This window comes from Streptomyces sp. NPDC031445 (assembly GCF_055581365.1).
In genome coordinates, this window is record NZ_JBVIJO010000004.1 from 451,611 (window position 1) to 533,455 (window position 81,845).

An 81,845-nucleotide genomic window follows, 5' to 3' on the forward strand; every position below is an offset into this window, starting at 1 on the left:
TGCTCGGCATCCGCCGCGGCTGGTCCCGCAAGTCCCTGGAGACGGTCTCCACGGCGTCCCTGAAGCCGATCGGCAACATCCTGCTGGTCGTCGGCGCGGGCGGCGTCTTCGGCGCCGTACTGAAGGCGAGCGGGGTGGCGCAGGCGCTGTCGGACACGTTCCACGACGTCGGCCTGCCCGTGATCGTCCTGTCCTACCTGATCTCGCTCGTGCTGCGGGTCGCCCAGGGCTCGGCGACGGTCGCGATCGTCACGACGGCGGGCATCGTGGCGCCCCTGCTGTCCGAGGGCCACCACTCGCAGGCCTTCGTCGCCCTCGTCATCATGGCCATCTCGGCGGGCTCCATCTTCGCCTCGCACGTCAACGACGGCGGATTCTGGATGGTGGCCAAGTACTTCGGCATCAGCGAACGGGACACGCTGCGCACCTGGACGGTCCTGGAATCGGTGCTGTCTCTCGCGGGGTTCGTGGTGGCGGCGGTGGTCAGCGTGTTCGTGAGCTGACTGGTTCCGGCACAGGGAAGTCGTCCATACTGCCGCCGTGGAGCAGCGCATAGGATCGAGCAGCGAGCCGACCGAGGCAGCGGAGCCGTCGAAGGCGGAACTTCCGAAGGCGGAGCTTTCGAAGTCCGGGCCGTCGAAGGCCAGACCCGTGAAGGCGGAGCCCGTGCTGGGCGCCGGTTTCGACCCGGCCTTCGTCCCGGGGATCACGGGTCCGGCGCCGGCGGACGGGGTGACGAAGTCGCCGGAGCCGGCGTCCGGGGCCGCACCGGTGGAGGACTCGGCACAGCCGGTGTCCTCCGACCCGGTCTCCCCCGAACAGGCGTCCCCTGAACGGGTGGACGCCGGTGGGACGGACGCCGGGACCGTCGCCGACGCGGACACGGACGCGGACACGGAAGCGGAGGACGAGGCCGACGGCCCGGTCTTCGAGGCGTCCGACCGCCGGGCGCGGATAGTGGCCGACCGCAGGGGCGTCCGCCTCAGCCTGGACGAGGAGGCCTGCGAGTTCCGCTGGGACGAGATCGCGGCGGTGGAGACGGAGTCGCCCCGCTTCGGCAAGCGCTTCACGATCACCGTGCACACCCCTGACCGCCGCTGGTACCCGATCGAGATCGAGGCGGCGGCCAGGGCGCGCTTCAAGGAGTGGGACGAGCAGCTGGACGCGGTGCTCGACGCCTACTTCGAGGAGGCGTGACCTAACCGCAGTACTGGGCGGCCTTGCCGATCGACCGGTACATGCAGTCGGCGTTCTCCAGCAGCTGCAACACGGCGTCCCTGTTCCGGGAGGTCTCCCGCTCGATGACCTCGTCGGGCGGGTAGAACCCGCCTCCGGAACTGGACGTCGGGTACATCTCGAAGGTGTAGTCGAAGATCTTGTGCACGCCCCAGAGGTAGTCGTCGATGGACCCGTCGGTGATGTACAGGTCGCTGGACTGCTCCGCCGTGTACCCGTTGCTGGCGGCCATCTTCTGCCCCACGGCCTTGAACGCGGCGGCGTCGTCCGCGGTCATGCCGGTGGCGGTGTCGTTGTACGTCCACCCGAACGGCCACAGCACCAGCTCGCTGTAGGTGTGGAAGTCGATGCCGGCCTTGATCTGCTGCTTGCCGCCGACGACCCGGCCGCGCACGAAGTCGGAGACGACCTTCACCTCGGGGGCGGACTCGGCGGCGGACCCGCGGTAGGTCTCGGAGGACGCCGACCCCGACGACCCGCCGCAGCAGCCCCACTTGTAGTTCCAGTTCCGGTTCAGGTCCGTGCCGACGTACGAGGAACCGGAGTTGGGCTGCCGGTTCTTCCGCCATGACCGGTACGACCCGCTGGCGATGTCGTACTCGCCCCCGTCCGGATTCAGGTCGGGGATGATCCAGATCTCCCGGCTGTTGACGATGTTCGTGATCCGGGAGTCGGACCCGTACCCCGCGCCGAGTTCGCGCAGCAGGTACAGCGCCATCTCCACGGTCAGGTGCTCCCGCGCGTGCTGGTGGGCGGTGAACAGGACTTCCGGCTCGTCCTCGTCGGTGCCGACGTTGTCGCTGACCTTGATGGCGACGATGTCCCGCCCCTGGTACGACTTGCCGATCACCCGCTTGCTCATGATGCCCGGGTAGGCGGCCAGCCGCTGGTCGATCTCAGCGTTCATCTCGGCGTAGTTGTGGTACTTCGCGTCGGCGGTGGGGAAGTCGTAGAGCCGCGCCCCGGACCGCTGCGGCACGTTCCCCAACGGCTGTACGTCGTACCCCAGTTCCCGCAGCCTGCGGATCTGCGCGGGCCGCCCGGAGACGACGACGCTCTCCTCGTCGGCCTCGTCGACGGTGACGCCGGCCGCCTGGATGGCCGTGCGGGTCACGGGCGTCGTGCGCTGCTGGATCTCGTACTGCCGGATGTCGTCACCGGTGGGCTCGACCTTCCGGACACCGTCGGCGCGGGCGGCCTGTCCGACGGTGGCCGAGACGGGAGCGGCGAGCGCGAGGGCCAGCAGCGCGCCGAGAGCGGCGGTACGTCTGCTGCCACGCGCGCCGGAGCCGCGGATGCGAAGTCGCATGAACTCTCCTTGGGGGGTGGAGGTGGGGTGTTCCCGTGCGACGTGCGGACGAACCGACGGGGGCCTTCGGTCGGGCTCCCTGTGGGTTCGCTGTGCGGGTTGGCGCTCATGGTGGAGGGTTGGCATGATCAGGTCAAGTACGGGCGGACGGAACGACCGGAAACGGCGGGGCGGTGCGGACGCGCCTCTCAGCCCCCGTACGGGCGGGCCTTCAGCGCTTCGACGAAGGCGACGAAGGCGCGGGCCGGGAGGGTGAGGGTGGCTCGGGTGGGGGCCTTGGAGTCGCGGATGGATATGTGGGTGTCCAGGTGGGCGACTTCGACGCAGTCGTTGCCCTCACCTCCACCGGAGAAGGACGACTTCTTCCACGAGGTGGGGGTGGTCACCGGTCCTCACAGCTCCTTCGTCAACTGGTGGATCAGGTCACGCGACCGCTCGGGGGACAGCGCCTGCTCCCTCACCCTATGGAACAGCCTTCGAAAGTGCTCCAGCTGTGCTTCCGAGTCGATGAACGCCGTGCCGTGCGGAGCGTCTCGCACGACGGTGTCCAGCCGGGGAACGGCTCCGCCCAGGTGCACCATGGCACTCCCGGCGCCGGCGAAGTCGTCCAGGAACGGGACGGTGCGGCGCTCCCCGCAGGGCCTGGTGTGGATCGGGGCGTGGGACACGGACCCGGCGCCGCCGGAGCCGCCGGTGCCGTTGGAGCAGGCGCTGCACTCGGAGGAGGGGCGGGGGCTGGGCCTGGTGACGTCCTGCGCCCAGGACTGGGGGTGGCAGCCGTCGGCGCGGTTCGGGGACCGGGGGAAGTACGTGCGAACTCGCGGCGGCCTGACTCGTTGATCACGTCGTACGAAAGGAGAGCTGATGGTCGGCTCGTCGCATGAGGCGCTGCACCGGATCTTCCAGAAGGATCCGGCGTTGCTGACGCGGGCGTTACAGCGGGTGCTGGACGTGCCGTTCCCGGAGCCGCGGGAGATCGCGGCGCTGAACGTGGACCTGACGGAGATCGAACCGGTCGAGCGCCGGGTGGACACGTTGCTGCGGGCGGAGACGGACCAGGGCACGTATCTGCTGGTGGTGGAGGCGCAGGGGAAGGCGGACGAGCGCAAGCGGGGCAGCTGGCCGTACTACCTGTCGTACCTGTACGAGAAGTACCGGTGCGAGCCGGTGCTGATCGTGATCACGCAGAGCAGCGCTACGGCGAAATGGGCCTCGCGTCCGATCCGGTTCGGGTTCCGGGGGTGGGACTCGCTGACGGTACGGCCGCTGGTGCTGGGGCCGGACAACGTGCCGGTGATCGCGGATGAGCGGCAGGCGGAGCGGGACGTCCCCCTTGCGGTGCTCTCGGCGATGACACACGGGCGTGGGCCGCGGGCGGCGGCCATACTGGAATCCCTGGCAGCCGCCCTGCGGACCATCGACCCCGACAGTGCCGCGGTCTTCGTGCAGTTCGTCGACTCATGCCTGGCCGACCCCCAGGCGAAGCAGATGTGGAGGGATCTGATGACGGCGATCCAGTACTTCTGGCGACACCCCCTGGCCGAACAGGTGCGCGAGGAGGGAATGGAGCAGGGGCGCATCCAGGACCGCCAGGAGATGACCCTCCGCATCCTGGAATGGCGCGGCATCCCCGTGCCCGACACTGTCCGCGAACGGGTGAACGCCTGCACGGATCTCGACCAGCTGGAGACCTGGGCCCAGCGAGCCGTGCACGCGGCGGACGCCACGGAGCTGTTCACCGGGGAGTGAGCAGGTAACCCTTGGGTCGCTCGCTTCTGGGCCAGTGTCGGGCTAGAAGCGAGCGAGGTTTCGGCCCACCTTTGATTATGCTGTCCCCGCGATCATGTGGCGCTGGGCTTCGAGATGGCGGCGCAGGTTGATGACCGTGCTGTTGGGGGAAGTCTCCGCCTTTTCCGGTATTTCTTCCGCGTCGACGGAATATGCCTCGGCGAGTCGTTGTGTGTGATCGACCACAAGATCGGCCAGTGCTTCCCACAGCTCAGTCGAGAAGTCGACGGCGACGCCAGTGTTGTCGGCGTGCGCTGACACGGCGTCCAAGCCGGAAATGAGTTCTCCGATAACGTTCGCGTCAAGGCTTCCTTTGCTAGCTGCGTCCAGATAGCTGCGCAGGGAGGCGTTGAGGTTGGTCACGCACTCGGGGACTTCCCGCTTGTCGGTCTGTTTCCGGTTTTTCGCGAGGGTGTACACGGTTGCTCCCACGGCCAGCGCGCCCACAGCAGTGGCTGCCACGGCAACAGGAGATCTCAGTAGTGCTGCGGCACGCTTCAGCGCCGCCTGGCCGCCCTCGGTGCCGGGTGTTTCCTTCAGCAGCGCGACGATTTTGCCACTAGCGGCGTCACGAACCACGCCACCGATCCGGATGAGCGTACCGCTGGCTATACCCGCCGCAATCTTTGCCGGCACTTCAAGTCGAGGCTGAACAATCACTGCGTTTCTCCGCCGCTGGTTCCCGATGCTCCCGTCGGCCTGATTGTATGGACGCTTTGCCGTCGCCGTCGGGCCTCGCGCAAGACGGCGCCCGGACCGAAAGGCCCGGGCGCCGGGTGGGGGCGGGGTCAGGTCACGGGAGGGCGTGGACGTGGGGGCCGACCGTGTTCGACCATGCGTTGCCCGCCGTCGCGTCCCAGTTCGTGGACCAGGTCATCGCGCCCCGGAGTGCGGGGTACGTCTTGGACGGCTTGAAGGTGCCGCAGTTCGTGGCCGCCGTGAGGCAGTCCAGGGCGTTGTCGACCACCGCCGGGGAGACGTAGCCGCTGCCCGCCGCGCGGGTGGAGGCGGGGACGCCGAGGCCGACCTGGGACGGGGAGAGGCCACCCTCCAGCTGGATGCAGGCGAGCGCCGTCAGGAAGTCGACCGTGCCCTGGCTGTAGACCTTGCCGTCGCAGCCCAGCATGGAACCGCTGTTGTAGTACTGCGTGTTGACGACCGTCAGGATGTCCTTGATGTTCAGGGCCGTCTGGAAGTACGCGTTCGACGTGGACTGCATGTCGATCGTCTGGGGGGCCATCGTGATGATCAGCGAGGAGCCCGCCTTCGACGACAGGGCGCGCAGCGCCTGCGTCATGTAGGTCGCGTTGAGGCCGTTCTCCAGGTCGATGTCGACGCCGTCGAAGCCGTACGTCTGCATCAGGGAGTAGACCGAGTTGGCGAAGTTGGACGCCGAGGCCGCGTCGTTGACCGACACCGAGCCCTTCTCGCCGCCGACCGAGACGATGACCTTCTTGCCGGCGGCCTGCTTGGCCTTGATGTCGGCCTTGAACTGGTCGACGGTGTAGCCGTTCAGGCCGGCCGAGTCCAGGGTGAAGGAGACGGCTCCCGGGGTCGACGTGGCGTCGGCGAAGGCCACCGCGATGATGTCGTAGGACGACGGGACGTCCGAGAGCTTCTGGACCGTGGCGCCGTTGTTGAAGTTCTGCCAGTAGCCGGTCACCGCGTGCTTGGGCAGGGAGCCGCCGCCCCCGCCGCCCGTGCCGGAGGCCGTCGTGCCCGTCACCGTGGCCGACTTGGCCGACTCGCCGGCCGCGTTGGTCGCCGTGACCTGGAAGGAGTACGACGTGGCCGCCGTGAGCCCGGTCACCGTCGCCGACGTGCCGGTCACGGCCGTGACCTTCGTGCCGTTGCGGTACACGTTGTAGCCGGTCGCGCCCGACACCGCCGACCAGGACAGGGAGACCGAGGAGGACGTCGTGCCGGTCACGGAGAGGCCGGCCGGGGCCGCCGGGACCGTCGGGGCCGGGTCGCCGCCTCCGCCGCCGTCGGGGCCGTAGACCGAGATGTCGTCGGCGTAGTAGGCCGCCTGGCCGTACCAGCCGTGGGTGTAGACCGTGACCGAGGTCGTCGAGGCTCCGGTGGTGAAGGTCGTCGACAGCTGCTTCCAGGACGCCGAGTCGGGGGTCCACGTCGAGACGTCCGTCGTGCCGGTGCCCGTCACGCCCAGGTAGGAGTAGCCGCCCTGGACCCACGCGCTCAGCGTGTACGTCGAGTTGGGCTTGACCGTGACCGACTGGGTGCACTGGGCGTTGTCCTGGCCGGCCGGGGTGGCCTTCAGGGCCGCGGTGCCGCCGTGCACCGGGGACGTGACCGTCGTGCCGCTGCCGGCCGTGCACGTCCAGTTGGCCAGGCCCGACTCGAAGCCCGCGTTCTTCACGTTGTTGACGTCCGCGGCGGACGCGGGGCCGGCCGTGGCGAGGCCCGCGACCGAGAGGGCCAGGGCGGTGGCGGCGGACCATGCCGCGAGCCGGCGTCCGCGTGGTCTGGGTATGCCTGGAGCGCGGTCCACTGGAGCCTCCGTGGGGAGTGGGCGGGGAAGGGAGGAGAGGGGGCGGTGGCCACCGCTTGCGCCCTTAAGTTGGTCCAGACCAATCCGGGTGTCAAGAGGTCCAGACCAAAACCGTCTCCGAACGGTGGCTCAACCTGTCCGGGTTTGGCGGGACTTGCTCCGGGACAGTTCCACACCGGCTTCACCAACGCTGTTCTCCGGCCATACACCCGTGGATACAGTGCTCAGGTAGTCACGCAATGAAGTCGTCCTGGCGCACTGGAGTGACACCGGTTGGCCGGGCGGGTGGGAAGAGCGGGGAGCTGCGCGTGCCAACTGCCATTGCCGTGACCAGTGCCGACATGGCGCTGCCGGCGCAGGACGAGCGGACCATGCCCGCCGTCGTGCTGGCCGGCCTCACAGACAAGCCGCTGGACCAGGCCCTCACCGAACTCACCGCCCTCATTGAGCAGTACGGCTATGTGGTCGTCGTCTGCTCACAGGCCACCCCGGAGCCGGTCGTACGCCGGCTCCACACCCTGCGCTCGCTGCTGGAGAGCGACCGCATCGCCCTGTTCCGGCCGGAGCTGCCGCCGCTCGGCATCGCCGTCCTGGCCCGGCAGCTGCGCCAGCTCGCCTCCTGCGACCTGAGCCCGGGTGTGCTCGCCTCCGCCGGCCGGCTGCTCACCCACTACATCCACGCCGGCGCCGTCCTCGGCTCCGTCGCCAAGCTGGACCGGGTCCCGGTCGGCCTCAAGGCGCACGCCCGGTCCTGGATGCCGGGCAGCCAGTTCGCCGTCCTCGCGCACCCCGAGCCCCAGCTCGTCAAGGTGACCCCCGACGCCGAGCTCAAGGGACCCGAGTTCAGCACCTGGATGCTGGTCGCGAAGGGCCAGCTGCAGAGCGACTGGGCCGCCGGGCTCGGCACGCGGTGGGGCGTGCACGGGCTGCGCGAGACCCCGCTGCCCGCCGAGTCCCCGGTGTGGTGGGGGACCGGCCGCATGGTCGAGTTCTGCGGCTACCTCGCCGACCTGTCCGTCCTCTACCAGCTGGTCACCTCCGTACGGCAGACCAGCTGCCACTGGTGCGGCCTGGACGTCATCGGCGACCGCTGCGTCTTCTGCTCCGCCACCCCGCCCGTGTATGAGCCACCCCGCGCCCTGGAACAGCGAACGCCCGCCTGACCTGCGCGAACCTGACCCGTCCCGCTCGACCGATTCCCCCAATGAGGTTGCACGGTCCATGAACTCCCGTCAGCGCCGCGGCGTGATACTCCTGATCCTGTCCGTCCTGTGCGCGCTGGGCGCGTTCGCCGGCGTGCTCTCCGTCATCCACGACGCGAACTCCAAGGTCGGGCCCGAGGTCGCCGCCTACCGGGTCAGGTCCGAGGTGAAGCCGTACACCGCACTGGACACCGGCCAGTTCGAGAAGATCGAGATGCCGAAGCGGTGGCTGTCCGGCAACGCCGTCACCGACCTCCGGCAGATCCGCGGCAAGATCGCCGTGACCACCCTGCACGCCGGTTCCCTGCTCCAGACCGACATGATCGTGGACCGGCCCGCCCTCCAGCCCGGCCAGCAGGAGGTCGCCATCATGATCGACGCGGCGACCGGGGTGGCCGGCAAGATCACCCCCGGGTCGCGGGTCAACGTCTACGCCACCTTCGAGGGGAAGAAGGAGGGCGACCCCGACCAGTCGAAGATCATCGTGACCAACGCCCGCGTCATCGACGTCGGCCGGATCACCGCCCTCGAACCCGACCGCGACAAGGACCGGCAGGCCACCGAGGCCGTCCCCATCACCTTCGCGCTGTCCACCATCGACGCCCAGCGCGTCACCTACGCCGAGTCCTTCGCCCAGCGCGTCCGGCTCGCGCTCGTGGCCCCCGGCAGCGAGACCAGCGTCCCCGACAAGGACCGCACCTACGAACTCGCGACGGACAAGTGAGAGGCGGCCATGCCCACCAGGATCCTCCCGGCCGGCGCGGACCCGGACGCCGTCCGCTCCCTCACCACCCTGCTCAGCCAGCTCCCCGACGCCGAGCCGCAGCCCCCGGTGACCGACTCCACCCAGCTGGTCGACACCCTCGCCCGGCTCGCCGCCGAGTCGGTCGACGAACTGCCCGAGGTCGTGGTCGTCCACGAACGGATCGGCCCGGTCCCGGCCCTGGAACTGATCCGCGAGGTCGCCCTGCGCTTCCCGGCCGTCGGCGTCATCCTCGTCACCACCGACGCGAGCCCCGGCCTGTTCGCCGCCGCCATGGACTCCGGCGCCCGCGGCCTGGTCGCGCTCCCGCTGTCGTACGAGGAACTCGCCAACCGCGTGCAGGCGGTCGCCCAGTGGTCGACGGGCGTACGGCGGCACCTCGGGCACGGCGCCGAGACGCTCGCCGGGGCCGGCGGCACCGTCGTCACGGTCAGCGGCGCCAAGGGAGGCGTGGGCGCCACGCTGACCGCCATCCAGCTCGCCCTCGCGGCCCAGGCGTCCGGCCGCGCCACCGTCCTGGTCGACCTCGACCTCCAGACCGGTGACGTCGCCTCCTACCTGGACATCCAGTTCCGCCGCTCGGTGGCCGACCTGGCCGGCATCACCGACATCTCGCCCCGCGTCCTCGCCGACGCCGTCTTCCGCCACGACACCGGGCTCGCCCTGCTCCTCGCCCCCGGCGAGGGCGAACGCGGCGAGGAGGTCACCGACCGCGCCACCCGCCAGCTCGTCAGCGCCCTGCGCTCGCGCTACGAGGTCGTCGTCCTCGACTGCGGGGCCCAGCTCGGCGGGGCCGGCGCGGCGGCCGTCGAGATGGCCGACACCGCGCTGCTGGTCACCACCCCGGACGTCATCGCCGTACGCGCCGCCAAACGGACCGTGCGGATGTGGGACCGGCTCCAGATCCGCAAGGCCGAGGAGACGACCGTGGTCGTCAACCGGCACACGCGCCACACGGAGATCCAGCCCGCCCTCGTACAGCGCATCACCGGGACGGCGCTGGCGCGTACGGCCGTCCCCGCCAACTTCAAGGAGCTGCAAGGGGTCGTGGACGCCGGACGGGTCCACGAACTCGACGCCAGGAGCACGGTCAAGCAGGCGCTGTGGGCGCTCGCGGGCGAGCTGGGACTGGTGAAGGCCGCGGAAGGGGCCTCCCACCGGGGAAGCGGACGCGGCTCCGTGAGCCTGCGGCGGCGGAAGGAGTGAGCCCCTGATGACAAGGCCGGACCGGGACCGGGGACAGGTGAGCGTCGAGCTGCTGGGCATGACCCCGCTGATCGTGCTGACGCTGGTGCTCATGTGGCAGGCCGTACTGGTGGGGTACGCCTTCACGCTCGCGGGGAATGCTGCGGACGAGGGCGTGCGGGCAGGGACGGCGGCACCTCCGGGGGAGCGGTTCGGCGTGTGTGAACAGGCGGCACTGAAGCACCTGTCGGGGGCATGGCGGGAGGGCGCCGGCGTGGAGCACTGCGGTGGCACCGGCTACGTGACGGCCGACGTGGCCGTCAAGGTCCCCGTCCTCTTCCCGGGCTTCATCGACTTCCCCGTCACCGTCCACGGCCACGCCGGAGCCGTCGAGGAGGCGAAGCACTGACATGCCGTACCGCCGCCCGGGACGCGACCGGGGACAAGTGGCCATCGAATACCTGGGGTTCGTCCCCGTCCTGCTCATCGTCGGGCTGGCCGGGATCCAGATCGGCGCCGTCGCCTACGCGGCCGAGCAGGCCGGTACGGCGGCCAGAGCGGGGGCGCGGGCGGCTTCCCTGCACCAGGACGTGGGGCAGGCGTGCGCCGACGCGGTCAGCGGTGGCCTCTCCGTGCAGTGCGGCCAGAGCGGGGGAGGGGGCGACTCGGTCACCGTCACCGCGACCGTCCGCATCCCCACCGTCGTCTGGGACCTCGGCTCCGCCACCAAGTCCGCCACCATGCCGCTCGACCACTGACCGAGGAGAGGCGACCCCATGAGTCTGCGGTCACGCATCAGCACCCCGGAGGAGCACGGCAGCCGGGGCGAGGACGGGCACCTGGTCGCCTCCTACCGGGCCAAGCTGCTGGAGGAGATCGACCTCGCGGAGATGAGCTCGCTGGCCGCCGCCGAACGCCGGGCGCGGCTGGAGCGGGTGCTCGGGCACATCATCAGCCGCGAGGGCCCGGTGCTGTCGACGGTCGAGCGCTCCCAGCTGATCCGCCGGGTCGTGGACGAGGCGCTGGGCCTCGGCATCCTGGAGCCCCTGCTGGAGGACGCGTCGATCACGGAGATCATGGTCAACGGCCCGGACGCCGTCTTCGTCGAGCGCGGCGGCCGGGTGGAACAACTGCCCCTCCGGTTCGTCTCCGCCGACCAGCTCATGCAGACCATCGAGCGGATCGTGTCGACGGTCAACCGCCGCGTGGACGAGTCGAACCCCATGGTGGACGCCCGCCTGCCCTCCGGCGAGCGGGTCAACGTCATCATCCCGCCGCTCTCCCTGACCGGCCCCATCCTCACCATCCGCCGCTTCCCGCGCTCCTTCACCCTCCAGGAGCTGATCGGGTTCGGCTCGCTGGACGAGCACATGGTGTACCTGCTGGCGGGCCTGGTGCAGGCGAAGTTCAACATCATCGTCTCCGGCGCGACCGGCACCGGCAAGACCACCCTGCTCAACGCCCTGTCCGGGCTGATCCCGCCGCACGAGCGCATCATCACCATCGAGGACTCCGCCGAACTCCAGCTCCAGCAGAGCCACGTGGTCCGCCTGGAGTCACGCCCGCCGAACGTGGAGGGCAAGGGGCAGATCACCATCCGGGACCTGGTCCGCAACTCCCTGCGGATGCGCCCCGACCGGATCGTGGTCGGCGAGGTCCGCGGCGGGGAGTCCCTCGACATGCTCCAGGCGATGTCCACGGGCCACGACGGCTCGCTGGCGACCGTGCACGCCAACAGCGCCGAGGACGCGCTGACCCGGTTGCAGACCCTGGCCTCCATGTCCGACGTCGAGGTGCCCTTCGTCGCCCTGCACGACCAGATCAACAGCGCGGTCGACGTCATCGTCCAGCTCACCCGGTTCGCCGACGGCGCCCGCCGGATCACCGAGATCGCGCTGCTCGACAGCCACGGCGGGGAACCGTACCGGCTGGCGACCGCGGCGCGCTTCGACGCGCGGCCCATGACCCCGGACGGCCGCGTGTACGGCGAGTTCCGGTACTTCCCGCTGCCCCGCCGCACCGCCGACCGCCTCTACATGGCGAGCCAGCCCGTCCCGCAGGCCTTCGGCGTCGCCCGCTCCGCCGACCAGCTCGCCACCCGAGAAGCCAGGTAGGACTCAAGGACCATGGAACTGCACACCCTCGTCCAGCTCACCACCGGCGTGACGCTGCTGACCTGCGTCCTGGCGGTGGCCGGCGTGCACGCCTACGCCTCCGGCCGGGCCCGGCGCGCCGCCCTCGTGGACCGCCTCGCGCACACCGGCGCGCCACCCCCGGCCGGCCGCACACGCCGCTTCCGCGACCTGGACCGGCGGCTGCGCCGCACCCGCCTCGGCCGCTGGCTGGAGCGGCGCCTGGCGGCCACCGGCCTGGACGTCACACCGGGGGAGTTCTTCGCGGCCATGCTCGCGACGGTGGCCGCGCTGTGGCTGATCGGCCAGGCCACCCTCGCCCCGTTCTTCGGGCCGCTCGCGGGCCTGCTGGGCATCTGGGCGGCGGTGCAGTTCCTCAACTGGCAGCGGCAGAAACGCATCGAACGCTTCATCAACCAACTCCCCGAACTGGCCCGCATCCTGGCCAACGCCACCCAGGCCGGACTCGCCCTGCGCACCGCGATCGGCATGGCGGCGGAGGAGCTGGAGGCGCCGGCCGGCGAGGAACTGGCCAAGGTCGCCGACCAGCTGGCCGTCGGCCACTCCCTGGACGACGCCCTCGGCGAGCTGGCCGACCGCCTCCCCTCCCGCGAACTGGTCGTCCTCGTCACCACGCTGGTCCTGTCCAACCGGGCCGGCGGCCAGGTGGTCTCCGCCCTGCGGAACCTCACCGAGACCCTGGAGGCGCGCAAGGAGACCCGGCGTGAGATCCGCACCCAGCTCTCCCAGGTGACCATGACGTCGTACGCCGTGCCTGTCCTCGGGATCGGCGCGTTGTTCCTGATGAACGGCGTCAAGGACGGCGCGCTCGACCGCATGACCGGCTCACCGGTCGGCCAGGCGTGCGTGATCATCGCGTTCGCCATGTACGCCGTCGGCTTCGTCCTCATCCGCCGGATGAGCCGGATCGACGTGTGAGGGAGGTGACCCGATGCCATACCTGCTCGCCCTGCTGATGGGCCTCGGCGTCTGGGGCGTCTTCGCCGGCATCCGCATGTACCGCGCGGACGCCCGGCTCCCCGGCGACCTCGCCGTCGCCCTGGAGGTCGGCGCCACCCGCACCGGCGCGGTCGGCTCGGTCGTCGACCGCATGGGCATGCGCTACGCCCCGGCCGTGCAGCGCCTGATGGGCCCGCGCCTGGTGGCCAGGTACCGCCGCAAGATCGACCTCGCGGGCAACCCCGGCGGCCTGACCATCGACCGCTACGCGGCCCGCCGCGCGGTCTACGGCGCCCTCGGCGGCGTGGGCTTCCTGGTGTTCCTCCTGCGCGGCCAGTGGTTCGTGGCCGTCCTGCTGCTCCTGTTCGGCGCGTTCTGGACGGAGGTCGGCCTCTGGTCGGCGATCCGGGTCCGCAAGGACGTCATCGAACGCACCCTGCCGGACTTCCTGGACGTCCTCGCCGTGGTGGTCAGCGCGGGGCTCGGCTTCCGGCAGGCCCTGGACCGGGTCGCCTCCCGCTACGAGGGCCCGTGGGCCGACGAACTGCGCATCACCCTGCGCCAGATGGACCTCGGCATGAGCCGCCGCGAGGCCTTCGCGGAGCTGCGGCGGCGCAACGACTCCGAGCAGGTGGCCATGTTCGTCACGGCCTTGCAGCAGGGCGAGGAGCTGGGGGCGCCCATCGTGGACACACTGGTCTCCCTGGCCAAGGACATGCGCCGCACCGACGCCCAGAACGCCCGCCGCAAGGCCGCCCGGGCGGTGCCGAAGGCCACGCTGATGATCACCACGTTCATGGTCCCGGCGACGATGCTCCTGCTGGGCGCGGGCCTGCTCCTCGGCTCCGGCGTGGACTTCGGCTCGCTCACGGGGGAGTGACGACGGCCGTGACGGTGACGGGTTCGACGGTGCTGAGGTGGCGTACGGGCCGGGGCGTACACGCGGGCGTGACCCGCGCCGGGGCGTGGCTGCGGGCGGCCGGGCCCAAGCGGGAGCCTGCGGCGGCCGGGGCGGAGCGGGGTGCGGGGGCGGCCGGGGCGGAGCGGGATGCGGGGGTGGCCGGGTTGCGGCCGGACCCTGCGGCGGCCGGGGCGGAGCGGGGGCCGGAGGTGGCCGGGGCGGAGCGGGAGCCGGGGGCGGCCGGGCTCAGGCGGCATCCAGGGGCCGCCGGTGCCGAGGCGGAGGCCCCACCGCACCCGACGGCGGCGGGGACGGTGCCGGTGACGGCGGCGCCCCCGGCCGAGCCCTCCGAGAAGCTCCAGATCCGCGCCCTCCAGGCCCTGTGCCGCCAGGTCTTCGGCTTCCGTCTGGCGATGATCGTCCTGTCGGCCCCCGCCGCCCTCCTCAACGCGGCCCCCGGCCTGGGCGCCCGCTTGGTCGGCGCGGCCGTGGTCGTCACCTTCATGGTGTCCTACGTCCTCTTCCGCGACTGGGAACGCTTCGGTCCCCTCCTGCTGCGCCACCCCAGCCTCCTGGCCGCCGACACCCTCTTCGGCTCCTTCCTCCTGATCTCCGCCGGCCCGGACACCACCCTCGCCTACGTCAGCGTCTGCACCCCGCTCCTGGCCGGCCTGGTCTACGGCTGGCGCGGCGCCGCCTGCTTCGCCTCGCTCCAGTCCCTGATCCTGCTCCTGGTCCACGCCACGCTGAAGGCCGACCGCCACGCGCCGGTGGCGGAGGCCCTCCTCCTCCCCGGCCTCTGCGTCATCGCCGGTGCCATGGGCTCCACCCTGCGCAACCTGATGCTCCGCTTCGGCACCGCGACCCAGGCCCTGACGACGGTCCAGGCCCGCCTCGCGGCGGCGGAGGCGGTGAGCGCGGAACGCGCCCGGCTGGCCCGCGAGATGCACGACTCCGTGGCCAAGACCCTGTACGGCGTCGCCCTCGCGGCGGACGGCCTGGCGGCCACGGCGTCGTCCGGGACCCCCGATCCGGCCCGCATCAGGGAACAGGCGGAACTGGTGTCCCGCTCGGCGCGCAGGGCGGCGGCGGAGTCCCGGGAGCTGCTGACGGACCTGCGCCGGGACCAGCCGGACACGCCGGAGCGGACCGCGCTGTGGCAGGAACTGGCACACCGCGCGACGGACTTCACGCGGCGCACGGGCTTACGGGTCAGGTGCGGCTGGGGAGGGCAGGAGGAGGCCGGCCTCCCCGTGCTCCCGGACCCCCTGGCCCGCCACGTCCTCGCCATCGTCACCGAGGCGCTGGAGAACGCCCACCGGCACGCGTCCGCGACCCGCGTGGACCTACGGGCCGCGGTCGACGGCCACCTGCTCCGGGTCACGGTCCACGACGACGGCAGGGGCCTCCCGCCGGGCACCGCACTCGAAGAGCTCCGCCGCTCGGGCCACTTCGGCCTGCTCGGCATGGTCGAACGGGCAGCCCAGGCCGGTGCCCGGATCCGCATCGGAAGGGGCACCCACGAACGCGGCACGGAGGTCCGCCTGGAGGTCCCCCTGCCGGCACCGCCACCCGTGTCCCGACAGCCCTGAGAGGAGGCCCATGCGCCCCCGACGACCACCACAGCCCCTCCCGCCGCCGGCGCCCGCGTCCCCGCCGCTGCGGCTGCTGGTCGCCGACGACAACCCCGTCGTCCGCGCCGGTCTGACGGCCCTGCTGTCGGCCCACCCGGACACCACGGTGGTGGCGGAGGCGAGGGACGGGCGGGAGGCGTACGAGGAGGCGGTCCGGCACCGGCCGGACGTCATCCTCCTCGACGTCCGCATGCCCGGACTCGACGGAATCTCGGCGTTGCCCCACCTGGTGGGGCTGGCCCCCGTCATGATGCTCACCTACAGCCACGAGACGGAGACCGTGCGGGAGGCGCTGCGGCTGGGGGCGGGGGGATATCTGGTGCACGGCGAGTTCACGACGGAGCAGTTGGTGAGGGCGGTACGGGATGTACGGGAGGGCCGTCCGCATGTGACGCCGGGGGCGGCGAGGGCGTTGCTGGAGGGGCTGCGGGAGGATGCACCTGCACACACCCCTGCCCAATTGCCGCTCACCGAGCCACCTTTATCGCCCAAGACCCTTTCGCATGTGCAACCGTCTGTGGGACAGTCGTTCCGGTCACGGTTCCGGCTGAGCGGCAGGGAGGCGGAGATCATGGACCTCATCGCGTCCGGCATGACCAACCAGCAGATCGCCGCGGCCTGCTTCATCAGCGAGAAGACGGTCAAGAACCACATCAACCGCATCTTCGCCAAGCTCCACAGCACCACGAGGTCCCAGGCGACGGCGAAGTGGCTGGGGGTGGCGTGACATGCCCCGAGAGCAACGAACCCGTCCCGCCGAATGGGCCTGGGGTTGGGCCCTGGGGCCCTCTGTTCAGCTAGTGGGAGCGCTCTACGGTGCGTCGGTCGGGACCAAGCCCGGAGGGGAGCACCGTGAGCGATCTTTTGCTGAAGACGGCTGTAGCGACCAAGGTTCGCGTGAACGGCTGGAAGAACACAACGGTCGAGGCCATGCGCCGCCGTGGCGGCGACCGGGGACAAACCGCGGTCGAGTACCTGGGCATCATCGCCGTAGTGGTGGCGATCGTTCTGGCGATCACAGGTACGGACATCGGCAAGACGATCCTCGACAAGATCAAGTCCAAGATCACCGAGATCACCTGACCGTCCGGCGCACACGCGGCGACTCCGGGCAGGCCTTCCCCATCTACATCACGGTGGTGGCGGGCCTGCTCTTTCTTGCGTTCGCCTACCTTGCCGTGGGGCAGGCGGCAGTGAACCGTGGCGGCGCTCAGACAGCCGCTGACGCGGCCGTGCTGGCTGCCGCCCAGAACGGGCGCGACCAACTCGCGGCCGCATGGGTGGCCGATCTGCTCGACCCGGACAAGTGGGAGGACGTCTTCCACGGCGAGACGCCGGTCGACAACCCCTGTGCGCCTGCGCAACACCTCGCGGCCCAGAACGATGCCACGCTGAATGACTGCAACTGGCAGCTTCTGCGGTACACGGTCGATGTCGAAACGAAGAAGTCGGTCGGACATTCCGTTGTCCCTGGCACGGAGGACATCCACTCCAAGGCTTCCGCTACGGCAGTGATCGAGCCACGTTGCACGTTCGACCCTCCGGAGGAGGCCGCCGGGGGCGACGAGTTGCCCCAACTCACCTGCAATGGCGAGCCGTGGAAGCTGGATCCTCATGACGAATCCACTCTGCCCGCGCCCGAGGACCTCTTCGATGTTCACCTGGCCACCGACTGACAAGCGGACGACGACGGAAAAGGGAAGCAGCGCGATGAGCATGCGATTCACCGCGAAGGCTCGCAGGGGAATGGCCGCCATGACCATTGCTGCCGGCTTGGCCGTGGGTATGGCCGGTTGCGGCAGTGGAGACACCGGTGACAAGAAGCCGGACGCATCTGCATCCCCTTCCAAGAGGGGCGGCTCCCAAGCGAGCCCTCAGGAGGGTCAGTCCGCGCAACCACTGGCCGAGCTGCGGGGCCCTGAGGGACTGACACTCAAGATCATGTCGGCCCAGCGCGACTCCGGTGGTTTCGTCACCGTCAATGGGCAGCTCAAGAATGACGGCAGTAAGGATGCCGTTCTTTCCTCCCAGTTGACCGGCAACGAAACAGAAATCATGAAGAACGGGCAGTCGTTCGGCGGAGCCACGCTTGTGGATTCGAACGCGAAAAAGCGCTACTACGTCCTGCGGGACACTGACGGGCGGCCCTTGACCACGATCGGCGTTCAGTCCGTCAGGGCGGGTGACACGGTTCCCGTCTTCATGCAGTTCCCAGCCCCCCCAGCCAACACCACCGAGGTCGACTTCCAGTTGCCGACCTTCTCCTCCGCCCCCATCAAGATCTCCGGGTGAGGCCCAAGTGATCACCGCGTCCCGGATCTCCCTCACGGCCGCCGCTCTGCTGTTCGTCGTGTCCCTGCCCCCCACCCCCGCGCGCGCGGACGACACCGGCCCCAGTGAACCCCCCGGTACCGAACCCTCCGCCGCCGCCCCCGTGAAGGTCGACCCCACGGATCCGGATCTGAAGCTTCCGGAAGGGGCCACGCTGGCCGAGGCCAAGGTGTTGGACATCAAGTCGGTCGTGGAGGACCAGAGCGGGGACGAACGGCGTGAGGACACCAACGCCGACGTGACCTTCGCCCTCCAGGCCGAGGTCCTGTTCGGCAAGGACAGCGCCAAGCTCGGCGCGGAGGCGAAGGCCCGTATCGCCGGCATCGCCGAGGAGATCAGGAAGCAGAACGCGACCCAGGTCCGCGTCTTCGGCTTCACCGACGACCTCGGCTCCTCCGCCCACGGCGACATCCTCTCCAAGCAGCGCGCCAACGCCGTGCAGGCCGTACTGGACCAGGACCTGAACACCCCCTCCATCACCTTCGACGTCCGCGGCTACGGCGAGCAGTACCCGATCGCCGACAACTCCACCGAGGCCGGCCGGAAGAAGAACCGCCGGGTGGAGGTGTCCTTCCCCCGCACCCAGCAGTGAGACGGCACCCCGGCTAGCCCGGCACCCCCACGTCCTCCCATCCCGTGTCCACCTCCACCCGTGCTCCCGGCCGCAGCCCCCACCCCGCCATCGCCCCCGCCCCCGCCTCCAGCACGTGCCGTGCCCGCAGGCGCGGCAGGCCCAGGCGGCCGGGGCGCATCGTGCGGACGGCGATGACGGTCAGCCGGCGGTCCAGGTAGGCGACGTCGATCGGGATCCGCATCCCGAACGTGTGCACCCCGCTGGCCGGCGACAGCAGCAGCGCCCCGTCGACCGCGTCCCGGCCCAGGAGGCCCTTCGTCCGCGCTCGGTAGGAGACCGCGATCTCCAGCGGGACACAGACGACGGAATGCCCCCTTCCGGAGACGGGGGCGGAGCCCGCCCGCACGATCAGCCGTCCCCGCCCGTCCCGCCAGCGCCGCCCCATGCCCCGACCTCCCATGCCCGGTCATCCGTGTCGTCGACTCGCCCGGTCACACAAACGCGTTGTCCTTTGCCGTCCTCCCCACTAGGAAGGGCTCCATGACAGGACTCGGTGTCGTATTCCGTCCCCAGCTTCCTCCCGAGCGGCTGCGGGCCGTCGCCCGTCTCGCGGACGACGTGGGGCTCGAAGAGCTGTGGCTGTGGGAGGACTGCTTCCTGGAGGGCGGGGTGTCCACGGCCGCCGCCGCCCTCGCCTGGACCGAGCGGGTGCGGGTCGGCATCGGACTGCTGCCCGTGCCGCTCAGGAACGTGGCCGTCACCGCCATGGAGGCCGCCGCGCTGGAGCGCATGTTCCCCGGCCGGGCCGTCCTGACCCTGGGGCACGGGGTGCAGGACTGGATGGGGCAGGTCGGTGCCCGGGCCGCCTCCCCGCTGGGCCTCCTGGGCGAACATCTCGACGCCCTGCGCGCCCTGCTGCGCGGGGAACGGCTCAGCGTGCGCGGGCGGTACGTCCGGCTGGACGACGTCGCCCTCGACTGGCCCCCGCAGCACCCGGTCGACGTCCTCGCGGGCGGCACCGGACCGCGCACCCTCCGGCTCTCCGGCGAGAAGGCCGACGGCACCCTGCTCACCGCCGCGACCTCGGCGGACGGAGTGCGCCGGGCCCGCAAGCTCGTGGAGGAGGGGCGTCAGACGGCAGGACGTGACGGTTCGCACCGGATCGTGGTGTATCTGCTGGCCGCCACGGGTGACGGCGCCGAGGAACGGCTGCGGGCGGAACTCGCCGCCGAGGGGCTGGACGCGGCGGACGTGGGGGTCGCCGGGGACGCGGGCGCGGTCGCCGAGGCGGTACGGCGGCTGGCCGGGGCCGGCGCGGACACCGTCGTCCTTCAGCCGACGGCGGACGAGCCCGACCCGGAGGGCTTCGTGCGCTTCGCCGCGCGGGAGGTCCGGCCACTGGTGCCCTGAGCGGACGGCACGGCATGGAGCCGCGGCGGAAAAACAGGGGGAACCGCGGGGGCTCCGCTGGGACCATGGCCGTATGACTTCGCGGCGTTCCTTCGAGGACCTGGTGGTCGAGGGTGCCGCCGTACCGACCGAGGGGTGGGACTTCTCGTGGTTCGCGGGCCGGGCCACCGAGGAACGGCCGTCGTGGGGGTATGCCCGGTCGGCCGGGGAGCGGCTGGCCGGCGCCGAGGCCGTGCTGGACATCCAGACCGGCGGCGGTGAGGTGCTGGACTTCGCGCTGAGCCGGGCCGAGCCCGCCCGGCCGGTGCTGGTCGCGGCCACCGAGGGCTGGCCGCCGAACGCGGCGAAGGCCACCGCCCTGCTGCGGTCCCGGGGCGTCGTGGTGGTCGCCGCCCCGGACGACGCGCCGCTGCCGTTCGCGGACGGGGCGTTCGACCTGGTGCTCAGCCGGCACCCGGTGCGGCCGTACTGGGCGGAGATCGCGCGGGTGCTGCGGCCCGGCGGGACGTACTTCGCCCAGCACGTGGGGCCGAGCAGCGTGTTCGAGCTGGTCGAGTACTTCCTCGGGCCGCAGCCGCGGGAGGTGCGCGGCGTCCGTGACCCCGAGCGGGAGCGGGCCGACGCCGAGGCGGCGGGCCTGGAGGTGGCCGGGCTGCGGGCGGAGCGGCTGCGGATGGAGTTCCACGACATCGCGGCCGTCGTCCACTTCCTGCGCAAGGTGGTGTGGATGGTCCCGGGCTTCACGGTGGAGGCGTACGAGCCGCGGCTGCGCGCGCTGCACCAACGGATCGAGGAGGAGGGGCCGTTCGTCGCGCACAGCGCCCGGCACCTCTTCGACGTACGCAAGCCGGGTCGTCGGCCGTAGGACGACCGGAGTCGGCCCGTGGTTTCCACATTGTTATCGACCGCGGTTCCCCTCGGTCTCCTCGATCACGTAAGTTCAGACCAAGGTTATTCGCGTGAGCAAAGCTGCGCGGGCGGTACCGCGCAGTGGAGGGGGCTGCGCGGTGCCGTGGAACCGCGCGGTCGCCTTCCGGCGGCGTAGCGGAGGCGTCAAGTCCACCCTTCGCTGACGGTGTCGCCCGTCCGGGGGGACCCGGCGCAACTCGCCAATGAACCCCAAGATGGCCTAATCCTTGCGAATCCGCTCGTATCCGACCGGATTTCCCTGCAATTCCGTCGTGAATCGGCCATGAAGCCCCTATGAATCCCGCATTCCGCGACCACCGGGGCGTCGCCGGATGATTCCGGAGAGTAGTTGTGGGGCGCCGATGCACCCACCATCCCTTACGAAGGGTTATGGTGGAAACCCCCCCTCGGGCCGGTCCGTCTCCCCCCCCCACGGACCGGCCCGTTTTTCTTTCCCGCTCCGGGAACCCGGTCCGGGAACCTCCTGGCCCCGGCCCGCCGTCCCCACTCACGGGCCGGGCCATGACCAACACCCGAGCAGCGGTAGGCTCAACGGCTCCGGCATCCCGTCCCCCGCGCCCAACCCCCGCGCCCAACCCCCGGAGGGTCACGTGAACCTGCGCGACAAGCTGCGCGGCCTGCTCGTCAGGCTCTACGCACGCCGGGTGGAAGGCCACCTGGACCACGCTCAGGTGCCCAAGCACATCGGCGTCATCATGGACGGCAACCGCCGCTGGGCGAAGGCGTCCGGCTCCAGCACCGTCCACGGGCACCGGGCCGGTGCCGAGAAGATCGAGGAGTTCCTCGGCTGGTGCACCGAGACCGACGTCGAGGTCGTCACCCTGTGGCTGCTGTCCACCGACAACTTCGACCGGCCGCAGGAGGAACTCGTCCCCCTGCTCGGCATCATCGAGGACGTCGTCCGCACCCTCGCCGCCGACGGCCGCTGGCGGGTGCACCACGTCGGCACGATGGACCTGCTGCCCGCGCAGATGCAGACGGCCCTGAAGGAGGCCGAGGAGGCCACCGCCCACATCGACGGGATACTCGTCAACGTGGCCATCGGTTACGGCGGCCGGCAGGAGATCGCCGACGCCGTGCGCTCCATGCTCCTCGACGCGCGGGACAAGGGCGTGTCCATGGAGGACCTCGCCGAGTCCGTCGACATCGACATGATCGGCCGTCACCTGTACACCGGCGCCCAGCCCGACCCCGACCTGGTGATCCGTACCAGCGGGGAACAGCGGCTGTCCGGATTCATGCTCTGGCAGACCGCTCACTCGGAGTACTACTTCTGCGATGTCTTCTGGCCGGCCTTCCGGAAGGTCGACTTCCTGCGCGCCCTGCGCGACTACGCCGCACGTCACCGCCGCTACGGGGGCTGACCCGCCGGCCCCGCCCCGTCGCCGCCCGGTGACGGGGCGTCGTCGTTTACCCCGATTGGCGCAGACGTAACGAGGAGTTCACCAGTGCGCCGGTGGCCGCATTTGCATGGCCGCGCGTCATCGAGGGCATAGACCAAGCAGGTCGACGCCCGAACCACGGGCGTCGGATCTCAGCGGGCGGCACGGGGTCGCCCGCCCGGGAGGCCCTTTGCACCAGCCCGACCGTGCGGTCACCGCACGGAAGCAGCCGCGGAGGGCCGGTTCACGGCCCGCCGTGTGCGGGGGCCGTACACCGGTCCAGCATCACTTCGTCGCTCCCCGACCTCATCCGAGGGGGTACGTCCTTCCGTGGTGACCAGCACAAAGCGCCACAAGCCCGACCGGCGCACGTATGTTCTCGACACCAGCGTCCTGCTGGCCGACCCGAACGCCCTGACCCGCTTCGACGAGCACGAGGTCGTGCTCCCCATCGTGGTGGTCACGGAGCTGGAGGCCAAGCGGCACCATCCGGAACTCGGCTACTTCGCCCGCCAGGCGCTGCGCCTGCTGGACGACTACCGGGTGAAGCACGGTCGCCTCGACGCCCCCATCCCGATCGGGGAACTGGGCGGGACGGTCCGCGTCGAGCTCAACCACTCGGACCCCAGCGTGCTGCCCACCGGCTACCGCCTGGGGGACAACGACTCGCGCATCCTCGCGGTGGCCCGCAACCTGCAGGCCGAGGGGTTCGACGTCACCGTCGTGTCGAAGGACCTGCCGCTCAGGATCAAGGCGTCCTCGGTCGGCCTCCTCGCCGAGGAGTACCGGGCCGAACTGGCCATCACGGGGAACTCCGGCTGGACCGGGATGACCGAACTCACCCTGCCGGGCGAGCAGGTGGACGTCCTCTTCGAGGAAGGGCACGTGTACGTCCCGGAGGCGGCCGACCTCCCCGTGCACACCGGCCTGACCATCCAGTCCGAGCGCGGCAAGGCGCTCGGCAGGGTCACCGCCGAGGGCAACGTCCGGCTGGTGCGCGGCGACCGGGAGGCGTTCGGCATCAAGGGCCGCAGCGCCGAGCAGCGCATCGCCCTCGACCTGCTGCTCGACCCGGACGTCGGCATCGTCTCGATGGGCGGCCGGGCCGGCACCGGCAAGTCGGCGCTGGCGCTGTGCGCGGGCCTGGAGGCGGTCCTGGAGCGCCGCCAGCACCAGAAGGTGATGGTCTTCCGTCCGCTGTACGCGGTCGGCGGGCAGGAGCTGGGCTATCTGCCGGGCACCGAGGCGGAGAAGATGAGCCCGTGGGCCCAGGCCGTCTTCGACACCCTGTCGGCGGTCACCAGCCGGGAGGTCATCGAGGAGGTCACCGCGCGCGGGATGCTGGAGGTCCTGCCGCTCACCCACATCCGCGGGCGCTCGCTGCACGACGCGTTCGTGATCGTGGACGAGGCGCAGTCCCTGGAGAAGAACGTCCTGCTGACCGTTCTGTCCCGGATCGGCGCCAATTCACGTGTCGTTCTCACGCATGACGTGGCGCAGCGGGACAATCTGCGCGTAGGCCGCTACGACGGCGTCGTCGCCGTGGTGGAGAAACTGAAGGGGCACCCGCTTTTCGCCCACGTCACGCTGACGCGTTCCGAGAGGTCCCAGATCGCGGCGCTTGTGACCGAAATGCTGGAGGACGGTCACATCTGAGGCATCTCATGTGCAGGTGACGGCTGTTGGCGCCGTCCGGCAAAGGCCACGAGCCTAGCCGGGCGGCGCCTGCGTGCGTGGAGCTTTCCTGGAATCCCCAGGGCCAAACGGGATGTGAGCTTTCACACGCAACACAGAATTGCCACGCGGCGTCCGGTTACGGCAGAGTCTCGTTCCTGTCAGGCCCCGCATACGACACAGCTGTACCCCCAGCGGTACAGCGCCCCTTGAGCGTCACCAACTCCATAGAGTTCGTCGTATGCCGCCCGCGCACCACGCGGCGCTCCCCTCGGGGGAGTTGCCCACCGGGCCCGCGCCTCCCGTGACCCCGCAGTTGGGAGGCCAGTGTCAGGGGCACGATCGCGTCCGCCAGGGTCACCGAAGCGGGCGATGCTGGAAGGAAACCGTGTGAGCCGGATTTCGGTCCGGGGATTCGCAGTGGCCTCCGCCACCGCGGTCACCGCTGTCGGAAGCGTCGTCGGCGTTGCCTCGGGCAGCACCGCGCAGACCAACGACGCCGAGGCGACGGCAGCCGACACCACGCTCCTGGCCGACATACCCGCGGGTCAGCAGGCGCAGGTACAGACCGCGTCCCTGACGCAGCAGGCCGACGCGCAGGCCATCGCCGCGGACGTGAGCGCCAAGAAGGACGCCGAGGAAGCGGCCCGCAAGGCCGCCGCCGAGACCGCGATCGCCAAGAAGGAACTCGCCGAGAAGGCGGCCAAGGAGGCGAAGGAGCGCGCCGAGGCGAAGGCCGCGGCGAGCCGTGGCACCGACGTCCGCGACTCCTCCAGCTTCCCGGTCCAGAGCAACTACACCGTGGCGCAGATCCAGGCGATGGCGCGTCAGATGGTGGGCGGCGGCCAGTTCCAGTGCTTCAGCAACATCGTGGACCACGAGTCCAGCTGGAACTACCGCGCGGTGAACGCCTCCTCCGGCGCCTACGGTCTCTTCCAGGCCCTGCCCGGCTCCAAGATGTCCTCCGTGGGCGCCGACTGGCAGACCAACCCGGCCACCCAGATCAAGTGGGGCCTCAACTACATGAACAGCCGGTACGGCAGCCCCTGCCAGGCCTGGTCGTTCTGGCAGGCCAACCACTGGTACTGAGCGCTCCGCCGGCCCAGCGGCCTTCGCGGCGCCCTCTCAACCTCGCGCAGCCCCTCCCCGTCCTCAGGGGAGGGGCTTTCGCCCTGTACGGTCGTATCCGAAGGACTCCAGCGGGGGAGTGGTGGCGAGCACCCGGGGACTCGGGGGAAGAGGACGGATCATGTCGCGAGTGCCAGGGTGGCTCGGCCGGCTGGGGGCCGGTCTCACCGAGATGAGCGAGCGCCTGGACGAGCGCCGCGCCGAGGTGGAGAAGGAGCACGGCGGGGACGCCGAGGCCGTCGAGTCCGCCGCGCCCGCCGCCGCGCGGCCGGCCGGCGCGTCCGCCGCCCCGGCCGCGCCCGCCCGCCGGCCCGCGACGCCGTCCGGTCCCCGGCCCGATCCGGCCCAGGCCGTGCCGTGGGGCGTCCGGGTCGCCGCCGAGGCGGGCTGGCGGCTGCTGGTGCTGGCCGGCACGGTCTGGGTGCTGATGCGGGTCATCAGCGCCATCCAGCTCGTCGTGTTCGCCTTCGTCATCGCCCTGCTGGTCACCGCGCTGCTCCAGCCAACGGTGGCCCGGCTCACCCGGCGCGGGGTGCCGCGCGGGCCGGCCACCGCGCTCACCGCCATCAGCGGCTTCGTCGTCATCGGCCTGATGGGCTGGTTCGTGACCTGGCAGGTCATGGAGAACATCGACACGCTCTCCAACCAGATCCAGAGCGGCATCGACGACCTGCGCAACTGGCTGCTGAAGAGCCCCTTCCACGTCACCGACAAGCAGATCAACCAGATCGCCAAGAACCTCCGCGAGGCGATCGGCGCCAACGCCGACCAGATAACGTCCGCCGGTCTGGAGGGCGTCCAGGTCATCGTGGAGGCACTCACCGGCATCCTGCTGGTGTTCTTCTCGACGCTGTTCCTGCTCTACGACGGCAAGCGCATCTGGCAGTGGTTCCTGAAGCTGGTGCCCGCCGCCGCCCGTCCGGGCGTGGCCGGCGCCGGCCCGCGCGCCTGGCGCACCCTGACCGCCTACGTGCGCGGAACGGTCCTGGTCGCCCTCATCGACGCCGTCTTCATCGGCATCGGCATCTACTTCCTGGACGTGCCGATGGCCGTCCCGCTGGCCGTGTTCATCTTCCTGTTCTCGTTCATCCCGCTGGTCGGCGCGGTCGCCTCCGGCGCGCTCGCGGTGATCGTGGCGCTGGTCACCCAGGGCGTCTTCACCGCCGTCATGACCCTCGTCGTCGTCCTCGCGGTGCAGCAGATCGAGGGGCACGTCCTGCAGCCGTTCATCCTGGGCCGCGCGGTCCGGGTGCACCCGCTGGCGGTCGTCCTGACCGTGGCCGCCGGCGGCATGGTGGCCGGCATCGGCGGCGCGGTGGTGGCCGTACCGCTGGTGGCGGTCACGAACACGGTGGTGGGGTACCTGCGGCAGTACTCGCAGGAGGCCGAGCACCACACCGCGGCCGAGCCCGCGGCAGAGGCAGCCGAAGAGACAGTGCAAGAGGCGGTGCCCGAGAACGCCGGGGACCCCGCCCACCAGGAGTGAGCGGGGTCCTCGGCGTACGGCTTATTCGGCCAGCACGGCCTCGGCGTCCAGGGTGACGCCGACCGCCTGCACCACGGAAGCGATCTTGAACGCCTCCTGGACGGTCTCGCGCTCCACACCGGCCTTGCGCAGCACCTGCTCGTGCGAGTCCAGGCACATGCCGCAGCCGTTGATCGCGGAGACCGCGAACGACCACAGTTCGAAGTCGACCTTCTCCACGCCCGGGTTGCCGATGACGTTCATCCGCAGGCCCGCGCGCAGGGTGCCGTACTCGTGGTCGGACAGCAGGTGCCGGGTGCGGTAGAAGACGTTGTTCATCGCCATGATGGCGGCGGCCGACTTGGCGGCCTGGTACGCCTCCGGCGAGAGGTTCGCCTTCGCCTCCGGCTCCAGCTCACGCAGCACGATGGGGGAACGGGAGGCGATGGCGGTCGCCAGCACCGTGCCCCACAGCTGCTGTGCGGGCAGGTCCGAGTTGCCGATGACCGAGCCCAGGTTGAGCTTCAGGTCCTTGGCGTAGTCCGGGATACGGGACTTCAGGGAGTCGAGCGACACGGGTCACTCACCAGCCAGCAGCGCGACCGGGTCGAGGGTCTGCTCGCCCTTGGTCCAGTTGCAGGGGCACAGCTCGTCGGTCTGCAGGGCGTCCAGGACCCGCAGGACCTCCTTGGGGTTGCGGCCCACGGAACCGGCGGTGACCATCGTGAACTGGATCTCGTGGTTCGGGTCCACGACGAAGACGGCGCGCTGGGCGTAGCCGTCCTCGCCCTCGATGCCGAGGTCGCGCATCAGCTCGTGCCTGGGGTCCGCCATCATCGGGAACGGCAGGTCGGTCAGGTCCGGGTGGTCCTTGCGCCAGGCGTGGTGGACGAACTCGGAGTCACCCGAGAAGCCGAGGATCTGGGCGTCGCGGTCGGCGAACTCGTCGTTCAGCTTCCCGAACGCGGCGATCTCGGTCGGGCACACGAACGTGAAGTCCTTGGGCCAGGCGAAGACCACGAGCCACTTGCCCTCGTAGGACTTGTGGTTGATCTGCTCGAACTCCTTGCCCTTCTCCAGCGAGACGCAGGCGGTCAGATCGAACTCGGGGAACTTGTCACCGACAGTGAGCACGCGCTCTCCTTGCAGCGAAGAAACTTCCCTTTTGGGGTGTTTCCCATGGGTTGGACGTGATCGATGGTGGCACAGGGTGCATTGATTAGTGAAATAGCTACACTCGGTCAGGTTGATCGGAGGTAGTTATCAGTGACCGTGAGCAACGGCAAGCGCCGGCAGCCGAGCCTGGCGCAGCTGCGGGCGTTCGCCGCCGTGGCGGAGCATCTGCACTTCCGGGACGCGGCGGCGGCCATCGGGATGAGCCAGCCCGCCCTCTCGGGTGCGGTCTCGGCCCTGGAGGAGACCCTCGGCGTGACCCTCCTCGAGCGTACGACCCGCAAGGTGCTGCTCTCGCCCGCGGGGGAGCGGCTGGCGGTGCGGGCCAAGGCGGTGCTGGACGCCGTGGGCGCGCTGCTGGAGGAGGCCGAGGCGGTCCGGGCGCCCTTCACGGGGGCGCTGCGCCTCGGGGTGATCCCCACGGTGGCCCCGTACCTGCTGCCGGCCGTGCTGCGGCTCGTCCACGACCGCTACCCGCACCTCGACCTCCAGGTGCACGAGGAGCAGACGGCCACCCTGGTCGAGGGACTGAACTCCGGGCGGCTCGACCTGCTGTTGCTCGCCGTGCCGCTCGGTGTCCCCGGGGTCGTCGAACTACCCCTCTTCGACGAGGACTTCGTGCTCGTCACCCCGCTCGACCACCGGCTCGGCGGCCGGGAGGGCATCCCGCGCGAGGCGTTGCGGGAGCTGAACCTGCTCCTCCTGGACGAGGGCCACTGCCTGCGCGACCAGGCGCTGGACATCTGCCGGGAGGCCGGCCGCGAGGACGCGCCGGTCACCACCACGGCCGCCGGTCTGTCCACGCTGGTCCAGCTGGTGGCCGGCGGACTCGGCTGCACGCTGCTGCCGCGCACCGCGCTGAAGCTGGAGACCACCCGCAGCAGCCAGTTGCTGACCGGGTACTTCGCCGAGCCGGCCCCCAGCCGCCGGGTCGCGTTCGCGATGCGCGCGGGGGCGGCTCGCGCCGCGGAGTACGAGGAGCTGGCGGGGGCGTTGCGGCAGGCGCTGCGGGCGCTGCCGGTCAGGGTGCTGGAGGGCTGAGCGCCCCGCACGGCCGGCCGCGGTGGCGCCGCGGCCGGCCGCCGGCGGACTCACTCCGTGCGCAGGCCCTCCGGCCGCATCATCCGCATCAGCGGCGGCAGGCTCAGCACGGTGACCGCGAGGACCACCGCCGCGCCGGCGCCGGTCAGGGACAGCACGCTCGCCCAGTCGACGGAGACCGGGGTCGCGGCCAGCTTCAGCAGGACCGTACCGAGGGTCAGGCCCACCGTCGCGGCCAGCAGCAGACCGAGCGTGATCGGCACGGCCGTCTGCCACAGCACCGACAGGCCGAGCGTGCGGCGCCGGGTGCCGAAGGCGAGCAGGGACGACAGCAGCTTGCGCCGCTCGCGCAACTGCTCCAGCTGGGAGACCAGCAGGCTCGCCCCGATCAGCGCCAGCACGCAGACCGCGCCGATGAACAGGCCGTTGCGCAGGGAGGCGTACTGGTTGGACTGGGTGGTCGCCGCCCAGCGCCAGGCACTGGCGAGGGGGTCCACCCGTGCGGCCGTGTTCCGCACGTACTCGTCGGCGTGCGGCACGGACAGGTCGAGGCGGACGAAGACCTCGTGGTACAGCGTCGACCCGGCCCCGGCGGGCAGCGCGGACGGGGTCAGCAGCAGGCCGGTGACGTCGGACCGCAGCGAGTCCTTGCGGGCGGTCACCTGCCGCAGACCGGCCGGCACCGTCCAGGGGATCTCCCGCCCGCGGTCGCTGCCGGAGTAGGTGGCGTCGATGAAGCCGTGCCGGCCCGGCCGCATGAGGGCCCGCGCGGCGTCGTCGTCGGCCGTGCCGGGCAGGAGGAAGACGTCACCGTCCCGGCAGGACGGCAGGTGGGCCAGTTCGCGCAGCGCGGCGCAGTCGCCGACGGTGAGGCTCGCCGTGGTGCCGGGGTCGCGGCGCTTGTCGCCGAGTCCGCCGTGGGAGAGCGCCACCGACGCCCGCACACCCTTGGTGTGGGCCAGCTCGGCGGCGGCCTGCGGCAGCCGGGAGCGGTCCGACAGGTCGACCTCCATCGAGGCCCGGTGGGGGTCGCGGCCGGTGTCGTTGGTGTACTGGCCCTCCAGGCCCGCGAACAGCATCTGCAGCGCGATCGCCCCGGCCACCGCCACCGCGATGCCGTTGACCATGCGGGCGGCCGTACCGCTGCTCAACTGAAGCCTCCGTACGGCCAGTTGCCAGGAGACAGGGCCCGCGCCGAGCCGGGTGACGAACGCCTCCACCAGCCAGGGCAGCAGCGCGGTCACGCCGATCAGGAGCAGCAGCACACCCCCGGTGACGAGGTACTGGTTGAAGCCGCCGTGCGAGCGGCCCTTGCCGATCATCGGGTACAGCATCGCGAGGCCCGCCAGCGGCAGCAGCAGCCGCCACCACAGGCGCCGCCGGGCCTGCTTGGCCGTGCGCACCACGCCGAGCGGTTCCACGACCACCCCGCGCATGGCGAACAGCGTCACCAGCACGGCGGCCGCCGGGACCGCCACCGCGACCAGCGCGGCCAGTGCGGGGGAGGGGTCGAGGTAGCTGGGGAAGAAGCTCTCCCCCCTGATCTCCACCGATCCCGCCGCCTGCCGTCCGATCAGGAAGAACACCGTGCCGACGGCCAGTCCGAGCAGCGACCCGGCCAGCGCCTCGCCCGCCGCGATCCGGCGGGTCATCCGGCTGTCGGAACCCACCAGCCGCAGCGCGGCCAGCCTGCGGTCGCGCCGCTCGCCGCCGAACCGTACGGCCGCGGCGATGAAGACGGCGACCGGCGTCAGCAGGGCGGCGAACACGACCAGGGTCATCAGGATGAGCACCGGGTCGGTGCGCTCGGTCACCGGGTGCGGATCGCCGAACGCGGTCAGCCGCACCACCCGCGAACTGTCCCCGGTTACCTTCAGACCTTCGGCACCCGCGTAGTAGGCCAGCTCGTGCGAGCCGATCAGTCCGGGTTCGCCGATGGTGCCGGTGATCCGGAACGGCAGCCGCTCCCGCAGGAGCTCGCCCCCGTCCGAGGAGAGCAGTTCCTTCAGCGCGGGCGAGGCCACCATCTCGCCCTCCTTCGGGAAGCGGCCGACGCCGGGCGGCAGCGGCGCGCGCGCACCCTCGGGCTCCAGCAGCCGGCCCCGGATGTCCTTGGAATGCCACTCGGTGTCGGTGTTGCCGACCAGCACGGTGTTCTCGCCCCTGGGCGGCACGGCCGCGTTGAAGGTGAGGTCCTGGCGGGCCTCCTCGCGCTGGTGCCGGGTCGTCAGCACGGTGGGCAGCGCCGTCGTCAGCAGCAGCAGGGCCACGCCCAGGCCGACGCCGACCGCCGTCAGCAGCATCCGGACCCAGCCCTCGCGTCCGCCGGTGAAGGCGAACCGGGCCCCCATGCCCAGGTCTCTGCACCACTGCCGGACGTTCATATGGCGCGCTCCATGTCGCGGGACCTGCCGTCGCGTACGACGATCTCGCGGTCGGAGTAGGCGGCCACCCGGGCCTCGTGCGTGACCAGGACGACGGCGGCGTTGGTGGAGCGGGCCGCGTCGGTCAGCAACTCCATCACGCGTTCGCCGTTGAGGGAGTCGAGGGCACCGGTCGGCTCGTCGGCGAACAGCACCCGGGGCCCGGTGACGAGCGCCCGCGCCACCGCGACCCGCTGGCCCTGGCCGCCGGAGACCTCGCCGGGCCGCTTGCCCTTGAGGTCGTCCACCTCCAGGCGTTCCATCCAGCTCAGCGCGGCCCGCTCGGCCTCTTTGCGGGAGGCGCCGTTCAGGCGCAGCGGGAGCGCCACGTTCTCCACGCAGGTCAGCTCGGGGACGAGCTGGCCGAACTGGAAGACGAAGCCGAACTCGCTGCGGCGCAGGGCGCTGCGCCCGGTGTCGTTCATGCCGGCCAGTTCGCGGCCGTCGTAGGTGATGGAGCCGGAGTCGGGCGGCACGATCCCGGCCAGGCAGTGCAGCAGCGTGGACTTGCCGGAGCCGGAGGGGCCCATGACGGCGACGACCTCGCCGGGGTGGATGGAGAAGTCGGCGCCGTCGAGCGCGACCGTCGGGCCGTAGGACTTGCGCAGGTTCTCGGCGGCGAGCAGGGTGCCGGGCGGGGGGGTCACTTGGCCGCCACCTCCGCGCGGAGCTTGTCGAGACGCGCGGCGGTCAGTTCCAGCCAGCGCAGGTCGGCCTCCAGGTGGAACAGGGCGTGGTCGCAGATCAGCTGGTCCGCGAGGTCGCCCTTGCGCTTGCGGTCGGTCAGGATCCGCATGCTGCGCAGGTGTTCGGCCCGCTGGGTGTCGAGGATGTCGGCCGCGTCGCGGTGGGTGAGCAGGGCGAGGACGACCTTGGTGTAGAGGGTCGACTGGAGGTACTCCTCCGGCTTCTCCGGGGTGGCGAGCCAGCGCTCGACGTCGGTGACGCCGGCGTCGGTGATGGCGTAGCGCTTGCGCTCGGGGCCGCCGCCGGCCTCGATCCCGTCGACTTCCACGAGACCGTGCTTCAGCAGCCGGGACATCGTGGAGTAGACCTGGCCGTAGTGCAGCGGCCGGTCGTGACCGAACTTCTCGTCGAAGGCCCGCTTGAGGTCGTAACCATGGCGCGGGCCGGACTCCAGGAGCCCCAGAAGGGTGTGACCGATGGACATGAGCAGCACTCTACACTCGGTGTATACGCTCGATGTATACACACGGTGGGGAACCCGTGGCGGGCGGTGCGGCCCCGCAGGTGGGGGCCGATTGTCACGGTTCCGACACAGGCGGCCGGCCCCGCCGCGGCAGCGGTCCGGTGTCCTTCGGCAGGCGTCCCGCCTCCGCGAGGGCGCGCCGCAGCAGGAACTCGATCTGCGCGTTCGCCGACCGCAGCTCGTCCCCGGCCCACCGGGCCAGTGCCTCGTACACCAGCGGGTCCAGCCGCAGCAGCACCTGCTTGCGCTGCCGCGGCCGGCGCTTCGGGGTTCCCGAGGGGTCCGTCACCGGGTCCGTCACTGGTAGAGCGTCCCCGTGTTGAGGACCGGCTGGGGGGCCCGGTCCCCGCAGAGCACCACCATCAGGTTCGACACCATCGCCGCCTTCCGTTCCTCGTCCAGCTCCACGATGTCCGCGTCCGCGATCCGGGCCAGCGCCGCCTCGACCATCCCGACCGCGCCGTCGACGATCTGCCGGCGGGCCGCGACGACCGCCCCCGCCTGCTGCCGCTGGAGCATCGCCGAGGCGATCTCGGGAGCGTACGCCAGGTGCGTGAAGCGGGACTCGATGATCCGCACCCCGGCCGCCTCCACCCGGGCCTGGAGTTCCACGGCCAGCTTCTCGGTGATCTCCTCGGCGTTGCCGCGCAGCGACAGGCCGTCCTCGTCGTGGGCGTCGTACGGGTACTCGATGGCGATGTGCCGCACGGCCGTCTCGGTCTGGGTGGCGACGAACTCGGTGAAGTCGTCCACCTCGAAGGTGGCCTGCGCGGTGTCCTGGACCTTCCACACCACGACCGCGGCCAGCTCGATCGGGTTGCCGTAGGCGTCGTTGACCTTCAGTACGGCGGTCTCGTGGTTGCGCACCCGGGTGGAGATCCGGGTCCGGGAGGTGAAGGGGTTCACCCAGCGCAGGCCGTCCTGCCGGATCGTGCCCCGGTAGCGCCCGAAGAGCTGGACGACCCGGGCCTCGCCCGGCGCGACCGTGTTCAGCCCGCGCATCGCGATGACCGACGCCAGCAGGACGACGACGCCGGCGGCGACGAGCCCGCCCTGGGCGCCACCGGAGGAGGCCGCCCCGGAGGACGCGAACAGCGCGACCGCGGCGCCGAGCCCGATCAGGCCGAGCAGCAGCGCGAGTCCGCCGCCGATGCTGTGGGCGGTGAACTCCCGCACCCGCGGCGCGGGCATCTCGGGGACGTCGGCGGTGGCGGCGGGCTCGGATATGGACACAGGGGACCCCCGGTTGTCTGGTTTAAGCCTTCTAGCTAAGTGATATCACTTTACGCCGCCAGGCAACCCTGGACCAGTGCCAGCCGTCGGTTCCTTTGGGGCGGGTGCTGATTGTCACGTCCGTAAAAGAACGGATCGGACGCCCTTTGTCATATAGAGGGGTGTTAGCTTTCGGAGCTGACCCCGAGACGGAAGCGAGCGTAGGGACCCATGGGACGAGCGGAAGAGAGACGAGCGCGACAGCGCGGCGGCCACCGCGCGGCACCCCAGCGCCGCCGCTCCGCGTCCGGGACCGCGTCCGGCGCCGCCGGCGGCGGCCCCGCGTCCGGCAAGCCCGCCAAGAGCCTCATACGCCGGATCTTCGGCTGGAAGAAGATCCTCGGGACCATCCTCGGCGTGTGCCTGCTCGGCATCCTGGGCTTCATCGGCCTGTACCTGTACGTGGACATCCCCGAGGGCAACGCGGCCGCCCAGCAGCAGAGCAACGTCTACAAGTTCGGTGACGGAACGATTCTGGCCCGCAAGGGCGAGGTCAACCGCGAGATCGTCGACCTGTCCAAGGTGCCCCGCAAGGTCCAGCTGACCTTCGTCGCCGCCGAGAACAAGAGCTTCTACCACGACTCCGGCGTCGACCTGCGCGGTACCGCCCGCGGCCTGATCAACACGGTGTCCGGCAAGGGCAAGCAGGGCGGCTCCACGATCACCCAGCAGTACGTCAAGAACTACTACCTGAACCAGGACCAGACCGTCACGCGCAAGCTGAAGGAGCTGGTCATCTCGCTCAAGGTGGACCGCGAGAAGTCCAAGGACGACATCCTCGCCGGTTACATCAACACCAGCTACTACGGCCGCAACGCCTACGGCATCCAGGCAGCCGCCCAGGCGTACTACCACGTGGACGCCCAGGACCTCAGCGTCGCCCAGGGCGCCTACCTCGCCGCCCTGCTCCAGGCCCCCAGCCAGTACGACTGGGCCGTCGCCACCAAGACCGGCAAGCGGCTGGTCACCCAGCGCTGGAACTACGTCCTGGACAACATGGTCAAGGAGGGCTGGCTCTCCAAGACCGACCGGGACGGCCTGCACTTCCCCTACCCGAAGGAGCCCAAGGGCGCCCCCGGCCTCGGCGGGCAGAAGGGCTACCTGGTCGAACTCGCCAACCAGCAGCTGGAGCAGCAGCTCATGGCGCAGGAGGGCCTGACCCAGTCCCAGGCGGAGAACGCCGTCGTCGACAAGGGCTGGACCATCACCCTCAACATCGACCGCAAGAAGCAGGCCGCGCTGGAGAAGGCCGTCAAGACGCAGCTGACCGGCAAGCTCGACCCGAAGAAGCGCAAGGTCGACGGCGCCATCCAGGCAGGCGCCGTCTCCCTCGACCCCAAGACGGGCAGGATCGTCGCGCTCTACGGCGGCCAGGACTACTACAAGCACTACTTCGACAACGCCGCCCGCCGGGACTACCAGCCGGCGTCCACCTTCAAGCCGGTCATCCTCGCCGCGGCGCTGGAGCAGAACGCCACCACCCAGGACGGCAAGCCGATCACCGCGAGCACCGTCTACGACGGCACCAGCCGCCGCCAGGTCCTGGACCACGGAGCCAAGGTCGGCTTCGCCCCGCCGAACGAGGACGACGTCGACTACGCCAAGATCACCGTGCAGCAGGCGATGAACAAGTCCGTCAACTCCGTCTTCGCGCAGATGGGCGTGGACGTCGGCATGGACAAGGTCATGGCCACGGCGGGCAAGCTCGGCATGAACACCAAGGGCATGCAGGCCGTGCCCGCCCAGACCCTCGGCTCGATGGGCGCCAGCCCCCTGGAGATGGCCGGGATCTACGCCACCTTCGCCAACCACGGCTACAAGGTGACCCCGACGGTCATCAAGTCCGCGGAGAACAAGGGCCGCACCATCGACATGCCGAACCCGGTCGGCGGCTCGGTGATCAGCCGTACGGCCGCCGACACGGTCACCTCGGTGCTCACCGGCGTGATCGACGACGGCACGGCCAAGCAGTCCGTGGCCAACAACCCGATGCGCGACGGCCGGCAGGTGGCGGGCAAGACCGGCACCTCCGACGAGAACAAGTCGGCCTGGTTCACCGGCTACACGCCGACCCTGGTCACCTCCGTCGGCCTGTTCGGCGAGGACCCGAAGACCAAGGCCCACGTCTCCATGAAGGGCGCGACCGGCCTGCTCCCGCCGCCCGGCCGGATCAACGGCGGCGGCTACCCGGCGCAGATCTGGGCCGCGTACACCTTCGGCGTCGCCGACAAGGCCTCGTTCGACCTGAACACCACGCAGGGCGCGGCCGTCGAGCCCACCGAGACGCCGACCTGGACGCACACCCCGACCCAGACGCCGTCGCAGACACCGACCGAGACGCCCTCGCAGACGACCGAGTCGCCGACCCAGACGCCCTCGCAGACGCCGACCCAGACCCCCAGCCAGACGCCCACCCAGACCCCGAGCCAGACCCCGACGAGCGGGCCGCCGACGATGTCGACCAGCCCGGAGAACCCGCTCGACCCGGAACACGTGCCCGGAGAACGTGGCCCAGGCGGGACATGACAGCGAAGGGCGCCCGGTCACACCGGGCGCCCTTTCGCGTGTCGCGGGGGGGGCGGCAGCCGTTCAGCCGCGGTTCAGCTCGAACCACACCACCTTGCCGGTGCTCAGCCGGGTCGCGCCCCAGCGCCGGGCCAGCCGGTTGACCAGGTACAGGCCGCGCCCGCCCTCGTCCGTGGCCCGCGCCTGGCGCAGGCGCGGCAGCTGCGGCACGTCGTCGCCGACCTCGCAGCGCAGCACGTCCGTGCGCAGCAGCCGCAGCGTCACCGGCCGCGACGCGTACCGCACGGCGTTCGTCACGACCTCGCTGACCAGCAGCTCCACCGAGTCCGTCAGCTCCTCCAGGTCCCAGCGGGCGAGCGCGCGCCGGGCCAGCCGGCGGGCCTGTCCCGGGGCGGAGTCCTCCGGCTCCAGCGTCCAGTAGGCGACATCGCTCGGCGCGATCCCGTCGAAGCGCGCGGCGAGCAGCGCGATGTCGTCGTCCCGGTCGCCCGGGCCCAGCATGTCCAGCACCTCGTCGCACAGTGCTTCCAGCGGCGGCGGATGGTCCGGGCCGGTCAGCCGCGCGGTCGCGGCCAGCTTCTCCCGCAGCTGCTCTATGCCGGTCCACACGTCCCGCAGCCGGGACTCCACCAGGCCGTCGGTGTACAGCAGCAGGGTCCCCCCGGCGGGCGCCTCCAGCTCCACCGCCTCGAAGTCGACCCCGCCGACCCCGATCGGCGCGCCCGACGGCACCCGCAGCACCTCGGCGTGGCCGCCCAGGTGCAGCAGCACGGGCGGCGGATGGCCCGCGTTGGCGATCGTGATGCGGTGCGTCACCGGGTCGTAGACCGCGTACAGGCAGGTCGCCATGCGGTCGGTGCCCAGGCGCTGCGCCTGCTCGTCCAGGTGGTGCAGCACCTCCTGCGGCGGCAGGTCGAGCCCGGCCAGCGTCTGCGCGGTGGTGCGCAGCTGCCCCATGATCGCCGCCGAGGTCATCGAGTGGCCCATCACATCGCCGACGACCAGCGCCACCCGGCTGCCGGGCAGCGGGATCGCGTCGTACCAGTCGCCGCCGACCCGCGCGGTCTCCGCCGCCGGCAGGTAGCGGGAGGCCAGCCGGACACCGGTCGGCCGGGGCAGGGTCTCGGGCAGCATGGTGCGCTGCAACTCGTCGGCGATGTACGCCTCGCGGCCGTACAGCACCGCCTTGTCGATGCCGAGCGCGCTGTGCGTGGCCAGCTGGGCGGCCACCAGCAGGTCGTCCGCCTCGAACGCGAGCCGGTCCGGGCGGCGCAGGAACAGGGCCGCGCCGATCACCCGGCGCCGGCCGCGCAGCGGCGCGAGGATCGCGTGCCGCCCGCCCGGTACGACCGCCTCACCGCCCTCGCCGAGCAGCTCGGGCAGCGCGTCCCGGGCGGCGGGCGCGTCGGCGAACACCGGGCGCACCCCGCGCAGCACCTCGTTCAGCGCCCCGCCCGGCCGCACCTCGCACAGCTCGGTGGTGAGCGCCGACAGGTCCGCCAGCACGGACGGCTCCGGTTCCGGCTCGAACGCCGGCGGCAGCAGCACCCCGTCGGTGTCCCGCTCCGGGGGTATCCGGTCGGTGCGGCGCAGCCGCAGCACCACCGGACCGCTCGGCCGCTCGTCGCCGACCGGCAGCGGCTCGCGCAGATAGACGAGGATCGCGTCGGAGAAGGTCGGCACGGTGGCCCGGCACAGCCCCATGACGATCTCGTCGAGGTCGAGCCCGCGGGCGATCCGCCGGGTGGCCGCGCCCACGAACCTGAGCCGGTCCCCGTCGCGCCGCATGGGCATCGGCCGCCCCGGGGGCACGGCCTGCCCGGTACGGCGCTCCTGACCGCCCGGCGACCGCTCCTGCTGGGCGCCGGGCTGCGCCGGGATGGTCTCCGGCGCCGGGCGCGGACGGTGGGCGTCGGGTTCGGTGCCGGCGGGCTGGGCGTGCTCGGGGCCGTTGACTGAGGACTCCTTCCCCTGGCCGGCTGCGGGCTCCTTCCCCGTGCCACGGGGGGTCGCGGTGCCCGGTCCGGACGGCGTCGCGTCGGCCCGGGCCTGTACGGGTAAGGCCGGATCGCCGAGCTGTGCCGGAGGCTTCTGGGACTGCTGCTGGGTACGCAGGAGCGCCCCGCGGGCCTCCGCGGGGTCGACGCCCGGCTGGGGGCGTCCGAAGGAGGTGGGCTGCTCCGTCACGCGTGTCGCATCCATCCGTCCGGGGCTGTGCGCCGGTTGCGCCGGGCGCGCAGTTGGTCCCGCCGACATCCCGATACCCGCAATACGTGCCCCGGGAACGGAATTCCCGCCGGGACGCAGGCGGACGTGGTGCCGGTGGCGAGTTCCGCGCGGCCGGCGGACCGGTCGCCGCATGCCTTCGTGGTGGTGCCCTGGTACCCCTCGCTCACGTCCTGCCGCCCCTCGGTGACGATCGGTCAAGCCCGGCGCATGCCCCGGAAGTTGCTCTTCTACGCCCTTGCGGAGGACGATCCTACGTTTCTTGCCTGGGGCCGCATCAAGGGTCTCACGAGGATACGCGCGCGGGTGTGCGGTCCCAGTCCTCGGGGAGGGAGGGCACCGTCCAGGACGGGTCCGGGCGCCAGCGCGGCCAGTCGTCGGCGAACGGCGGCCCCCACGCGCGGATCACCTCCACCGCCTCTCGGCCGGCCGCCCGCACCCGCTCGGCGGTCGCCGCGTCCATCAGCCCGTCCCGCTGGGCCTGCGCGAACTCGTCCTCGTCGCGCCAGTGCCAACTGCGGTCCGGGTGCACGGAGATGTCCAGGAAGTGGTCCTCGGAGTCCACCCCGCCCGCCCACCGGGCCAGCGGCTCCTCCAGGTTCACGTACCAGTTCTTGAACCGCCAGCCCGGCTCCCAGAACAGCCACACCGACCAGGGCCGGCCGGGCTGGGCCAGCTTCAGCACGCCCGTGCCGAACCAGCGGTCCCGCTGGACCGTGCGCGGCTTGGTGTACCGGGACTCCAGCGGCTCCAGGTGCACGGGCGTGCCGTCGGCCAGGACCGGCTTCACGCACTCGGTGCCGGGAGCCAGCCACACCGCCAGCAGGTCCGCGTCGTCGCGTACGACGGTGACCGGCCGGGCGATGTGGTACCGCTCGCCGCCGTTCGCCCGGTAGCGCCACAGGATGTGCGTCCCCGGGGTCCAGTAGGCCGCCGGTCCCGCCGCCACTCGTGTCATCGCTCCGTCGTCCGTCATGCACAGATATTAGGTGCCGGGGACACACGACGCTGCGGCCCGGGTCACGGCGGTACCCGCGTGGCCGGAATGGTTCACCCCCCGTTACGGGCGCGTCATCCGCAGGACGTCCAGCGCCTCGTCCAGCTGTTCCAGCGTCAGGTCGCCGCGCTCCACGTACCCGCTCTCCAGGACGACTTGGCGGATCGTCTTGCGCTCGGCGAGGGACTTCTTGGCGACCTTCGCGGCCTCCTCGTACCCGATGTACTTGTTCAGCGGGGTCACCACCGACGGGGACGACTCGGCGTACTCGCGGGCGCGTTCGCGGTCGGCGGTGATGCCGTCGACGGTCCGGTCGGCCAGCAGCCGCGAGACGTTGGCGAGCAGCCGGACCGACTCCAGGACGTTCTTGGCGATGACCGGGAGCATGACGTTCAGTTCGAAGTTGCCGGCGGCGCCCGCGGTGGCGATGGTGGCGTCGTTCCCGACGACCTGCGCGGCGACCATCAGCACGGCCTCCGGGACCACCGGGTTCACCTTGCCCGGCATGATCGAGGAGCCGGGCTGGAGGTCGGGCAGCCGGATCTCGGCGAGACCGGTGCGCGGTCCGGAGGACATCCAGCGCAGATCGTTGGCGATCTTCGTCAGGCCGACCGCGATGGTCCGCAGCTGCCCGCTGGTCTCCACGACGCCGTCCCGGGCGCCCTGCGCCTCGAAGTGGTCGCGGGCCTCGGTCAGCGGCAGCCCGGTCACCCGGGCGACCTCCTCGATGACGGCGGCGGAGAACCCGGGCGGGGTGTTGATGCCGGTGCCGACGGCCGTGCCGCCCAGCGGGAGCTCGGCGAGGCGGGGGAGGGAGGCCCTGAGCCGTTCGACGCCGTACCGCACCTGGGCCGCGTACCCGCCGAACTCCTGCCCGAGCGTCACCGGCGTGGCGTCCATCAGGTGCGTCCGCCCCGACTTCACCACGTCCGCGAACTCCCCGGCCTTGCGCTCCAGGGAGGCGGCGAGGTGCTCGAGGGCCGGGATCAGGTCGTGGGTGACGGCCGCGGTGGCCGCGATGTGGATGGACGACGGGAAGACGTCGTTGGACGACTGCGAGGCGTTCACGTGGTCGTTGGGGTGCACGTCCCGGCCGAGCCGCTCGGTCGCCAGCGTCGCGATGACCTCGTTGGTGTTCATGTTGGACGAGGTCCCCGAACCCGTCTGGAACACGTCCACCGGGAAGTGCTCGTCCCACTTCCCCGCGGCGACCTCGCCGGCCGCGTCCTGGATGGCCTCCGCGATCTCCTTGTCCAGCACGCCCAGCTCGGCGTTCACCTTGGCCGCCGCCGCCTTGATGCGGGCCAGCGCCTCGATGTGCGCCCGCTCGATGCGCTGTCCGGAGACGGGGAAGTTCTCCACGGCACGCTGCGTCTGCGCCCGCCACTTGGCGTGGGCCGGGACCCGGACCTCGCCCATGGAGTCATGTTCGATGCGGTATTCGCTCATGACCGGTACAGCGGTCGCGGGGGCCGGAATGTTCCGGGGACTGGGCCGGCCGGGTGGCCGTTCCGCTGACGGCACGTCAGGGCCGGCGGCGTCGTCCCCGGGCCGGAACCGGTCCCGGGAACGACGCCGCAAGGGGTCAGGCCAGACCCGGCCCCCGCACCGGAATGCTGGTGAACGTCGGCTGCGGGGCCGGGTCGGTGAAGAAGTCGTTGCCCTTGTCGTCCACCACGATGAACGCCGGGAAGTCCTCGACCTCGATCTTCCAGACCGCCTCCATGCCCAGCTCCTCGTACTCCAGGACCTCCACCTTCTTGATGCAGTCCTGGGCGAGCCGGGCGGCCGGGCCGCCGATGGAGCCGAGGTAGAAACCGCCGTGCGCGGCACACGCGTCGGTGACCTGCTTGCTGCGGTTGCCCTTGGCGAGCATCACCCGGGAGCCGCCCGCCGCCTGGAACTGCTCCACGTAGGAGTCCATGCGGCCGGCCGTGGTCGGGCCGAAGGAACCGGAGGCGTAGCCCTCGGGCGTCTTCGCGGGACCGGCGTAGTACACCGGGTGGTCCTTCAGGTACTGCGGCATCTCCTCGCCCGCGTCCAGCCGCTCCTTGATCTTGGCGTGCGCGATGTCGCGGGCGACGACCAGCGGGCCGGTGAGGGACAGGCGGGTCTTGACCGGGTACTTGGTCAGCTCGGCGAGGATCGTGTCCATCGGCTGGTTGAGGTCGATCCTGACGACGTCGCCCTCTTCCAGGTGCTCGTCGGTGGTGTCCGGCAGGAAGCGCGCCGGGTCGGTCTCCAGCTGCTCCAGGAAGACGCCCTCGGCGGTGATCTTCGCGACCGCCTGGCGGTCGGCCGAGCAGGAGACGGCGATGGCGACCGGGCAGGACGCGCCGTGCCGGGGCAGGCGGACCACGCGGACGTCGTGGCAGAAGTACTTGCCGCCGAACTGCGCGCCGATACCGATCTTCTGGGTCAGCTCGAAGACCTTCTCCTCCAGCTCCTTGTCCCGGAAGCCGTGGCCGAGCGGCGAACCCTCGGCCGGCAGGTTGTCCAGGTAGTGCGCGGAGGCGTACTTCGCGGTCTTCAGCGCGTACTCGGCGCTGGTGCCGCCGACGACGATCGCCAGGTGGTACGGCGGGCAGGCGGCCGTGCCGAGCGAGCGGATCTTCTCCTCCAGGAACCTCATCATGGAGGACTCGTTCAGGACGGCCTTCGTCTCCTGGTACAGGAAGGACTTGTTGGCGCTGCCGCCGCCCTTCGCCATGAACAGGAACTTGTAGGCGCCGCCGTCGGTCGCGTACAGCTCGATCTGCGCGGGCAGGTTGGAGCCGGTGTTCTTCTCCTCCCACATGGTGAGCGGAGCCATCTGCGAGTAGCGCAGGTTCAGCTTGGTGTAGGCGTCGTAGATGCCGTGGGAGAGGTGCTTCTCGTCCTCGCCGGCCGTCAGCACGTTCTGGCCGCGCTTGCCCATGACGATCGCCGTGCCGGTGTCCTGGCACATGGGCAGCACGCCGGCCGCCGCGATGTTGGCGTTCTTCAGCAGGTCGAGCGCGACGAACTTGTCGTTCCCCGACGCCTCCGGGTCGTCGATGATCCGGCGGAGCTGGGCGAGGTGGGCCGGGCGCAGGTAGTGCTGGATGTCGTGGACGGCCTCTTCGGCCAGCTTGCGCAGCGCCTCCGGCTCCACCTTGAGGAACGTCCGCCCGTCGGGCCCCTCGACCGTGGAGACGCCCTCGGAGGTCACCAGCCGGTACGGGGTGGTGTCCTCGCCCTGGGGGAGCAGATCGGTGTACTCGAACGCTGGGCGGGTTGGGGGGGAAGTACGCGGCATCTCAGCCCATTCCTCACTCTGACGGACGGCCGCCCGCCGACGCCGGCGGGCCTCCTCAGCGTAGAACCTGCCGCCGGCGGCGAACCTGTGAGGTCGGGCTCAGTCAGGGGTGTCGCGATCTATCGTGTGTGGGTACGCTGCCGTCGTGGACCTTCAGAAGCAGACCGCACCCACACCCGCCACCGAGTTGCGCGCCTCCGACGCCGATCGCGACCGGGTCACCGACATCCTCCGCGAGGCCCTGGCCGAGGGCCGGCTGAACGCCGACGAGCACGCCGAGCGCGTGGACGGGGTGCTGCACGCCAAGACGGTGGGTGAGCTGGAGGTCTTCATCCGGGACCTGCCGGCCGCCCACCAGCGCCCCGCCGCCCCCGCCTACACGCCGGTGCCGCCCCGGCCCACCCCGGGCGCGATCCCGGTGGAGGCCGACGCGAACGTGGTGGCGGTCTTCAGCAGCGCCGTGCGCCGGGGCCGCTGGCGGGCCGGACGCCGGCTGCACGCGTACGCCGTCTTCGGCAGCGTCGAGATCGACCTCAGCGAGGCGATCTTCGAGTACCAGCAGGTGGTCGTCAAGGCGGTCTCCGTCTTCGGCGACGTCCAGATCCGCGTGCCGGAGAACGTCTCGCTGCGCGGCACCGGCGGCGGCGTGCTCGGCAACTTCGAGGTGAGCCCGCTGGACTCGGTGGACGCCGACGCGCCGGTGGTCTACGTCGACGGCTGGGCCGTCCTCGGCAACGTGGAGGCGCGGCCCAAGCGGGGCAGGCTGGTGGCGGACATCCTGGAGCGCGTCCAGGACAAGGTGGACCGCAAGCTGCGCAAACACCTGGGGGACTGAGCCCGGGGGCGTGAACGGCTGTGTCGCGCGCCCGCGGACGGGAACGCTGTGCATAGGCGCGCGCACAGCGGGTAGGCCTTGCTGCATCGTCTCTCGCTCGCGAAGCCGTCGTCAGGAGTAGACCGTGCTGCAACCGCCGCGTTCGTCCCTGCAGGTCGCCGCCGTTCCGGCCCAGCGGGTGCCGGCGCGAGACAGGGACCAAGACGCCCCCTGGCACACCGAGGCGGTGTGCCGGCGCGACGAGGCCGGGCTGTTCTTCGCCCCGTCGAAGGAGCCGACCGCCGCCCGGCTGTCCCGCGAAGAGGCGGCCAAGCGGGTCTGTTCCCGCTGCCCGGTGATGGTCGAGTGCCGCGAACACGCCCTCCTCCAGCCCGAGCCCTACGGCGTCTGGGGCGGCCTCACGGCGGCCGAACGCCGGGTGGTCCTCGCCAGGCGCCGCCGCAGGGAGCTGGACCTGAAGAAGGCGGCGCGGGCGGCGGCCGACCGCATGGCGGGCTGAAGACGCGTGAGCAGGGGCGCCCTCTCCGCACCGAGGGCGCTTCCCTGTCCGGGGCCGCGGTTTCCCCGCCCGGGGGCAAGGGAAAGCGCGGGCTCCCTTACTTGGCCCGGTCGAAGTCGATCGCGCTGTAGGCGCGCAGCTTGCTCAGCCGGTGCTCGGAGAAGATCCTGCGTACCGTTCCCGACTTCGACCGCATCACGATCGACTCGGTCAGGGCGGTCTCCGACCCGTAGCGGACCCCCCGCAGCAGCTCTCCGTCGGTGATCCCGGTGGCGACGAAGAACACGTTCTCCCCGGACACCAGGTCGTCGGTGGTGAGCACCCGGTCCAGATCGTGCCCGGCGTCGATGGCCCGCTGCCGCTCCTCGTCGTCCTTGGGCCACAGCTTGCCCTGGATGGTCCCGCCCAGGCACTTCACGGCACAGGCCGAGATGATGCCCTCCGGGGTGCCGCCGATGCCGAGCAGCAGGTCGACGCCGGTGCCCTCGCGCAGCGCGTACACCGAGCCGGCCACGTCGCCGTCGGAGATCAGCTTGATGCGCGCGCCGGCGTCCCGTACCTCGCGGATCAGACCTTCGTGCCGCGGCCGGTCGAGGATGACGACGGTCACGTCCTCCGGCGAGGACCGCTTGGCCTTGGCGATCCGCCGGATGTTCACCGCCACGGGCGCGTTGATGTCGACGAAGTCCGCCGCCTCGGGGCCGGTGACCAGCTTGTCCATGTAGAACACGGCGGACGGGTCGAACATCGCGCCGCGCTCGGCGGCGGCGAGGACGGCAATCGCGTTCGGCATGCCCTTGGCCGTCAGCGTGGTGCCGTCGATCGGGTCGACGGCGATGTCGACCTCGGGGCCGGTGCCGTCGCCCACGTGCTCTCCGTTGAAGAGCATCGGGGCCTCGTCCTTCTCGCCCTCGCCGATGACGACCACGCCGTTCATCGACACGGTGGAGACCAGGGTCCGCATGGCGCGCACCGCGGCACCGTCGGCGCCGTTCTTGTCGCCGCGCCCGACCCAGCGGCCCGCGGCCATCGCCGCGGCCTCGGTCACCCGGACGAGTTCCAGGGCGAGGTTGCGGTCGGGCGCTTCGGAGGGAACGTCCAGTTCGGACGGCAGATGGTGGTTTTCGGTCATCGGAGCGCACCTTTCTGATACGACGACGGCCGGATGAGGGTCTTGGAGCCGACTCTATCGTTAGGCAGACAAAATGAGCAGGGGACCCCACGGATGAGCGCTTGGGGCACCTGCGACGATAGGGGGCGTGGCAGGTTCGAACGGCAAGCAGAAGACGGCCCGGGACATGATTCTCTCCCTGGCCGTGATCGCCATCGCGGGACTGGTCGTCTACTTCATCGCCATTCCGCACGACGATCACGCTCCCGACCTCAAGCGGGTCGACTACCGGGTCGAGCTGGTCACGGCCCGCCGGGCGGCGAGCTACCCGGTGGCCGCGCCCGAAGGACTGCCGAGTACCTGGAAGGCGACCTCCGTACGCTTCCAGGGCGAGAAGTCCGACCGCTGGCACCTCGGCTTCCAGACCCCGGACGGCCAGTACGTCCAGGTCGAGCAGTCCACGCAGAAGCCCGCCGAGTTCATCGACCAGGCGAGCCAGGGCGCGTCGGCGACCGGGCGGACCGAGGAGATCGGCGGCCGTACCTGGACCCGCTACAGCGGCGGCCGGTACGACGCCCTGGTGCTCAAGGACACGCCCGGTTCCACGACGGTGGTGTCCGGCACCGGCTCCGCCGAGGAACTGAGGACGATGGCGGCGGCGCTGAAGACGGGGTGACCCGTCCGGCCCCGCACGGACGGGGACGCGCGAAGAGGCCCCCGGCGGGGGCCTCTTCGCGTGCTCGCGGGCGGCCTCTCGGCGCCCGCGTGGCTCAGACGGTCGTGACGACGTCCTCGTAGGCCAGGCGCGGGCCGCGCGGGTACCAGGCGTCCGGGCCCGGCTTGCCGATGTTGACGACCATCAGCGGAGTGTGGTCGTCGTCCAGGAACTCCTTGCGGACGCCCTCGTGGTCGAAGCCGGTCATCGGGCCGGCGGCGAGGCCGGCGGCGCGGACGCCGACGATGAAGTAGGCGGCCTGGAGGGCGGCGTTCAGGGTGGCGGAGCCCTCGCGGGCCGGGCGCTCGGCGAAGATGACGTCCTTGGCCTGCGGGAAGGCCGGGAACAGGGCCGGCAGCTCCTCGTGGAACTCGTTGTCCGCGGAGAGGATCGCGACCAGCGGGGCGGTGGCGGTCTTGGCCCGGTTGCCCTCGGCCATGTGCTGCACCAGGCGCTCGCGGGCCTCGGCCGAGCGGACCAGGGTGATGCGCAGCGGGGTCTGGTTGAAGGCGGTGGGGCCGTACTTGACCAGGTCGTAGATCGCCTGGACCTGCTCCTCGGTCACCGGCTCCCCGGTGAAGGTGTTCGCGGTGCGGGCCTCGCGGAACAGCAGGTCCTGGGCGGCGGGGTCAAGAACGAGAGACATGGTGACTTTCCTCGGGGGCGCGTCCGGCCCGGGGTGCCGGACCGGCTGACGTCACCGACCCTACGACATGTGAGGTTTAACCTTCAACTAAATCGGCGGTGCGGTGACTCGCTTCACAACCCGGCGCGGCGCCCCCGCACCGCCCCCTACTCGCCGCCCCGCACCGCCTCCCCGTCCCCTTCGCCTTCCTCTTCCTCGGCCAGCGCCGCGTCCAGCCGGGCCCGGGCCCCCTCCAGCCAGCGCCGGCACACCCTGGCCAGCTCCTCGCCGCGCTCCCACAGCGCCAGCGACTCCTCCAGCGACGTACCGCCCGCCTCAAGCCGCCGTACGACCTCGATCAGCTCGTCGCGCGCCTGCTCGTACGACAGCGCCTCGTCCACCTTGCTCGTCATTCGCCCACCTTCACTGTGAATTCACCCTCGGCCACGCGGGCGCGCAGCGCCTCGCCCGCCGTCACCCCGGCCGGATCGCGCACCACGTGCCCGTCCGCCCGTTGCAGCACCGCGTAACCGCGCTGGAGCGTCGCCGCGGGGGAGAGGGCCACCACGCGCGCGTGCGTGTGTGTCAGCTCCGAGTCCGCCCGGTCCAGCAGGTGCCCCAGGGTCCGCCGGCTGCGCTGGAGGAGCGCCGCCACATGGTCGGCCCGCTCGTCGATCATCCGGTGCGGATCCTCTATCGAGGGCCGCGCCAGCGCGTGCGCCAGCCCCCGCTCCTCCCGTTCCAGATACGCGTGCACGCAGCGCCGCGCGCGGTCCCGCAGCATCCGCACCCGCTCCAGCTCCTCGCCGACGTCCGGCACGACCTTCTTCGCCGCGTCGGTCGGCGTGGAGGCGCGCAGGTCGGCGACGTGGTCCAGCAGCGGATTGTCCGGCTCGTGCCCGATCGCGGACACCACGGGCGTACGGCACTCGGCCACGGCCCGCACCAGCTGCTCGTCGGAGAAGGGCAGCAGGTCCTCCACGCTGCCGCCACCGCGCGCGACGATGATCACGTCCACCTCGTCGATCGCGTCGAGCTCCTTCACCGCCTGCACGACCTGCGGGACCGCGTGCACGCCCTGCACCGGGACGTTGCGCACCTCGAAGCGGACGGCGGGCCAGCGGTGCCGGGCGTTCTCCAGCACGTCCCGCTCCGCGGCGGAGGCCCGGCCGCACACCAGCCCGATCAGCTGCGGCAGGAACGGCAGCGGCTTCTTCCGCTCCGGCGCGAACAGACCCTCGGCCGCGAGGGCCTTCTTCAACTGCTCCAGCCGGGCCAGCAGCTCACCGACGCCGACGGGCCGTATCTCGGCGGCGCGCAGGGACAGCTGGCCGCGCGGGGCGTACCACTCGGGTTTCGCCAGGACGACGACACGCGCGCCCTCGCCGACGACGTCCGCGACCGCGTCGAACACCTGGCGGTAGCAGGTGACACTCACGGAGATGTCGTACGACGGGTCGCGCAGCGTCAGGAAGACGACGCCGGCGCCGGGGCGGCGGGACAGCTGCGCGATCTGCCCCTCGACCCACACCGCGCCGAGCCGGTCGATCCAGCCGCCGATCAGCCGGGAGACCTCGCCCACGGGCAGGGGGGTCTCGGGAGACGTGTTCACAGCCATGGCGTCGAGCGTAGTGGCCGCCACCGACAGTCCGGCCGCGCGCCGCAGCTCAGCCGCCGGGAACGTCCCGCCGCCCCCGCTGCCCCACCAGCACCAGCAGGCCGGTCACGAGCCACACGGCACCGACCACCTGCGCCACCCCCGCCGCCTCCACGACGACCGCCACCGTGATCGCCGCGCCGAGCAGCGGGACCAGTACGTGCCGCCACCAGCTCCACCGCCGTCGCCGCACCACGAAGTACCCCAGCACGCTCGCGTGCAGCAGCGTGAACGCGGACAGGGCCCCGATGTCGACCACCGACACCAGCTTGTCCAGCCCGTCGGCCCGGCGCGCCGCCCACCCGGCCGCGACCAGCGTGACCGCCGCCGCGCACAGCAGAGCCACCCGGGGCACACCGTCGTCCGTCCGGGACAGGGCCCGCGGCAGCCGCCGGTCGCGGCCCATCGCGAACAGCAGCCGCCCGGCCGCCGCCTGCCCGGCCAGCGCCGCGAACGCCGCCCCGACCGCCTTGCTCGCGGCCACCAGATCGTGCAGCCACGCGCCGACGGCGGAGTCCACCGCGTCGTAGAAGGCCGCACCCTGCGCCCCGGGGTCCCGTGCGAGCCGCGCGGACGTCACCGGCTCCAGCAGCGCCACCAGGTACGTCTGCGCCACGAACAGCACGCCGGCCAGCGCCAGGCAGAACAGCAGCGCCCGTGCCACCTTCTCCGAGCCCCCGGTGACCTCCTCGGCGAACGCGGCGATCGCGTCGAAGCCCAGGTAGGACAGGACCGCCACCGACACCGCGCCGATCACCGCCGACAGCGCGAACGCGCCCTGCGTGCCGTCCCCGGTCAGCGGCGACAGCACCCCCCGCTGCGCCCCGTCCCGCGCCAGCACCACGGCCGCCGACACCACGAACACCAGCAGGACCACGATCTCCAGGGCCAGCACCAGGAAGCCCACGCGCGCGGCGGCCCGTACGCCCCACAGGTTGAGGAGCGTGGTGACGACCACGGCCAGCGCCGTCCACACCCACCGGGACACCCCGGGGACCAGCGCGTTCATCGCGATGCCGGAGAAGAGGTAGGCCACCGCGGGGATGAGCACGTAGTCGAGCATCGCCATCCAGCCCGCGACGAACCCGGCCCCGTTGCCGAGTCCCGCGCGCGCGTAGGCGAAGACCGACCCGGCCCGCGGCACGACCCGCACCATCTGCGCGTAGCTGAAAGCGGTGAACGCCATCGCGGCCGTGGCCACCACGTACACCAGCGCCACCGCGCCGTGCGACTTCGCGTCGAGCGTGCCGAACACCCCGACCGGTGCCATCGGCGCGATGAACAGCAGCCCGTAGACCACGAGGTCCCGGAAGCCGAGGCTGCGCCGCAGCCGCTGGTGCGCGCCGGTCGCGGAGGCTGTCGTTCCGGTGTCGGACATACGCCCAAGTCTTCCCCGCGCGGTCGTGGCCACGCGATCTCCGCGCCCCGGACGCGGCCTTACGATGGGACGCATGACCGCTTCCTCTGGCCGCCGTGTCCTGCTCGCCGCCCCCCGGGGTTACTGCGCCGGCGTGGACCGCGCCGTGATCGCCGTCGAGAAGGCCCTGGAACAGTACGGGGCCCCGATCTACGTCCGGCACGAGATCGTCCACAACAAGTACGTCGTGCAGACCCTGGAGAAGAAGGGCGCGATCTTCGTCGAGCGCACGGAGGAGGTGCCGCCCGGCAACATCGTCATGTTCTCCGCGCACGGCGTCGCCCCCGTCGTGCACGAGGAGGCCCGCCAGGGCCGGCTCGCCACCATCGACGCCACCTGCCCCCTGGTCACCAAGGTCCACAAGGAAGCCGTCCGGTACGCCAATGAGGACTACGACATCCTCCTGATCGGCCACGAGGGCCACGAGGAGGTCATCGGCACCTCCGGCGAGGCCCCCGAACACATCCAGCTCGTCGACGGCCCCGAGGACGTCGCCAAGGTCGAGGTCCGCGACCCGTCCAAGGTGGTCTGGCTCTCCCAGACCACCCTCTCCGTGGACGAGACCATGGAGACCGTCGACGCCCTGAAGACGAAGTTCCCCGGCCTCGTCTCCCCGCCCAGCGACGACATCTGCTACGCCACCCAGAACCGGCAGCTCGCCGTGAAGCAGATGGGCGCCGAGGCCGAGCTGGTCATCGTCGTCGGCTCGCGCAACTCCTCCAACTCCAAGCGGCTGGTCGAGGTCGCCAAGCTCGCCGGCGCCCGCGAGGCGTACCTGGTGGACTTCGCCGACGAGATCGACGAGACCTGGCTGGAGGGCGTGACGACCGTCGGCGTCACCTCCGGCGCCTCCGTGCCCGACGTGCTGGTCGAGCAGGTCCTGCAGTGGCTCGCCGAGCGCGGCTACGGCGACGTGGAGATCGTCAAGGCCGCCGAGGAGTCGATCACCTTCTCGCTGCCCAAGGAACTCCGCCGCGACCTGCGCGAGGAGGCGGCCGCCCTGGTCGCCGAGCGCGGCGGGAGCGGCACCTCCGTGGCGTGACCGTCAGTGGTCCGTCGTAACGTGGTGCCATGCAGATCTTCGGCGTGGACATCGGCGGATCCGGCATCAAGGGCGCCCCAGTGGATCTGGACCGGGGCGACCTGGCCCAGGAGCGCTGCAAGGTGCTCACCCCGCACCCGGCGACGCCCGAGGGCGTGGCCGACGGGGTCAAACAGGTGGTGGACCACTTCGGGTGGACGGGCCCGGTCGGCCTGACCTTCCCCGGCGTGGTCACCGGCGGGGCCACGGTCCGTACGGCGGCGAACGTCGACAAGAGCTGGATCGACACGGACGCGCGCGCGTTGTTCAGCGGCCGGCTCGGCGGCCTGCCGGTGACCGTGGTCAACGACGCGGACGCGGCGGGCGTCGCCGAGATGGAGTTCGGCGCCGGCCGGGACCGCAAGGGCACGGTCGTCCTGCTCACCTTCGGCACGGGCATCGGCAGCGCCGTCTTCGTGGACGGCGTCCTGCTCCCCAACACCGAGCTGGGCCACCTGGAGCTGGACGGCCACGACGCCGAGAAGCGCGCCTCCAGCAAGGTCAAGGAGGACCACGACCTCAGCTGGGAGCAGTGGGCGCACCGCGTCCAGAAGTACCTGGCCCACGTGGAGATGCTGTTCTCGCCGGAGCTGTTCATCATCGGCGGCGGGGTCAGCCGCAAGGCGAACAAGTTCCTGCACCTCATCGAGGGCGTCAAGGCCGAGATCGTCCCCGCCCAGCTGCAGAACAACGCGGGGATCGTGGGCGCGGCGATGAGGGCGGCCCAGCGCGGCTAGCTGTACGGTCCGGGGCACGGCGGGCCGGCGTCGGTGGAGGGCGCCGGCGCTTCCGTGCCGGCCGGGGCAGCCGCCGGCCCTCCGGCGTCAGCCCGGGTGGTGCCGGCGTCGCCGTACCCACCGCACCCGGCGGACGAGCACGATCACCCCGGTGGCGAGCGTTCCCGCGTACAGCCAGCCCGCCTGGGTGGCGAGCCCGGTGACCAGCCCCATCAGGCTGCCGAGCAGCCCCCCGCCGCCCTCGGCGACCGGCACCAGCCCGACGGCGAACGCGATCGGTACGACGACGGGCGCCGTCAGCACGTCCCCGCCGCGCACCCACAGCGCGGTCAGCACGCACACCGGCAGGAACAGCACGCCGTAGACCGTCGGGGAGGCGCCGAACAGCAGCTGGTCCAGCCAGCCGAGCAGGAACATGGCCGCGAGGCAGAACAGCCCGCTGCCGAGCCCGGTCAGCCGCGGGTTGGGCAGCCGGCCGCCCGCCGCGGCGGGCCGTGCCTCCCGCACCGGGCGCGCGGCCGGCCCGCCGCCCGGCGCGGCCCGGCGCACACCGTCCCGGGCGGGCCGGCGCAGACCGCCGGGCCCGCGCTCGCCGCCCACCGGGCGCCGTCCCTGCGCCGGCAGCGGGGCCGACGGGGGCGTGCCGCGTCGCGGTCCGTCGTTCGGGGGTCGCGATCCGTATTGCTCCACAGGGACCAACCTAGGTCTGTTTATGTGCCGAATCGGCCGTGAGACACGCCGATGGCCAGAGCTTGGCCGGACGATCACCGCCGTCGTGAGGCGGGCGGGCCGGACGCCGTAAACTGGTGGATCGGCCAGTGTCGGTCTCTGGCCCCTGGCAGCCCCTGGCCCACTCAACTACGGGAAGTCGCAACGTGTCGCTCACGATCGGAATCGTCGGCCTGCCCAATGTCGGCAAGTCGACCCTGTTCAACGCCCTGACCAAGAACGACGTGCTGGCGGCCAACTACCCGTTCGCCACGATCGAGCCGAACGTCGGCGTCGTCGGCGTGCCCGACGGCCGCCTCGCCAAGCTCGCCTCGATCTTCAAGTCCGAGCGCATCCTTCCGGCCACGGTCGACTTCGTCGACATCGCCGGCATCGTGCGCGGTGCCTCGGAGGGCGAGGGCCTGGGCAACAAGTTCCTCGCGAACATCCGCGAGTCCGACGCGATCTGCCAGGTCATCCGCGCCTTCAAGGACGAGAACGTCGTCCACGTCGACGGCAAGGTCTCGCCGAAGGACGACATCGAGACGATCAACACCGAGCTGATCCTCGCCGACCTCCAGACCATCGAGAAGGTCCTGCCCCGGCTCCAGAAGGAGTCCCGGATCAAGAAGGACGTCGCGCCCAAGGTCAAGGCCGTCGAGGAGGCCAAGGAGATCCTGGAGAAGGGCGACACGCTCTTCGCGCACGGCATCGTCCAGGGCAGTGAGCGCGCCGAGCTCCTGCACGACCTGCACCTGCTCACCACCAAGCCCTTCCTCTACGTCTTCAACGTCGACGAGGACGAGCTGGTGGACGAGGAGTTCAAGAACGAGCAGCGCGCCCTGGTCGCCCCCGCCGAGGCGATCTTCCTCAACGCCAAGCTGGAGGCCGACCTCGCCGAGCTGGACGAGGAGGAGGCCCTGGAGCTCCTCCAGTCCGTCGGCCAGGACGAGCCCGGCCTCGCCACCCTCGCCCGCGTCGGCTTCGACACCCTCGGCCTGCAGACGTACCTGACCGCGGGCCCCAAGGAGTCCCGCGCCTGGACGATCAAGAAGGGCGCGACGGCCCCCGAGGCGGCCGGTGTCATCCACACCGACTTCCAGAAGGGCTTCATCAAGGCCGAGGTCATCTCCTTCGGCGACCTGGTCGAGGCCGGCTCGGTCGCCGACGCCCGCGCCAAGGGCAAGGCGCGCATGGAGGGCAAGGACTATGTGATGCAGGACGGGGACGTGGTGGAGTTCCGGTTCAACGTGTGACCGGGCAGCGTGCGGGTCGGAAGGGGCCGGACTCATCGGAGCCCGGCCCCTTCCGCGTTCCCGCGCCGACTCCTAGTCGCTCCGCCGCGGGGTGAGCTTGTCGAGATCCAGGCTGATCTCGAAAGGCACAGGGCGCTTCAGGGTGCCCCGGAAGATGCCGGCGGGCGCGTAGACGCCGGTCGGTTCGTCGAGTTCGTAGACGTGGACGACAGCGGCGCCGCTGTCGTCCTCGACGCACCAATAGTGCGGGATCTTGGCCTCCGCGTACTTGTGCAGCTTGACTGTGCGGTCACGGGGGGCTGACTCCGGCGAGACGACCTCGACGACGAGCTGGACCTCTTCCGGCGCGTACCACGTGCGGTCCGGATCGTAAGGGGCGGTCGTCACGAGCAGATCCGGCTCCGGCCGGTTGCGCTCGTCAAGGCGGATCGTCATCTCCCGCTCGACTTCGAAACCGGCGGGTGCGGCCGCCATGAGCGTGGTGGTGAGGGAAGTGACGAGGCGGCCGTGCCACGACCGCTGGGGCGACAGCATGAAGACGAGGGCTCCGTCGATCAGCTCGGTGTGGCGGGGCGCCTCGGGAAGGCGGTCCAGGTCCTCCGCGAACCAGCCTTCCTCGCGCGGCGGGCGCATCCAGTCGGGCAGTGCGGTCATGGCTCAACCGTAGCGACTCGACGAGGCCCGAGCCACGAGATCGTCAACGGGGCGCAGCGGAGAGGGAGCCGTCCGAATACCGCCCTCGCTCCGAACGTCTGTGCGACGATCCGTTCACGATCGTCACCCGAACCGCCGGCACACGGCTGTGCCGACCACGAAAGGCACCGCGAACCATGACAGTCGACCAGAGCACCAGGGCCAAGGCGCGGCGGCTGCGCGCGCTCGGCTCCGAGTCCGTCCTCGTGCTGCCCAACGCCTGGGACGCGGGCAGCGCCGCCGTGATGGCCGCCGCCGGCGCCCAGGCGATCGCCACCACCAGCGGCGGTGTCGCCTGGTCCCTCGGCAAGGGCGACGGCGAGCGGGCCCACCGCGACGAGATGCTCGCGGCCGCCGCGCGGATCGCCGCCGCGGTCGAGGTCCCGGTGACCGTGGACATCGAGGGCGGCTACGGCGCGGCCCCGGACGAGGTGGCGAAGACGGTCACCGCGGTGGTCGCCGCCGGAGCGGTGGGCGTCAACCTGGAGGACTCCAGGGCCCCCGGCGGCCCGCTGTTCGCCCCCGAGGAGCAGGCCGAGCGGATCGCGGCGGTGCGTGCCGCCGCGACCTCGGCGGGGCTGCCCGAGCTGGTGATCAACGCCCGTACGGACGTGTACCTGTTCGGCATCGGGGAGGAGTCCGGCCGGCTGGAGGACGTGCTGGCCCGCGCCGCCGCCTACGAGCAGGCGGGTGCGGACGGCATCTTCGTGCCCGGCCTGCTGGACCTGGCCGTCCTCGGCGAGCTGACCGCCCGCTCCCCGCTGCCGGTGAACGCCATGGCCGGCCCCGGCGGCCCCGGCGTGGCCGAGCTGGCCGAGGCCGGGGTGCGCCGCGTCAGCGTCGGCACCGCGGTCGCCCAGGCCGCGTACACGGCGGCCCGCCGCGCCACCCTGGAACTCCTCGGCTCCGGCACCTACGAGGAACTCACCGACGCGCTGGACTTCTCCCGCATGAACGGCCTCTTCGGCGCCTGAGCCCGGCCGGGCGGGGCAGGCGCCGGCCACACCGGCCCCGCGAACCCGCTCGGCCCCTCCGCGGCCGACACACGTGCTGCCGGTGCCGCGGGGGCTCGATGCCGAGCGGGTCGCGGCGGATCCCGGGGCTCCGGTCCAGCCGGCTCCGGCTCTGCGGACCGCCGCCGCCCGGCCGCGCGACCGGCCGCACCGGACGGCACGGTCACCCGGCGGACCCCTCATGCGGCCACTTGGTGCCCGGCGGGCCGGCGCGGCCACCGCCGTCCGCGGAGCCGCCGCCGTGCCCGGCCCCCGCACCGCCGCCGTCGCGGCATCCCGGACAGACCCGCCTTCCGCGGGCGTGTGTCCCGGTCCGCCTCCGGGGCCCGGCCGCGTTCAGCCCCGCCCCCCGTGCCGTCCCCGTCCGGGCCCCGCCGGCTTCCCGCTGCCGCCAGGCCGCCCGAGCCGTGTCAGCCGACGGGGGACGCCACCGGGTACGGTGCCGGTTCCGTCACCCAGCCCGCCGCCAGTACCAGGCGGGACTCGCGGTCGGTGGCCAGGAAGGCGAAGGGGCGGTCGAAGGCGACGCGGACGACCGTCGTCTCGTACCGGTACTGCGGGACCCCGCCGGCCGGCACCGGCATGACCGCCGTCACCGCCGCCGCCCGGAAGCCCAGCGCGCCGAACTGGGCCACGGCCGACTGGCGGGCCTCGCCGACGGCCAGCGGGTGAGGGCTCACCCCCGGGAAGTGACCGGTCGCGGTGTCCGTCGCCGTGCCGAGGCCGAACAGGCCGGGCAGGGCGAGCAGATCGTGGTCGGCCCGTACCTCGTACGCCACCGTCGTGACGTCCAGCGTCGTCGGCTGCGGCGCGGTCGCCGGCTGCTGCTCCACGTGCAGACCGGGACCCACGTGCCCGTGCGGGAGCGCGCCGCCCCCGGTCAGCGGCAGACCGCGCTCCACGATCCCCACCCCGGCCGCCAGTACCTGACCCGGCGTCATCCGTTCCTCGCCCAGCACCAGATGGACGTCGACGCCGTTGTCCCCGGGCACCGTCAGCGCGGTGACGAAGCCGTCCGGCGTGCCCGCCACCCCCACCCGGTCCGGCCGCACGCTGCGCCGGTGCAGTCCGCGCAGGGCGCGGCCCCGCCAGGGACCGGAGCCGGGCCGCAGCGGCCGCTCCTCGAACGGCTGCCGCCACCGGGTGCGCAGCGCGAGGGCGCTGGCCAGCACCATCCGCGCCTCCCGGGTCAGCGTCACCGGCATGCGCTCGACCAGTCCGCCGGTCCGCTCGGCCGCCCAGGCGTCCAGCCGCTCCTGCGCGGTGACGAGGTCGTCGCCGAAGACCCCGTGGGTCCCGGCGGGCAGCCCGGTCCGCCACTCCTCCCGCAGGGCCAGCCCGTGGTGCGTCCACAGGCCGAGCGCCGCGTCCAGACCGGCGACCCCGGCCAGCCCGGCCAGCAACTCCCGCGCGGCACCGGCCGCCTGCTCGGCGGGCACGCCCAGCGCGCCGGCCAGTTCCGCGCGCGCCGGGCCGGCCGCGCCGTCGGCCAGGAAGGCCAGCAGCGGCCACACACCCGGCGCGGAGAACACCGTGCCCTCGCCGTCCAGGGCCTGCGCCCACCGGGCCGTCAGCCCGTTCACCCGCCCGACGGCCTCCCCGGCCACCGTGCTCGTCCCCACCCGCATTCCGCCCCCGTTCCGGTCACGCTTACCATGCGGCCAGTCGTACGTCAGTCCAGCCGCCGGCCGGCCGCCGGTCCCCTGTGCCGCCGCCGCCCGATCCAGGAGCACGGTACCGGTGTCCCTCCCCCCGCCTCCGGGCCCCCACCAGCCACGGGAGCCGTTCCAGCCACCCCGGCCGCAGCCGCCGGAGCCGTACGGCCCGCCGCCGTACCCTCAACAGCCGGGCGGCTCAACCGGGTTGCCCGCCTATCAGCCGTGGGCGCAGGGCTACCACCCCTACAACCACCCCGCGCCGGTCAACGGCCTCGCCATCGCCTCCCTGGTGTTCGGGGTGCTGTGCTGCCTGCCCGGGGTGGGGCTGGTGCTCGGGCTGGCCGGGCTGCGCCAGATCCGCCGGCGCGGCGAGCGCGGCACGGGGCTGGCCGTGGGCGGCGCGGCGCTGTCCGGGGTGGGGCTCGTGCTGTGGGCGCTGCTGCTCGCGACGGGCGGCGCCTCGGCGCTGTGGCACGGGTTCGAGGACGGCGCACGCGACGGCCGGACCCTCGCGCCGGCCAAGGGCGAGTGCTTCGACACGCCGGGGGGCACGCTCAGCGGTGACACCTACGACGTGGACGAGGTCCCTTGCGCCGGCGCGCACGACGGCGAGGTGTTCGCGACCGTCACGCTCCCCGGCGGCTCCTACCCGGGCGAGGACGCGGTCGCCGACACCGCCGACGAGCGCTGCTGGAGCCTCAAGGACGGCTACGCGATGGACGGCTGGGCGGTCCCGCGAGACGTCGACGTGTACTACCTGACGCCGACCGAGGACGGCTGGGCCGCCGGGGACCGCGAGATCACCTGCGTGTTCGGCAGCACCGCCGAGGGCGAGGACCTGACCGGGTCGCTGCGCAACGACGAGACCGTCCTCGACGCCGACCAGGTCGCCTATCTGAGGGCCGCTCACGTCCTCAACGCCGCCCTGGACACCGCTCCTGACGAGGAGTACGTCGAGGACGACCTGCCGGGGCACAAGGCCTGGGCGGGCCGGGTGTCGGCCGCGCTGGGCGAACAGGCCCGGATGCTGCGCGCGCACGAGTGGCCCGCCGGCGCCCGCGGGCCCGTGACCGCGCTCGCCGCCGGCCTGGACAAGGCGCGCGCGCAGTGGGCCGAGGCCGCGCGGGCCGGGGACGCGGACGCCTTCTACGAGCACTGCGACGCCGGCTTCGGCCTCATCGACCCGTCCCGGGGGGCCGCCGCGCGCAGGGCCCTGGGGCTCGCCACCACCGTGCCGGCCGGCGACGACGGATCCGACGCGAGCGTCCAGGTGTGAGAGCGGGCCTGTCCTGGGCAGACAGGGCCTGGGTGAAGCACTCCCCGGACTTTTGTCATCACATCGAGTGATTCTCTGGCCTTTGCTTGCACGGCTCAACCCACGGTTGCCAGGCTGTTGCTGTCTGTACAACCTGATGGGAGCGGCCAGTGACTTTCGGTGAGCAGCCGGCGTACCTGCGTGTCGCGGGTGATCTCCGCAAGAAGATCGTCGACGGTTCACTGCCGCCCCACACCCGCCTGCCCTCGCAGGCCCGCATCCGCGAGGAGTACGGCGTCTCGGACACGGTCGCGCTGGAGGCCCGCAAGGTGCTGATGGCCGAGGGGCTGGTCGAGGGCCGCTCCGGCTCGGGGACGTACGTGCGCGAGCGGCCCGTGCCCCGGCGGGTCGCCCGCTCCGGATACCGTCCGGCCGGCGGCGCCACCCCGTTCCGCCAGGAGCAGTCCGACGCCTCGGCGCGCGGTACCTGGGAGTCCAGCAGCGAGCAGACCGAGGCCGGCGCGGCCATCGCCGAGCGGCTCGCGATCCAGGCCGGCGACCGGGTCATGCGCACCAAGTACCTGTTCCGGGAGGGCGGCGAGCCCATGATGCTCTCCACCTCCTGGGAACCCCTCGCCGTCACCGGCCGCACCCCGGTGATGCTCCCCGAGGAGGGGCCGCTCGGCGGCATGGGCGTGGTCGAGCGCATGCGGGCCATCGACGTCGTCGTGGACAACGTCACCGAGGAGGTCGGCGCCCGCCCCGGCCTCGCCGAGGAACTGCACCTGCTCGGCGGCGTCCCCGGGCACGTGGTCCTCGTCGTCCAGCGCACCTACTTCGCCTCCGGGCGCCCGGTGGAGACCGCCGACGTGGTCATCCCGGCCGACCGCTACCGGGTCGCCTACCACTTGCCCGTCCGGTGAACGCCCCCGTCCGGACCGTCGTCCGCGCACCCCTCCGCGTGAGGTAGCGCACATTCCGATGCGCCGTCCGGGCCGCCGGCGTGCCGTACCGCTCCCGGCGCCGCCGCGCGAGCCGCAGTGATCCGGCCGTTCTCGCAGGTGGTCCGGGGCGCCTTCGGCATGCCCCCGCCCCGGGACAGCCGTGCTGCCGACGGCGCGTTCGGTCTCGTGCGCCCCCGGCGTTCTGGCTCGATGCGTACCTCTTTGTGAAAAGCCGTATTCGCAGCGTGAAGGTTGGGCGTACGCTCGGGCATATGCGGATTGCGGTTTCCTTAGACGGGGCGCGGCGGGGGGCCGGGCCCGGGGGAGGGCGGGGCGGTGCGAGAAGGAGCGCGGGCGGTGGGGGCCATGAGTGAGGGCACGGTGTCCCTGCCCTGGATCGTGATACGGCAGGACGACAACGGCAATCGCTACCGCGTCGGCCGGTACGCGACCCGCGCCGAGGCGCAGCAGATCGCCGACAGCCTCGACGACCGGGGGCACAAGCAGCTCTACTGGGTCGAGCGCATCGGCCAGAACGGGGACGGCGCGCAGAACTGACCGGTCGCGCGCTCCCGTAGGCTCCGCCCCATGACGCGTACGACTTCCGGGGCGGAACGGACCGTGGTGGTGGGGGCCGCCCTGCTCGACGGCGGCAGACTGCTGGCCGCGCGCCGCAGCGCACCCGCCGACCTGGCCGGACGCTGGGAGCTGCCCGGCGGCAAGGTCGAGGCGGGGGAGCGGCCCGAGGACGCGCTGGTGCGCGAACTGCGCGAGGAACTGGGCGTCGACGCCGAGCCGGTCGACCGCGTGCCCGGCCAGTGGCCGCTGCGGACGCCGTACGTCCTCCAGGTGTGGACCGTCCGCCTGCTCCCCGGTTCGCCCCCGCCCCGGCCCCTCCAGGACCACGACGAGCTGCGCTGGCTGACGCCGGACCGGATCTGGGAGGTCGACTGGCTCGACCAGGACGTCCCCGCGGTCCGCGAGGCGATGGCCGTGATCGGGCACGGGGTGTAGGCGCACGGCCCCCCGGCGGGACGCGCCCGTTCGTGCCACAGTGCGCCCTCTCACGCGGTACTGCCGCCGGGATATCGGGTATGGGCCCATTAACCCCATGAAATCGGACATGGGTGGGCTCGCTGGCCTGGGAAGTGATCGGCGTGATCGACACCGATGGCGACTGCGCCGAGTGGACGTTTCCCGCGGAACCGGGCGCCGTGCGCAGCGCCCGCGCGGCGGTCCGCTCCCAGCTGCACGGCTGGCAGCTGGACTGCGTCGCCGACCTCGCCGCGTTGCTGGTCAGCGAGCTGGTCACCAACGCGCTGCGGCACGCCACCGGTCCCATCGGCGTACGGCTCGTCCGCCCCGCCGGGCTCGACGGCATCCTGCGCGTGGAGGTCTCCGACCCGCTCCCCGACCTGCCGCGCGAGCGCGTCGCCCACCCCGAGGACGAGAGCGGACGCGGCCTTCAGCTGGTCGCCGGCTCCTCGCTCAGCTGGGGCACCCGGCCCGCCGCCACCGGAAAGACCGTCTGGTTCGAACTGGCGGTGCCCGGGTGACGGCTCGGCACGGCACGCGCAGGGGCACAGGGGTGTACAGCCGACGGCGTGCCGTCCATCGTGCGCGCCGGGGGCGCACGTGGTCCCGCGGTGTGTGGTTCGGTGGTGTGTTCCCTGGTTAGAAGAGTGGGAGTGTTGTCACGGACCGGTCCTAAAAGCACCTGGACCGTGCTGTGATCGTGAACACCGTGTTGTGCGGCGCCGTAGTGCTGGATACTGCGGGCAGCCGCCCCCGGTGACCGGTGCCGGACGCGGTGAGCTGGAGGGGACGGTTCGCGTGAGCGAGATACCAGCGAAGGCCACGGAGTCCGAGGACCCGTCGGACGGCGCGAGGAGGCAGGCCGCGGAGGCCGCCGCGGCACCCGGTGACGCCATGTGGCAGAGCAGTCCGCCCGGTTCCATCTACGACTACATCAAGGTCGCGTCCTTCTCCATCAGCCCCGGCGGGCTGGTCGACCAGTGGAGCCTGCGCGCCGAGCAGCTCTTCGGCATCCCCGCCGCACGCGCCGTCGGCATGGACCCCATAGAGGCCTTCATCGACCCCGATCTGCGCGAGCGCGGCCAGCGGAAGATGGCCGAGATCCTCGACGGCCGGGAGTGGACCGGAGTAGTGCCGTTCCGGATGCCCGACCGGCCGGACGGCACGCGCGGTGAAGAGGGCCTGGCCGAGGTGTACGTCATGCCGACGCGCACCGCCGAGGGCGACAAGGCGGCCGTGTGCATCGTCGTGGACGTCCGCACGCTGCGCAGCATCGAGACCGACCTCGCCGCCTCGCAGGCCATCTTCGGTCAATCCCCTTTCGGCTTCCTGCTGATCGACCCCGATCTGCGGGTGCGCCGCGCCAACAAGCGGTTCGCCTCCATCTTCGGCGGCACCCCGGACGACCACCGGGGCAAGGGAGTCCACGACTACCTGCCGCGCGGCGAGGCCGAGCGGGTCTCGGCCACGCTGCGACGGGTGCTGGAGAGCGGCGAGTCCATCACCGACATGCACGTCACCGGCTTCGTCCCGGGTTCCGAGGAACGCCGGCACTGGTCGGTCAACCTCTACCGCGTGCAGAGCGGCAGCGGCCGGCCCATCGGCATCGCCTGGCTCGGCACCGACATCACCTCCCGTCGCGCCGCCGCCCGTGAGGCCGCCGCCGCCCGGCGCAACCTCGCCCTGCTCAACGAGGCCGGCGCCCGCATAGGCAACTCCCTCGACCTGGAGACCACGGCCCGCGAACTCCTCGACGTCGTCGTCCCCGGCTTCTGCGACCTCGCCACCGTCGACCTCTACCAGGGCCTGCTGACCGGCGACGAGACCCCGCCCGGCCTCGCCGACGGCAGTGCCGAACTGCGCCGCGTCGCCTACGCCAGCGCCGTCTCCGGCGCGCCCTTCGGCAGTTCCGGCAAGCGCGTCGAGGTCGGCGCGGTCCACCACTTCCCGTTCACCTCGCCCTGCGCGGACGCCCTGCGCACCGCCCGCCCGCAGCACGTGCCCCCCGAGGAGGGCGGTCTCGTGCAGTCCACGCTGGCGGTGCCGATGGTCGCCCACGACACGGTCGTGGGACTCGCGCAGTTCGCCCGGACGAAGGGCAGCGAGCCGTTCGGCGACCGCGACCGGGACCTCGCGGTCGAACTGGCCGCACGGGCCGCCGTCTGCATCGACAACGCACGCCTGTACCGCCGGGAGCACGAACGGGCGTTGATACTGCAACGCTCCCTGCTCCCGCCCGGCGACCCCGAGGCGTCCGGCCTGGACATCGCCTGCCGCTACCTCCCCGGCAACGCGGCGACGGAGGTGGGCGGGGACTGGTTCGACGTCATCGAACTCCCCGGTCACCGCACGGCCCTGGTGGTCGGGGACGTCATGGGCCGGGGCCTCAGGGCGGCGGTGGCGATGGGCGAACTCCGCACCGCCGTGCGCACGCTGGCCCTGCTGGACCTGGAACCGGCAGAAGTGCTCTCGGCGTTGGACGAGATCGCGCGGGGCCTCGGCACGCCCGGCGGCATCCAGCAGGCGACCCGGACGGCCCGTCAGCCCCGGGACGCGGACCTCTCCGAGGTGTACCTCGCGACCTGCGTGTACGCCGTGTACGACTCCGTCACCCGACGCTGCACGTTCGCCAACGCCGGGCATCTGCCGCCGGTGCTGGTCGAGCCCGGTGAGGCGGCGCTGATGCTCGACGTGCCGCCCGGCATGCCGCTGGGCGTGGGCGGGGAGCCGTTCGAGGAGGTCGAGGTCGAACTCCCGGAGGGCGCACTGCTCGCGCTCTACACGGACGGCCTGGTCGAATCCCGTGACCACCCGCTGGACGAGGGGCTCCAGGCCTTCGTCGGCGCGCTCACCGACCCCTCCCAGCCCCTGGAGGACGTGTGCGACCACGTCCTCAACACCCTCGACACCCACCACGGCGAGGACGACATCGCCCTGCTGATGGCCCGGGTGCAGGGGCTGCCCGCCGAGTCCGTCGGCGACTGGACGCTGCCGCGCGAGCCGCGCAGTGTGGGCCGGGCCCGGGAGTACGCCCGCGGACAGCTGCTCTCCTGGGACCTGGAGCCGCTGGTCGACACGACGGAACTGCTGGTCAGCGAGCTGGTGACGAACGCGCTGCGGTACGGCGAGGGCGACATCAGGCTACGGCTGCTGCTGGACCGCACCCTGGTCTGCGAGGTCTGGGACTCCGGCCTGGTCCAGCCCCGGCGCCGCCGCGCCCGGGACACCGACGAGGGCGGACGCGGGCTCCAGCTGGTCGGGCTGCTCAGCGCGGCCTGGGGCTCCCGGCGGACGCCTCGCGGCAAGACGGTGTGGTTCGAGTTGCCGCTGCCCGGCGCGGACGGCGGCCTCACCGACCCGGCGGAGGCCCTGCTGAGCCTGTTCTGACCCCGGACCGCCCACGCGACCCGCCGGGCTCCAAGGTGCCCCCGGGCCGCCGCCGACGGTTCGGGGGGACCGGCCGGCCCTACCTGTGCAGCCGGGAGCGGGTGCGGGGGCCGCCGAACGCGGGCGGGGGACCGCCGTCCGGGTCCTCCGCGAGGAGGACCCCGCCCAGGACCGCACCGGCGAGACCGGCCGCGTCCCCCGCCGTTCCGTGGGCCCGGACGTCCCGGTCCGCCAGCCTCCGCGCCTCAGCGGCCACGACGTCGGCCCGTCCCGCGTCGCCCGCGCCCTGCTCGCGCACCGCCTCCGCCAGCCGCGCCCGGGCCTCCGTACCCACCGCCCCGCGGTGCACCCCGACGAACTCCTCCGCCCCGGCGACCGAACTTCGCGCCACGAGCAGCGCCGCCGTGTCCAGCACCCCCGACCGCCCCCCGGTCAGCCGCTCGACGGCCCGGGTGATCCGGCGCAGCGCGTCCAGCGGGTCGTACGGCCCACCGGTCAGCTCTTCGCGGACCGCCGCCAGCACCCCGTCGGCGTGCGCCGATCGGGCGGGCGGTTCGTCCGGGGGCGGCGAGGTCTTCCCGGTCTCCCCGCGGACCGCTGCCGGTGCCCCGTCGGCGGGTGCGGGCCGGGCGACGGGTCCGTCCGGCGCGGGCGACGTGCGTCGGACCGCCGCCACCTGCGCCTCCGCGCCGGTCAGCGCGGCCGGTACCAGCCCGGCCGCCTCCCGAACCTGGTCCGCGAGCCGCTCCACCCCGCCCACCAGCACCCCCGTCTGGGCCACCGCGCCCTCGGCCGCGCGCAACTGCCACGCGGCCCGCCGTGTCTCGCCCACGTCGGTGGCCTGCCGGGCCTCGTTCAGCCGTGCGCCGGCGTACACCAGCCGGTCCTTGGCCTGTTCGACGTACCCGGTGACGAACCCGGTGGCCGAGGGCGCGTACCGCTCCCGCAGCGCCGCCAGGGTCCGCTGCGCGGCCGTCGTCCGCGCCGCCAGTTCCCGGAACCGCTCCTCGGCCACCCCCAGCGCCGCGCGCATCGCCTCCTCGTCCGCCGTGAGACCGCGCAACCGGTCCAGCGCCTCCGCCTGCGCGTCCAGCCGCCGCCCTGCCTCCGCGCAGCGCCCGATCATCCCGGCCAGCGCCTGACGCCGGGCGCCCGCCTGTCCGGGGACACCCTCCTCGTACCGCCGCCAGAGCGCGAACGCCGCCGACAGCTCCGTCTCGGCGGCGCGCACCGCGTGCGTGAACGGCTCGGTCCGCTGCTCGCCGAAACGTTCCCGCACGAAGGACAGTTCCTCCCGGCTGGTCCGTACGCAGTCGTCGGCCAGCCGCAGTGCCGCCCGGGCCTGGCGCTCGGAGTCGGCAGGGGCCGCCACGGGCGGACGCTTCGGGACGATGCCCGGGGTCGTCCGGGTCCGCGCCCGGCGGGTGCGCCGCACCCAGCCGTATCCGGCCAGGGCCACGGCCGCGACCCCGGCGACGAGCGGGAGCACGAGATCGGCGGTCGACGCGCCGGCCGGCGGCGCGGCGGCGCTCGCCACCGCGCCGGCGGGAGTCACGGGAACCGGATCAGGGGCATCGGCCGTCATCACCGGCAACACCAGCCACCCCGCTCCCACCAGGGCGCCCAGCACGGCATGCGCCACCCGCACCCGTAGGTGCGCGGTGGCCCGCCGGGTCCGGCCCCGGAACTGGGAGGAGGTCACGTTTCGGAGCGTATGGGCAGCCAGACGGCTCCGCGAGCGGGATGGACACAGGTGGGGGAGCAGGCGGACAGGGGGACGCAATGGACGAGAACCGGACGCACGGCATCCCGGCGGACGGGCACCGGACCGACCGGTACCCCCCGGCGCCGGACCCCGTCCGGCAGGAGCAGTCCCGCCCGGACGCCCACGACGACCCGGACGGCCTCGACGACCCGGACGGCCTCGACGACCCGGACGGCCTCGACGACCCGGACGGCCTCGACGCCCCCGCCGCCCCCGGAAACCCGCCCCCGCCCCCCGACCTTCCCCGCTCCCGCACGCGCCGGCTCCTCCGGGTCGCCGCCGGGCTCCTCGCCCTCCTCCTGCTCCCTCTGCTCGCCGCCGAGACCGCCCTCCGGTTCGAGTACACCGGCGATCCGGCCCCCGGCACCCGCACCCGGCACCGGGACGCGCTCTGGCTCGGGCACGCCTGGGTGGACGGGCGGAAGACCGACCGGGACGTCGAGGCCCTCGCCCGCCGCCTGCGGGGCACCGGGATCAGCGATCTGTACGTCCACGCGGGGCCCCTCGAACACGACGGGACCCTCCCGGCTTCGGCGTACCCGGAGGCCCGCCGGCTGATCGCGGCCGTCCACCGGGAACTGCCCGGCGTCCGCGTCCAGGCCTGGCTCGGCGACAAGCTGGCCACGGAGAGCCCCGACGGCCTGCGCCTGGAGCGCGCCGCGACCCGGACGGCGGTCGTCGCCTCGGCCCGGCAGATCCTCGCCGCCGGCTTCCAGGGCACCCACCTCGACCTGGAGCCGCTCCACTCCGGCGACCGCGACTTCCTGTCCCTCCTGGACGACCTGCGCGGCCTCGCCCACGCCCGGGGCGCCGTCCTGTCCGTCGCCGCCCACCAGATCGACCCGCTGCCCGCCTTCCACTCCTTCTGGGGCACGGCCACCGGCCACCCCAAGTGGTGGTCGCAGGCGTACTTCGGGCAGGTGGCCCGCCGGGTGGACCAGATCGCCGTCATGTCGTACGACACCATGCAGCCGCTGCCGAGCCTGTACGGCGGCTATGTGGCCCAGCAGACCAGCCTGGCCCTGGAGGTCACCCCCGGGAGCACCGACCTGCTGATGGGCCTGCCCTTCTACCACGAGAACCGGTTCGGTCACCGGGCGCGCGCCGAGACCGTCCCGGCCGCCGTGCGCGGGGTCCGCCTCGGACTGAGCCGCACGGACTCCGGCCGCGCCCGCTTCGGTGTCGCCCTCTACGTGGACTTCGCGGCCACCGAGGCGGACTGGCGGGCGTACCGGGAGGACTGGGCGGCTACGCCCCCGACCGCCTCCTGATCTTCGACCCCAGCCAGACCAGCGGGTCGTACTTGCGGTCCACCGCGCGTTCCTTCAGCGGGATCAGGGCATTGTCGGTGATCTTGATGTCCTCGGGGCAGACCTCGGTGCAGCACTTGGTGATGTTGCAGTAGCCGAGGCCGTGGTCGTCCTGGGCGGTGCGGCTGCGGTCCAGGCCGGCCCCGGCGGCCGCGTCCAGCGGGTGCATGTCGAGTTCGGCGACGCGCATCAGGTAGCGCGGGCCGGCGAACGCCTCCTTGTTCTCCTCGTGGTCGCGCACCACGTGGCAGGTGTTCTGGCACAGGAAGCACTCGATGCACTTGCGGAACTCCTGCGCGCGGTCCACGTCCTCCTGGAACATGCGGTACTCGCCGGGGCCGAGACCGGGGGGCGGCACGAAGGCGGGGACCTCGCGCGCCTTGCGGTAGTTGAAGCCGACGTCGGTCACCAGGTCCCGGATCACCGGGAAGGCGCGCAGCGGGGTGATCGTGATCGTCTCCGCGCGGTCGAAGACCGACATGCGGGTCATGCACAGCAGCCGGGGGCGGCCGTTGACCTCCGCCGAGCACGAGCCGCACTTGCCGGCCTTGCAGTTCCAGCGCACGGCGAGGTCGGGTGCCTGGGTCGCCTGGAGGCGGTGGACGATGTCCAGGACGACCTCGCCGTCGTTCACCTCGACCGTGAAGTCCGCAAGGCCCCCGCCCCGTTCGTCGCCCCGCCACACCTGGAAGCGGGCTTCGTAGCTGCTCACTCGTACAGCTCCTCTTCGGCGAGGTACTTGACCAGCTCCTCCTTCTCGAAGAGGGCGAGCAGGTCCGGGCGGATGGGGTCGGTGGTCTCGCGGGTCAGGCGGATCTGGCCGCGGGCCGGGTCGGTCGCCGCGAGGCCGCCGGCGGGGTCGGCGAGGGCGCACAGCAGGTTCACGTTGCGCCAGGCCCGGTCCATCCGGGGGTGGTCCTCACGGGTGTGCCCGCCGCGCGACTCGGTGCGCTCCAGCGCGGCCCGCGCCACGCACTCGCTGACCAGCAGCATGTTCCTGAGGTCCAGGGCGAGGTGCCAGCCGGGGTTGAACTGGCGGTGGCCCTCGACGCCGGCCCGCCGGGCCCGGGTCCGCAGCTCGGCCAGCCTGTGCAGGGCCTGCTCCATCTCGCCCTCGCGGCGGATGATGCCGACCAGGTCGTTCATCGTCTGCTGGAGTTCCTGGTGCAGGGTGTACGGGTTCTCCGGCGGGCCCGCCTCGCCCTCCGCCCCGGCGGAGAACGGCCGCAGCGCCTCCGCCGACGCCGTGCCGACCTGGGCGTCGTCCACGGGCGGGCGCCGGTCCGCCAGCGCCCGCGCGTACTCGGCCGCGTGCCAGCCGGCCCGGCGCCCGAACACCAGCAGGTCGGAGAGGGAGTTGCCGCCGAGCCGGTTGGAGCCGTGCATGCCGCCGGCCACCTCGCCGGCCGCGTACAGTCCGGGCACCCCGCGCGCCGCCGCCGTGTCGGAGTCGACCGCGACGCCGCCCATCACGTAGTGGCAGGTCGGCCCGACCTCCATCGCCTCAGCGGTGATGTCGACGTCCGCCAGTTCCTTGAACTGGTGGTACATGGACGGCAGCCGGCGCCGGATCACCTCGGCGGGCATCCGGGTCGACACGTCCAGGAAGACCCCGCCGTGCGGGGAGCCCCGGCCCGCCTTCACCTCGGCGTTGATCGCGCGGGCCACCTCGTCGCGGGGGAGGAGTTCGGGCGGCCGGCGGTTGTCTTCCGGGTCCTCGTACCACCGGTCGGCCTCCTCCTCCGACTCGGCGTACTTCTCCTTGAAGACGTCCGGGACGTAGTCGAACATGAACCGCTTGCCCTCGGAGTTCCGCAGCACCCCGCCGTCCCCGCGCACCGACTCGGTGACGAGGATGCCCTTCACCGACGGCGGCCAGACCATGCCCGTCGGATGGAACTGCACGAACTCCATGTTCAGCAGCGGGGCGCCGGCCAGCAGCGCCAGCGCGTGCCCGTCGCCCGTGTACTCCCACGAGTTGGACGTGACCTTGAAGGACTTGCCGATGCCGCCGGTCGCGAGGACCACGGCCGGCGCCTGGAGGACGAAGAAGCGCCCCGTCTCACGGTCGTAGGCGAACACGCCCGAGACGCGGTCGCCGTCCTTGAGGATCCTCGTGACCGTGCACTCCTGGAAGACCTTCAGCCGGGACTCGTAGTCCCCGGTCCGGCGGAAGTCCTCCTGCTGGAGCGCGACGGTCTTCTGCTGGAGCGTGCGGATCAGCTCCAGGCCCGTACGGTCGCCCACGTGGGCCAGGCGCGGGTACTCGTGCCCGCCGAAGTTCCGCTGCGAGATGCGGCCGTCCTTCGTGCGGTCGAACAGCGCGCCCCAGGTCTCCAGCTCCCAGACCCGGTCCGGCGCCTCCTGCGCGTGCAGTTCGGCCATCCGCCACTGGTTCAGGAACTTGCCGCCGCGCATGGTGTCGCGGAAGTGGACCTGCCAGGAGTCGTGCTCGTTGGCGTTGGCCATCGCCGCCGCGATGCCGCCCTCGGCCATCACGGTGTGCGCCTTGCCGAACAGCGACTTGCAGATCACGGCCGTGCGGGCGCCCCGCTCGCGCGCCTCGACGGCCGCGCGCAGGCCCGCGCCCCCGGCGCCGATCACGACGACGTCCCACTCCTGCCGGTCGACCACGGACATCGGTTCAGTCCCTCACTGGATCTCTAGAAGAAGCGTGGATCGTCGAAAGCCCCGGACGCGACCAGGTAGACGTAGAAGTCGGCGAGCGCCACGCTCAGCAGCGAGGCCCAGGCCAGCTGCATGTGGCGGGCGTTGAGCCGGCCGACGAACCGCCAGGCGCGGTAGCGCACGGGGTGCCGGGAGAAGTGCTTGAGCTTGCCGCCGACGATGTGCCGGCAGGAGTGGCACGAGAGGGTGTACGCCCAGATCAGCGCGATGTTGGCGAGGAAGACCAGGGTGCCGAGGCCCATGTGCCCCCACCGGTAGTGCTGGTCCCGGAAGGACAGCGCGGTGTCGTACGTCAGCACGCCGGCCACCAGCAGGGCGGCGTAGAAGAAGTAGCGGTGGACGTTCTGCAGGACCAGCGGGAAGCGGGTCTCGCCGGTGTACGTCCGGTGCGGCTCGGCCACCGCGCAGGCGGGCGGGGACGCCCAGAAGGCGCGGTAGTACGCCTTGCGGTAGTAGTAGCAGGTCAGCCGGAAGCCGAGCGGGAAGATCAGGATGATGACGGCGGGGGAGATGCCCCACCAGCTCCCGAAGAGGTGGGCGTTCGGCCCGGCGCGCATGGTCCGGCAGTTCTCCGCCAGGCACGGCGAGTAGAACGGCGAGACGTACGGGGCCGCGTAGTAGTGGGCGTTCGCGAAGGCCCGCCACGTCGAGTACACGACGAAGGCCAGCAGGCCGGCCGCGGTGGCGGCGGGCGCCAGCCACCAGCGGTCGGTCCGCAGGTGCGGGGCGGCGATCGCGGCGCGCGTACGGGTGCGTACGCCGCCGCCGTTCTGCTGGGGTTCCGTACCAGTGGCCAAGGGGGACTCCGGTCGGTTCGGGGGAGTGTCAGGGGGCGCGGCGGTCGCGGGCGCCCAGGCCCTCGTCGTCCGAGTCCGTCCACAGGCTGATGTCGTAGGGCGCGTCGGAGATGGTGACGAGGTCGGGCCGGCGTGGCGTGGCCGGGGCCGCGGCGGCCTCCCGCAGCAGTGCCACGCTCTCGCGCAGGTGGTCGGCGTCCAGGCGGACGCGGCGTATCTCCAGAGCGCCGCCGAGCTGGTTCTCCAGGCGGCTCACCGACCGGTTGAGGTCGTCGAGACAGCGCTGGACGGCGTTGATGTCGTCGTGCACGGACATGACTTGCCCTCGCTTCCGCGGGTCCGGCGGTCATGGGCGGCAACGTTCATGCGCCTTGGAGTCTTGCGCCTCCCGACCGCCGGTGTGAAGGGATGTGCAGCGATTGGCCGGGGCGTACGGACGCACCGCCCGGTGTGTTGCGCCGCACGGGTGGGCTTACGGGCCGTCGCCGTCGTGTCGCCCACCGTGTCCGGATCCTTTCCTCTTCAGTGGCCGCATAGATCTGATCAGCTCCATATACCGCCAAACGTGATCAGCTCCATATACCGACAAATGTGAGCATAAGGCCCGTGGCTTCCTGGAGGTAGCAGAGATGTCCTACGACGGCGTTGGACAGCGCCCCGAAGCGGCGCGAGGCTCCATCGACGGGCGGCTCTGCCGCGGGGCGCGACCGGCCACGACGCCCCCGCGCACGGCCGGCGGCCGGTCCCGGCACGTGCGGCGCGCCCTGGCCTTCCTCGGAGCGGGCGCCCTCGCCGTCCCGCTGCTCGCCGGCTGCGGCGAGGACGACGAGGCCGGCACCCCCCTCGCACCGCAGGACATCGCTCTGGTCGCCCGCGACAAGGTCGCCGACGGCGGCACCCTGAAGTGGGCCGTGGACGCCGTACCGGAGACCCTGAACACCTTCCAGGCCGACGCCGACGCCGGCACCAGCCGGGTCGCCCAGGCCGTGCTGCCGTCCATGTTCCGGCTGGACGCCGCCGGGCAGCCGGTGGCCAACCCGGCCTACCTGGAGTCGGCCGAGGTCATCGAGACCGAACCGCGCCAGGTCGTGCTGTACAAGCTGAACCAGCAGGCCGTGTGGAGCGACGGCCGGGAGATCGGCGCCGCCGACTTCGTCGCCCAGTGGCGTGCCCTGTCCGGCAGGAACAGCGCCTTCTGGACCGCCCGCAACGCCGGCTACGACCGCATCGCCACGATCGAGCGCGGCGCCAGCGACCTCCAGGTCCGGGTCACCTTCTCCCGCCCCTACGCCGACTGGAAGTCGCTGTTCTCCCCGCTGTACCCGAAGGACGTCATGGGCACCCCGGACGCCTTCAACGACGGCGCCCGGCGCAAGCTGAAGGTCACCGCCGGGCCGTTCAAGGTCGCGAAGGTCGACACCGCCAAGAAGGACGTGGTCCTCACCCGCAATGCGCGCTGGTGGGGCAAGCCCGCCAAGCTCAACGAGATCGTGCTGCACGCCGTGACGCGCGACAAGCGGGCCGCCGCCCTCGCCGACGGCAGCGCGGACCTCGCCGAGGTGGACTCCGCCGACGCCCAGCGCATCGGCCTCGCCCACCGCGAGAAGGGCACCGGCACCCCGCTCCAGGGCGCCGGGGGCAGGACCTCGGCGAAGAAGCTGCGCGACTGGGCGCTCGCGCACGGCTTCGACTCCGACCAGGTGCACGCCGGCAAGGAGAAGCTGCGCAAGGCCGTCACCCGGTACCTGGAGCAGCAGCAGGCGCTGCGGGACGTCGAGGTCCGCAAGTCCCTGGAGCCCGCCTACACCCAGCTCGCCCTCAACGGCTCCACCGGCCCCCTCGCCGACGAACGGGTCCGCCGGGCCGTCGCCCGCGCCCTGGACCGCGGGGAGCTGGCCCGGCTGGTGCTCACCCCGCTGGGGCTGCCCGCCGTACCGGTCGGCAGCCACCTCGCCCTGTCCGGGCAGGCCGCCTACGCCGACGGCAGCGGCGCGATCGGCGGCCAGGACGCCAAGGAGGCGCAGGCGCTGCTCGCCGACGCCGGCTGGGTGCGCGGCGGCCCGCTCAAGGAGCCGAAGAAGCCCGAGAAGGCCGCGGGCCCCCAGCGTCCCACCGAGGACGTGTCGAACGGCGGCAAGGACGGCGAGTACATCGTCGGGGAGGACGACGACGAGAAGGGCCGCGACGACGGGCCCGGCGGCGGGAGCCACGGCGGCGCGGACGGCGACGGCAAGAACGAGCGCCGGGAGTCCGCCGGCGACCCGCGCGAGCACCCCGACCAGCGCTTCGCGGGGGAGGGCAAGCACGGCGGCGCGCCCGGCGCGTACGCCCCGAAGGGCACGGCGGCCCCGGCCGCCGCGCCCGCCGGACCGCTCGCCAAGGACGGCAAGCCGCTCGCGCTGCGCTTCGTCCTGCCCTCCGGGGCCGGCTCGCAGACGCTGAACTCGGTCGGCGAGCGGATCTCCGCGATGCTGGAGCAGGTCGGCATCCGCACGACGATCACCAAGGTCTCGGACGAGAGCTACTTCAAGGACCACATCGCCGCCGGCGACTACGACCTCGCCCTGTACTCCTGGCCGTCCTCCGCGTTCCCGGCGACGGACGCCCGGCCCATCTACGCCAAGCCGGTCGCGGCGGCGGACGGCTCGGTGAACGTGGAGCAGAACTACACCCGGGTCGGCACGGACCAGGTCGACCAGCTCTTCGACCAGGCCGTGACCACGCTGGACGAGGACGAGGCGCGCTCCCTGATCCGCAAGGCCGACGCCCGCATCTGGGCCGCCGCCGGCTCGATCCCGCTCTACCAGCGGCCCCAGCTGGTGGGCGTCCGCAAGAACGTGGTCAACGCGGGGGCCTTCGGCTTCGCGACGCCGGTCTACGAGGACATGGGCTTTTTGAAGAAGGGCGCGAAGGTCTCGCCGAGCCCGGCCAATTAGCCGGCGCCGGGTGCGCCGGAGGCGGCCTGAGCTGCACCGACGTATCCCGGCGAGCCCTGGCGGCGGCGGCCACGTACCATGGGGTGAGGCCGTGGCGTGTCCAGCCCGGCAGGCCCGCGCGGCACGGACGTACGCGCAGGGCAGTCCGCACACTCCGGGAGTACGCCACAATATGGCCACGCGCCACGACATCCGCAACGTCGCCATCGTCGCCCACGTCGACCACGGCAAGACCACCATCGTCGACGGCATGCTGAAGCAGGCCGGTGCCTTCGCCGCCCACCAGCTCGAGCAGGTCGACGACCGGGTCATGGACTCGAACGACCTGGAGCGTGAGAAGGGCATCACGATCCTCGCCAAGAACACGGCGGTGAAGTACCACCCCAAGGACGGCGGGGAGCCCATCACCATCAACATCATCGACACCCCCGGCCACGCCGACTTCGGCGGCGAGGTCGAGCGGGGTCTGTCGATGGTCGACGGTGTCGTGCTGCTGGTGGACGCCTCCGAGGGCCCGCTGCCGCAGACCCGCTTCGTGCTGCGCAAGGCGCTCCAGGCCCGGCTCCCCGTCATCCTGTGCATCAACAAGACGGACCGCCCCGACGCCCGCATCGACGAGGTCGTCAACGAGACCTACGACCTCTTCCTCGACCTGGACGCGGACGAGGAGCAGATCGAGTTCCCGATCGTCTACGCCTGCGGCCGTGACGGCATCGCCTCGCTGACCAAGCCGGACAACGGCACGGTCCCGGCCGACAGCGACAGCCTGGAGCCGTTCTTCTCCACCATCCTGGAGCACATCCCGGCCCCGACCTACGACGAGGACGCCCCGCTCCAGGCGCACGTCACCAACCTGGACGCCGACAACTTCCTCGGCCGTATCGCGCTGCTCCGCGTCGAGCAGGGCGAACTGCGCAAGGGCCAGACGGTCGCCTGGATCAAGCGGGACGGCTCCGTCAGCAACGTCCGCATCTCCGAGCTGATGATGACGGAGGCGCTCACCCGCAAGCCGGCCGAGAAGGCGGGCCCGGGTGACATCTGCGCGGTCGCCGGCATCCCGGACATCATGATCGGCGAGACGCTGGCCGACACCGAGAACCCGGTCGCGCTGCCGCTGATCACGGTGGACGAGCCGGCGATCTCCATGGTGATCGGTACGAACACCTCGCCGCTGGTCGGCCGGGGCGGCACCGGCAAGGGCGCGGACGCCAAGGCGGCCGTGAAGGACCGCAAGGTCACCGCCCGCCAGGTCAAGGACCGCCTGGACCGCGAGCTGATCGGCAACGTCTCGCTGCGCGTGCTGGAGACCGAGCGGCCGGACGCCTGGGAGGTGCAGGGCCGCGGCGAGCTGGCGCTGGCCATCCTGGTCGAGACCATGCGCCGGGAGGGCTACGAGCTGACCGTCGGCAAGCCCCGGGTGGTCACCAAGGACGTCGAGGGCAAGGTCTACGAGCCGGTCGAGCGCATGACGATCGACGTGCCCGAGGAGCACATGGGCGCGGTCACGCAGCTCATGGGCGTCCGCAAGGGCCGCATGGACAACATGTCCAACCACGGCTCCGGCTGGGTCCGCATGGAGTTCGTCGTGCCGTCCCGCGGCCTGATCGGTTTCCGTACCGAGTTCTTGACCCAGACCCGCGGCACGGGCATCGCCCACTCCATCCACGAGGGCCACGAGCCCTGGTTCGGTCCGCTGCAGACCCGCAACAACGGCTCCCTGGTCGCCGACCGCTCCGGTGCCGTCACCGCGTTCGCGATGACGAACCTCCAAGAGCGCGGCGTGCTCTTCGTGGAGCCGGGCACCGAGGTGTACGAGGGCATGATCGTCGGCGAGAACTCGCGCGCCGACGACATGGACGTCAACATCACCAAGGAGAAGAAGCTCACCAACATGCGGTCGTCGACGGCCGATGTGACCGAGTCGATCGTGCCGCCGCGCAAGCTGTCGCTGGAGCAGTCGCTGGAGTTCTGCCGTGACGACGAGTGCGTCGAGGTGACCCCGGAGGCCGTTCGCATCCGCAAGGTCGTCCTCGACCAGAGGGAGCGGGCGCGCGCCGCGAGCCGCGCCAAGCACAGCTGATTCCCGGCCACCTACCCGGCCGTCCGAGCCCGGGTTCCCCCATCGTGGGGGAACCCGGGCTTTTTGCAACCGGTTTTCGGGTGGCCCATGTCCGACATGCGGAGATCGCTGCCCGATAGCCATGTAACAAGTCCGTTTCGCGCCTTCTTCTGACGAACAGTTTGTCCAGATTTTGGAAGGTGTAGGCGTGAGCTGTGACTGAATTGAGATCTACGGGCAGTGGTCGGTGGTCTACCCATTGGCAGATAGTTAGCCGCGTAGCGCTCGGGTCAATGGGTCTCGCGCTGTGGGGACAGCGCCGACTCACGAGCACCACTGGGTTTCTGACTCTCCGTCAGGGGTGTCGGAGGGAAGACGGAAACCCTTGCCGGTTGGTGAACACGTGAAGTCATGAGGAGGGAACCCCGGTAACTACGCGCGTCCGCCTGCGGTCACGCGCGTTCTCGGAGTACGCGGACACCTCTCACGCTCATACCTGTGAAACGGACGAACCGTGACAAGTCCTATCGATATAGAGGGCGGCGGGGCTTCGATCGTCGTCGACGGCGCACCAGGGCCGGAGACGAAGAGCGAACCCGTGCAGCTCGCGGGCCGGTCCCCCGGCCAGCTGATGTGGCTGCGCTTCAAGCGCGACCGCACGGGCGTCATCTGCGCCGTGGTGGTGATCGGCTACTTCGTCGTCGCCCTGCTCGCACCGCTGCTGGCGAAGCTGCCGGGCACTGATCCGTACACCCTGTACGGACAGGACCCCACCTACGCCGACAAGCCCGTCCTCGACGAATTCGGGCTTCCGCTGGGGTACTTGGGGGGCGTCTCCGGCGACCACTGGTTCGGCGTCGAACCGCAGTACGGCCGCGACCTCTACGCCATGCTGCTGTACGGCATGCGCACCTCGCTGTACATGGCGCTGGGCATCACCGTCCTCATCATGGTCACCGGCATCCTGATCGGCCTGATCGGCGGCTACTTCGGCGGCCGCACGGACTACTGGATCGGCCGGGGCACCGACTTCTTCCTCTCCTTCCCGCAACAGCTGTTCTTCATCGCCTTCATGCCCGTCGTCACGTCGTTCTTCGTGAATCCCCGCGAGGAGACGCCGACCTACTTCCGCGCCCTTGCCATGCTGATCGTGCTGTGGCTGCTGGGCTGGATGGGCATGGCCCGACTGGTCCGGTCGACCGTGCTGTCCCTGCGCGAACGGGAGTTCGTGGAGGCGGCCAAGGTGTCGGGCGCCTCGCCGTGGCGGATCGTGCGCAAGGAGATCCTGCCCAACGTCGTCACCCCGATCCTGGTGCAGTTCACGTACCAACTGCCCAGCACCATCCTCAGCATCGCCTTCCTGTCCTTCGCGGGCGTCGGGTTCGTCGAGCCGACGCCCGACTGGGGGCGCCTCTTCGCCGCCGGCGCCCGGTACGCCGAGCAGGACCCGGCGTTCATGTTCTTCCCCGGGGTGGCGCTGGTGATCTTCGTCCTGTGCTTCAACCTCCTCGGGGACTCCGTACGGGACGCGTTCGACCCCAAGTCCGGGCGGTAGGTCGTCCGTTGGGTGGGGGGTGGCTGCCGCCCCCGCCGGCCCGCACCCGGCCGGCGCCCGGCAGATCTCACGGATAACAACCGACAGGTAGGTGGATTCGCCACATGATGTCTCATCGCGCCCGCGGAGCGCGTGCCGTAGTGATCGCCATCGCGGCCGGCTCCCTGGCTCTCACGGGCTGCTCCAAGAACGAGGGCGGCAAATCCGGCAGGGACTCCAAGAAGGACCAGAAGGAAGCGGCGGTCCAGTCCAAGGCGGTCACCTACGTCGACGCCGCGGGCTCGACCGGACCCGCGAAGGACGTGCCCGGCGCCAAACCCGGCGGCACGATCACGGTGTACCAGGAGGCGGGCCTGTCCCACCTGGACCCCGCCCAGATCTACGTCTCCGACGCCGGCCAGGTCGCCAACCTGCTCTTCCGCCGCCTGACCCAGTTCCAGGAGGACGACAAGGGCAACGTGTCCGTCGTCGGTGACCTCGCCACCGACTCCGGCAAGTCCTCCGACGGCGGCAAGACCTGGACCTTCACGCTGAAGGACGGCATCAAGGACGAGAACGGCAACCCGATCACGTCGGCCGACGTCCGGCACACCGTCGAGCGCCAGTACGCGAAGTTCATCTTCGACGGCCCGACCTACCTCCAGACCTGGCTGAGCGGCGCGGACTACCGCAAGGCCCTGCCCGGCGGCGGCTTCGACGGCAAGCACCTGCCTGCCTCGGTGCTCGACACGCCGGACGACAAGACGGTGGTCTTCCACTTCGACCAGTCGCGCCCGGACCTGCCGCAGACGCTCGCCATGACCGGCTACGCCGTCGTCCCGGCGAAGGGCGACACCAAGGAGGGCTACGAGAAGAAGCCGGTCTCCACCGGCCCGTACAAGATCGCCGAGAACAAGCCCGGCAAGACCCTGAAGATGGTCAGGAACACCAACTGGGACCCGAAGACCGACTCCGTGCGCCACCAGTACGTGGACGGCTTCACCATCCAGTTCGGCGTCACCGAGTCCACCCAGACCAAGCGTCTGATCGCGGACAAGGGCGAGAACAGGAACGCCATCCAGCTCACCAACGGCGTCGAGGCCACGCAGATCCAGGACGTCATCAACAACCCGGAGGCCAGCAAGCGCACGGTCAAGGGGTACCAGCCCTACGTGATGACGCTGACCTTCAACCTCGACCGGGTCAAGGACAAGAAGGTCCGCGAGGCCATCACCTACGCGGTCAACTCCAAGTCCCTCATCGCCGGAGAGGGCGGCGCCTACGGCGGTGACGTCGCGCCGAACTACTTCGCGCCGACGCTGCCCGGCTACGAGGCGAGCTACGACCCCTACGGCCGTCTGAAGACCCCGCAGGGCAACATCGCCAAGGCCAAGGAGATCCTCAACGGCGTCCCGGCCGGCGAGAAGAAGATCGTGTTCGCCTACCCCAACAGCGAGGCCGGCCAGAAGCGCAAGGTCGCCATCGAGGACGCCCTGACCAAGGTCGGGATCGACGTCGTCGCCAAGGAGGTCGACTCGGCGAGCTACTACGAGCAGATCGGCAAGCTCGACAACCCGTACGACGCCTACATCACCGGCTGGGGCCAGGACTGGCCGTCCCCGGGCACCGTCGTCACCCCGATCTACGACGGCACGCAGGTCTTCGACGGCTCCGCGAACTACTCGCACGTCAAGGACCCGAAGGTCGACGCCCTCATCAAGAAGGCGGTGACGCAGAACCCGACCGACGCCGCCAAGACCTGGAAGGAAGCGCACCACTACCTGCTGGAGAACGTCATCCCGGCGGCCCCGCTGTGGTACACGAAGCAGTTCCAGATCTCCGGCTCCAACGTGGGCGGCGCCCGCTACGGCTCGGTGTCCAGCCTCATCGACATCACCCGGCTGTACCTGAAGTCGTGACCCGCGGCTGACCCGGGGGGCGCGCTCGGCAGCGAGCGCGCCCCCTGTCCGAGGGCCCCCTACCCACCGTCTCCGCAGAGAGCCAGCCCGCCATGCTTCAGTTCATCATCCGGCGCACGGTCGGCGCCTTCGTCACGCTCTTCCTCATCGGGGCGGCGACGTTCTTCCTCTTCGTGGCCGCACCCTCCGACTACGCCTCCCTGGCCTGCGGCAAGGACTGTTCGCCCCAGCGGCTGGCGGACATCCGGGAGGCCCTCGGGCTCAACCTGCCCCTGGCCCAGCAGTTCTGGGACTTCATGTCCGGCATCGTGACGGGCCGCGACTTCCCGACCGGGCACTGCTCGGCCCCCTGCCTGGGCGTGTCGTTCTACTCGGGGGACATGGTCTGGAGCACCATCATGGACCGGTTCCCGCTGACCCTCACCCTGACCGCCGGCGGCGCGGTCGTCTTCCTCGTCATCGGCATCGGCGCGGGCATGATCGCCGCCTACCGGCGCGGGACCCTGGTCGACAAGGTCGCCACCGGCGCGTCCATGGTGCTCAGCTCGTTCCAGATCTACTTCCTCGGGCCGATCGTGCTGACGGTCCTCGTCTACAGCACCGGCTGGATGGAGGACCCCAGGTACGTGCCCCTCACCCAGGACCCGGTCGGCTGGTTCGTCGGGATGTCGATCCCGGTCTGCGTGATGGCCACGATCTTCACCGCGCAGTACACCCGTATGGCGCGCTCCTCGATGATCGAACAGCTCGCCGAGGACCATGTGCGCACCGCCCGGGCCAAGGGCATGTCACGCAAGTACGTCTTCCTGCGCTACGCCTGGCGCGGCTCGCTCATCCCGATCGTCACCGTGCTCGGCATCGACGTCAGCTCCATGCTGGGCGGCGCCGTCGTCACCGAACTGACCTTCTCCCTCCAGGGGATCGGCCGGCTCGCCGTGGACGGCGCGGTCAACAAGGACCTGCCGCTGACGATGGGGGTCATGCTGTTCGGCGCCTTCTTCATCCTGGTCATCAACATCCTGACCGACATCACCTACGCGTGGATCGACCCCCGCATCCGGCTCTCCTAGGAAGAACCAGCCATCGTGACCACAGTGACCAAGGCCGAGGGGGCGCCGGCCCCGGCCGGGCCGGACGGATTCCTCTCGGTACGCGATCTCCAGGTGACGTTCTCCACCGAGGACGGCCCGGTCAAGGCCGTCGACGGCCTCTCCTTCGACCTGCACCGGGGCAGGACCCTCGGCATCGTGGGCGAGTCGGGCTCGGGCAAGTCGGTCACCAACCTGACGGTCCTCGGGCTGCACGACCCGATGCACACGACGATCGACGGGGAGATCCTCCTCGAAGGCAAGGAACTGATCACCGCCACCGAGAAGGAGATGGAGAAGCTCCGCGGCAACCGGATGGCGATGATCTTCCAGGACCCGCTCACCGCGCTGTCGCCCTTCTACACCATCGGCCGGCAGATCGCCGAGCCGTACATGAAGCACACGGGCGCCTCCAAGCGGGCCGCCTGGGAGCGGGCCGTGGAGATGCTCGCCAAGGTCGGCATCCCCAACCCCAAGGAGCGCGCGCGGGACTACCCGCACCAGTTCTCCGGCGGCATGCGCCAGCGCGCGATGATCGCCATGGCGCTGGTCTGCGACCCGGACCTGCTGATCGCCGACGAGCCGACCACGGCGCTGGACGTCACCGTGCAGGCCCAGATCCTGGACCTGCTCAAGGACCTCCAGCGGGAGTTCGGCACGGCGATCGTCTTCATCACCCACGACCTCGGGGTCATCGCCGACACGGCCGACGACATCATGGTCATGTACGCCGGGCGCGCGGTGGAGCGCGGCACCGTCGACGAGGTGCTCAGCGCGCCGCTGCACCCGTACACCTGGGGTCTGCTGAACTCCATGCCCCGGCTGGACTCCGACCTCGGCACCCCGCTCTCGCCGATCCCCGGCACCCCGCCGAGCCTGCTCAACCCGCCGACCGGCTGCCGCTTCCACCCCCGGTGCGCCTTCCGGGACCGGGTCGAGGGTGACCGGTGTGTCACCGAGCGCCCGCTGCTGGGACCGGACCGTTCCTCGGCGTGCCATCTGAGCGCGGAGCGGAAACGCACCATCTTCAACGAAGAGATCAGGCCCCGTCTGGGCTAGGAGGACAACCGTCATGACAGAGGACCTGGTCCTTCCCACCCCCCGCGAGGCCGGTGACGGCACGGCGTCGCAGCCGCTGCTGAAGGTCTCCGGGCTGGTCAAGCACTTCCCCGTCAAGGGCGGCTTCCCGATCCGGCGGACGGTCGGCGCGGTGCAGGCCGTCGACGGCCTGGACTTCCAGGTCGGCGAGGGCGAGAGCTTCGGCCTGGTCGGCGAGTCGGGCTGCGGCAAGTCGACCACCGGCCGGCTCATCACGCGCCTGCTGGAGCCGACCCGCGGCACGATCACCTACCGCGGCCGGGACATCAGCCACGCCAACCGCAAGCAGCTGGCGCCGATCCGGTCCGAGATCCAGATGATCTTCCAGGACCCGTACTCGTCGCTGAACCCGCGGCAGACGGTCGGCAAGATCATCTCGGGGCCGATGGAGATCAACGGCATCCATCCTGAGGGCGGCCGGGAGAGGCGGGTCCGTGAGCTCCTGGAGATCGTCGGCCTGAACCCCGAGCACTACAACCGCTTCCCGCACGAGTTCTCCGGCGGCCAGCGCCAGCGCATCGGCGTCGCCCGCGCGCTCGCCCTGGAGCCCAAGCTGATCGTCGCGGACGAACCGGTCTCCGCGCTCGACGTCTCCATCCAGGCCCAGGTCGTCAACCTGCTCCAGAAGGTGCAGCGCGAACTCGGCATCGCGTTCGTCTTCATCGCCCACGACCTCGCGATCGTGCGGCACTTCTCCCAGCGCGTGGCGGTCATGTACCTCGGCAAGATCATCGAGGTGGGCGACCGGGACTCCATCTACACCCGGCCGCGGCACCCCTACACCCACGCCCTGCTGTCCGCCGTCCCCGAGGTGACCCTGACGGAGGGGGAGGGGCAGCACCGCGAGCGCATCCGCCTCGCCGGTGACGTGCCGTCCCCCATCTCCCCGCCGTCGGGCTGCCGCTTCCGCACCCGCTGCTGGAAGGCACAGGACAAGTGCGCGGCCGAGGAGCCCCCGCTGCTCCAGCTCTCCGGCAACCGCGACGGCCACCTGACGGCCTGCCACTTCCCGGAGGAGCCGACCATCGGGGCCCGTGAGCAGGACATCGTCCTGGACCCGGCACTCGCGGCACTGGAGGAGGACCAGACGGGCTGAGGGCCCTTCCCCTAGGGCCTCTCGTTTGGATCATGCCGGGCTCGCGGGCCCTGGCACCGCGCCTCGCCGCGTTGTCGTCGGTTGCCATGGCTCCGCCATGGCGCCCTCCTCCGCCTTGCGATGCACGGCACCAGACCCCGCTCCCTGATCCGGCATGATCCAAACGAAAGACCCTAGTAGTGCTTCGTTACGTCGTGTGATCTTTCCTGGTGGTGGGCATCTTCTCCGATATGAGGCTGGGGGAGGTGGAACGGCTCCGGGGTGAGTT

Annotated in this window: 76 protein-coding genes and 1 pseudogene (1 of these 77 only partly in view); 47 read left to right on the plus strand and 30 right to left on the minus strand. The window is 71.6% G+C overall.

Going from position 1 to position 81,845, the window contains the following annotated elements; all coding sequences use genetic code 11:
• Both ACZ5DC_RS14755 and ACZ5DC_RS14760 read left to right on the plus strand, forming a co-directional pair.
• On the plus strand, positions 1-503 hold the 3' portion of the coding sequence (locus tag ACZ5DC_RS14755; protein ID WP_468652679.1) for a GntP family permease. The gene continues 976 nt to the left of window position 1, outside the view; only the last 503 of its 1,479 coding nucleotides appear in the window; its start codon lies beyond the left edge, outside the window; its stop codon occupies positions 501-503.
• Between the two features lie 37 nt (positions 504-540).
• A complete protein-coding gene (locus ACZ5DC_RS14760; protein WP_468652681.1) occupies positions 541-1,197 on the plus strand; it encodes a hypothetical protein in 657 nt (218 codons plus the stop codon).
• A gap of 1 nt (position 1,198) precedes the next feature.
• Here the strand turns inward: ACZ5DC_RS14760 and ACZ5DC_RS14765 are convergent, their stop codons facing one another.
• The 3 genes and pseudogenes from ACZ5DC_RS14765 to ACZ5DC_RS14775 form a co-directional block, all read right to left on the minus strand.
• Positions 1,199-2,545, minus strand: a complete 1,347-nt coding sequence (locus ACZ5DC_RS14765) for a M14 family metallopeptidase (RefSeq protein ID WP_468652683.1) — start codon at positions 2,543-2,545, stop codon at positions 1,199-1,201.
• Positions 2,546-2,733: 188 nt separating this feature from the next.
• Positions 2,734-2,931: a DUF397 domain-containing protein gene (locus ACZ5DC_RS14770; protein WP_468652685.1), complete on the minus strand. Its 198-nt coding sequence runs from the start codon at positions 2,929-2,931 to the stop codon at positions 2,734-2,736.
• 6 nt (positions 2,932-2,937) lie between these two features.
• A pseudogene (locus ACZ5DC_RS14775) lies at positions 2,938-3,171 on the minus strand (Scr1 family TA system antitoxin-like transcriptional regulator); the annotation flags it as partial.
• Here ACZ5DC_RS14775 and ACZ5DC_RS14780 point away from each other — a divergent pair.
• Both ACZ5DC_RS14780 and ACZ5DC_RS14785 read left to right on the plus strand, forming a co-directional pair.
• Positions 3,125-3,385, plus strand: a complete 261-nt coding sequence (locus ACZ5DC_RS14780; protein WP_468652687.1) for an ATP-binding protein — start codon at positions 3,125-3,127, stop codon at positions 3,383-3,385. The pseudogene ACZ5DC_RS14775 and the gene ACZ5DC_RS14780 overlap by 47 nt on opposite strands.
• 24 nt (positions 3,386-3,409) lie before the next feature.
• Positions 3,410-4,294, plus strand: coding sequence for an RpnC/YadD family protein (locus tag ACZ5DC_RS14785; protein WP_468652689.1), 885 nt, complete (start codon positions 3,410-3,412; stop codon positions 4,292-4,294).
• Positions 4,295-4,369: 75 nt separating this feature from the next.
• Here the strand turns inward: ACZ5DC_RS14785 and ACZ5DC_RS14790 are convergent, their stop codons facing one another.
• Both ACZ5DC_RS14790 and ACZ5DC_RS14795 read right to left on the minus strand, forming a co-directional pair.
• Positions 4,370-4,993 carry a hypothetical protein gene (locus ACZ5DC_RS14790; RefSeq protein ID WP_468652691.1) on the minus strand — a complete coding sequence of 208 codons (624 nt, stop codon included), beginning with the start codon at positions 4,991-4,993 and terminating at the stop codon, positions 4,370-4,372.
• Positions 4,994-5,126: 133 nt separating this feature from the next.
• A complete protein-coding gene (locus ACZ5DC_RS14795; RefSeq protein ID WP_468652693.1) occupies positions 5,127-6,845 on the minus strand; it encodes a chitinase in 1,719 nt (572 codons plus the stop codon).
• A gap of 239 nt (positions 6,846-7,084) precedes the next feature.
• Between ACZ5DC_RS14795 and ACZ5DC_RS14800 the strand changes: the two genes are divergently transcribed.
• The 14 genes from ACZ5DC_RS14800 to ACZ5DC_RS14865 all read left to right on the plus strand — a co-directional run bounded on the left by ACZ5DC_RS14800 (position 7,085) and on the right by ACZ5DC_RS14865 (position 18,545).
• Complete coding sequence (locus tag ACZ5DC_RS14800; protein ID WP_468652695.1) at positions 7,085-8,008, plus strand: hypothetical protein; 924 nt, start codon at positions 7,085-7,087, stop codon at positions 8,006-8,008.
• Positions 8,009-8,066: 58 nt separating this feature from the next.
• The gene (cpaB, locus tag ACZ5DC_RS14805) at positions 8,067-8,771 is read left to right on the plus strand and encodes a Flp pilus assembly protein CpaB (RefSeq protein ID WP_468652697.1); all 705 of its coding nucleotides are present in this window, start codon (positions 8,067-8,069) and stop codon (positions 8,769-8,771) included.
• Between the two features lie 9 nt (positions 8,772-8,780).
• Positions 8,781-10,016, plus strand: a complete 1,236-nt coding sequence (locus ACZ5DC_RS14810) for an AAA family ATPase (protein ID WP_468652699.1) — start codon at positions 8,781-8,783, stop codon at positions 10,014-10,016.
• 7 nt (positions 10,017-10,023) lie between these two features.
• On the plus strand, positions 10,024-10,404 hold the full coding sequence (locus ACZ5DC_RS14815) for a pilus assembly protein (protein WP_366748771.1): 381 nt from the start codon (positions 10,024-10,026) through the stop codon (positions 10,402-10,404).
• Position 10,405: 1 nt separating this feature from the next.
• Positions 10,406-10,753 carry a TadE/TadG family type IV pilus assembly protein gene (locus ACZ5DC_RS14820; protein ID WP_468652701.1) on the plus strand — a complete coding sequence of 116 codons (348 nt, stop codon included), beginning with the start codon at positions 10,406-10,408 and terminating at the stop codon, positions 10,751-10,753.
• Positions 10,754-10,771: 18 nt separating this feature from the next.
• Positions 10,772-12,109, plus strand: a complete 1,338-nt coding sequence (locus ACZ5DC_RS14825; protein ID WP_468652703.1) for a CpaF family protein — start codon at positions 10,772-10,774, stop codon at positions 12,107-12,109.
• Between the two features lie 12 nt (positions 12,110-12,121).
• Positions 12,122-13,066 (plus strand): type II secretion system F family protein, encoded by a 945-nt coding sequence (locus ACZ5DC_RS14830; protein ID WP_468652705.1) that lies wholly within the window; start codon positions 12,122-12,124, stop codon positions 13,064-13,066.
• 13 nt (positions 13,067-13,079) lie between these two features.
• On the plus strand, positions 13,080-13,967 hold the full coding sequence (locus tag ACZ5DC_RS14835; protein ID WP_468652707.1) for a DUF5936 domain-containing protein: 888 nt from the start codon (positions 13,080-13,082) through the stop codon (positions 13,965-13,967).
• 8 nt (positions 13,968-13,975) lie between these two features.
• Positions 13,976-15,580, plus strand: a complete 1,605-nt coding sequence (locus ACZ5DC_RS14840) for a sensor histidine kinase (protein ID WP_468652709.1) — start codon at positions 13,976-13,978, stop codon at positions 15,578-15,580.
• A gap of 10 nt (positions 15,581-15,590) precedes the next feature.
• Positions 15,591-16,349 carry a response regulator gene (locus ACZ5DC_RS14845; RefSeq protein ID WP_468652711.1) on the plus strand — a complete coding sequence of 253 codons (759 nt, stop codon included), beginning with the start codon at positions 15,591-15,593 and terminating at the stop codon, positions 16,347-16,349.
• Positions 16,350-16,474: 125 nt separating this feature from the next.
• Positions 16,475-16,705, plus strand: a complete 231-nt coding sequence (locus tag ACZ5DC_RS14850) for a hypothetical protein (RefSeq protein WP_079082270.1) — start codon at positions 16,475-16,477, stop codon at positions 16,703-16,705.
• A complete protein-coding gene (locus tag ACZ5DC_RS14855) occupies positions 16,702-17,298 on the plus strand; it encodes a pilus assembly protein TadG-related protein (RefSeq protein WP_468652816.1) in 597 nt (198 codons plus the stop codon). The genes ACZ5DC_RS14850 and ACZ5DC_RS14855 overlap by 4 nt, the downstream gene beginning before the upstream one ends.
• A gap of 34 nt (positions 17,299-17,332) precedes the next feature.
• Positions 17,333-17,914, plus strand: coding sequence for a hypothetical protein (locus ACZ5DC_RS14860; RefSeq protein ID WP_468652818.1), 582 nt, complete (start codon positions 17,333-17,335; stop codon positions 17,912-17,914).
• A gap of 7 nt (positions 17,915-17,921) precedes the next feature.
• Positions 17,922-18,545, plus strand: a complete 624-nt coding sequence (locus tag ACZ5DC_RS14865) for an OmpA family protein (protein ID WP_468652713.1) — start codon at positions 17,922-17,924, stop codon at positions 18,543-18,545.
• A 13-nt stretch (positions 18,546-18,558) separates the two neighbouring features.
• Here ACZ5DC_RS14865 and ACZ5DC_RS14870 read toward each other — a convergent pair whose 3' ends face one another.
• Positions 18,559-18,972: a DUF192 domain-containing protein gene (locus ACZ5DC_RS14870; RefSeq protein ID WP_468652715.1), complete on the minus strand. Its 414-nt coding sequence runs from the start codon at positions 18,970-18,972 to the stop codon at positions 18,559-18,561.
• A 59-nt stretch (positions 18,973-19,031) separates the two neighbouring features.
• On the opposite strand from ACZ5DC_RS14870, the gene ACZ5DC_RS14875 reads away from it, so the two are divergent.
• From ACZ5DC_RS14875 to ACZ5DC_RS14900, 6 genes are all read left to right on the plus strand, one after another.
• The gene (locus ACZ5DC_RS14875; protein ID WP_468652717.1) at positions 19,032-19,937 is read left to right on the plus strand and encodes an LLM class flavin-dependent oxidoreductase; all 906 of its coding nucleotides are present in this window, start codon (positions 19,032-19,034) and stop codon (positions 19,935-19,937) included.
• A gap of 73 nt (positions 19,938-20,010) precedes the next feature.
• Positions 20,011-20,802, plus strand: coding sequence for a class I SAM-dependent methyltransferase (locus ACZ5DC_RS14880; protein ID WP_468652719.1), 792 nt, complete (start codon positions 20,011-20,013; stop codon positions 20,800-20,802).
• A gap of 655 nt (positions 20,803-21,457) precedes the next feature.
• On the plus strand, positions 21,458-22,231 hold the full coding sequence (locus ACZ5DC_RS14885; protein ID WP_366748784.1) for an isoprenyl transferase: 774 nt from the start codon (positions 21,458-21,460) through the stop codon (positions 22,229-22,231).
• A 348-nt stretch (positions 22,232-22,579) separates the two neighbouring features.
• Positions 22,580-23,905 carry a PhoH family protein gene (locus ACZ5DC_RS14890; protein WP_366748785.1) on the plus strand — a complete coding sequence of 442 codons (1,326 nt, stop codon included), beginning with the start codon at positions 22,580-22,582 and terminating at the stop codon, positions 23,903-23,905.
• 408 nt (positions 23,906-24,313) lie between these two features.
• The gene (locus tag ACZ5DC_RS14895; protein ID WP_449340735.1) at positions 24,314-25,012 is read left to right on the plus strand and encodes an aggregation-promoting factor C-terminal-like domain-containing protein; all 699 of its coding nucleotides are present in this window, start codon (positions 24,314-24,316) and stop codon (positions 25,010-25,012) included.
• A 160-nt stretch (positions 25,013-25,172) separates the two neighbouring features.
• A complete protein-coding gene (locus tag ACZ5DC_RS14900; protein WP_468652722.1) occupies positions 25,173-26,537 on the plus strand; it encodes an AI-2E family transporter in 1,365 nt (454 codons plus the stop codon).
• A 21-nt stretch (positions 26,538-26,558) separates the two neighbouring features.
• Here the strand turns inward: ACZ5DC_RS14900 and ACZ5DC_RS14905 are convergent, their stop codons facing one another.
• Together ACZ5DC_RS14905 and ACZ5DC_RS14910 are read right to left on the minus strand one after the other, a co-directional pair.
• A complete protein-coding gene (locus tag ACZ5DC_RS14905; RefSeq protein ID WP_103815808.1) occupies positions 26,559-27,092 on the minus strand; it encodes an alkyl hydroperoxide reductase in 534 nt (177 codons plus the stop codon).
• Between the two features lie 3 nt (positions 27,093-27,095).
• Positions 27,096-27,650, minus strand: a complete 555-nt coding sequence (locus ACZ5DC_RS14910; protein WP_468652724.1) for a peroxiredoxin — start codon at positions 27,648-27,650, stop codon at positions 27,096-27,098.
• A 132-nt stretch (positions 27,651-27,782) separates the two neighbouring features.
• Here ACZ5DC_RS14910 and ACZ5DC_RS14915 point away from each other — a divergent pair, with 132 nt between their 5' ends.
• A complete protein-coding gene (locus ACZ5DC_RS14915) occupies positions 27,783-28,730 on the plus strand; it encodes a LysR substrate-binding domain-containing protein (RefSeq protein WP_366748788.1) in 948 nt (315 codons plus the stop codon).
• Positions 28,731-28,780: 50 nt separating this feature from the next.
• On the opposite strand, the gene ACZ5DC_RS14920 is transcribed toward ACZ5DC_RS14915, so the two are convergent.
• The 5 genes from ACZ5DC_RS14920 to ACZ5DC_RS14940 all read right to left on the minus strand — a co-directional run bounded on the left by ACZ5DC_RS14920 (position 28,781) and on the right by ACZ5DC_RS14940 (position 33,554).
• The gene (locus ACZ5DC_RS14920; RefSeq protein ID WP_468652726.1) at positions 28,781-31,114 is read right to left on the minus strand and encodes an ABC transporter permease; all 2,334 of its coding nucleotides are present in this window, start codon (positions 31,112-31,114) and stop codon (positions 28,781-28,783) included.
• The gene (locus ACZ5DC_RS14925; protein ID WP_468652728.1) at positions 31,111-31,800 is read right to left on the minus strand and encodes an ABC transporter ATP-binding protein; all 690 of its coding nucleotides are present in this window, start codon (positions 31,798-31,800) and stop codon (positions 31,111-31,113) included. The genes ACZ5DC_RS14920 and ACZ5DC_RS14925 overlap by 4 nt, the downstream gene beginning before the upstream one ends.
• The gene (locus tag ACZ5DC_RS14930; RefSeq protein WP_468652730.1) at positions 31,797-32,324 is read right to left on the minus strand and encodes a PadR family transcriptional regulator; all 528 of its coding nucleotides are present in this window, start codon (positions 32,322-32,324) and stop codon (positions 31,797-31,799) included. Before ACZ5DC_RS14930 ends, ACZ5DC_RS14925 begins: the two co-directional genes overlap by 4 nt.
• A 94-nt stretch (positions 32,325-32,418) precedes the next feature.
• Positions 32,419-32,664 (minus strand): type II toxin-antitoxin system antitoxin, encoded by a 246-nt coding sequence (locus ACZ5DC_RS14935; protein WP_366754805.1) that lies wholly within the window; start codon positions 32,662-32,664, stop codon positions 32,419-32,421.
• Positions 32,661-33,554 (minus strand): SPFH domain-containing protein, encoded by an 894-nt coding sequence (locus tag ACZ5DC_RS14940; protein ID WP_366754809.1) that lies wholly within the window; start codon positions 33,552-33,554, stop codon positions 32,661-32,663. The genes ACZ5DC_RS14935 and ACZ5DC_RS14940 overlap by 4 nt, the downstream gene beginning before the upstream one ends.
• Positions 33,555-33,806: 252 nt before the next feature.
• On the opposite strand from ACZ5DC_RS14940, the gene ACZ5DC_RS14945 reads away from it, so the two are divergent.
• On the plus strand, positions 33,807-36,161 hold the full coding sequence (locus ACZ5DC_RS14945) for a transglycosylase domain-containing protein (RefSeq protein WP_468652732.1): 2,355 nt from the start codon (positions 33,807-33,809) through the stop codon (positions 36,159-36,161).
• Between the two features lie 63 nt (positions 36,162-36,224).
• Here ACZ5DC_RS14945 and ACZ5DC_RS14950 read toward each other — a convergent pair whose 3' ends face one another.
• From ACZ5DC_RS14950 to ACZ5DC_RS14965, 4 genes are all read right to left on the minus strand, one after another.
• Positions 36,225-38,348 (minus strand): SpoIIE family protein phosphatase, encoded by a 2,124-nt coding sequence (locus ACZ5DC_RS14950; protein WP_468652734.1) that lies wholly within the window; start codon positions 38,346-38,348, stop codon positions 36,225-36,227.
• Positions 38,349-38,673: 325 nt separating this feature from the next.
• On the minus strand, positions 38,674-39,363 hold the full coding sequence (gene fomD / locus ACZ5DC_RS14955) for a cytidylyl-2-hydroxypropylphosphonate hydrolase (protein WP_468652736.1): 690 nt from the start codon (positions 39,361-39,363) through the stop codon (positions 38,674-38,676).
• A gap of 84 nt (positions 39,364-39,447) precedes the next feature.
• Entirely contained in the window at positions 39,448-40,833 is a 1,386-nt protein-coding gene (locus ACZ5DC_RS14960; protein WP_468652738.1) for a class II fumarate hydratase, read from the minus strand.
• Between the two features lie 136 nt (positions 40,834-40,969).
• Positions 40,970-42,661: a fumarate hydratase gene (locus ACZ5DC_RS14965; protein WP_468652740.1), complete on the minus strand. Its 1,692-nt coding sequence runs from the start codon at positions 42,659-42,661 to the stop codon at positions 40,970-40,972.
• A 145-nt stretch (positions 42,662-42,806) separates the two neighbouring features.
• Between ACZ5DC_RS14965 and ACZ5DC_RS14970 the strand changes: the two genes are divergently transcribed.
• On the plus strand, positions 42,807-43,496 hold the full coding sequence (locus ACZ5DC_RS14970; RefSeq protein WP_468652742.1) for a DUF1707 SHOCT-like domain-containing protein: 690 nt from the start codon (positions 42,807-42,809) through the stop codon (positions 43,494-43,496).
• 124 nt (positions 43,497-43,620) lie between these two features.
• Positions 43,621-43,995, plus strand: coding sequence for a WhiB family transcriptional regulator (locus ACZ5DC_RS14975; protein WP_171153204.1), 375 nt, complete (start codon positions 43,621-43,623; stop codon positions 43,993-43,995).
• Between the two features lie 97 nt (positions 43,996-44,092).
• Here ACZ5DC_RS14975 and glpX read toward each other — a convergent pair whose 3' ends face one another.
• Positions 44,093-45,127 carry a class II fructose-bisphosphatase gene (glpX, locus tag ACZ5DC_RS14980; RefSeq protein WP_468652744.1) on the minus strand — a complete coding sequence of 345 codons (1,035 nt, stop codon included), beginning with the start codon at positions 45,125-45,127 and terminating at the stop codon, positions 44,093-44,095.
• Positions 45,128-45,254: 127 nt separating this feature from the next.
• On the opposite strand from glpX, the gene ACZ5DC_RS14985 reads away from it, so the two are divergent.
• A complete protein-coding gene (locus tag ACZ5DC_RS14985; protein WP_468652746.1) occupies positions 45,255-45,782 on the plus strand; it encodes a DUF4245 domain-containing protein in 528 nt (175 codons plus the stop codon).
• A 94-nt stretch (positions 45,783-45,876) separates the two neighbouring features.
• On the opposite strand, the gene ACZ5DC_RS14990 is transcribed toward ACZ5DC_RS14985, so the two are convergent.
• The 4 genes from ACZ5DC_RS14990 to ACZ5DC_RS15005 all read right to left on the minus strand — a co-directional run bounded on the left by ACZ5DC_RS14990 (position 45,877) and on the right by ACZ5DC_RS15005 (position 49,481).
• Positions 45,877-46,467, minus strand: coding sequence for a malonic semialdehyde reductase (locus ACZ5DC_RS14990; protein WP_366754796.1), 591 nt, complete (start codon positions 46,465-46,467; stop codon positions 45,877-45,879).
• A gap of 146 nt (positions 46,468-46,613) precedes the next feature.
• Positions 46,614-46,859: an exodeoxyribonuclease VII small subunit gene (locus ACZ5DC_RS14995; RefSeq protein ID WP_468652748.1), complete on the minus strand. Its 246-nt coding sequence runs from the start codon at positions 46,857-46,859 to the stop codon at positions 46,614-46,616.
• Entirely contained in the window at positions 46,856-48,064 is a 1,209-nt protein-coding gene (gene xseA, locus ACZ5DC_RS15000) for an exodeoxyribonuclease VII large subunit (protein ID WP_468652750.1), read from the minus strand. Before xseA ends, ACZ5DC_RS14995 begins: the two co-directional genes overlap by 4 nt.
• 49 nt (positions 48,065-48,113) lie before the next feature.
• Positions 48,114-49,481 carry an APC family permease gene (locus ACZ5DC_RS15005; RefSeq protein ID WP_468652752.1) on the minus strand — a complete coding sequence of 456 codons (1,368 nt, stop codon included), beginning with the start codon at positions 49,479-49,481 and terminating at the stop codon, positions 48,114-48,116.
• 64 nt (positions 49,482-49,545) lie between these two features.
• On the opposite strand from ACZ5DC_RS15005, the gene ACZ5DC_RS15010 reads away from it, so the two are divergent.
• Both ACZ5DC_RS15010 and ppgK read left to right on the plus strand, forming a co-directional pair.
• Positions 49,546-50,562 carry a 4-hydroxy-3-methylbut-2-enyl diphosphate reductase gene (locus tag ACZ5DC_RS15010; RefSeq protein ID WP_468652754.1) on the plus strand — a complete coding sequence of 339 codons (1,017 nt, stop codon included), beginning with the start codon at positions 49,546-49,548 and terminating at the stop codon, positions 50,560-50,562.
• A 29-nt stretch (positions 50,563-50,591) separates the two neighbouring features.
• Entirely contained in the window at positions 50,592-51,338 is a 747-nt protein-coding gene (gene ppgK / locus ACZ5DC_RS15015; protein ID WP_366759409.1) for a polyphosphate--glucose phosphotransferase, read from the plus strand.
• 87 nt (positions 51,339-51,425) lie between these two features.
• Here the strand turns inward: ppgK and ACZ5DC_RS15020 are convergent, their stop codons facing one another.
• On the minus strand, positions 51,426-52,028 hold the full coding sequence (locus ACZ5DC_RS15020) for a DUF6542 domain-containing protein (RefSeq protein WP_468652756.1): 603 nt from the start codon (positions 52,026-52,028) through the stop codon (positions 51,426-51,428).
• 185 nt (positions 52,029-52,213) lie between these two features.
• On the opposite strand from ACZ5DC_RS15020, the gene ychF reads away from it, so the two are divergent.
• Positions 52,214-53,302: a redox-regulated ATPase YchF gene (ychF, locus tag ACZ5DC_RS15025; RefSeq protein WP_468652758.1), complete on the plus strand. Its 1,089-nt coding sequence runs from the start codon at positions 52,214-52,216 to the stop codon at positions 53,300-53,302.
• A gap of 72 nt (positions 53,303-53,374) precedes the next feature.
• Here ychF and ACZ5DC_RS15030 read toward each other — a convergent pair whose 3' ends face one another.
• The gene (locus ACZ5DC_RS15030) at positions 53,375-53,956 is read right to left on the minus strand and encodes a Uma2 family endonuclease (RefSeq protein WP_468652760.1); all 582 of its coding nucleotides are present in this window, start codon (positions 53,954-53,956) and stop codon (positions 53,375-53,377) included.
• A 176-nt stretch (positions 53,957-54,132) separates the two neighbouring features.
• Here ACZ5DC_RS15030 and ACZ5DC_RS15035 point away from each other — a divergent pair, with 176 nt between their 5' ends.
• Positions 54,133-54,969 (plus strand): isocitrate lyase/PEP mutase family protein, encoded by an 837-nt coding sequence (locus ACZ5DC_RS15035; RefSeq protein ID WP_468652762.1) that lies wholly within the window; start codon positions 54,133-54,135, stop codon positions 54,967-54,969.
• A gap of 449 nt (positions 54,970-55,418) precedes the next feature.
• On the opposite strand, the gene ACZ5DC_RS15040 is transcribed toward ACZ5DC_RS15035, so the two are convergent.
• Positions 55,419-56,636, minus strand: a complete 1,218-nt coding sequence (locus tag ACZ5DC_RS15040) for a serpin family protein (RefSeq protein ID WP_468652764.1) — start codon at positions 56,634-56,636, stop codon at positions 55,419-55,421.
• 235 nt (positions 56,637-56,871) lie between these two features.
• Between ACZ5DC_RS15040 and ACZ5DC_RS15045 the strand changes: the two genes are divergently transcribed.
• The 6 genes from ACZ5DC_RS15045 to ACZ5DC_RS15070 all read left to right on the plus strand — a co-directional run bounded on the left by ACZ5DC_RS15045 (position 56,872) and on the right by ACZ5DC_RS15070 (position 63,287).
• Positions 56,872-57,942 (plus strand): DUF4190 domain-containing protein, encoded by a 1,071-nt coding sequence (locus ACZ5DC_RS15045; protein ID WP_468652766.1) that lies wholly within the window; start codon positions 56,872-56,874, stop codon positions 57,940-57,942.
• Between the two features lie 149 nt (positions 57,943-58,091).
• Positions 58,092-58,844 (plus strand): GntR family transcriptional regulator, encoded by a 753-nt coding sequence (locus ACZ5DC_RS15050; protein WP_468652768.1) that lies wholly within the window; start codon positions 58,092-58,094, stop codon positions 58,842-58,844.
• Positions 58,845-59,231: 387 nt separating this feature from the next.
• On the plus strand, positions 59,232-59,423 hold the full coding sequence (locus tag ACZ5DC_RS15055; RefSeq protein WP_366759400.1) for an SPOR domain-containing protein: 192 nt from the start codon (positions 59,232-59,234) through the stop codon (positions 59,421-59,423).
• A gap of 30 nt (positions 59,424-59,453) precedes the next feature.
• A complete protein-coding gene (locus ACZ5DC_RS15060) occupies positions 59,454-59,879 on the plus strand; it encodes a (deoxy)nucleoside triphosphate pyrophosphohydrolase (protein ID WP_468652770.1) in 426 nt (141 codons plus the stop codon).
• Between the two features lie 113 nt (positions 59,880-59,992).
• Positions 59,993-60,421: an ATP-binding protein gene (locus ACZ5DC_RS15065; protein WP_468652772.1), complete on the plus strand. Its 429-nt coding sequence runs from the start codon at positions 59,993-59,995 to the stop codon at positions 60,419-60,421.
• A gap of 277 nt (positions 60,422-60,698) precedes the next feature.
• Positions 60,699-63,287 (plus strand): SpoIIE family protein phosphatase, encoded by a 2,589-nt coding sequence (locus ACZ5DC_RS15070; RefSeq protein ID WP_468652774.1) that lies wholly within the window; start codon positions 60,699-60,701, stop codon positions 63,285-63,287.
• 79 nt (positions 63,288-63,366) lie between these two features.
• On the opposite strand, the gene ACZ5DC_RS15075 is transcribed toward ACZ5DC_RS15070, so the two are convergent.
• Complete coding sequence (locus ACZ5DC_RS15075) at positions 63,367-64,989, minus strand: hypothetical protein (RefSeq protein WP_468652776.1); 1,623 nt, start codon at positions 64,987-64,989, stop codon at positions 63,367-63,369.
• An 80-nt stretch (positions 64,990-65,069) separates the two neighbouring features.
• Here ACZ5DC_RS15075 and ACZ5DC_RS15080 point away from each other — a divergent pair, with 80 nt between their 5' ends.
• Positions 65,070-66,323, plus strand: coding sequence for a glycoside hydrolase family 18 protein (locus ACZ5DC_RS15080; RefSeq protein WP_468652778.1), 1,254 nt, complete (start codon positions 65,070-65,072; stop codon positions 66,321-66,323).
• On the opposite strand, the gene ACZ5DC_RS15085 is transcribed toward ACZ5DC_RS15080, so the two are convergent.
• Genes ACZ5DC_RS15085 through ACZ5DC_RS15100 form a run of 4 tightly spaced genes read right to left on the minus strand, consistent with a single transcriptional unit; the run spans position 66,301 to position 70,163 of the window.
• On the minus strand, positions 66,301-67,074 hold the full coding sequence (locus ACZ5DC_RS15085) for a succinate dehydrogenase/fumarate reductase iron-sulfur subunit (RefSeq protein WP_468652780.1): 774 nt from the start codon (positions 67,072-67,074) through the stop codon (positions 66,301-66,303). The genes ACZ5DC_RS15080 and ACZ5DC_RS15085 overlap by 23 nt on opposite strands.
• Complete coding sequence (locus ACZ5DC_RS15090; RefSeq protein WP_468652782.1) at positions 67,071-69,002, minus strand: fumarate reductase/succinate dehydrogenase flavoprotein subunit; 1,932 nt, start codon at positions 69,000-69,002, stop codon at positions 67,071-67,073. Before ACZ5DC_RS15090 ends, ACZ5DC_RS15085 begins: the two co-directional genes overlap by 4 nt.
• Positions 69,003-69,025: 23 nt before the next feature.
• Positions 69,026-69,847, minus strand: a complete 822-nt coding sequence (locus ACZ5DC_RS15095) for a hypothetical protein (protein WP_366754776.1) — start codon at positions 69,845-69,847, stop codon at positions 69,026-69,028.
• Between the two features lie 28 nt (positions 69,848-69,875).
• Positions 69,876-70,163, minus strand: a complete 288-nt coding sequence (locus ACZ5DC_RS15100) for a hypothetical protein (protein WP_366754775.1) — start codon at positions 70,161-70,163, stop codon at positions 69,876-69,878.
• A 313-nt stretch (positions 70,164-70,476) separates the two neighbouring features.
• On the opposite strand from ACZ5DC_RS15100, the gene ACZ5DC_RS15105 reads away from it, so the two are divergent.
• From ACZ5DC_RS15105 to ACZ5DC_RS15135, 7 genes are all read left to right on the plus strand, one after another.
• Positions 70,477-72,783 carry an ABC transporter family substrate-binding protein gene (locus ACZ5DC_RS15105; protein ID WP_468652784.1) on the plus strand — a complete coding sequence of 769 codons (2,307 nt, stop codon included), beginning with the start codon at positions 70,477-70,479 and terminating at the stop codon, positions 72,781-72,783.
• 172 nt (positions 72,784-72,955) lie between these two features.
• Positions 72,956-74,863 carry a translational GTPase TypA gene (typA, locus tag ACZ5DC_RS15110; protein WP_468652786.1) on the plus strand — a complete coding sequence of 636 codons (1,908 nt, stop codon included), beginning with the start codon at positions 72,956-72,958 and terminating at the stop codon, positions 74,861-74,863.
• A 493-nt stretch (positions 74,864-75,356) separates the two neighbouring features.
• Complete coding sequence (locus tag ACZ5DC_RS15115) at positions 75,357-76,397, plus strand: ABC transporter permease (protein WP_366754772.1); 1,041 nt, start codon at positions 75,357-75,359, stop codon at positions 76,395-76,397.
• Positions 76,398-76,501: 104 nt separating this feature from the next.
• On the plus strand, positions 76,502-78,295 hold the full coding sequence (locus ACZ5DC_RS15120) for an ABC transporter substrate-binding protein (protein WP_468652789.1): 1,794 nt from the start codon (positions 76,502-76,504) through the stop codon (positions 78,293-78,295).
• Between the two features lie 92 nt (positions 78,296-78,387).
• A complete protein-coding gene (locus ACZ5DC_RS15125) occupies positions 78,388-79,365 on the plus strand; it encodes an ABC transporter permease (protein WP_468652791.1) in 978 nt (325 codons plus the stop codon).
• A 15-nt stretch (positions 79,366-79,380) separates the two neighbouring features.
• Positions 79,381-80,442 carry an ABC transporter ATP-binding protein gene (locus tag ACZ5DC_RS15130; protein ID WP_468652793.1) on the plus strand — a complete coding sequence of 354 codons (1,062 nt, stop codon included), beginning with the start codon at positions 79,381-79,383 and terminating at the stop codon, positions 80,440-80,442.
• Between the two features lie 13 nt (positions 80,443-80,455).
• The gene (locus ACZ5DC_RS15135) at positions 80,456-81,577 is read left to right on the plus strand and encodes an ABC transporter ATP-binding protein (protein ID WP_468652795.1); all 1,122 of its coding nucleotides are present in this window, start codon (positions 80,456-80,458) and stop codon (positions 81,575-81,577) included.
• Positions 81,578-81,845 lie beyond the last annotated feature (268 nt).

What these genes read in the sequence shown, in the direction of transcription:
- ACZ5DC_RS15040 (WP_468652764.1), bottom strand. Translation starts at nt 56,636, where the DNA reads ATGCGGGTGGGGACGAGCACGGTGGCCGGGGAGGCCGTCGGGCGGGTG.
- ACZ5DC_RS14860 (WP_468652818.1), top strand. Translation starts at nt 17,333, where the DNA reads ATGAGCATGCGATTCACCGCGAAGGCTCGCAGGGGAATGGCCGCCATG.
- ACZ5DC_RS15030 (WP_468652760.1), bottom strand. Translation starts at nt 53,956, where the DNA reads ATGACCGCACTGCCCGACTGGATGCGCCCGCCGCGCGAGGAAGGCTGG.
- ACZ5DC_RS14780 (WP_468652687.1), top strand. Translation starts at nt 3,125, where the DNA reads ATGGCACTCCCGGCGCCGGCGAAGTCGTCCAGGAACGGGACGGTGCGG.
- xseA (WP_468652750.1), bottom strand. Translation starts at nt 48,064, where the DNA reads ATGGCTGTGAACACGTCTCCCGAGACCCCCCTGCCCGTGGGCGAGGTC.
- ACZ5DC_RS14765 (WP_468652683.1), bottom strand. Translation starts at nt 2,545, where the DNA reads ATGCGACTTCGCATCCGCGGCTCCGGCGCGCGTGGCAGCAGACGTACC.
- ACZ5DC_RS14900 (WP_468652722.1), top strand. Translation starts at nt 25,173, where the DNA reads ATGTCGCGAGTGCCAGGGTGGCTCGGCCGGCTGGGGGCCGGTCTCACC.
- fomD (WP_468652736.1), bottom strand. Translation starts at nt 39,363, where the DNA reads ATGACGGACGACGGAGCGATGACACGAGTGGCGGCGGGACCGGCGGCC.
- cpaB (WP_468652697.1), top strand. Translation starts at nt 8,067, where the DNA reads ATGAACTCCCGTCAGCGCCGCGGCGTGATACTCCTGATCCTGTCCGTC.
- ACZ5DC_RS15105 (WP_468652784.1), top strand. Translation starts at nt 70,477, where the DNA reads ATGTCCTACGACGGCGTTGGACAGCGCCCCGAAGCGGCGCGAGGCTCC.
- ACZ5DC_RS14810 (WP_468652699.1), top strand. Translation starts at nt 8,781, where the DNA reads ATGCCCACCAGGATCCTCCCGGCCGGCGCGGACCCGGACGCCGTCCGC.
- ACZ5DC_RS14815 (WP_366748771.1), top strand. Translation starts at nt 10,024, where the DNA reads ATGACAAGGCCGGACCGGGACCGGGGACAGGTGAGCGTCGAGCTGCTG.
- ACZ5DC_RS14990 (WP_366754796.1), bottom strand. Translation starts at nt 46,467, where the DNA reads ATGTCTCTCGTTCTTGACCCCGCCGCCCAGGACCTGCTGTTCCGCGAG.
- ACZ5DC_RS14930 (WP_468652730.1), bottom strand. Translation starts at nt 32,324, where the DNA reads ATGTCCATCGGTCACACCCTTCTGGGGCTCCTGGAGTCCGGCCCGCGC.
- ppgK (WP_366759409.1), top strand. Translation starts at nt 50,592, where the DNA reads ATGCAGATCTTCGGCGTGGACATCGGCGGATCCGGCATCAAGGGCGCC.
- ACZ5DC_RS15005 (WP_468652752.1), bottom strand. Translation starts at nt 49,481, where the DNA reads ATGTCCGACACCGGAACGACAGCCTCCGCGACCGGCGCGCACCAGCGG.
- ACZ5DC_RS14960 (WP_468652738.1), bottom strand. Translation starts at nt 40,833, where the DNA reads ATGAGCGAATACCGCATCGAACATGACTCCATGGGCGAGGTCCGGGTC.
- ACZ5DC_RS15010 (WP_468652754.1), top strand. Translation starts at nt 49,546, where the DNA reads ATGGGACGCATGACCGCTTCCTCTGGCCGCCGTGTCCTGCTCGCCGCC.
- ACZ5DC_RS14820 (WP_468652701.1), top strand. Translation starts at nt 10,406, where the DNA reads ATGCCGTACCGCCGCCCGGGACGCGACCGGGGACAAGTGGCCATCGAA.
- ACZ5DC_RS14835 (WP_468652707.1), top strand. Translation starts at nt 13,080, where the DNA reads ATGCCATACCTGCTCGCCCTGCTGATGGGCCTCGGCGTCTGGGGCGTC.
- typA (WP_468652786.1), top strand. Translation starts at nt 72,956, where the DNA reads ATGGCCACGCGCCACGACATCCGCAACGTCGCCATCGTCGCCCACGTC.
- ACZ5DC_RS14785 (WP_468652689.1), top strand. Translation starts at nt 3,410, where the DNA reads ATGGTCGGCTCGTCGCATGAGGCGCTGCACCGGATCTTCCAGAAGGAT.
- ACZ5DC_RS15120 (WP_468652789.1), top strand. Translation starts at nt 76,502, where the DNA reads ATGATGTCTCATCGCGCCCGCGGAGCGCGTGCCGTAGTGATCGCCATC.
- ACZ5DC_RS14995 (WP_468652748.1), bottom strand. Translation starts at nt 46,859, where the DNA reads ATGACGAGCAAGGTGGACGAGGCGCTGTCGTACGAGCAGGCGCGCGAC.
- ACZ5DC_RS14825 (WP_468652703.1), top strand. Translation starts at nt 10,772, where the DNA reads ATGAGTCTGCGGTCACGCATCAGCACCCCGGAGGAGCACGGCAGCCGG.
- ACZ5DC_RS15080 (WP_468652778.1), top strand. Translation starts at nt 65,070, where the DNA reads ATGGACGAGAACCGGACGCACGGCATCCCGGCGGACGGGCACCGGACC.
- ACZ5DC_RS14945 (WP_468652732.1), top strand. Translation starts at nt 33,807, where the DNA reads ATGGGACGAGCGGAAGAGAGACGAGCGCGACAGCGCGGCGGCCACCGC.
- ACZ5DC_RS14845 (WP_468652711.1), top strand. Translation starts at nt 15,591, where the DNA reads ATGCGCCCCCGACGACCACCACAGCCCCTCCCGCCGCCGGCGCCCGCG.
- ACZ5DC_RS14870 (WP_468652715.1), bottom strand. Translation starts at nt 18,972, where the DNA reads ATGGGGCGGCGCTGGCGGGACGGGCGGGGACGGCTGATCGTGCGGGCG.
- ACZ5DC_RS14830 (WP_468652705.1), top strand. Translation starts at nt 12,122, where the DNA reads ATGGAACTGCACACCCTCGTCCAGCTCACCACCGGCGTGACGCTGCTG.
- ACZ5DC_RS15125 (WP_468652791.1), top strand. Translation starts at nt 78,388, where the DNA reads ATGCTTCAGTTCATCATCCGGCGCACGGTCGGCGCCTTCGTCACGCTC.
- ACZ5DC_RS15090 (WP_468652782.1), bottom strand. Translation starts at nt 69,002, where the DNA reads ATGTCCGTGGTCGACCGGCAGGAGTGGGACGTCGTCGTGATCGGCGCC.
- ACZ5DC_RS14880 (WP_468652719.1), top strand. Translation starts at nt 20,011, where the DNA reads ATGACTTCGCGGCGTTCCTTCGAGGACCTGGTGGTCGAGGGTGCCGCC.
- ACZ5DC_RS14940 (WP_366754809.1), bottom strand. Translation starts at nt 33,554, where the DNA reads ATGCCCGCGCCGCGGGTGCGGGAGTTCACCGCCCACAGCATCGGCGGC.
- ACZ5DC_RS14965 (WP_468652740.1), bottom strand. Translation starts at nt 42,661, where the DNA reads ATGCCGCGTACTTCCCCCCCAACCCGCCCAGCGTTCGAGTACACCGAT.
- glpX (WP_468652744.1), bottom strand. Translation starts at nt 45,127, where the DNA reads ATGACCGAAAACCACCATCTGCCGTCCGAACTGGACGTTCCCTCCGAA.
- ACZ5DC_RS15035 (WP_468652762.1), top strand. Translation starts at nt 54,133, where the DNA reads ATGACAGTCGACCAGAGCACCAGGGCCAAGGCGCGGCGGCTGCGCGCG.
- ACZ5DC_RS15060 (WP_468652770.1), top strand. Translation starts at nt 59,454, where the DNA reads ATGACGCGTACGACTTCCGGGGCGGAACGGACCGTGGTGGTGGGGGCC.
- ACZ5DC_RS14800 (WP_468652695.1), top strand. Translation starts at nt 7,085, where the DNA reads ATGAAGTCGTCCTGGCGCACTGGAGTGACACCGGTTGGCCGGGCGGGT.
- ACZ5DC_RS15055 (WP_366759400.1), top strand. Translation starts at nt 59,232, where the DNA reads ATGAGTGAGGGCACGGTGTCCCTGCCCTGGATCGTGATACGGCAGGAC.
- ACZ5DC_RS15100 (WP_366754775.1), bottom strand. Translation starts at nt 70,163, where the DNA reads ATGTCCGTGCACGACGACATCAACGCCGTCCAGCGCTGTCTCGACGAC.
- ACZ5DC_RS15135 (WP_468652795.1), top strand. Translation starts at nt 80,456, where the DNA reads ATGACAGAGGACCTGGTCCTTCCCACCCCCCGCGAGGCCGGTGACGGC.
- ACZ5DC_RS14920 (WP_468652726.1), bottom strand. Translation starts at nt 31,114, where the DNA reads ATGAACGTCCGGCAGTGGTGCAGAGACCTGGGCATGGGGGCCCGGTTC.